The sequence below is a fragment of the Nostoc flagelliforme FACHB-838 genome (assembly GCF_014698065.1).
GTDB lineage: Bacteria > Cyanobacteriota > Cyanobacteriia > Cyanobacteriales > Nostocaceae > Nostoc > Nostoc flagelliforme_B.
This window is the reverse complement of record NZ_JACJSI010000008.1, coordinates 1-115343: the sequence shown is the minus strand read 5'-3', so window position 1 is coordinate 115343 and position 115343 is coordinate 1. Positions and strand designations below refer to the sequence as shown.

Annotated in this window: 103 protein-coding genes and 4 pseudogenes (1 of these 107 running past the window's edge); 52 read left to right on the top strand and 55 right to left on the bottom strand. The window is 41.3% G+C overall.

The window, feature by feature from the left end:
* The 3 genes in view from H6G97_RS06690 to H6G97_RS06680 are tightly spaced (at most 15 nt apart) and all read left to right on the top strand, a layout consistent with a single transcriptional unit that may run on beyond the window.
* Positions 1–1130 carry the 3' portion of a hypothetical protein gene (locus H6G97_RS06690; RefSeq protein WP_190939890.1) on the top strand. The gene continues 505 nt to the left of window position 1, outside the view, so 1130 of the gene's 1635 nt are visible here — the last part of the coding sequence; its start codon lies beyond the left edge, outside the window; its stop codon occupies positions 1128–1130.
* A 15-nt stretch (positions 1131–1145) separates the two neighbouring features.
* Positions 1146–1439 (top strand): hypothetical protein, encoded by a 294-nt coding sequence (locus H6G97_RS06685; RefSeq protein ID WP_190939889.1) that lies wholly within the window; start codon positions 1146–1148, stop codon positions 1437–1439.
* Positions 1432–1848 (top strand): class I SAM-dependent methyltransferase, encoded by a 417-nt coding sequence (locus H6G97_RS06680; protein WP_338421604.1) that lies wholly within the window; start codon positions 1432–1434, stop codon positions 1846–1848. Before H6G97_RS06685 ends, H6G97_RS06680 begins: the two co-directional genes overlap by 8 nt.
* A 385-nt stretch (positions 1849–2233) precedes the next feature.
* Here H6G97_RS06680 and arsS read toward each other — a convergent pair whose 3' ends face one another.
* From arsS to H6G97_RS06650, 6 genes are all read right to left on the bottom strand, one after another.
* Positions 2234–3241, bottom strand: coding sequence for an arsenosugar biosynthesis radical SAM (seleno)protein ArsS (gene arsS, locus H6G97_RS06675; protein WP_190939887.1), 1008 nt, complete (start codon positions 3239–3241; stop codon positions 2234–2236).
* A gap of 43 nt (positions 3242–3284) precedes the next feature.
* Positions 3285–4244, bottom strand: a complete 960-nt coding sequence (locus tag H6G97_RS06670) for an inorganic phosphate transporter (RefSeq protein WP_190939886.1) — start codon at positions 4242–4244, stop codon at positions 3285–3287.
* 163 nt (positions 4245–4407) lie between these two features.
* Complete coding sequence (gene arsM / locus H6G97_RS06665) at positions 4408–5376, bottom strand: arsenosugar biosynthesis arsenite methyltransferase ArsM (RefSeq protein WP_190939885.1); 969 nt, start codon at positions 5374–5376, stop codon at positions 4408–4410.
* A 142-nt stretch (positions 5377–5518) separates the two neighbouring features.
* Entirely contained in the window at positions 5519–6193 is a 675-nt protein-coding gene (locus tag H6G97_RS06660; protein WP_190939884.1) for a response regulator transcription factor, read from the bottom strand.
* A gap of 193 nt (positions 6194–6386) precedes the next feature.
* Positions 6387–6674: a Mo-dependent nitrogenase C-terminal domain-containing protein gene (locus tag H6G97_RS06655; protein ID WP_190939883.1), complete on the bottom strand. Its 288-nt coding sequence runs from the start codon at positions 6672–6674 to the stop codon at positions 6387–6389.
* A gap of 983 nt (positions 6675–7657) precedes the next feature.
* Positions 7658–7807: a hypothetical protein gene (locus H6G97_RS06650; protein WP_190939882.1), complete on the bottom strand. Its 150-nt coding sequence runs from the start codon at positions 7805–7807 to the stop codon at positions 7658–7660.
* A 51-nt stretch (positions 7808–7858) separates the two neighbouring features.
* Between H6G97_RS06650 and H6G97_RS06645 the strand changes: the two genes are divergently transcribed.
* From H6G97_RS06645 to H6G97_RS06625, 5 genes are all read left to right on the top strand, one after another.
* Complete coding sequence (locus H6G97_RS06645) at positions 7859–9352, top strand: sensor histidine kinase (RefSeq protein ID WP_338421598.1); 1494 nt, start codon at positions 7859–7861, stop codon at positions 9350–9352.
* Positions 9353–9373: 21 nt separating this feature from the next.
* Positions 9374–9802 carry a response regulator gene (locus H6G97_RS06640; RefSeq protein WP_190939881.1) on the top strand — a complete coding sequence of 143 codons (429 nt, stop codon included), beginning with the start codon at positions 9374–9376 and terminating at the stop codon, positions 9800–9802.
* A 12-nt stretch (positions 9803–9814) separates the two neighbouring features.
* Positions 9815–10852 carry a sensor histidine kinase gene (locus tag H6G97_RS06635; RefSeq protein WP_199349269.1) on the top strand — a complete coding sequence of 346 codons (1038 nt, stop codon included), beginning with the start codon at positions 9815–9817 and terminating at the stop codon, positions 10850–10852.
* Positions 10853–10873: 21 nt separating this feature from the next.
* Positions 10874–13345, top strand: coding sequence for a GGDEF domain-containing response regulator (locus H6G97_RS06630; protein WP_190939880.1), 2472 nt, complete (start codon positions 10874–10876; stop codon positions 13343–13345).
* A gap of 225 nt (positions 13346–13570) precedes the next feature.
* Positions 13571–14188, top strand: a complete 618-nt coding sequence (locus H6G97_RS06625; protein WP_190939879.1) for a class I SAM-dependent methyltransferase — start codon at positions 13571–13573, stop codon at positions 14186–14188.
* 230 nt (positions 14189–14418) lie between these two features.
* Here the strand turns inward: H6G97_RS06625 and H6G97_RS06620 are convergent, their stop codons facing one another.
* Positions 14419–14910, bottom strand: coding sequence for a GNAT family N-acetyltransferase (locus H6G97_RS06620; RefSeq protein WP_190939878.1), 492 nt, complete (start codon positions 14908–14910; stop codon positions 14419–14421).
* A gap of 426 nt (positions 14911–15336) precedes the next feature.
* Between H6G97_RS06620 and H6G97_RS06615 the strand changes: the two genes are divergently transcribed.
* Positions 15337–15531 carry a hypothetical protein gene (locus H6G97_RS06615; RefSeq protein ID WP_190939877.1) on the top strand — a complete coding sequence of 65 codons (195 nt, stop codon included), beginning with the start codon at positions 15337–15339 and terminating at the stop codon, positions 15529–15531.
* 225 nt (positions 15532–15756) lie between these two features.
* Here H6G97_RS06615 and H6G97_RS06610 read toward each other — a convergent pair whose 3' ends face one another.
* The 3 genes and pseudogenes from H6G97_RS06610 to H6G97_RS06600 form a co-directional block, all read right to left on the bottom strand.
* Positions 15757–16098 (bottom strand): transposase, encoded by a 342-nt coding sequence (locus tag H6G97_RS06610; RefSeq protein ID WP_422394165.1) that lies wholly within the window; start codon positions 16096–16098, stop codon positions 15757–15759.
* An 85-nt stretch (positions 16099–16183) separates the two neighbouring features.
* Positions 16184–20857 (bottom strand): annotated as a pseudogene (locus tag H6G97_RS06605) (AAA family ATPase); the annotation flags it as partial.
* A 394-nt stretch (positions 20858–21251) separates the two neighbouring features.
* Positions 21252–21935, bottom strand: coding sequence for a response regulator (locus H6G97_RS06600; RefSeq protein ID WP_190939876.1), 684 nt, complete (start codon positions 21933–21935; stop codon positions 21252–21254).
* A 234-nt stretch (positions 21936–22169) separates the two neighbouring features.
* Here H6G97_RS06600 and lipA point away from each other — a divergent pair, with 234 nt between their 5' ends.
* On the top strand, positions 22170–23090 hold the full coding sequence (lipA, locus tag H6G97_RS06595) for a lipoyl synthase (protein ID WP_190939875.1): 921 nt from the start codon (positions 22170–22172) through the stop codon (positions 23088–23090).
* 254 nt (positions 23091–23344) lie between these two features.
* The gene (gene psaX / locus H6G97_RS06590; RefSeq protein WP_190939874.1) at positions 23345–23485 is read left to right on the top strand and encodes a photosystem I protein PsaX; all 141 of its coding nucleotides are present in this window, start codon (positions 23345–23347) and stop codon (positions 23483–23485) included.
* 21 nt (positions 23486–23506) lie between these two features.
* Here the strand turns inward: psaX and H6G97_RS06585 are convergent, their stop codons facing one another.
* The gene (locus tag H6G97_RS06585; RefSeq protein WP_190939873.1) at positions 23507–24373 is read right to left on the bottom strand and encodes a branched-chain amino acid ABC transporter permease; all 867 of its coding nucleotides are present in this window, start codon (positions 24371–24373) and stop codon (positions 23507–23509) included.
* A gap of 202 nt (positions 24374–24575) precedes the next feature.
* On the opposite strand from H6G97_RS06585, the gene hrmK reads away from it, so the two are divergent.
* Both hrmK and larE read left to right on the top strand, forming a co-directional pair.
* On the top strand, positions 24576–26435 hold the full coding sequence (hrmK, locus tag H6G97_RS06580; RefSeq protein WP_190939872.1) for a hybrid histidine kinase/response regulator HrmK: 1860 nt from the start codon (positions 24576–24578) through the stop codon (positions 26433–26435).
* Positions 26436–26555: 120 nt separating this feature from the next.
* Positions 26556–27383, top strand: coding sequence for an ATP-dependent sacrificial sulfur transferase LarE (gene larE / locus H6G97_RS06575; protein ID WP_190939927.1), 828 nt, complete (start codon positions 26556–26558; stop codon positions 27381–27383).
* Between the two features lie 31 nt (positions 27384–27414).
* Here the strand turns inward: larE and H6G97_RS06570 are convergent, their stop codons facing one another.
* Complete coding sequence (locus H6G97_RS06570; RefSeq protein ID WP_190939926.1) at positions 27415–27771, bottom strand: DUF4864 domain-containing protein; 357 nt, start codon at positions 27769–27771, stop codon at positions 27415–27417.
* Positions 27772–27834: 63 nt separating this feature from the next.
* On the bottom strand, positions 27835–28890 hold the full coding sequence (locus H6G97_RS06565; protein WP_190939871.1) for an SGNH/GDSL hydrolase family protein: 1056 nt from the start codon (positions 28888–28890) through the stop codon (positions 27835–27837).
* 548 nt (positions 28891–29438) lie between these two features.
* On the opposite strand from H6G97_RS06565, the gene H6G97_RS06560 reads away from it, so the two are divergent.
* Positions 29439–29651 carry a hypothetical protein gene (locus H6G97_RS06560; protein WP_100899890.1) on the top strand — a complete coding sequence of 71 codons (213 nt, stop codon included), beginning with the start codon at positions 29439–29441 and terminating at the stop codon, positions 29649–29651.
* 516 nt (positions 29652–30167) lie between these two features.
* On the opposite strand, the gene H6G97_RS06555 is transcribed toward H6G97_RS06560, so the two are convergent.
* The 3 genes from H6G97_RS06555 to psaA all read right to left on the bottom strand — a co-directional run bounded on the left by H6G97_RS06555 (position 30168) and on the right by psaA (position 35401).
* The gene (locus H6G97_RS06555; RefSeq protein WP_190939870.1) at positions 30168–30656 is read right to left on the bottom strand and encodes a hypothetical protein; all 489 of its coding nucleotides are present in this window, start codon (positions 30654–30656) and stop codon (positions 30168–30170) included.
* A gap of 134 nt (positions 30657–30790) precedes the next feature.
* Positions 30791–33022 carry a photosystem I core protein PsaB gene (gene psaB / locus H6G97_RS06550; protein WP_190939869.1) on the bottom strand — a complete coding sequence of 744 codons (2232 nt, stop codon included), beginning with the start codon at positions 33020–33022 and terminating at the stop codon, positions 30791–30793.
* 120 nt (positions 33023–33142) lie between these two features.
* Positions 33143–35401: a photosystem I core protein PsaA gene (gene psaA, locus H6G97_RS06545; protein WP_190939868.1), complete on the bottom strand. Its 2259-nt coding sequence runs from the start codon at positions 35399–35401 to the stop codon at positions 33143–33145.
* Between the two features lie 535 nt (positions 35402–35936).
* On the opposite strand from psaA, the gene H6G97_RS06540 reads away from it, so the two are divergent.
* Together H6G97_RS06540 and H6G97_RS06535 are read left to right on the top strand one after the other, a co-directional pair.
* Positions 35937–37592 carry a hypothetical protein gene (locus tag H6G97_RS06540; RefSeq protein ID WP_190939925.1) on the top strand — a complete coding sequence of 552 codons (1656 nt, stop codon included), beginning with the start codon at positions 35937–35939 and terminating at the stop codon, positions 37590–37592.
* Between the two features lie 103 nt (positions 37593–37695).
* Positions 37696–39501: a HAMP domain-containing sensor histidine kinase gene (locus H6G97_RS06535; RefSeq protein ID WP_190939867.1), complete on the top strand. Its 1806-nt coding sequence runs from the start codon at positions 37696–37698 to the stop codon at positions 39499–39501.
* On the opposite strand, the gene glsA is transcribed toward H6G97_RS06535, so the two are convergent.
* A complete protein-coding gene (glsA, locus tag H6G97_RS06530) occupies positions 39478–40407 on the bottom strand; it encodes a glutaminase A (RefSeq protein ID WP_422394162.1) in 930 nt (309 codons plus the stop codon). The two genes, H6G97_RS06535 and glsA, sit on opposite strands and share 24 nt — an antisense overlap.
* A gap of 33 nt (positions 40408–40440) precedes the next feature.
* Here glsA and H6G97_RS06525 point away from each other — a divergent pair, with 33 nt between their 5' ends.
* From H6G97_RS06525 to H6G97_RS06515, 3 genes are all read left to right on the top strand, one after another.
* Entirely contained in the window at positions 40441–41955 is a 1515-nt protein-coding gene (locus H6G97_RS06525; protein WP_190939865.1) for a thioredoxin-like domain-containing protein, read from the top strand.
* Positions 41956–42333: 378 nt separating this feature from the next.
* Positions 42334–42975: a Uma2 family endonuclease gene (locus tag H6G97_RS06520; protein WP_190939864.1), complete on the top strand. Its 642-nt coding sequence runs from the start codon at positions 42334–42336 to the stop codon at positions 42973–42975.
* Between the two features lie 257 nt (positions 42976–43232).
* On the top strand, positions 43233–44147 hold the full coding sequence (locus H6G97_RS06515; protein WP_338421603.1) for an RluA family pseudouridine synthase: 915 nt from the start codon (positions 43233–43235) through the stop codon (positions 44145–44147).
* Between the two features lie 189 nt (positions 44148–44336).
* Here H6G97_RS06515 and H6G97_RS06510 read toward each other — a convergent pair whose 3' ends face one another.
* The 7 genes from H6G97_RS06510 to H6G97_RS06480 all read right to left on the bottom strand — a co-directional run bounded on the left by H6G97_RS06510 (position 44337) and on the right by H6G97_RS06480 (position 51606).
* Positions 44337–45104 (bottom strand): phycobilisome rod-core linker polypeptide, encoded by a 768-nt coding sequence (locus H6G97_RS06510; protein ID WP_190939862.1) that lies wholly within the window; start codon positions 45102–45104, stop codon positions 44337–44339.
* Between the two features lie 710 nt (positions 45105–45814).
* Positions 45815–46390 (bottom strand): hypothetical protein, encoded by a 576-nt coding sequence (locus tag H6G97_RS06505; RefSeq protein ID WP_190939861.1) that lies wholly within the window; start codon positions 46388–46390, stop codon positions 45815–45817.
* A complete protein-coding gene (locus tag H6G97_RS06500; protein ID WP_190939924.1) occupies positions 46387–47004 on the bottom strand; it encodes a phycobiliprotein lyase in 618 nt (205 codons plus the stop codon). Before H6G97_RS06500 ends, H6G97_RS06505 begins: the two co-directional genes overlap by 4 nt.
* A gap of 301 nt (positions 47005–47305) precedes the next feature.
* The gene (glgA, locus tag H6G97_RS06495) at positions 47306–48745 is read right to left on the bottom strand and encodes a glycogen synthase GlgA (RefSeq protein ID WP_190939860.1); all 1440 of its coding nucleotides are present in this window, start codon (positions 48743–48745) and stop codon (positions 47306–47308) included.
* A 141-nt stretch (positions 48746–48886) separates the two neighbouring features.
* Positions 48887–49858, bottom strand: coding sequence for a hydroxymethylbilane synthase (hemC, locus tag H6G97_RS06490; protein WP_190939859.1), 972 nt, complete (start codon positions 49856–49858; stop codon positions 48887–48889).
* 279 nt (positions 49859–50137) lie between these two features.
* Positions 50138–50560, bottom strand: coding sequence for a lysozyme inhibitor LprI family protein (locus tag H6G97_RS06485; RefSeq protein ID WP_190939858.1), 423 nt, complete (start codon positions 50558–50560; stop codon positions 50138–50140).
* A 437-nt stretch (positions 50561–50997) separates the two neighbouring features.
* Positions 50998–51606, bottom strand: coding sequence for a sterol desaturase family protein (locus H6G97_RS06480; RefSeq protein WP_338421597.1), 609 nt, complete (start codon positions 51604–51606; stop codon positions 50998–51000).
* A gap of 610 nt (positions 51607–52216) precedes the next feature.
* Here H6G97_RS06480 and thiL point away from each other — a divergent pair.
* Positions 52217–53239: a thiamine-phosphate kinase gene (gene thiL, locus H6G97_RS06475; protein ID WP_190939856.1), complete on the top strand. Its 1023-nt coding sequence runs from the start codon at positions 52217–52219 to the stop codon at positions 53237–53239.
* Between the two features lie 41 nt (positions 53240–53280).
* Here thiL and H6G97_RS06470 read toward each other — a convergent pair whose 3' ends face one another.
* Both H6G97_RS06470 and nadD read right to left on the bottom strand, forming a co-directional pair.
* Positions 53281–54294, bottom strand: a complete 1014-nt coding sequence (locus tag H6G97_RS06470) for a type I glyceraldehyde-3-phosphate dehydrogenase (RefSeq protein WP_190939855.1) — start codon at positions 54292–54294, stop codon at positions 53281–53283.
* Positions 54295–54410: 116 nt separating this feature from the next.
* The gene (gene nadD, locus H6G97_RS06465) at positions 54411–55037 is read right to left on the bottom strand and encodes a nicotinate (nicotinamide) nucleotide adenylyltransferase (RefSeq protein ID WP_190939854.1); all 627 of its coding nucleotides are present in this window, start codon (positions 55035–55037) and stop codon (positions 54411–54413) included.
* 403 nt (positions 55038–55440) lie between these two features.
* Here nadD and murC point away from each other — a divergent pair, with 403 nt between their 5' ends.
* From murC to H6G97_RS06445, 4 genes are all read left to right on the top strand, one after another.
* The gene (murC, locus tag H6G97_RS06460; RefSeq protein ID WP_190939853.1) at positions 55441–56904 is read left to right on the top strand and encodes a UDP-N-acetylmuramate--L-alanine ligase; all 1464 of its coding nucleotides are present in this window, start codon (positions 55441–55443) and stop codon (positions 56902–56904) included.
* A gap of 116 nt (positions 56905–57020) precedes the next feature.
* A complete protein-coding gene (gene murB, locus H6G97_RS06455) occupies positions 57021–58022 on the top strand; it encodes a UDP-N-acetylmuramate dehydrogenase (RefSeq protein WP_190939852.1) in 1002 nt (333 codons plus the stop codon).
* 172 nt (positions 58023–58194) lie between these two features.
* Positions 58195–58542 carry a YbaB/EbfC family nucleoid-associated protein gene (locus H6G97_RS06450; RefSeq protein WP_190939851.1) on the top strand — a complete coding sequence of 116 codons (348 nt, stop codon included), beginning with the start codon at positions 58195–58197 and terminating at the stop codon, positions 58540–58542.
* A 76-nt stretch (positions 58543–58618) separates the two neighbouring features.
* Entirely contained in the window at positions 58619–59089 is a 471-nt protein-coding gene (locus H6G97_RS06445) for a low molecular weight protein-tyrosine-phosphatase (protein WP_190939923.1), read from the top strand.
* Between the two features lie 60 nt (positions 59090–59149).
* On the opposite strand, the gene H6G97_RS06440 is transcribed toward H6G97_RS06445, so the two are convergent.
* On the bottom strand, positions 59150–59833 hold the full coding sequence (locus H6G97_RS06440; protein WP_190939850.1) for a response regulator transcription factor: 684 nt from the start codon (positions 59831–59833) through the stop codon (positions 59150–59152).
* Between the two features lie 812 nt (positions 59834–60645).
* Between H6G97_RS06440 and smpB the strand changes: the two genes are divergently transcribed.
* On the top strand, positions 60646–61113 hold the full coding sequence (gene smpB / locus H6G97_RS06435) for an SsrA-binding protein SmpB (RefSeq protein ID WP_190939849.1): 468 nt from the start codon (positions 60646–60648) through the stop codon (positions 61111–61113).
* Positions 61114–61294: 181 nt separating this feature from the next.
* Positions 61295–61573, top strand: coding sequence for a WGxxGxxG family protein (locus tag H6G97_RS06430; protein ID WP_190939848.1), 279 nt, complete (start codon positions 61295–61297; stop codon positions 61571–61573).
* Positions 61574–61807: 234 nt separating this feature from the next.
* Here H6G97_RS06430 and H6G97_RS06425 read toward each other — a convergent pair whose 3' ends face one another.
* Both H6G97_RS06425 and H6G97_RS06420 read right to left on the bottom strand, forming a co-directional pair.
* Positions 61808–63223 carry an IctB family putative bicarbonate transporter gene (locus H6G97_RS06425; RefSeq protein WP_190939847.1) on the bottom strand — a complete coding sequence of 472 codons (1416 nt, stop codon included), beginning with the start codon at positions 63221–63223 and terminating at the stop codon, positions 61808–61810.
* A 363-nt stretch (positions 63224–63586) separates the two neighbouring features.
* Positions 63587–65140 (bottom strand): GAF domain-containing sensor histidine kinase, encoded by a 1554-nt coding sequence (locus tag H6G97_RS06420; RefSeq protein WP_190939846.1) that lies wholly within the window; start codon positions 65138–65140, stop codon positions 63587–63589.
* A 737-nt stretch (positions 65141–65877) separates the two neighbouring features.
* Here H6G97_RS06420 and H6G97_RS06415 point away from each other — a divergent pair.
* From H6G97_RS06415 to H6G97_RS06395, 5 genes are all read left to right on the top strand, one after another.
* Entirely contained in the window at positions 65878–67071 is a 1194-nt protein-coding gene (locus H6G97_RS06415) for a DegT/DnrJ/EryC1/StrS family aminotransferase (RefSeq protein WP_190939845.1), read from the top strand.
* 95 nt (positions 67072–67166) lie between these two features.
* Complete coding sequence (crtB, locus tag H6G97_RS06410; RefSeq protein WP_190939844.1) at positions 67167–68060, top strand: cyanoexosortase B; 894 nt, start codon at positions 67167–67169, stop codon at positions 68058–68060.
* 142 nt (positions 68061–68202) lie between these two features.
* Positions 68203–68925 carry a cyanoexosortase B system-associated protein gene (locus H6G97_RS06405; protein WP_190939843.1) on the top strand — a complete coding sequence of 241 codons (723 nt, stop codon included), beginning with the start codon at positions 68203–68205 and terminating at the stop codon, positions 68923–68925.
* Between the two features lie 232 nt (positions 68926–69157).
* Complete coding sequence (locus H6G97_RS06400; RefSeq protein WP_190939842.1) at positions 69158–70516, top strand: polysaccharide biosynthesis/export family protein; 1359 nt, start codon at positions 69158–69160, stop codon at positions 70514–70516.
* 293 nt (positions 70517–70809) lie between these two features.
* Positions 70810–72990 carry a GumC family protein gene (locus tag H6G97_RS06395; RefSeq protein ID WP_190939841.1) on the top strand — a complete coding sequence of 727 codons (2181 nt, stop codon included), beginning with the start codon at positions 70810–70812 and terminating at the stop codon, positions 72988–72990.
* Between the two features lie 106 nt (positions 72991–73096).
* Here H6G97_RS06395 and H6G97_RS06390 read toward each other — a convergent pair whose 3' ends face one another.
* The 3 genes from H6G97_RS06390 to H6G97_RS54695 all read right to left on the bottom strand — a co-directional run bounded on the left by H6G97_RS06390 (position 73097) and on the right by H6G97_RS54695 (position 74884).
* A complete protein-coding gene (locus tag H6G97_RS06390) occupies positions 73097–73768 on the bottom strand; it encodes a rhomboid family intramembrane serine protease (protein ID WP_190939840.1) in 672 nt (223 codons plus the stop codon).
* Positions 73769–73890: 122 nt separating this feature from the next.
* The gene (locus H6G97_RS06385; protein WP_190939839.1) at positions 73891–74610 is read right to left on the bottom strand and encodes a rhomboid family intramembrane serine protease; all 720 of its coding nucleotides are present in this window, start codon (positions 74608–74610) and stop codon (positions 73891–73893) included.
* Positions 74611–74743: 133 nt separating this feature from the next.
* Positions 74744–74884: an MEKHLA domain-containing protein gene (locus tag H6G97_RS54695; RefSeq protein ID WP_190939922.1), complete on the bottom strand. Its 141-nt coding sequence runs from the start codon at positions 74882–74884 to the stop codon at positions 74744–74746.
* An 83-nt stretch (positions 74885–74967) separates the two neighbouring features.
* Here H6G97_RS54695 and H6G97_RS06375 point away from each other — a divergent pair.
* A pseudogene (locus H6G97_RS06375) lies at positions 74968–75588 on the top strand (tetratricopeptide repeat protein).
* A gap of 159 nt (positions 75589–75747) precedes the next feature.
* On the opposite strand, the gene H6G97_RS06370 reads toward H6G97_RS06375, so the two are convergent.
* The 5 genes from H6G97_RS06370 to uvrB form a co-directional block, all read right to left on the bottom strand.
* Positions 75748–76098 carry a hypothetical protein gene (locus H6G97_RS06370; protein ID WP_190939838.1) on the bottom strand — a complete coding sequence of 117 codons (351 nt, stop codon included), beginning with the start codon at positions 76096–76098 and terminating at the stop codon, positions 75748–75750.
* Between the two features lie 155 nt (positions 76099–76253).
* Complete coding sequence (locus H6G97_RS06365) at positions 76254–76475, bottom strand: YgiT-type zinc finger protein (protein ID WP_190939921.1); 222 nt, start codon at positions 76473–76475, stop codon at positions 76254–76256.
* Positions 76468–76797 carry a DUF4258 domain-containing protein gene (locus H6G97_RS06360; RefSeq protein WP_190939837.1) on the bottom strand — a complete coding sequence of 110 codons (330 nt, stop codon included), beginning with the start codon at positions 76795–76797 and terminating at the stop codon, positions 76468–76470. The genes H6G97_RS06365 and H6G97_RS06360 overlap by 8 nt, the downstream gene beginning before the upstream one ends.
* A gap of 229 nt (positions 76798–77026) precedes the next feature.
* Entirely contained in the window at positions 77027–77611 is a 585-nt protein-coding gene (locus H6G97_RS06355) for a Uma2 family endonuclease (protein WP_190939836.1), read from the bottom strand.
* 10 nt (positions 77612–77621) lie between these two features.
* A complete protein-coding gene (gene uvrB, locus H6G97_RS06350) occupies positions 77622–79619 on the bottom strand; it encodes an excinuclease ABC subunit UvrB (RefSeq protein ID WP_100900624.1) in 1998 nt (665 codons plus the stop codon).
* 253 nt (positions 79620–79872) lie between these two features.
* Here uvrB and H6G97_RS06345 point away from each other — a divergent pair, with 253 nt between their 5' ends.
* The 3 genes from H6G97_RS06345 to H6G97_RS06335 all read left to right on the top strand — a co-directional run bounded on the left by H6G97_RS06345 (position 79873) and on the right by H6G97_RS06335 (position 81969).
* On the top strand, positions 79873–80337 hold the full coding sequence (locus H6G97_RS06345) for a hypothetical protein (RefSeq protein WP_190939835.1): 465 nt from the start codon (positions 79873–79875) through the stop codon (positions 80335–80337).
* Positions 80338–80688: 351 nt separating this feature from the next.
* On the top strand, positions 80689–80871 hold the full coding sequence (locus H6G97_RS06340; protein ID WP_099103871.1) for a CsbD family protein: 183 nt from the start codon (positions 80689–80691) through the stop codon (positions 80869–80871).
* A gap of 459 nt (positions 80872–81330) precedes the next feature.
* Complete coding sequence (locus H6G97_RS06335) at positions 81331–81969, top strand: histidine phosphatase family protein (RefSeq protein WP_190939834.1); 639 nt, start codon at positions 81331–81333, stop codon at positions 81967–81969.
* Here the strand turns inward: H6G97_RS06335 and H6G97_RS06330 are convergent.
* Together H6G97_RS06330 and H6G97_RS06325 are read right to left on the bottom strand one after the other, a co-directional pair.
* Positions 81930–82133, bottom strand: coding sequence for a hypothetical protein (locus H6G97_RS06330; protein WP_190939932.1), 204 nt, complete (start codon positions 82131–82133; stop codon positions 81930–81932). The two genes, H6G97_RS06335 and H6G97_RS06330, sit on opposite strands and share 40 nt — an antisense overlap.
* Positions 82130–82402: a hypothetical protein gene (locus tag H6G97_RS06325; protein ID WP_190939833.1), complete on the bottom strand. Its 273-nt coding sequence runs from the start codon at positions 82400–82402 to the stop codon at positions 82130–82132. Before H6G97_RS06325 ends, H6G97_RS06330 begins: the two co-directional genes overlap by 4 nt.
* 337 nt (positions 82403–82739) lie before the next feature.
* Between H6G97_RS06325 and H6G97_RS06320 the strand changes: the two genes are divergently transcribed.
* The 4 genes from H6G97_RS06320 (at position 82740) to H6G97_RS52240 (ending at position 84971) form a co-directional block, all read left to right on the top strand.
* Positions 82740–82889 (top strand): hypothetical protein, encoded by a 150-nt coding sequence (locus tag H6G97_RS06320; protein WP_190939832.1) that lies wholly within the window; start codon positions 82740–82742, stop codon positions 82887–82889.
* 212 nt (positions 82890–83101) lie between these two features.
* Positions 83102–84229 (top strand): succinylglutamate desuccinylase/aspartoacylase family protein, encoded by a 1128-nt coding sequence (locus tag H6G97_RS06315; protein WP_190939831.1) that lies wholly within the window; start codon positions 83102–83104, stop codon positions 84227–84229.
* A gap of 112 nt (positions 84230–84341) precedes the next feature.
* Entirely contained in the window at positions 84342–84560 is a 219-nt protein-coding gene (locus H6G97_RS06310; protein WP_242054821.1) for a hypothetical protein, read from the top strand.
* A gap of 153 nt (positions 84561–84713) precedes the next feature.
* Entirely contained in the window at positions 84714–84971 is a 258-nt protein-coding gene (locus H6G97_RS52240; protein ID WP_338421594.1) for a PIN domain-containing protein, read from the top strand.
* A gap of 98 nt (positions 84972–85069) precedes the next feature.
* On the opposite strand, the gene H6G97_RS06300 is transcribed toward H6G97_RS52240, so the two are convergent.
* On the bottom strand, positions 85070–86152 hold the full coding sequence (locus H6G97_RS06300; RefSeq protein ID WP_190939830.1) for an ATP-dependent 6-phosphofructokinase: 1083 nt from the start codon (positions 86150–86152) through the stop codon (positions 85070–85072).
* A gap of 281 nt (positions 86153–86433) precedes the next feature.
* Here H6G97_RS06300 and era point away from each other — a divergent pair, with 281 nt between their 5' ends.
* From era to H6G97_RS06285, 3 genes are all read left to right on the top strand, one after another.
* On the top strand, positions 86434–87408 hold the full coding sequence (era, locus tag H6G97_RS06295) for a GTPase Era (RefSeq protein WP_190939829.1): 975 nt from the start codon (positions 86434–86436) through the stop codon (positions 87406–87408).
* Between the two features lie 93 nt (positions 87409–87501).
* Positions 87502–88179 carry a response regulator gene (locus H6G97_RS06290; RefSeq protein WP_190939828.1) on the top strand — a complete coding sequence of 226 codons (678 nt, stop codon included), beginning with the start codon at positions 87502–87504 and terminating at the stop codon, positions 88177–88179.
* 439 nt (positions 88180–88618) lie between these two features.
* Entirely contained in the window at positions 88619–89257 is a 639-nt protein-coding gene (locus H6G97_RS06285) for a YdeI/OmpD-associated family protein (RefSeq protein ID WP_190939827.1), read from the top strand.
* A gap of 232 nt (positions 89258–89489) precedes the next feature.
* On the opposite strand, the gene H6G97_RS06280 is transcribed toward H6G97_RS06285, so the two are convergent.
* Together H6G97_RS06280 and H6G97_RS06275 are read right to left on the bottom strand one after the other, a co-directional pair.
* Complete coding sequence (locus H6G97_RS06280) at positions 89490–90941, bottom strand: DUF1802 family protein (protein WP_190939826.1); 1452 nt, start codon at positions 90939–90941, stop codon at positions 89490–89492.
* A 1040-nt stretch (positions 90942–91981) separates the two neighbouring features.
* Positions 91982–92341, bottom strand: a pseudogene (locus H6G97_RS06275) (hypothetical protein); the annotation flags it as partial.
* A 340-nt stretch (positions 92342–92681) separates the two neighbouring features.
* Here H6G97_RS06275 and H6G97_RS06270 point away from each other — a divergent pair.
* Complete coding sequence (locus H6G97_RS06270) at positions 92682–93176, top strand: hypothetical protein (RefSeq protein ID WP_190939825.1); 495 nt, start codon at positions 92682–92684, stop codon at positions 93174–93176.
* A gap of 94 nt (positions 93177–93270) precedes the next feature.
* Entirely contained in the window at positions 93271–93603 is a 333-nt protein-coding gene (locus tag H6G97_RS06265; RefSeq protein WP_190939824.1) for a translation initiation factor, read from the top strand.
* 203 nt (positions 93604–93806) lie between these two features.
* On the opposite strand, the gene mdh is transcribed toward H6G97_RS06265, so the two are convergent.
* The 5 genes from mdh to H6G97_RS06240 all read right to left on the bottom strand — a co-directional run bounded on the left by mdh (position 93807) and on the right by H6G97_RS06240 (position 97484).
* Positions 93807–94784, bottom strand: coding sequence for a malate dehydrogenase (gene mdh, locus H6G97_RS06260; protein WP_190939823.1), 978 nt, complete (start codon positions 94782–94784; stop codon positions 93807–93809).
* 115 nt (positions 94785–94899) lie between these two features.
* Positions 94900–95115, bottom strand: a complete 216-nt coding sequence (ndhO, locus tag H6G97_RS06255; protein ID WP_190939822.1) for an NAD(P)H-quinone oxidoreductase subunit O — start codon at positions 95113–95115, stop codon at positions 94900–94902.
* An 87-nt stretch (positions 95116–95202) separates the two neighbouring features.
* Complete coding sequence (locus H6G97_RS06250; protein WP_190939821.1) at positions 95203–96069, bottom strand: DNA-formamidopyrimidine glycosylase; 867 nt, start codon at positions 96067–96069, stop codon at positions 95203–95205.
* A gap of 251 nt (positions 96070–96320) precedes the next feature.
* Positions 96321–96536, bottom strand: coding sequence for a photosystem I reaction center subunit IV (locus H6G97_RS06245; RefSeq protein WP_069073932.1), 216 nt, complete (start codon positions 96534–96536; stop codon positions 96321–96323).
* 363 nt (positions 96537–96899) lie between these two features.
* The gene (locus H6G97_RS06240) at positions 96900–97484 is read right to left on the bottom strand and encodes a PAP/fibrillin family protein (protein WP_190939820.1); all 585 of its coding nucleotides are present in this window, start codon (positions 97482–97484) and stop codon (positions 96900–96902) included.
* Positions 97485–97727: 243 nt separating this feature from the next.
* Here H6G97_RS06240 and H6G97_RS06235 point away from each other — a divergent pair, with 243 nt between their 5' ends.
* A complete protein-coding gene (locus H6G97_RS06235) occupies positions 97728–97964 on the top strand; it encodes a DUF3134 domain-containing protein (protein WP_190939919.1) in 237 nt (78 codons plus the stop codon).
* 80 nt (positions 97965–98044) lie between these two features.
* Positions 98045–99136 (top strand): phospho-N-acetylmuramoyl-pentapeptide-transferase, encoded by a 1092-nt coding sequence (gene mraY / locus H6G97_RS06230; protein ID WP_190939819.1) that lies wholly within the window; start codon positions 98045–98047, stop codon positions 99134–99136.
* A 150-nt stretch (positions 99137–99286) separates the two neighbouring features.
* Here mraY and H6G97_RS06225 read toward each other — a convergent pair whose 3' ends face one another.
* From H6G97_RS06225 to H6G97_RS06205, 5 genes are all read right to left on the bottom strand, one after another.
* Positions 99287–101038 carry a diguanylate cyclase gene (locus H6G97_RS06225; RefSeq protein ID WP_190939918.1) on the bottom strand — a complete coding sequence of 584 codons (1752 nt, stop codon included), beginning with the start codon at positions 101036–101038 and terminating at the stop codon, positions 99287–99289.
* Positions 101039–101179: 141 nt separating this feature from the next.
* Positions 101180–101692, bottom strand: a complete 513-nt coding sequence (locus tag H6G97_RS06220) for a MogA/MoaB family molybdenum cofactor biosynthesis protein (protein WP_190939818.1) — start codon at positions 101690–101692, stop codon at positions 101180–101182.
* 92 nt (positions 101693–101784) lie between these two features.
* Positions 101785–102126: a photosystem II reaction center protein Psb28 gene (psb28, locus tag H6G97_RS06215; protein ID WP_190939817.1), complete on the bottom strand. Its 342-nt coding sequence runs from the start codon at positions 102124–102126 to the stop codon at positions 101785–101787.
* 104 nt (positions 102127–102230) lie between these two features.
* Positions 102231–102683 carry a D-aminoacyl-tRNA deacylase gene (dtd, locus tag H6G97_RS06210; RefSeq protein ID WP_190939816.1) on the bottom strand — a complete coding sequence of 151 codons (453 nt, stop codon included), beginning with the start codon at positions 102681–102683 and terminating at the stop codon, positions 102231–102233.
* A 260-nt stretch (positions 102684–102943) separates the two neighbouring features.
* The gene (locus tag H6G97_RS06205; RefSeq protein WP_190939815.1) at positions 102944–104065 is read right to left on the bottom strand and encodes a CobW family GTP-binding protein; all 1122 of its coding nucleotides are present in this window, start codon (positions 104063–104065) and stop codon (positions 102944–102946) included.
* Between the two features lie 246 nt (positions 104066–104311).
* Between H6G97_RS06205 and cysS the strand changes: the two genes are divergently transcribed.
* From cysS to rdgB, 5 genes are all read left to right on the top strand, one after another.
* Positions 104312–105760 (top strand): cysteine--tRNA ligase, encoded by a 1449-nt coding sequence (gene cysS / locus H6G97_RS06200; RefSeq protein ID WP_190939814.1) that lies wholly within the window; start codon positions 104312–104314, stop codon positions 105758–105760.
* Between the two features lie 88 nt (positions 105761–105848).
* Positions 105849–107288: a TldD/PmbA family protein gene (locus tag H6G97_RS06195; RefSeq protein WP_190939813.1), complete on the top strand. Its 1440-nt coding sequence runs from the start codon at positions 105849–105851 to the stop codon at positions 107286–107288.
* Positions 107289–107513: 225 nt separating this feature from the next.
* On the top strand, positions 107514–108860 hold the full coding sequence (locus H6G97_RS06190) for a TldD/PmbA family protein (protein ID WP_190939812.1): 1347 nt from the start codon (positions 107514–107516) through the stop codon (positions 108858–108860).
* A 207-nt stretch (positions 108861–109067) separates the two neighbouring features.
* The gene (locus tag H6G97_RS06185) at positions 109068–110504 is read left to right on the top strand and encodes a phosphoglucomutase/phosphomannomutase family protein (protein WP_190939811.1); all 1437 of its coding nucleotides are present in this window, start codon (positions 109068–109070) and stop codon (positions 110502–110504) included.
* A gap of 87 nt (positions 110505–110591) precedes the next feature.
* Positions 110592–111176 (top strand): RdgB/HAM1 family non-canonical purine NTP pyrophosphatase, encoded by a 585-nt coding sequence (gene rdgB, locus H6G97_RS06180; RefSeq protein ID WP_190939810.1) that lies wholly within the window; start codon positions 110592–110594, stop codon positions 111174–111176.
* 125 nt (positions 111177–111301) lie between these two features.
* Here rdgB and H6G97_RS06175 read toward each other — a convergent pair whose 3' ends face one another.
* The 3 genes from H6G97_RS06175 to thiD all read right to left on the bottom strand — a co-directional run bounded on the left by H6G97_RS06175 (position 111302) and on the right by thiD (position 113673).
* Positions 111302–111640, bottom strand: a complete 339-nt coding sequence (locus tag H6G97_RS06175; RefSeq protein WP_012410794.1) for a P-II family nitrogen regulator — start codon at positions 111638–111640, stop codon at positions 111302–111304.
* Between the two features lie 359 nt (positions 111641–111999).
* Entirely contained in the window at positions 112000–112608 is a 609-nt protein-coding gene (locus H6G97_RS06170) for a hypothetical protein (RefSeq protein ID WP_190939809.1), read from the bottom strand.
* Positions 112609–112824: 216 nt separating this feature from the next.
* Entirely contained in the window at positions 112825–113673 is an 849-nt protein-coding gene (thiD, locus tag H6G97_RS06165) for a bifunctional hydroxymethylpyrimidine kinase/phosphomethylpyrimidine kinase (protein WP_190939808.1), read from the bottom strand.
* 873 nt (positions 113674–114546) lie between these two features.
* Between thiD and H6G97_RS06160 the strand changes: the two are divergent.
* A pseudogene (locus H6G97_RS06160) lies at positions 114547–115343 on the top strand (right-handed parallel beta-helix repeat-containing protein); the annotation flags it as partial.

The following is a 115343-nucleotide window of genomic DNA, read 5'->3' as shown; positions in this document are numbered from 1 at the left end:
TACGGGGAATTGCTACAAATTTGAATAACCGTAGTTTAGTACTTGTTACTGCTGATAATGAAATTTTAGACATTTTAACACCCCAACAGCAGGTAAAATTAGAAAATCGAATTATTAATGAAGTTGCTAATTACTGGCAGTCTTGGCGTCTGATTGAAGCTAAAAAGGAAACGCAGCTATTACCACAAATTGACAGTTTATTAGCAAAAATCACTGATATAAATACAGCCAAAGCTCTAGTTTTAGCTGACAAAATACCAAAAGATTTACTTAATACAGATAGATTATTAGCATTTTTAGATATAGCCGTTGCTAAGTTAGAATCAAATGCTTTAGTACCTGTCCAAGAACGTAGTCAGGAAGTAGTCCAACTTGCCCAAACTCAGTTAAAAATATTTCTTTATGGCAAAGAGCAATTAGCCTCTAATGGAGAAATTGCAGCTACTGCTGATAGTTTGGAAACTCATACAAATATTCACGCTTTGATTGAGGCGGCGCTTAATTACTTTTTTGGTGTTGGTAGTAGAAAAACACTTGAGCCAACAATTAGTGATGAACGATTGCCAAGTAAACTATTCTCATCACGCCTGAGAAAAGTTTTGTCCAAAAGCCCTCAGTTGGAGAACCAGGATTTAAGAGATGAGCCTTGGCTAACGTGGAATCATTTATTTGGTGACACCGAAACTTTAGTTAATAAGCCAGTTACAGTTTCTCGAAGGAAAAATCCTGCTTTAGCCTCAAGTTTATCAGTAGGGCATTTTTCACCACTGAATTTGAGTGTAAAACAACCTAAAGTCGAATCTAGTTTAGTGCGAAGAAAACAACCAAATAGTAATCTTGCCTCAAGTCAAAAAACATCTAGACAAGTCGCCTCTGCAAAACAAACCCGAACTAGCATTTCCCAAACTAAAAGCGAGAGTCGTAAAGGGGAAATGTTGAAACAGCAGTTTCACCAAAGCAGTCAAGTTGAGGCACAACCAGATTGGATAGAAACCAAAGCAACTACAACGGGTTATGAAAAGCACCCCTTAGAGCAACTTCTGGAATGGCTTGATTATGTTATGCTCTGGCTAGAAGAAAAATTTGTAAATATTTTTCGGTCGTTGCGTCGACTATGGCAGGGGAAATAATAGTAATTTGTAATTATGATTAAAAATGTTTCAAATCAATGCCCTGTTTGTAGTCATAAAGGCATCCATATTCGTTCATTATCTCAAAAAAATATTATAACCGAATTAGAAGATTATTTTGCGGAAAAACCTCCAGAAAAAATTGAAATAATAGATTATAAAATAAAGCAATGTAAAAATTGTTCGCTTGAATATGCTTTCCCTTTAGAAGCAGGTAGCGAGTCATTTTACCAATGGGTTACTACTAGACCAGGTTATTATCCAGAATCTAGATGGGAATGGCTTGCTGTAATTCGAGGAAATAAATAAGCGAGAAAGAGAAAATTCGATTTCTATCTTAGATGTGGGCTGCGGAGGAGGTAATTTTCTTGAAATTGCCAACAAAATTTCAAATACTCGTATAGTTAGTTTGGATACAACTCCAGAATCTATTCAGCAATGTCAGGCAAGAGGATTTGAAGTTTACTGTGAAACAATTGAGAGTTTTTACAATAAATTCCCTAATCAAAGCTTTGACTATGTATTGTCTTTTCATTGCTTAGAACATATTAGCCAACCAAAGCAATTTATTGCATCAATGCTTTCTGTTATTAAACCGATGGGTAGTATATTCATCAGCACTCCTTATTCACCTATGTCGGTTGAATCAGACTGGTTTGATATATTAAATTATCCACCACATCATCTGCTACGTTGGAGTAAAAAATCTTATGAATAACTAGCAGAGCAACTAGGCTGTGAGATAAAATTTTATATGCCACCGGCAAATTCTGTTATGGCAAGATCAACAAACAATTTTAGTTTATTTAAATTTGGAAAACATCAAACAGTATCTAAATTGAGATTACTTCAATAAATAATCAAAAACCCGACTCTATTTTTGAAAATATTCTTTTATCAATTAATGCGTTATCGAGTTAATGGAAGTGTTGCAGCAGATATTGTATTAGTAGAATTAAAGCTATCCTAAAAAATTAGTACATAAAATTATTTTGATAGGATTCTTCTAGCTTGCTGGGTAAGGGTCAGCAAGCTATATCAACGCTTAAAGTGAGTTTCGCGAAGACCTGTTGTTTAAAAACGTGGGTTCCCTCCTGCCTCTTTCACAGCAAAGCGCCACCACAACTAGAACCACACCCAGCAGTACAACCATAACAATAAGCAGCAGTTTGTATCTCATTAATCAGATTTAAACTACCAGCTTCTAACAATTTGCCAACTGTTAAAGTTTCACCATTGCGAGTTTTAGCAGGTAAATTCATCATTTGGTTAAAGTCACAATCATATACATTGCCTAGATAGTCAATTGAAAGTTCATCACGGCACATTAAATGTTCAACTGTGTTGAGATTAAAATGCAATTCTAAAAACTGCAAATAGCTGGCGTACAGTTTTTTCCGTTCTAAATGCATTTTAGTTCTACCAACTGGGAGGTTAGTAATGGTAAAGAGGTTATTAAATACAATATCAAAATGTTCTTGTAAGAACATTTTGTAATGTTGTTCTAAGTTACTCTGTTCTGGAGCTAGAGAAAATTTTTCATCGGTGGGTAATTGCGGATTAAAAACCAAGTCCAAAATTAAATTTTTGTCTTTACCATAGCCGAGTTGGTTAAGCCACTGCAAAGCTTTGACTGAACTATCAAAAACACCAGTACCGCGCATCTTATCAACATTATCTGCTAAGTAACAGGGTAGGGAAGCCACAACTCTTACTTGGTGTTTAGCAAAATATTCTGGTATATCGCCAAATCCATCTTCAAAATAAATGGTCAAATTAGACCGGACAATCACTTGTTTACCAGTTGCTGTTGCTGCTTCCACCAATGGCTTAAATCCATAATTCATTTCTGGTGCGCCACCAGTTAAATCCAATATTTTAATTTCGGGAAATTTATGGATTAGCGAAATCAATTGTTCGCAAATTTCAGGAGAAAGTTCTTCTGTACGTTTTGGCCCGGCTTCCACATGACAGTGTGTACAAGCAAGGTTACAACGCTTACCTAGATTAATTTGTAAAACAGTGATTCCTTTTTTCGTTAAAGGTGAAGTGAGTTTGTGGTTAAAGGGTTTGACTGCTTTATCTAGTGTAATTATTGATTGAGTTTGCATTATTTACTATTCCTTAAAAATGGCACAACTATATACAGTTTTTCTAACCTTGCAATAATCTGTAGGTTATTCCACTAATAATTGCCGCAGTTGGTAAAGTTAAAATCCACGATAATAGAATCTGAAAAAAAACACGCATATTAGATTTTTTGCTAATCAATCCCACACCAAAAATAGAACTAACCGAAACGTGAGTAGTAGAAACTGGAAGCCCAAACTGACTAGCTACAATGACCAGAACTCCAGTTACTATATTCGCTGATAAGCCTTGAGTATGATTCAGGGAGGTAATCTTTTCACTCATGGTGACAGCAACTTTTTGAGAGTTGAGTAAACCGCCAAGCGCCATTGCGAGCGCTATTGTAATCATCCCTCCCTGAATCGAGAAATATTCAATAATTAGAATAAATGAAACAATCTTAGGAGTATCATTTAATCCTCTAGCAAAACTGACAATTCCAGCGCTGAGAAAATGGCAAGTATCAACCATTTTTTGATTAACTGATAGATGCCATTTATAATTAGTATAGCCAGATAATCCGTAAATTCCTGCTCCTAAAGGAATAGCAATGATTGGACTGAGTAATAAAGGTAAAATAAAGGAAGTTCCCAAAGCGGCAAAATTAAGTTTTAGTCCGATCGCAACTAATCCAGCGCCAACAATAGCACCCGTTAAACTGTGAGTTGTGGAAATGGGAAACCCCATGAGGGTGGCAATGAGTACAGTTAAACCAGTTGCGATCGCTACCGCTATATGAAACTCTGGGGAGTTAGCGATCGCATCAGGTAATAGACCTTTTCCAGAGAAGTTTTGAATTAGTGTTCTTGCTAAAAAACTTGCAGTGATTGCACCAGCAAAAGTTGTAAAAGTTGCCCATAAAATTGCTGTTTGATAGCTACTTGTTCTGCTACCAAACAACGTTGCTACACCTTTAAAGTTATCATTTGCGCCATTGGAATATGCTAAAAAAAGCATAGCTAAAAATAGACTAATTAACAACATTTTTGGGTTTGTAAAGAAGAAACCAGAAGTCAGAATTCAGAATGTAATAAGTGAAATGTTCAAATTTTGCATTCATTATCCGGCCACACAGAATTATTCTGTTAGCGGTAGCGGGGCGTTTAGCCCATTCTGACTACTTACACCTGAATCCTTTATGAAGAAATTAGCAACAGCCACCACCGCTATAATGCCAGGTTGAATTGGTAACAATTATTTCTGCTGGCTTGATAGCAGAAAGTTTAGCAGCAGTTTTATCACACACTGCTGCGGGAATACCTAGCTGAAGTAAATGACCTGCTGAGTCGTCAAAGAAAGGTTCAGCACCAGCATAAATTGCTGTTTTACCAGTGAAAACACAAGCACCATCTTCTGGAATTTCAACTTTAAAAGAGACAGAATCCAAACTTTCTAAAAGTAGATTTTCTTCTAAATTATAAGTCTGGGAATCTAAAAGACGATAAGGACGACGAGCGCGAATTTCAATTTGACCAAAACCAGCATTTATAATCCGCTCAGTATACTCTTGATATGTGAGTGCGCCTGATAAACACATGGCCCTCAGTCGCTCATCTTGTTGAAGATGTGCTGGAATTGGACGAGTAGCAATTGGATCGCTCATCTGCAAGCGTCCACCTGGTTTTAATACCCGATATGCCTCTTTTAAAGCACGAGTTAAATCTTCTGGTTCAAAGATGTTGAAAAGGCAATTTTGGGCGACTATATCGACGCTAGCATCAGCAACAGGTAAGTTAAAAGCATCGCCTTCACGGATTTCTACAAAGCTGGTGTCAAACCAGGGGTTTTCTTGAGCAGCAATTTGCAAGTTACGTGCAGCAGCTTCCCGCATGGCTCCAACCGGTTCAACAGCAATTACAGCACTTGCATAGCGCGAAAAATAAGCGAATTGCAACGCTTCTAAGCCGCCGCCAACGCCGACATACAGCACAGTCGGTTGGTTTCCTAGTTCCGTAGGGTGAACAGTGGTGCCACAACCATAGTTCATTTCCTGCATTGGCAAAGAAATTTTCAATCCTGGTAGTTGCAGGGGTGTACTTTGCACACAACAAAGTCCAACTTGCGGGGTTTGGGCAACTTCGCGGTAGAATTGCGCTGCTGTTTCTAGATAGGTCATGCAGTTTTAGATTTTAGATTATGACAGCTTTGTGCATCCTAATATAATTAACTCTGAGTTGGATGAGTTTTTACTCAGATTGCCAAAAAATCTAAATCTTCATATTAACGATGGATTTTGGGGACTGGGGCAATCCTCAAATTCAATCACGTAATGTATACCCAACACCGCTCACAGTTTGAATTAGGCATTTTTCGTTATTGGCTTCAAGTTTTAGGCGTAGGTAGCGAATGTAAGCTTCGATGATGTTGGCGTCGCCCATGATGTCGTAACCCCAGGCTTCCTTTAAAATGCGATCGCAGGTAATTACCTCTCGCGGATGGGCAAGTAAATATTCTAATAAATCAAATTCCTTAGCAGTTAACTCAACTAACCGCTGATGTCGATACACTTCCCGCGTGCGACGATTTAAACTCAGGTCTTCAAATTCTAAAACATCTGCTTTGTCTGCTTGATGGCTTCTTCGCAGGTGAACACTGACTCTAGCTAATAATTCATCAACACTGAAGGGTTTAACGAGGTAATCATCAGCACCAGCCTCTAAGCCTGCAATGCGATCGCTCACTTCATCTTTGACGGTTAATAAGATTATCGGCACTCTATCAACAATACTTCGCAGGCGGCGGCAAATTTCCAACCCCGATAAACCAGGCAACATCCAGTCTAAAATTACTAAATCCAGATGTAACTCACGCGCTGCGGTGAGTGCAGTTAATCCATCGTAGGCAACACTGACTTGATAGCCTTCATAATTCAATTCCAATTCAACAAATCGTGCCAGTTTGACCTCATCTTCAACCAGTAAGATGTGCGTCATGATAATGTTAATGATTTCAGCAGGGTACGGTAAGCAATAATACGGTCTGGGAACACTGTCTTTGAGGTGTCAGCTACTTAATAGCCAAACATCTAAATTAGGTGTACGTTAGCTTAGTATAAACCTGAGTAAGTAACAACCGTAAGTCTGCAATTATTGATCGCTCCTTGATCAAAGAACGACCCAACTGCTATTAGCAATAGGCTGTGACATCTTCACCGCATTCATCGGCAAGATAACAAAGTGCTTTAAAACGTAAACCAACCACTTCCTCGTATAGGGGATTTAATTTACACATCGGAGGTATGTGAAATAGCTTCCGACCAAACAGCATGATATCTCGCTTAAAGGGACACTGAGCAGGAATAGATTTGCACAGGAAATGAGCCAATTTGGAGTTATGAATTTCTATCGTTTCCAACCACTCGCGGACTGGGTGCAGTAAATCATCGTGTAACTGGGCTTGAATAAAGCTTGTCATAATTTTTCACCTTAATAATTTCAAACTAGATTGAGTTTGTTGTATTTGAACCTATATAAATAAATACAGTTAGATTTTGTAGTTTTATGCACTTATTGCTTGTTATTTGGCACACTGTTAACTACACATTCAAGTCCTACAGTTCCTGATAAGTTGTCCTCACTTTTCACGTTATATTGAAAAACCAACGCGAAACCTAATTTAACCCCCTCTAATATCCTTTGGTAGTAGGGAACACAAGTCATATCTGCAAGAGTTTCAAGCCTTCTAGACCCTTTAAAAGCGATCGCTTCGATTTGTGGATGGGATTACTTCCAATACGGTTCGGTTAAAGGGGAAAAGGGGAAAGGTTTTGAATACATCCTTTACTTTACCCAATACCTGCAACCCCATTCCCCAGACCACAAGGAAAGTGAAAAATGCTTGAACCGTATTGGGATTACTTCACCTCTGCTTGATTGTCTTTCTTAAATCACTTTCGGGCGAAAACTTAAAAATTGGTGGGCTACATACATACTTGCTGATACTAACTAGCAGACATTAATAATGCAAATTTTCTACGGCTGAAATGTAGACAGAACAACGCTTTTGGGCAAAGTGGCACTATTTGACAAACATTTCGCCTTAATCTCTTAACGATGCAGAATTTTTCGAATTACTGATAGTACCTTCTGTCTTTATTAATCTAAGTATTTGCCAAGTCAATTTAATATCAAGCTAATAAAAATTAATGTTTTTAAGTGTAATTACTGATATTATTTAGCATATCAATATAATTTATGCAAGCGAAAATCTAGTGAAAGTAGCTAGAGAAATATATTAAATAATCTAACAAAATTTATTATTTGCTTTCCCATGTCTTAGAAGATATACGCTGACAATCATTAATTAATATAGATATCCTTTATTAGAGCTAATTAGCTCTCAAAGTTAATAAACTTGGTATCAGTTACTAGAACTATGACGAGTAGTGGGGCTACTAGTCACCCTTCTGGTTCAGAGATGGGAACGCGAATGCGTAACAATCCTAACGGCGCTAACGCTGTGATCGCGGAGCGTGTCATTGGCGTAGCCTCTTGTAGAGAAGACAGCCAGTAGAGAGCGGCTGTTACCGATCTATAGCGCTGGCTCACCCTTTTTACCAATTTAGTCAGCAGCTACTTTTTCAACTTGGAAGGTAAAAAATGGAATGGGCTATTTACAAAAAGAATACGGGCAGTTTTGTAATAGCAGTCGCAATTATGGCTGGTGTTGGCGTAGTCTCGTATCTTAGTTTGCTTCAGTATAGGGAAAACGCTCAATGGGTTACACACACACGTGAGGTGCTTGAAAAAACAAAAGAAGTAATGTCACAGATCAGAGATGCAGAGACTGGACAACGGGGCTATCTTCTCACGGGCAAAGAAAAGTATCTGGAACCCTATCGCAGTGCAACTGGTGATATTGATCAGAAACTCAAGGTTCTGCGCCGATTGACTGCGGATAACCCCAATCAACAGCGACGGCTCGATAACCTTAAACCCCTGATTGCCAAAAAACTGGTTTTGATGGAACAGGCGATTAAAGCTAGGAGCAAAGATTTAGAGTCCGCGCTGCAAATAGTTCAGACAGATCAGGGTCAGCAAATCATGGAGGATATCCGAATGCTGACTACAGATATGGAGAACGAAGAAAATGAGTTGTTGAAACAGCGGTCAATAGAGGCAAACGCCAGCGCTCATCAAACAACTTTGCTGACTATTTTTGGTAGCATTATTGCTTCTGCGATCGTCGGTTTAGCAGCCATAATCACCAATCAGGAACTTGTTAAACGCAAGCGGATGGAAAATTCTTTGCAAAAGGCTCGTGATGAGTTAGAAATAGAGGTTAACAAACAGACTGCCGAACTTAGAAACACTAACGAAGAATTACAAACTGAAATTAATGAGCGCAAAAAGGCGGAGTCAGAGATTCTGCGCCTGAACGTCCAGCTTGAGCAGCGAGTCGCCGAACGCACAGCACAACTTGAAGCTACTAACAAAGAGATGGAAGCATTTAGTTATTCTGTGTCTCACGATCTGCGGGCCCCCTTACGGAGCATCGACGGCTTTAGCCAAGCGCTACTAGAAGATTATGCTGACAAGCTGGATGTGCTAGGTCAAAACTATCTCCAACGTGTGCGTGCAGCCACCCAGCGAATGGCACAACTGATCGATGATTTACTGAATCTGTCACGATTGACGCGCAGTGAGATGCGTGACGAAAAGGTTGATCTGAGCGCACTAGTGGAGGCGATCGCTACAGAGTTGCACAAAACCCAACCAGAACGCCAAGTGGAGTTTACCATTACGCCAGGATTGGTTACTAATGGTGATACTCATTTGTTACGAATCGTGCTAGAAAACCTGCTGGGTAATGCGTGGAAATTTACAGGAAAACATCAAAAAGCACGCATAGAATTTGGGCTTTTGCAGCAAGATAACACCCATGTGTATTTTGTCCGTGATGATGGCACAGGCTTCGATATGGCCTATGTTGAGAAACTCTTCGGTGCTTTTCAGCGCCTGCACGCCATGACTGAATTTGAAGGCACTGGCATCGGATTAGCTACTGTACAGCGGATTATTCACCGTCATGGTGGCCGTGTTTGGGCCGAAAGTGCAGTAGAGCAAGGCGCAACATTTTACTTCACCCTCTAACTATAGGAAACACTATACAACATGATTTTACTTGTAGAAGACAATCCCGACGATGAAGCGCTAACCTTACGCGCACTCAAGAAAAACAATATTCTGAACGACGTAGTTGTGGCACGCGATGGGGTAGAAGCCCTAGATTATCTCTTTGGTAAAGGTATGTACGCCGATCGCGACATGAGCGTTATGCCCCATCTGATCCTCTTGGATTTGAAGTTGCCTAAAATGGATGGTCTGGAAGTTTTGCGACACCTGCGGGCCGACGACAGAACAAAAATCCTTCCAGTGGTCATTCTAACCTCGTCCAAGGAGGAGCAAGACTTAATCAATGGTTACAGCTTGGGTGCCAACAGCTATGTTCGCAAACCTGTGGATTTTTCCCAATTTAGTGAATCAGTGCGACAACTAGGGTTGTACTGGTTTGTTTTAAACGAATCACCGCCGAGAGTATAGTTTTAGATGGGTATGGGTACACCTCTGCGCGTATTACTTGTTGAGGATTCAGAAGATGACGCTTTTTTGGTGCTGCGTGAACTGCAACGTGGTGGCTATGAAGTAACCTTTGAAAGAGTTGATACACCCACAGCCATGAAAGCTGCGATCGCAGGGCAAACATGGGATATCGTTATTTGCGATTATTCCATGCCTACCTTTAGCGCCCCTGCTGCATTGAAGCAGGTCAAGGAAAGTGGACTTGACTTGCCATTCATTATCGTCTCAGGCACTATTGGTGAAGATACCGCAGTAGCCGCTATGAAAGCTGGTGCCCATGACTATATCATCAAAGGCAATTTAGCGCGACTTATCCCTGCTGTTGCCCGTGAGTTGCGTGAGGCACAGGTGAGGCGGGAGCGTAAACAAGCAGAGGAGCAAATTAAAGCATCGCTTCAAGAAAAAGAGGTGCTATTGAAAGAAATTCATCATCGGGTAAAAAATAATTTGCAGATTATTTCTAGTCTGCTCAACCTGCAAGCAGAATACCTCAAGGACAATCAAGCCATTGAGGTATTCAAAGATAGCCAGAACCGGATTGAATCAATGGCTTTGATTCACGAGAAACTATATCAATCTCAAGACTTGGCAAGGATTAATTTTACTGACTATATCCAAGATTTAGTAACTAATTTATTTTATTCATATAACGTTAATTCCAGCGCTATTACCTTGAAAATGAACGTTGAGGAGGTTTTTCTAGTCATTGATGCAGCTATTCCTTGCGGATTGATTATCAATGAACTTATTTCCAATTCCCTAAAATATGCCTTTCCTCAAAGAGAACCGGGAGAAATTTCTATTGATTTTTGCTCCCTAGAAGCAAATTTATTTACACTTACTATCAGTGATAATGGTGTCGGTTTTGCCCAAGATTTTGATTTTCAAGCTACAGAATCATTAGGTTTGCGATTAGTCAAAGGTCTAACACATCAGATCCAAGGCAATATCGATTGTAGCAATAATAACGGAGTAAAATATAAAATTACATTCCCGAATATAAATTTCTAATTTTATAATTTAAATAAAAACATGAACTCAGTAAATATATTAGTTGTTGAAGATGAATTCATCGTAGCAATGGATATACAAAATCGGCTAAGGAAATTTGGATACACTGTTTCGGGGCTTGCCGATTCTGGAGAAGAAGCAATTAAAAAAGCAGCAAATGGTTCTCTAGATTTAGTTCTAATGGATATTCACCTCAAAGGAAACATGGACGGTGTGGAGGCCGCTCAAATAATTAATAACCTTTTTAAGATTCCCGTAATATATCTTACTGCTAATGCAGACGAATCAACATTGAATCGAGCAAAGCTAACAGAGCCATTTGGTTACATTCTTAAGCCATTCAAAGAAAAAGAATTAAAGTTCACTATTGAAATTACCCTTTCTAAACATCGGACGGAAAAAAAATTAAAACAGAATGAACAATGGCTGACTACTGTACTTAAAAGTATTGGAGATGCTGTAATTACTAGCGACGAATCTGGATCTGTGACTTTTATGAATCCAATTGCAGAAGAACTGACGGGTTGGAATTATTCAGATGCATTTGGGAAAGAAGCAACAGAAATATTCAATATTGCTCATGAAAAAACTCGTATAATAATTGAAAATCCTGTAACGCAAGTCCTTCAGTCGGGCAGTACTCTTGGTCTACCAGAACAGACGATACTTATTGCTAAAAACGGTACACAAATACCAATTGATGATAGTACCGCACCCATTAAAGATGACAACGGTAACATCATGGGTGCAGTTTTGGTCTTTCAGGATATCACCGAGCGCAAGCAAATTCTGGAGGCACTAGCACGTCGTCAGCAAGAATTCAAAGCACTAGTTGAAAATGCACCTGATATTATTTCCAGATTTAACACTCAATTGTGCTACGTTTACGTTAATCCAGCTATTGAAAAGGTTACAGGAATATCAGCCGAAACATTTATCGGCAAAACAAACGCAGAGTTAAATCTGCCGGAAGAATTTTGCCGGATATGCGATCGCAAGCTTCAGCAAGTTTTTCAGACCAAGCAAGAAACAGAGTTTGAATGCAGTTTAGCGATCGCTTTCCAAACAAAACATTACCATACCCGTCTTGTGCCTGAATTGGCTAGCGATGGTTCAGTATATTTTGTATTGAGTATTTCTCGTAATATTACTGCTCTAAAACTCGCAGAAGCGCAATTAATTTATGATGCCTTTCACGATATATTAACCGGTCTGCCAAACCGCGCCTTATTTATGGAGCGGCTAGAGCGTGCCTTTATGCTGACAAAACGACGTGCAAACTATACATTCGCTGTTCTCTTTCTAGACCTAGATCGCTTCAAAGTTGTCAACGACAGTCTCGGTCATACAATTGGCGATCAACTACTAACTGCCCTTGCCCGCAGATTGGAGAATTGCCTGCGCTCTGGAGACACAGTTGCCCGTTTAGGGGGAGATGAGTTTACAATTTTGCTTGATGATCTCAACAACGTCAATGACGTAATAAGCGTAGTGCAGCGGATACACGAAGCTCTGACATCTGCGTTCCAACTCAGTGGGTACGAGGTATTTACTACCGTCAGCATTGGCATCGCCCTGAGCAACGGTAGTTATAACCGACCAGAGGAACTCTTGCGCGATGCTGACATTGCAATGTATCGCGCTAAGGCATTGGGTAAAGCACGTCATGAGATATTTGACTCAACGATGTACACCCAAGTAACGCAGCTATTAGAGTTAGAGATGGATCTACGACGGGCAGTTGAACGCCAGGAGTTTCAGGTTTACTACCAGCCAATTGTTTTATTAGAAACTTACAAAATTATTGGCTTCGAGGCTCTCGTTCGCTGGCAGCACCCGCAATACGGACTAGTTCCTCCAGACAACTTTATTCCCCTAGCAGAAGAAACTGGACTAATTATCCCTATTGGTTATTGGGTACTAAGTGAAGCTTGTCGTCAAATGCGTGCTTGGCAAATGCAATTTCCTACTGACCCACCCTTGACAATCAGTGTAAATCTTTCCACTAAACAGTTTTCACAACCTGAACTGATTGAGCAAATTAACCAAATTATGCAAGAAACTGGTTTGGAAGCTGGCAGTTTAAAGCTGGAGATTACTGAAAGCGTACTGATGGAAAATATTCAATTAGCAACTTTTATGCTTTTGCAACTGCAACAAATGAATATCCAATTACACTTAGATGATTTTGGTATAGGCTATTCATCCTTGAGTTACTTGCACCGCTTTCCAAGTAATGCCTTGAAGATTGATCGTTCCTTTATTTGTAAGATTGGTGCTAATGGAGAAAACTTAGAGATTGTTCAAGCGATCATCACCCTAGCCCAGAGTCTAAATATAGATGTAATAGCAGAGGGCGTAGAAACATTAGAGCAACTGGCACAACTTAGAGCCATGAAATGCAAATATGCACAAGGATATTTTTTCTCTCAACCCCTGGATAACAAATCGGTAGAGAGATTAATTGTATCTGGCATTGAACCTAGATCCTAGCGAATACTTTTCGGATAAACCCAATAATCTCTCTTTTGTTCTGGGGAAAGGTTAAAGGGCAAAAGGGGAAAGGGAAATTTAAACCCCTTTCCCCTTTCTCCTTTAACCGAAAAGTATTGAGATGCTAGCTAGTCTTTAGCTTAGTGGTGAATGATACTAATATAAGCGCAAGTGACGTATTTTCAAAAGGTTTAAAACTTAGCTTTAAGGAAGCTGTGAAAACTAATGACTGATGACTTTTTCAGTAATAAAAAGTTACTTTTTGACCGATGGGCACCAAGTTACGACTGGCTTTTTCCTTCAGTGTTTTATCGAGCCGTTCACAAACGGTTATTGCAGTATGTCGATTTACCAGAGCCAGCAAATGTGCTTGATATAGGGTGTGGTACTGGACGCTTGCTTGAGCGCCTTGCCACTCAGTTTCCCGACCTGCGAGCCACCGGATTGGATTTATCTGCTAATATGTTGCGGTTAGCAAGACAAAGCAACCACCACCGTCCACGTTTAATTTATATCGAGGGCAAAGCTGAGTCCCTTCCCTTTGCTGATGGTCAATTTGATTCTGTTTTCAGCACTATCAGCTTCTTGCACTATTTGGAACCTAAACAGGTGCTTAATGAAATAGCACGGGTACTTTCTCCCGGTGGACGCTTTTATTTGGTTGACATTACTTCTAAAAAAGAGGCAGAACCTCAATTATTGCCAATCTCTCCCCGTGGAATTAGACTTTACAGCCCTAATCAACGTCAACTTATTGGCTCCTCTGCTGGGCTATTGTGTTTGAATCACCACTATTTACTAGGGCCTGTCTTACTAACGATTTTTGCGAAACCTCCGATTTAAAAATGGGAATGGGGACTTGCAAAAAATAAATTATCCCAAATTATTTCTAGATTTGTAGGGGCGCAAGGCATTGCGCCCTTACTTATGCAAAATATCTCTCAAACTCTTATTTCTCAGTGTCTTCTGCGCCTCTGTGGTAAACTTCTCCTGTCGGAGACGCTGCGCGAACAGGAAGCAACTTCGTGTCTACGTTATTCCGTAACTCTTGCGTAAGTCCTATTAATTACGAATCACGAATTACCTTGATGTTTCATAAACACCACAGGAACTCTGAGCAGTTTTTTAGCTAATTGGGAGAATCTATATTTCCTCTTAAGTGTAGACAAGCCGCTTGTTCTGGGAAATTGCGGCAAGTGTTCAAAAGATATTTCCACAAAGTCAAAGCGACTGTAAAACTTCGCCAATCGTTGACCTAAACATTCCAGATAAAGTGGTTGTGTTGCTGTATTAATCAAATGCTGCGTTAGCAAAGTACCCAAACCGCGATTTCTCCAAGCTGATGTAACGACCAAACTACCAAGTTCTTGTGCCCCTGAAAAACTACGTAGCTGTCCGCAAGCTACAAGATTGTCATTGCATTCAATTATCCAAAATTGCTGCCAATTTAATTGGGTTGGATCAAGTCTTGCTGAGAATACCAGCAATCGAATTGACCACTGATCCGCAGAGGTTGCTTTGCGAAGGGCACATCCAGATGGTAACAACAGATTACTCTGGCTCATTATCATTAATTATATTTTGATAGTTTGTCTCACAATCATCACATCATATAGCGGTTCTCGTTTAGGTAAGGTACACCCGTAGAGACACGGCATATTCCCTACACCTTGCGTATAATGTTGTACCGTGTCTGAGTGGGAACCTCTATATTATTCACTTAGAGGATATTTTAAAAGTCCTCAATTCTCATATTTATGTATCCTTTTTTACGTTTAAGTAGCCTGCGGCAAGCCGCTACACGTCTACATTTATTGGATAATTTCTTTCTTGCAAATCCCGGTTTATGTATTTTTGTCAGCAGACATGAGTAGTACAAAACAATACTTATGATAGAGGGAGGAATCAGCCATAACTATATTCTAGATAGATGCACCCGTACTCCTAATTTTTTAAGATAATTTTAAAGATAAATAATTAGGGATGTAATCATGGCTGAACAACAAAAATCTAATAATCAACAAGCTGCGTCTACTGCTTCTCCTGACGGCGAAACCCCTATCGACGAAAGTATCCGCAAAACTGGTGATGCGGAACAGAGTGATGCTAAATCCACTGCTACTCCAGAAGCACCAGAAAACGATGGTGTAGCAGGTAGCCCCAATCAAGGAACTGAGTCACGTTAATTAATTTGAACTTTTCCAAATTTCAACAGGTCGCGCCCATTCCTCCCTAAATTCAGCGCAGCAAGTTGGGGAGGAATCTTAGTTATTCTCGCTGGCAATTGGGGACTTTTGGTTTCTCAACCCTATTAGTTTTGATTGGTTGTAGAGATGCTAAATTTCGCGTCTCTACAGGCTTTTAGTGAAAAATCAACTAATTATCATATTTAATTGGGACACACTACTAGTCTAGATATCTGACTGTTGCATTGGTATCTCAATCACAAACTCAGTCCCCTCTCCTAATCGTCCAGCGGCAACCCGAACCCACTGGTACAGTTTGTCGTGAATCTTTAACCAGGTACCATCTTTACTCCATCGCCAAAAATAACCATAAACCGTTTGCCAAGCTGGGAAATCGCCTGGTAGTCCTCTCCATGTGCATCCCTCACACAGCACATACAATATTGCGTTGACTACCATAAATAAAGCTACAGCCCGTGGACGCCCACTGGCTTTTTCTGATGGGAACTCTTGTGCAATCAGTTCCCACTGTTCCCATGTCAAATTGCTACGGTATGCTTTAGTCATTTGCTCACAAGGTGCTGGTTTCTACAAATCTCAGCATAAGCTTTGTGAGCTTTCTTACAACATTACCCTACTTTTAAAACATCCTCTTAGCTTGTGCTAAGTTTTTGTAAAGGATAGCATTCTCTAAAGATATTGCCGCTTGAGTAGTAAGGAGTTTGAGAACTTCTACGCGATCGCGTGTAAATGCTCCTGTCGTTAGATTATTTTCTAAATAAAGAATTCCAATTAACTTACCTTGATTTTGAAGAGGTATAGACAACAAACTTTTAGGTTTCTCAGTAACAATGTAGCTGTCACCTGCTAAAAAAGAAACAGTATTTATATCGTCAATAACTAAGATTTCTCTGGAGCGTTTAACGTAGTTAATCAATGTAATAGGAACATCGTAGCTTAACTCAAGGCAAGTTGATGGAAACTCAGTGTAGGTACGATCAAAATGCGAATTTGAACGCACCACTGTGACAGTTAATGCTAAGTTATCACCTTCACTCAAAATTAAAGCGCATTTAGAGGCTCCTGCATTCTCCATAACAACTTCCATTAAAGTAGAAAGTAGTCGCTCAAGCTCGATTTCCCCAGAGAGGGCTTGAGATGCTTTAATGAATGCGGCTAAATCCAGAGACTCAGAAATACTTCTCTTCGAGCCAATAACAGTTTGTTGATCGCTTAAGGTAGGTAAAGATGATATAGATATGTTATTAACAGAAGTGCTTTCATCGCTGGGATGGATACTCAGGTTTTCTTGCTGGAGTATAGGAGTAAGTAATTGGGGATAGCGTTTTATTAAATCATTAACTTTGGCTAACGCTCCCCAATGAATGTAGCTATAGTAGGCATCAGTTAGGTAGGTTTGGGCTATCTTCTGTTTGCCCCGTTCTAGATAAAATTTAGCGGCAAGTTCGTTGGCAAGAGCTTCTTCGTTGATATACTCATATTCTTTAGCAAAGGCGATCGCGCGATCATAATTATCCATTGCTTCTATATATTGATTGAGAACTCGATGCCGCTCTGCCTCAACCAAATAAAACTTATGTAAATAATTCATTGGGGCATGATTTGCCCAGCGCTGCATCTTTTGTTGATTGACAACAATCTTGTTTAAGATTTGTTCTTGTTCAGATTCCTCAACATCAGAATAAACTGCCAGTCTAGCTAGTGAATCATAAAAATGGAAAATAGGAAAAACTAACTGTCCCATCCCACCATGCAAATAATTTTCTGCCAAGATAGCATTTTCAACCGCTTGAGAGTATTTCTGAAATAGGCAACAGAGATGCAATTTAGTTAAATATAAATATAACAGTCCCATGCCATCGTTTGCTTCCAGGTGAATCGGCAACATTTTCTCTTCATCGTAGGCTTCACCAATTAAAAGATGCGGATTTTCCGCAGTACCTATCAAGTTCAAGACACTCTGCCGATAAATCGCGCTCCAGTTAAATACTGTTTCTTGCTTGATTTGACCGATCGCACTGTTGTAAATTGCCATCTCCTGTTCCAATCCGGTCAGTTCTCTACCGACAAAATATGAACAGTAGCAATAAACATTAAGAACATAGGCTGCATATTCTAAATCTCCCGTTTCTAATCCAGCAGAGTATGCTTCCAGCAAAGGTTTTAAGTTTTCCTTGGCATGTTCCTTCCAATGCCGGATAGCAGCATTAAATACCTCTATAACCTTAGCTTTGACTTCTTTAGCATTAAAGCGAGTTAACAAACTTGCAGCCAGTTTCCCAAATTGATAGCCAAACTCAATATCTCCTACTACCCCGCAGAGTATTACCCCATAAGCTGCATAGGCATAGGCTGATAAGGAAGTGTTACCGTATTTAAGCGATAAATTAATCTGTTTAAAAGCAAACAAGGGATAAAGTACAGGAAAAGCTTGATAGGTATGACCAAGCGCACTCGATAGAATACGCATAGATGCTAAAGCTTGCTCCTCTGTCATCTCAGGCAGGTCAATTAAATCCTCAATACGCTTGCCGCTAAGATTTAATGTTAACTCTGTCATTGCTAGCTGAATATCTGACTGACTTGGATGCTCAGGAAACTCCACTCCCAAAAGTTTCAAAAAAGTGAGGGCAGTATTTACAGCCTTCAGTGCTTGGTTCTGTGCGCCATAAGCCTGAATTTTGACTTCATAAACTTTTACTTTTTCTAGCAGTGGTTTACGTACCAACACCACCTCTGCCAATTCCTCCATCTGTTCAAAGTTGCCAGCTAGGTATGCTGCCTCTGTCGCAGTTTCATACAAAGCCAGGGTAAGATGATGATTCATCTCCCAACTATCACCTGCCAGCAATTTGATGCCAGTAGTTAAATACTTAATGGCCGCGGGATAAGCTGTAGATGCTAAAGCTTTACGTCCAGCAATTAGATTCATCTGGGCTAGTTCATCTCGTTTAGCTTGAGGGGAGATGAATTCTGCTGCGATATTAAACTGATTGACAAGCTCAAAAATCTTTTCTTCCTGTTCTACAACTGGAATACTGTTGAATAACAATAGCCCAATTTTTAAATGAATTGGCTTTTTTTGCTCTTCAGGAATTAAAGAATAAGCAGCTTGTTGCACTCGGTCATGTACAAATTTATATTTAGGTAGCTGTAAATTAGAAATTGAAAATTGTGTAGATTCTATGCCATCAACAATCAAAGCTTGATTAGTATTATCTTCGGAAAAAATATTGTAGTTTTCAGTCTGTGGTAAAACTAGCCCATCAAGTAATGCTTGCCACAAGTCTGATGCTGTATCTACTACAGATTTTTCATTAATGATCGCTAGCGTTTTTAAGTCGAACTGATTACCAATATATGCAGCCATTTTCAAAACTTTTTGGGTATGTATCGGCAATTTTTCTATTTGCAGAGCGATAAATTCTACTACATCGTCTGTGAGAGCTATTTCTTTGACTTTTGAAATATCATATTGCCAATAAGCAGCATCAAAATTTAAGAAAATTAGTCCATCATAGTGTAAAGATTTGAGGAATTGAGCGGAAAAGAAGGGGTTGCCTTTAGTTTTAGCAAACACCATCTGGGTAAGAGCAACAGAAGCTACTTCAGGACAATGAAGGGTATCAGCAATGAAATGATTTAAATCACCCTGATTTAATGGTGCTAAAGTGATCGTATTAATAGTTACTGCTGTTTGTTCAATTTGTTGTAGTGTTAAATAAAGTGGATGCCCCTTAAAAACCTCATTATCTCTATACGAACCAATTAATAATAAACCTCCCTGCTTTTCATGAAGATGTTCTATTTCTTCTGATAGAGAAGACAACTTAATTTCACACATTAATAACTGAATTAATTTTAAAGAAGCTGTATCTGCCCATTGCAGGTCATTAAGAAATATAACTAAGGGATGTTCTTTCGTTGTAAAGATTTTGATGAATTTTTGAAATAATAAATTGAACCGATTTTGGGCAGCGTTGCCAGAGATTTTTGTAACCGGAGGTTGCTTACCCATAATCTGTTCGAGTTCAGGAATTACATTAATAATTACCTGAGTTTGTGTACCCAATTCTCTGAGAATTTTGGCTTTCCATTCTTGAATTTGGGCATCAGTTTCCGATAGCAACTGTGCGATTAAGTCCCGAAAAGCCTGCACGAATCCTGATAAGGGAATGTCACGTTGAAACTGATCAAATTTTCCTTTGATGAAGTAGCTACGCTGCCGCACAATAGGTTTGTGGACTTCATTGACCACAGCAGTTTTGCCAATGCCAGAAAAACCCGCAACTAATATCATTTCTGTTGCCCCCTCTGTCACACGCTTAAAAGCAGCGAGTAGGGTTTCAACTTCACTTTGACGACCGTAGAGTTTTTCGGGGATTACGAAACGGTCTGAGATATCCCTCACGCCTAGTTCAAAGGGTGTAATATTTCCTGTTTCTTGCCACTGGTTTTGGCACGCTTCTAAGTCATGCTTTAACCCCGAAGCGCTCTGATAGCGGTCTTCAGCATTTTTCGCCATCAGCTTGCTGATGATGTCAGACAAAATTGGTGGAATATTGGAGTTAATTCGGCTGACTTTTAACGGTTGTTTAGCAATGTGAGAGTAAACTAACTCCATCGGATCTTTAGTGATGAAGGGTAACTGTCCGGTGAGGAGTTGAAAGAAAGTAACACCGAGGGAATAAAAATCGGTGCGGTAGTCGATACCTCGGTTCATCCTTCCAGTTTGTTCTGGAGAAATGTAAGCCAGGGTGCCTTCTAAAATATTGGGGTTTGTGAGAAATTGAATTTCTCTTGGTAGGAGGGTGGCAATACTAAAGTCGATGAGTTTTATTTCATCTGTGGTAGGGTTTATGAGGATGTTGGCAGGCTTGATATCTTTGTGAATAATGCGGTCGCGATGCAGTCCTTCAAGGGTAGAAGCAATTTTAATTGCAATGGGGAAAAACTCATTGAGGGAAAGTTTATTTTCCTTCTTACCCCTTTCCTCCAGTCGCCAGTCTTGGAGGGAAATGCCGCCAAAATCTTCCATCACTAAAACGTAGCTGTTACAGTAGCTTTCTAAGCTATAGGTTTTGACTATGCCAGGAATATCAAGGTTTTTGGTAATGATATATTGATTTCGGAACTGGGCGATTTCTGCGAAGGAAGGATATTCATTCCGCATCAATTTCAGAACAACTGATTTTTGGTCTTGTTCTCTAATGCCCCGATAAACTAGGGTTTTACTTCCTGAGTAGATTTGCTCGGTAATACGATAGCCAGGAAACGCATATAATGTATCCGATACTACTAACATTGCAAACTATGCTCATAATTATTGCTTCTATGGTTTAGTATTCCCGTACAAACACTGTCGTTATCATGAAATAGGATTTTTTTGTTTTATTTTTATTATAAAATATAATTTTTTATTAAATATTTGATTTTGAAATAATGTAGGGTATTGGGCTGCTTTACTAAGCTTGTAAATTAATCTTGTGCATCTATAGAACTTATGCAAAATTACAACATATAGAAGCAATACATTAATTGCACCTATATGTTGTAATTTCCTGTTTTTGAATTTTGTTGTCAACAATGCTTTGTCAACATAAGTGTTTTTGAACTAACTATTTTACCCGCTTTTAATCAGATACCCGTCATTATAAACGGTGTATTTTTGGCTGCGATAATAATAACGAGCGCAAATACTACTTGATTTTTTGTTTAATAAAAGTCACAACCTGAGTTAGCTGTTTCTTCAAACCATCAATTTCTGCTTGCATTTTGACAATTTTCTCATTCAACGCATTGATTTCAGCGTCCGAGATTCCCCCGTTACTAGGAGTTGCGTTGCTTGCCGCTGTAGGCATCGCAGCATTGGCGACGCTAGGAGTTGCAATACTAGGAGTTGCGACGCTAGGGACTGCTACCGCAACATTGGCAACACTAGAGGTTGCAACTGTGCCATTTTTGGCAGCAACCCCTGCTCCTACTGGGACTAGTTCTGGGCGTGGCTGTTTCGCCTTGGCCATAGCTAACTTAATCGCGTTAATTAGTTGCTTTTGATCAAAAGGCTTGCCCAGAAATTCAAAATATTCAAATGGTTCTGTAATTTTCTCCGTTACCTCTTCCTTGCGACCAGACATGATCACTAAAGGAATTTTCCTTAACTCTGGGTGGGCTTGAACTTGCTGGAAAACTTCCCAGCCACTCATTTTAGGCAACAGGAAATCCAGCATAATTAGGCTGAGTTTTTCCTGAAGGATGAAATTTAGTCCTTCCACACCGTCTTTTGCTTCCAGTACCTCAAAATTGCCCGGAGGCAACATTTCTCGTACTTTTACCCTGACAACTGTAGTGTCATCAATAACTAAAATCTTGTTGCTTGCCACGACTGTTTGCTCTAACAGAAACTTTAAGTGTAAATAGCGGCTTTGCCGATTGTCCTTGAGAATCCTCCCACTATATACAAAATTTCTAGCAATTGGGGGATAGTATATTTCGGTATAAATGACATTGCTAGAGGTGTTTTGCAAAACTTTTGCTCGCGCTCTTTTCAATTTGTGTCATGGTGATATTTAACCGACAGTCCACTACATCTATATCCGCATCTTGCTTGGATGTCTATGATTTCGTCACAACAAGCCGACCTAAAGTCTGAAAGTACGGCAATGCCTAGCTGGTTACGTCGCCCGATTGGCAAAGCCAGTGAAATCTCTACCGTACAACGTATTATTAAGCAGCGCCAAATTCACACGATTTGCGAAGAAGGTCGCTGTCCCAACCGGGGAGAGTGCTATGCCCAAAAAACTGCAACTTTCTTGTTAATGGGGCCTACCTGCACACGCTCTTGTGCTTTCTGTCAAGTAGATAAAGGTCATGCACCGATGCCTCTTGATTTAGAGGAACCCCAAAAGGTAGCCCAGGCGGTGCAGCTTTTGGGATTGCGTTATGTGGTGCTGACTTCTGTAGCCCGTGATGACTTGCCCGATCAAGGTGCAGGACACTTTGTGGAGACGATCGCGACTATTCGCCAATTGAACCCAGAAACTCAAATTGAAGTGCTTACTCCTGATTTTTGGGGTGGTGCTGGTGTTGGCGAATCTGGTCAACGCCTACGAATAGCGATGATTGTCAAAGCCAAACCAGCTTGTTTCAATCACAATATTGAGACAGTGCAACGGTTAACTGGGCCAGTGCGTCGGGGAGCCAAGTATGATCGCTCGCTCTCGGTACTAGCTATGGTTAAAGAAATAGATTCGACAATTCCCACCAAATCAGGTTTGATGCTGGGACACGGAGAAACACTTGATGAAGTCATTGAAGCAATGGCTGATTTAAGAACTGTGGGGTGCGATCGCTTGACTATCGGGCAGTATATGCGTCCAACTCTTGAACATCTGCCAGTCCAAAAATATTGGACTCCAGAAGAATTCGATCAACTCGGCAGATTAGCATGGGAAATGGGATTCAACCATGTTCGTTCTGGGCCTCTGGTTCGCAGTTCCTATCATGCTGGAGAAGAGGGAGTAGGGATTGGAGAGTAGAGCCGGGGATGAGGGAGCAGGGGAGGCAGGGGGAGCAGGGGGAGCAGAGGAAGAAATAACTAATGCCCCATACCCAGTCCCCAGCGATGCACTGAGCTTGTCGAAGTCTCCTCATTAACCCTTATCGCCAGAGGAGGCCTCACCTTCCCCACTCTCTAATTCTTAACTTCACACAAATATTCTTAAAGAATTTGAGTATTTGGTACGCCAGTTTGGTATTTCTTAAAAAGTCCTGACATTAGGAGAATTGCATTATGACTGCTAAAACAACGAAGAATTCGCCAGTTGCCGACAGCGGAGCTAAACCTCCCTACGCCTTTCGCACAGGCTGGGCACTGTTCTTGTTAGCTATCAATTTCGTGGTGGCAGCCTTCTATTTCCACATTATTGAGTAGTTAAAAGTGCAGTGGTGCTGCTCAAATCGTTCCTTTGAATAAACCTTTGGGACGAATGAGCAGCACCAAAATCATGATCAACAGTGCTACACCTTGTTTGTACTGTGAACCCAGCCAAGGAGTGCTGATTTCTTGAACGATGCCAATGATAAAAGCTGCTGCGATCGCACCGTAGGGATTGCCAATGCCACCAAGTATTACTGAGGCAAATAATGGTAAAATTAAAAACCATCCCATATTTGGACGCACGGCTGTAATTAACCCATACATACTGCCGCCCAGTGACGTAAGAGTGCCAGCAATTAGCCAAGTCCAGAAAATTACTCGGTCAACATCAATACCTGAAACCCTGGCTAAGTCCAGATCGTCAGCAACTGCTCGCATCGCCTTACCAATTTTGGTATTTTGCAGCAGGTAATGCAGCGCCAAAATTGCTAGCACCGCCAACCCTAATACCAATAATTGATTTTGCGGTATCTTTAAACCCAAAATATCTAAAGCCGGAGTAACAGGCAAATTATAATTTTGGTTCTTGCCACCCCAAATAAAAATAATCCCATTGCGGAGAAATAAGGCAAGCCCGATAGAAATAATAATCAGCGTAGTGGAAGTAGCACGGATAGAGCGCATCTTTGACCATAGTAACTTTTCCGATAACAGCATTGCTGCTACTGTTCCCACCGCCGCCAGGATCATCGACAACCAAATATTGACTCCAATCGTGTTTATCAGCCAGGTAAGATAGGCTCCTAGAGTTAAAAAGTCACCGTGAGCAAAGTTAGATAACCGTAAAATTCCGTAAGTAAGAGTCAGTCCGACTGCGGCTAGAGCAATAATGCTCCCTACCGCAATCCCATTAACGATTAGTTGGGCGAATTGTGTATCCATAAGCCTTAGGTTGCATTAAAAAATTTTAAATCAGTGATTTATATAATAATTTTTTATATAGCGGCTAAATTTGACATCATAAGTTATGGTTTATAACAACATAATTTATGGTTTATAAATAAAAAAGAATTGTCCGCTAATATACATAAAATCCTGTTCGGATTTTTATGTGAGCTAAACTTGTTCACCGGTCTAGTTGACCATGCAGCAGTATTCAAGCTTACCAGACCAGAACTCACTGATAGATGCAACGCCAAAACTTTTGACAACTATTGAGCAACTTCGCGCACATCTGTGGCTGGAGAGCGGCTTAAACCAGTTGCAAAGTCGCCTTAATGATTATCTGCTTTCTGCTTGCAACACTGTCCCACAGCCAGGAGCCGCACAAGCAGAAATTTTCCAAACCGTTCTTAACGAGATTAACAGTACTGTTAACGGAAGCAATCTGGCGCTCACAAATTTTGCTGTAGGCATCGCTTTGTTTCAACCACAAGAAACTTTTGCGACAGTTTGCTATGTTTCTCACTCTCCATCCCTAAATTCACAACCTTTACTTCTAGAAGTGCTGACAGCAGAAAAAAAGCTGCTGTTGAAATTGCAAGAGGTTATAGAACTTGAAGATTTGGAACACCTTGAAAATCAACAACCACCGAGCGCTTGGCGGTTGGCTGATGATTCTGGCAGCATTATGGGATGGCTACTTATCGCCGTAGCGCCCCTAAGCTCTGCTCATGAGTCACTCATAGAATCACAAGCTCAACTCACGCAATTTATGTCAAGGTCTGCTAATTACTGTACAACAGCCTTGCTACAACTCAAACACATTTTATCTTGGCAGCAACGGTATCAACTCTTAAGTAACTCTAATCAAGATTTGGAGCGCACTAATCAACTCAAAAATCAGTTTTTGGCAAACACCAGCCACGAAATTCGCACACCGCTTAGTTCTATTATTGGGTTTACCCATCTGCTTTTAGCTCCAGGGTTTGAGCCAACTAAAGAACGCCAGCAAGAGTATTTAAGTATCATTCAGTCTAGCGGTAAGCACTTGCTAGCTCTGATTAATGATATTTTGGATCTTTCTAAAATTGAAGCGAATCAACTAGAAGTACAGTGCGAATTAGTAGATGTACCACTACTATGTATGAATGTTTTGACACTGGTGAAAGAGAAAGCCGCTAATAAGGGTTTGAAACTGTGCTTAGAACTTGAACCCGATATTACAACTCTAGTCGCCGATCCCTTACGACTCAAGCAAATGCTGCTGAATTTAATCTTCAACGCTCTCAAGTTTACCAGTGAAGGAAGTGTTGGCTTACGGGTTGCTTGCAAAGGTATATTTGTGCATTTTACAGTTTGGGATACTGGCACTGGCATCTCCCCAGAAAACCAAGTTCAACTGTTTCAGCCCTATTTCCAAATTGCCAAGGCTGTAGCGGATGGTATTGAAGGTACTGGTTTGGGTTTAGCAGTGACTCAGAAACTCGCCCAAATTCATGGTGGTTCTGTAACAGTGGAATCTGAAGTAAATCATGGCTCCCGTTTTACCCTCGCTCTTCCTCTTAAGCAAGAGGTGGAAGTGGGAGGTGCAGGGGAAGCAGAGGAAGCAGCGGAAGCAGAGGGAGCAGGGGAAGCAGAATTTTCTTCATTTCCTTTGCCTTTCACACCTAGTTCGTCTGTAGAGATTTTGCTGGTAGAAAATGATTTACCCAATGCTGATTTGATGCAAATTTATTTACGTAAATTGGGATATCAGGTGACTTGGGTTAAGAAGGCTACTGAGATGTGGGAAGCTTTAACACAGTTAAACCCAGCGGTGATTTTAATGGATGTTTATTTGGCAGATGAAAATGGTCTAAACTTGGTACAACAACTGCGAGAACATCAGCAATATCGGACGATTCCGGTAATTGTTCAAACAGCAATGGCTATGAAAAGCGATCGCGAAACCTGTCTAGCTGCTGGAGTAAATGACTATATTTCTAAACCAATTGATTTACCACTTTTAGCCAGTCTGGTGGCTAAGTATAGTAAAGCACCAAAGTCGATTGGTGGGGAGTGAGGAGTAAGGGAGATGAGGCAGTAGGGAAGACAAGGAGAATAATAATGCCCAATGCCCAATAAGTAATGGCTACAATAGAAATTGTTTGGTGCTATAGGGTTTTGGCAGGATTGAGAAATGATGCTGACAGAAAAATTCGAGCAATTAACTGGCTTATTTAAAGAAATGGAGCAGGCGTTGATTGCCTACTCTGGGGGCGTTGATAGCACTTTGGTTGCCAAAATTGCTTATGATGTGTTGGGCGATCGCGCTTTAGCTGTCACTGCTGTTTCTCCTTCGCTGTTGCCAGAAGAGTTGGAAGACGCCAAAATTCAAGCTGCAACTATTGGGATTAGACATAAAATCGTCCAGACTCACGAGATGGAGAATCCCAATTACACTTCTAACCCTGTTAATCGCTGTTATTTTTGCAAAAGTGAGTTGCACGACACTCTCAAACCTTTGGCTTTGCAATTGGACTATCCATACGTAGTGGATGGGGTGAATGCCGATGATTTGCATGATTATCGCCCAGGAATTCAGGCGGCTAAAGAAAGAGGGGCGCGATCGCCTTTAGCAGAAGTGGGTGTCACCAAAGTAGAAGTTCGCCAACTTTCGCAACAACTCGGTTTACCTTGGTGGGATAAACCTGCTCAACCTTGCCTCAGTTCGCGGTTTCCTTATGGTGAAGAGATTACTGTGGCTAAGTTGCAACGAGTCGGTAGAGGAGAAATTTATCTACGAAAACTAGGTTGGCAGAATTTGCGTGTGCGATCGGAAGGGGATACAGCACGTATTGAATTACCACCAGAACAAATTAAAGACTTTGTATTGACTAACGATTTACAAACATTAGTTTCGGCATTTCAAGATTTTGGATTTATCTATGTAACCTTAGATTTAGAAGGTTATCGCAGTGGTAAGTTAAATCAGGTTTTGAGCAGGGAAGCCTTGAGCGTTAAGGTATAGGATTTTAGCTGTATAGAAATAAAGTTTATATTTATTTACCTTCTAGAGAAACTAGAAAGCAACCGTTAATCTTCCAGATATGATTAGGCTGTTTTTCCATCAAATATAAAGCCCTTAAGGGAATTCCATCAGGAGCAAGTAGCAGCACTGGTTGAGTTATGTTTCCCTGGATAGTTGTTATCTTCTCAAAAAAGACAGAACGAGGACGGTATACTGCTGGGTAGCTTGTCTTTACCATCTGCATAAAATTTTCTGGGGTTCTAAATTGCGCCTGAATTGCCGGACTAGCGAAGATAAAAGCGCCTTGGGCATCATCCTTTTTAAAAGCTGCTAATTGGTATTCAATTACGGAACGTATGTTGATGGAATCGGCATCAGTAATTTCCATAAATCTAAAAATAGCGTAGGCGCAGCCCGTCCTAGACATCGCTCCAAGTAACGGCACGATCGCTCACTTCTGGCGCTGAGTGAGCTTGTATTCTATCTGCTGTAGTGCCGATCGCCACACATCATATCCCTCTTGAGACAAGTGCAACCCATCTGTGGTTAACTCTGAGCGCAAATTGCCTTCCATATCGGTAAACCAGCTATAAATATTGAGATAATTAGCGCCTTCTTCTTTGGCAATCACGGTTAGTTGTATGTTGAGATGACGAATGCGGCTGTTAGAAAGTCTTGGTAAGCGAGTAGGCAAAATTGATTGGACAATAATTTGAGCTTGTGGGTGAGTCTGCCGTAAACGCCGGACAATCCGGCGATAATTACGCAAAATTGTTTCATCACTAGCGCCTTTTCGTAAGTCGTTAATCCCAGCCATGATGTAAATCACATTTGGCCGTGTTGCCGAAAATGCTCCCAATCTTTTTAAAACGCCACTGGAAGTATCTCCAGATATGCCTTGATTCAGCCACAATTTCCCAGTAGGCAGTTTTTCTCTGGGAAACCACATGCTTAAAGAATCACCAACTAAAATACTTAGATGATTTGCACCTTGACCTTGAGCGATCGCTCTGGCTTCTAAAGCTAGTAAACTTTTCCAGTCGTCATAAGTTAGTTGACGTTTTTTGATCGACTCCCACAATGATCGCAAATTATCACTATTTACGCGTGTATAAATCTGACCTGTTTTCAGAGCCGCCAATCTTTGATAATAAAGTTGATTGCCAGATGTCAGCAAGAGACCAGTTGCTTGGGCACTGGGGTTGGTTAATGACTCTGTGAGGGCTGGTAATGCCTGACTGCTGAATTCTGGTACGCTAAGGACGTTTTTCTCACTTACTGTTGACTGTGAACTTTTTAGGGGTTGGAACCCTTGGTCGCTGAGTTCTGGTAAGGAGAGATCAACGGTATTGATAATTTTTGTACTGATTATTGCCTGCGAACCCTGTTTTAAATCCCACAAAAATCTAGAATTTTCTGGCAGGACAATCGACAGATGTGGAAGAGCCGATGCTGGTATTGCTAATCCTGTTAACAAGCCTGCTGCCAACAGATAACGGTCCCTCATCGCTTTCTCTCTCCTCTACTCACTGCTTTTCCATATCACAGCATTAGTTATCTGTATTCAGGAAAATTTTACTTCGGTTAATCTATTATTCTTATTTAAACTGTATAGTTTTGTAAAGCCTCTTCACAAGATTATATTTGACAATTTACGATCTCTTTAAACTACGATTTCTCCAATGGTATAAAAATCTTGTTTGTGAAAATAGTTCTACTGAAACCACTGTTTTTATCAGTCAACTACTTTAAATGACACATTTAACTTTACTGCTATCACAATTTAACTTGTACCTTTAATGTGACAATTAAAGAATTAGTATAAATTTTAGAAGAATAGGCAAAAGTTCCACTGTTGAGAATATGGATATCATACGATGGTATGTACTCAATGAGCAAGCATTAAGTTTGCCATACTGAGAATTTGAAAACTCACTATACGCAATATAAAAATCATGTTTACTTATTGAAGTATGAGTTAAAGCACATTTAAATTAAGTTTTAACTCTAGAGAAGAACCTCATTGAAAGTGCTAAGATTTAGGCTAAATCATTAGTGTTTTCCTTTTATTCCGTGGCTAGAGCTAGTACAGCGATTGGTGTCAGTCCTATTATTAAAGAGATTGTGCAAAAACAGGCACATTCCACACGCTTGACCCTTAAAGAAGTTATTCTCATGGGGATGTTAGCTATTGACAAATTAGATGATCAAGGTCGTCAAGAGCTAGCGGATCAAGTTCATCAAATGCAGGTGAATGGAGAAATTTAAGTGAGTAATTATGAGTTAAGAATTATGAGTTATAAATTTTGACAGGTCTAAACTAGGCGGTTTCCAGTAGCTTAATAATAGACTTGAAATTATGTCAGTTTCAAAGCTTGAAGTATTAGTGTATTCAACTGCTGAAGTTGATTTGCTTCTAATTTACCTATTCTTCTAGGATTAGTCTACGCTTTGTGGTAGTTATTCGAGTCACCCTAACTTTAGAAGCAACCCGTAATCCAGTACTAGCAAAATAGAGCGTAGCTTTGTTCCACTCAAGTCTGTAAATGGAAATGGAATCAAGAAAACATTACCTTTTTGGAGAGACATTAGATGAGTTCTCCGTCGTCAAGTGAGTAGATATCTGGTTCATTTTCAAAAAAGTTAAAGGCTCCTCCTGTCTGGGCAAGTAGTATTAAATCACGATCTGAAGACTTTGATGAATCGAAAAATAGTTTTTCTTCTAATAGCGATCGCTCATCATCAGAGAGAGACAGGATAACTTGTGCAAGAGATTCTACGATTTTATCTTTCGTAGACTAAAGCATAGCCATAGCTAAAGTTATCATCAATTGGAGAACCATCTAATAATTTTCTTAAGTGAGTAAAAGGAAAAGGAGAGCTAAGGTTTCGACAGTTTGAAATTACATAGAGTGTTTTAACTTTTACTTTCCCAACTTCTTCCCATAAACCTTCTTCTTTAGTTGACTTTATACAGTATTGAAGTAAATCTTGTGCTGTTTGAAGATTTAATTCTGGATTCAATTCAACTTGTTCCAAGTTTCCTTCGTATCTAACTAGGTTAGAATCTCCCACGGTTGCAAAGTAAATTTTACGTTGACCGTGAGTTTTTATTGCTTTTTTAGCTGATGACCAAATTACAGATGAGCGGAAAGTAATTGGCTGTCTGGGATTCTGATTACTAATTTCAACTGCTTCATCAAGATGTTCAGAGTAATTTCGAGAAAAAATTGCACAATGTGAATTTTGTTTAACTTGAGTTTCTAATCTCATCTGATTGATATCTGTACATAAAGTATTTATGCTATAGAGTTCCCAAAAAAGTAGAAAAAGTAATCAAAAATGAAAAAATCCCCCACCTTGCGGCAGGGGATTTTTATTACTTACCTACAAAACTAGCAGCCTAATTAACCGAACTTGCCAGCAGTAGAAGCAATCAAGAATGCAGCGTAAGTCACGACGTAGCCAACAGTAAAGTGAGCTAGACCAACTACACGACCTTGAACGATGGACAGAGCCACGGGCTTGTCTTTCCAGCGAACTAGGTTAGCTAGAGGAGTGCGTTCGTGTGCCCAAACAAGGGTTTCAATCAACTCTTGCCAGTAACCTCTCCAAGAGATTAAGAACATGAAGCCAGTAGCCCAAACTAGGTGTCCAAACAAGAACATCCAAGCCCAGACAGACAAGTTATTCACGCCGTAGGGGTTGTAACCGTTAATCAACTGAGCAGAGTTAGCCCAGAGGTAATCGCGGAACCAGCCCATGAGATATGTAGAGTTCTCATTGAACTGAGCTACGTTGCCTTGCCAAATACCTAGATGTTTCCAATGCCAGTAGAACGTAACCCAACCAAGGGTATTCAGCATCCAGAATGTAGCGAGGTAGAAGGAATCCCATGCTGAGATGTCGCAAGTACCGCCACGACCGGGGCCGTCACAAGGGAAGGCATAGCCGAAGTCCTTTTTATCGGGCATCAGCTTAGAACCACGGGCATCCAAAGCACCTTTGACCAAGATCAAGGTGGTGGTGTGCAGACCTAAAGCGATCGCATGGTGTACCAAGAAGTCGCCAGGGCCAATTGTCAAGAACAGGGAGTTAGTACCAGCATTGATGGCATCTAACCAGCCTGGCAACCAGACGTTAGCGTAGTTGGGCCATGCTGTATTGGCAATACTATCTGGGTTAGACAACAAGGTGTTTAAGCCGTACAGTACTTTACCATGAGAAGCTTGGACGAACTGGGCAAACACTGGCTCAATCAAGATTTGCTTTTCAGGAGTACCGAAAGCAACAACTACGTCGTTGTGGACGTACAAGCTGAGGGTGTGGAAGCCTAAGAAAAGAGATACCCAGCTTAAGTGGGAGATAATCGCTTCTTTGTGCTTCAATACGCGCTCAAGGACGTTGCCTTTGTTTTGTTCAGGGTCGTAATCACGTACCCAGAATATAGCTCCGTGAGCAAAAGCACCAAGTATTAGGAAACCAGCAATGTATTGATGGTGCGTGTACAGCGATGCCTGAGTTGTGTAGTCCTTAGCAATAAATGCATAAGGAGGCATGGCGTACATGTGCTGTGCCACCAAAGAGGTGACGGTTCCCAGAGCAGCTAGGTGAATACCTAACTGGAAGTGCAGCGAGTTGTTATAGGTGTCGTACAACCCTTGGTGAGGCAGGTTGAACTGACCTTCACTCTTTGTACCAGGTACTAAACCGGATTTGGAGTTCAGCATTTCTTTGATGCTGTGACCAATTCCGAAGTTAGTCCGGTACTGGTGACCGGCAATTATAAAGATAACTGCGATCGCTAAGTGGTGATGAGCTATATCAGTCAGCCACAGAGCTTCTGTCTGGGGATGGAAACCACCCAAGAAAGTCAGAATTGCAGTCCCTGCACCTTGAGATGTGCTGAATATATGCCCAGGAGTGTCAGGGTTTTGAGCGTAAACGCCCCAGTTGCCTGTAAAGAATGGTGTCAAACCTGCTGGGTGGGGTGGGGTGGATAGGAAGTTATCCCAACCTACGTGCTGTCCGCGAGCTTCGGGGATAGCAACGTGAATTAAGTGACCTGCCCAAGCCAAAGAACTAACACCAAACAAACCTGCTAAGTGGTGGTTTAGGCGGGGTTCAGCACTCTTAAACCATGCCAAGCTAGGACGGTACTTGGGTTGCAAGTGCAGCCAGCCAGCAAACAAGAACACTGCTGCCAACAACAACAGACCAACTGAACCAGTGTACAGTTCACTGTTTGTCCGCATACCGATGGTGTACCACCAGTGGTAAACACCAGAGTAAGCAATATTTACCGGATTGCTAGCGCCAGCTTGGGTAAAAGCTTCGATCGCTGGTTTACCAAAGTGGGGGTCCCAAATCGCATGGGCGATGGGACGAATATGAAGGGGATCTTTAATCCACTGTTCAAAGTTACCTTGCCAGGCTACGTGGAACAGGAGGCTGGATGCCCACAGGAAGATGATTGCCAAGTGACCGAAGTGAGTTGCGAAAATCTTTTGGTAAAGATTTTCTTCCGTCATGCCATCATGGGTTTCAAAATCGTTGCCTGTAGCGATCGCATACCATATCCGACGAGTCGTCGGGTCCTGTGCGAGATCCTGGCTAAATTTCGGAAATTTCGTCGCCATAGGTTTAATTAATCCTCTGACCTTTAGCCATCAAGTATCAGCGTCTAGAGTCCTGAGTTCTGAGTCCTGAGTTCTGAGTTTTGCCTCAGCACTCAGTACTCAGCACTCAATAACTGATTGCTACCCTACTGAAAGGATGTGTGCATGGAAGAACGCCCAAGTTGTGGCAATTCCTCCTAAGAGGTAGTGAGCTACCCCTACAGCCCGACCCTGAATAATGCTCAGAGCGCGAGGCTGAATTGCTGGTGCTACCTTCAGTTTGTTATGCGCCCAAACAATGGACTCAATCAGTTCTTGCCAGTAGCCGCGACCACTGAACAGGAACATCAAGCTGAATGCCCAAACAAAGTGAGCGCCTAAGAACATGAGTCCATAAGCAGATAGCGCACTGCCGTATGAATTGATGACTTGCGTAGCTTGTGCCCACAAGAAGTCTCGCAACCAACCGTTGATGGTGATGGCGCTTTGGGCAAAGTTACCACCGGTGATGTGAGTCACAGCACCATCTGCATCTACGGTTCCCCACACATCTGATTGCATCTTCCAGCTGAAGTGGAAAATTGCAATAGATATTGTGTTGTACATCCAGAAAAGTCCGAGGAATACGTGATCCCAACCAGACACTTGACACGTACCACCACGACCAGGACCGTCGCAGGGGAAGCGGAAGCCTAGGTTTGCTTTGTCTGGAATCAGACGAGAGCTACGGGCAAACAGTACACCTTTGAGCAGAATTAGGACAGTAACGTGGATTTGGAATGCGTGAATATGGTGGATTAAGAAATCCGCCGTACCCAAAGCAATAGGCATCATCGCCACCTTACCGCCTACAGCCAAAATTCCACCGCCGAAAGCATAGCTAACGGGTTCTAGCGCGTTGGGGGCAGTACCACCAGGAGCTAGGGTGTGGATGTTTTGTACCCACTGGGCAAACACTGGCTGCAATTGAATTGCAGTATCAGAGAACATATCTTGGGGACGCCCCAAGGCACGCATTGTATCGTTGTGGATGTAAAGTCCAAAGCTATGGAAGCCGAGGAAGATACACACCCAGTTAAGGTGAGAAATAATCGCATCTCGGTGACGAAGCACCCGATCCAGTAAGTTGTTTTGGTTCACAACTGGATCGTAATCCCGCACCATGAATATGGCAGCGTGAGCCGCACCGCCAACTATACAGAATGCACCAATCCACATGTGGTGGGTGAAAATGCACAACTGTGTAGCATAATCAGTTGCCAAATATGGATAAGGGGGCATCGCGTACATGTGATGCGCGACGATGATGGTCAGCGAACCCAAGAAGGCTAGGTTAGTAGCCAACTGAGCGTGCCAGGATGAGGTCAGGTTTTCGTAGAGACCTTTGTGACCTTCACCGGTGAAAGGACCTTTATGGTTTTCCAGGATCTCTTTAATGCTGTGACCAATACCCCAGTTGGTACGGTACTGGTGACCAGCAATAATAAAGATAACTGCGATCGCTAAGTGGTGATGAGCAATGTCAGTCATCCACAAGCCGCCTGTTACTGGGTTTAGACCGCCCTTGAAGGTCAGGAAGTCAGCATACTGACCCCAGTTCAAGGTGAAGAAAGGTGCTAAACCAGCAGCAAAGCTGGGATACAGCTCGGTCAACAAGTCTTTGTTCAAGATGAACTCGTGGGGCAAGGGTATGTCTTTGAGAGCAACGCCTGCATCCAAAAGCTTGTTAGTCGGTGCGGATACGTGGATTATGTGACCTGCCCATCCCAAGGAACCACAACCTAGCAAGATTTGCAAGTGGTGATTCAGCATTGATTCCACATTCTGGAACCATTCCAGCTTGGGAGCGCGTTTGTGGTAATGGAACCAGCCAGCAAATAGTAATAAGCCTGCTAATACCAAGCCACCGATCGCAGTAACGTAAAGCTGGAAGGAGTTTGTGATACCCCAGCCACGCCATACTTGGAACAAACCGGAGGTGATTTGAATACCGTGGAAACCACCGCCAACATCACCGTTTAAAATATCTTGTCCAACAATGGGCCAAACGACTTGGGCACTAGGTCTAACGTTCAACGGATCGCTTAACCAAGCTTCGTAGTTAGAAAACTTCGCGCCGTGGAAAATCATCCCGCTCAACCAAACCATCACTACGGCTAAGTGGCCGAAGTGGGCTGAGAATATCTTGCGGGAAATGTCTTCTAAATCGCTTGTATGTGTATCAAAATCATGGGCGAGTGCGTGCAGGTTCCAAATCCATGTGGTGGTTTTGGGACCTCTGGCTAAGGTTCTGTCAAAGTGTCCAGGTTGCGCCCATCTCTCGAATGAGGTTGGAACTGGGTCATTATCGACGATTACTCTTGCCTTTTTTTCCTCTCGCTCCGGAGGACTTATTGTCATTCGACCTCCTCTCTTGATAAGGAATGAGGAATCATGAATACCACAAAATTAACCATTACCGCAAATTCCAGAATTTTACTGAAGCCGCGATGAAGACCGATGTGGATTGTTGTTTCTCGTTGAATTATAGAGTCTCCAGTCGTACATTGTTGGAGATAGTTGGAGATATTTTAACAATAATTCAAACTTGCTGGAATTCCTGCCTTATCTGCCTTTTAACTTCAAATTTTTTTTCCAAAAGTCAATAGATCATCTATTTAATTTACAAAGAATAACAATTCGTAAAATTTATGATTTGGCTGTATGTAGGGGATGTCTCAGCTTTTACTGCTATTACTCATGAACATTTATGTCATATTTCCATTTTTGTAAGTAAAACGCTGTGAAGAATATGACTTATTTTAAAATTTCCTGAGATACAAAGAAAAACTGATGGGATCTGAGGCAGGTTTCACCTTTTGGGCTATAGTTCCAGATGGACAGTTTGAGCGAAAATAATCTGTCAATTGTCGAAGACTATCGCTGGGTGCAACGTATGAACTCGTGGCAGAAAAGTGTGTTAGACAAACTCCTCTCTGAGAGGTTCCTGATTTTCAGATGGGTAATGACATTGGTGCTGGTATTAAGCTTGACTAGTTGCGGTGATAAAGCTGGTAGCCAGGAAGTATCTACTGGTTATAGAGAAAATCCTCCACAGATTTCTCAAATTTCTAAGCAATTTTCGGAAGTTTCCCCACCATCTGTAATCCAAGAACTGCGTCCGATTTTGGAAGTTTATCAGCCACAAGTAGCAATTGTTACTCCACAGCCTGATGAAGTTTTCCAAGATAACAAAGTTACAGCCAGTTTTCAGGTTAAGGATCTACCAATATATAAGGACTCACAATTACAACTGGGGCCCCATCTACACGTAATTCTGGATAACCAACCTTATATACCTGTTTACGACCTGAATCAGCCCTTGGTTTTGCCAGACTTATCCCCAGGTACTCATACCCTGCGCGTCTTTGCCTCGCGTCCTTGGCATGAAAGCTTCAAAAATGAGGGCGCTTATGCCCAGACAACATTTCACATCTTCACCAAAACTGACGACAATAACCCAGATCCTAAGTTACCTTTGCTAACTTACAGCCGTCCTCAAAGCAGTTATGGAGCAGAACCGATATTACTAGACTTTTACCTAACTAACGCGCCCCTGCACCTCGTTGGCAAGGAAAACGCTAACGATGAATTTAGTGATTGGCGCATTCGCTGCACAATTAATGGTGAAAGCTTTATTTTTGATCGCTGGCAGGCAGTTTACCTTAAAGGCTTCCGTCCCGGAAAAAACTGGGTAAAACTGGAATTTCTCGATAATCAGGGAAATGTTCTCAAAAATGCCTTTAATACCACAGTTAGATTGATTGACTACCAGCCAAAGGGTAAAGACACTTTGTCGAGAATTGTCAGGGGAGAACTCACAGCAGATGAGGTGCGTGGTATTGTAGACCCGAATTATAGACTCACACCTACGCCTTCTGTTGAAACAACACCTTTAATACAACCGAAGGTAGAAAAACAGTCCATTCCTGAAACTGAAATTCCAAAGGAATCCAAAACACAGCCAGAAGAACCAAAACTGGAACTTCCAACGGCTGTACCATCTCCCACTTTGTCTCCTACACCATCAGAAATAATTGAGTCTCCCATACCAGAACCACAGCCAGAGGTAACGCCAACTCCTGAATCAATGCCGCTACCTGAAGAGGTTGCGCCTCAGCCAACAAAACCTAGATTTGGCGGATTTTTCAACCGTCGGGCTGGTAAAGTTCCCACCCCACAAGCACCAGTTGAAACACCTCCTACTTTGCCACCTACGCTGCCAGAGATTATTGAGTCTCCTGCACCTGAAATAATTACACCAACACCAGAACCACAGCTAGAGGTAACGCCGACTCCTGAATCAACGCCGTTACCCGAAAAATTTGTCCCTTCAACAAAATCTAGATTGGACGGATTTTTTAACCGTCGGGCTAGTAAAGTTCCCACCACACAAGCACCAGTTGAGACACCTCCTACTTTGCCACCTACGCTGCCAGAGATTATTGAGTCTCCCGCACCTGAAATAATTACGCCAACACCAGAACCACAGGCAGAGGTAATGCCAACTCCTGAATCAACGCCGTTACCCGAAAAAATAGAAGTGAAATAACTCATTTACTGTCGGGAGCAAAAAGTTGCAAAATTTTTAATTTTGCAGAACAACTAGGGAATTCTAAGTAAGGATTGGCTTTTATTGCTTACTCAGGATTACTATGGCTTCCCAGAATCAAGGTTCAACTTTTCAGGCAGTTTCCGGCGATATTCCTGTCTTACAATCGAACCGAAAAGGGTGCTTTTCAGGGCTGACAAATGGTATGAGTGTTGGTAACAAAATTAAATGCGGCTATGCTCTTGCCCTGAGTATTGGAATTTTAGGAACTACCATTGGATTAATCCTCGGAGACCACTATCAAGAAAAGGCGTTGCAGGAGCAACAAAACGCTTTTAAGGAACTTAATTTGCTTTATCGCCTCCAGACAAATATCCTCCAGACACGGACGCATCAACAGCAACTCATTCCATTAGTGCCATATCCAAACTTGTATGCAGAGGAATACAGTCACATTACCAATGTACATGCACCTGAAATTAAGCAAGTTTGGTCTGAACTTCAAAAATATAGAAAAAGTGCTGATTATGTAGGCGAAAACCATACTGAGAATATTCCCCTATTTTTGCGAACCTACGATGGTCTACCACAAACTTATATCCGGCAACTTGAGGAATTATTTCAGCAACTCGATCTATCGCCTTTAACTGAAAATAAAATTGCGATCGCCCAACAACGACTGTTGAAGTTTACCAACAGTGAATTAGCACTCAAGTTTGACGGGATATCTGATGAATTGGTTACTGTCATTAATGCTTCTTATGAGGATTTAACAGCAGCGACAGCTGAATTCAAGACAGCAGCACAAATGCGGATTTGTATTATTGCTACTAGTGTATTATTGTCAGTGTTAGTTGCTACCCTTTTAGCTTTTTTGACGAGTCGAACCATTACCTATCCCGTCGAAGTGCTAACGAAGGTGGCGCAGCGAGTCACCAAAGAATCTAATTTTGATCTGCAAGCACCCGTCATAACCACAGATGAAATTGGCATACTTGCTACTGCATTTAACCAAGTTTTACACAGAGTTAAATGCTTACTGGAAGAACAGCAAGCAGCCGCCTTTCGTCAGCAGCAAATGCAAGAAGCCCAATTGCTTCAAAGTGAGAAAATGTCTAGCTTAGGACAAATGGTAGCTGGTATTGCCCATGAAATTAATAATCCGGTGAATTTTCTCTATGGGAATTTAGACTTTGCTATTCAATATGTAGACAATTTATTAGCATTGCTACAAACCTATCGCCAAGAAGTGCCTAATCCACCTCTAGTGGTGCAAGCCTACGCCATCAAAATTGATGCAGAATTTTTAGAAGAAGATTTACCTAAACTTTTGCAGTCGATGAAGTTTGGTGCGGATCGCGTGCAACAAATTGTCTTAAGCTTGAAAAACTTCTCTCGCCTGGATGAAGCAAATGCACATCCAGTCAATATACATGAATGCCTGGATAGTACGCTACTCATCCTCAATAACCGAATCAAAAAAGGGATTACGATTGAGCGCTTATATGGTGAAATTCCTAACATTGAAGGTTTTTCTAGCTCCCTTTACCAAGTGTTCATGAACATTATCAACAATGCGCTTGATGCTTTGGAGGAACAGGACAATGCTCAAGATAACCCACGAATTACGATCGCGACTGAACTTCAAGATAAAAATTGGGTAGTTGTCCGTATTGCTGATAATGGTTCTGGTATTCCCTTTGAGGTTCAAGAGAAAATTTTTGAGATGTTCTTTACTACCAAACCAATAGGTATTGGCACTGGTATGGGTCTTTCAATTAGTCATCAGATTGTAGTCGAGAAACACGGAGGACGACTAATTTGTAAATCTAAGGTGGGTAGTGGTACAGAATTCATCATTTCTCTTCCGATTCAAAAGCAGCATTTACCCGAAAATGCTCAACTCTAACTTTTGTGATAAAGCCTCAACAAAGGCAAGCCCTGCTACCGGATTTCCTACCGTATCTAACGCAGGACTGTAGCAAGCGATCGCTCCCTCACCTGGTACTATTGCTATAAGTCCACCACCAATCCCTGATTTCATCGGTAAACCAACTCTGACTGCAAACCGGGCAGAAGCTTCGTACAATCCACAAGTTAACATCACAGCATTGACAATTCGGCGATTTTGTGAAGATACACAGCCATTGTCAAAAGCTAAGAGTTTTCCTAACAGCGCTAAATGTTCAACTTGCCCACAGATACAGCATATTTGCTCATAAGTGTCAAGTGCCGTTTCTAGATTTCCTAGATGACTTGTTTCGGCGAGATAGTTTGCGATCGCTTCATTGGCTGTTGATCGAGTTAATCGCACTGAAGCCAGCATTACCTCATCTAACTTTAATTGGCAACCTGCTAATTGGTTGAGCCATTGACAAAATAAAAAAGTGCGTTGGCTAGCGTCCTTTCCTGGTAATTTATCAGCAAGAGCAATTGCTCCACTATTAATCATGGGGTTGCGGGGATGGCCGCGATCGCTAACTAATTGTTCTAAAGAATTGAAGGGTGCATCTGATGGTTCCACCCCAACCCACCCAAAAACTGTTTCTGCTCCAAAATGTTCCAGCAGATAAAGTAAAGAAAATGTCTTAATCACGCTCATTAGCGGGAAGACACAAGCTGTATCCCCAAAGCTGATGGTTTTCCCCGATTTACAGCAGATGTGAACTGCAAACCAACCAGGATCAGCCAAAGCTAGTTGCGGAATGCGATCAATAACTTTTCCCTGTTCAGCTTTAGTTCTCGCTTGTTGTACCCAAAGTGATAACTCCGTAGTAGTTAATTTTTCAAGTCCTTTCACAACAGATACAGCCACGTTAAATTATTAATTACGAATTACCAATTACTTATGATTCCCCGTGTCAGAGCGCCCGAATTACCACAAAATTACTCTTGGCTTAACACCGATAAACCCTTGTATCTTAAACAATTCAAAGGTAGAGTCGTAATTTTGGACTTTTGGACATACTGCTGTATTAATTGTCTGCATATTTTACCAAACCTGAAATATTTAGAACAAAAATATAAAGATAGCCTTACCGTTATCGGCATCCATTCTGCCAAATTTGACAACGAAAAAGAAACAGAAAATATCCGCCAAGCTATCCTGCGCTACGACATTGAACATCCAGTTGTAGTTGACAGAGGTTTTCGGATTTGGGAAGAGTATGCTGTGCGTGCTTGGCCTACGTTAATAATTATTGATCCAGAAGGTTACGTGATTGGTCAGATTTCTGGTGAAGGAAATCGTGACACTTTAGACGAGTTGATTCAAAAGTTAATTCAGCAACACCAAAAGAAAGGCACGATTAATTTTCAAGAAATCAGCTTGACTTTAGAAAAACAGCGCCAACCATTAATCACACCCCTAGCTTTTCCTGGTAAAGTTCTAGCTACTCCAATGGGTTTGTTTATTGCTGATTCTGGACATCACCGCCTAGTTGTGAGTAGCTTCAATGGGGAAATTCTGCATTTGATTGGGACTGGAAAATCTGGTTTAACCGATGGTAGTTTTAGCGAAGCACAATTTTTTGCACCGCAGGGAATGGCTTATGATGGCGAAAATGAGATTATTTATGTTGCTGATACAGAAAATCATGCGCTGCGGCGAGTTGATTTAAAGCGTCAAGTAGTAGAAGCGATCGCAGGAACTGGTGAACAAAGCCGCAATATCCATCCTCATGGCGGTGCTGGTTTAGAAACCGCGCTGAATTCGCCTTGGGATTTAGTAAAAGTCGGAAATACCTTGTTCATTGCAATGGCTGGGCCGCATCAAATTTGGCAAATGGATTTAGAAACTGGCATCATCAAAACTTATGCTGGTACTGGTGCAGAAGCGTGTATTGATGGTTCACTTATCGAATCTGCCTTTGCTCAACCTAGTGGTATTACTAATAATGAACAAGAATTATATATTGCTGACAGTGAAGTTAGTTCAATTCGTGGTATGGGAATTGTAGAACCGTACCAAGTGCGAACTATTTGCGGTAGTGGGAGTTTATTTGGTTTTGGTGACGTTGATGGACAAGGTGAAGATGTTCGTTTGCAACACTGTTTAGGAGTGGAATACGCGCAGAATTTTTTGTGGGTGGCAGATACCTATAACCATAAAATTAAATTAGTTAGTCCCAGTGGAAATTGCCAAACAGTTTTAGGAGATGGTTCTGCTGGTTTACAAGACGGTCAAGGTAAGAATACTCAGTTTTTTGAACCTTCGGGATTGAGTGCGATCGCTTCTTTTTTATATATTGCTGATACTAATAACCACGCTATCCGCCAGGTAGATTTGAATACTTTTGAGGTGACAACGTTGCAATTTCACGGTTTGTGTGCGCCAGATGTTTGTATCCCGCCGAATTTATAGAATCATAATCTCACGCAAAGGCACGAAATAAAGCTCTATATCTAGGAGTAATTTCGCAAACACCAAGAGGCTCAGATCCCCGACTTCTTGAAGAAGTCGGGGATCTTATTGTTCATAACTTATTTAGAAATGTTGTTGAGCGATCAGTTGATAGTTGCTCAGATTATTCTTTTGCAAGTTATTTCAGTATTTTCACTAGCTAGATGTCAACAACATTGCAGAGTAGGCTTAAAATGTAAAGTTGGTATTGTCCACTCTGAATTGACTGCATTAAATCGCTTTTTGGCTAGTGCATTTGCTACATCGAATTTGGGAAAATTCCCTTTTCGGTGATGTCAAATTTGAGTAAAAATGAAATTATTTAACAATTAATATCCTATGGTTACTCTTCAACTCAGACAAATTCGAGTTCCACCAGGACAAAGAATAATCTTGGTAGATGTGAGTTGGCAAGTATTTGAAGCAATTATTAGTGAGTTAGGGGAGCATCGCGGGAGTCGAGTAGCATACAGCCAAGGAACATTAGAAATTATGGCTCCATTACCAGAACATGAGCGATCTAAGGTAATTATTGGAGACTTAGTGAAAGCCTTGCTAGATGAACTTGATCTCAATTGGGAGTCTTTAGGTTCAACTACCTTCAAACGAAAAGATATGAGTGCAGGTATTGAACCCGATGATTGTTTCTATATTCAAAACTATAAGCTAATGATTGGGAAAGATAGGATCGACCTAACTGTTGACCCTCCTCCTGATTTGGCAATTGAAATTGATGTCACCTCTAAAACCCAAATTAGTGCATATCAGGCGTTGAAAGTACCTGAAATTTGGCGATATGAAAGCAAAAACTTAGAAATTAGCTTGCTGCAAGGTGAGCAATATGAGAAGTCTCTCATCAGCCCCACATTTCCCACTTTTTCTATCACAGAACTCATTCCCCGATTTGTAGAAATGGCGCGAACCACAGGAATGAGTTCAGCACTTAGAGCGTTTCGACAATCGATAAGAGAACAAATATAAGACAGCTAAGGCAATAGAATTTGCAGATACATAAACTCTCGTCTGCCTCTGTGGACTAGGGTAAAATCAAGGTTTTGCCTGGGTCGACGCGATTGATAACGCACTTTTGAAGTATTTCGCGCTTTACTTAAAGAATGGGGAATTAATAATCCAGAGCAATTGTGACCGAATTTAATTTACAAATTCAAGAAAATAGCGATCGCCTATCAACTCCACTGGAGGATGCTTTACCTAGCTTGCTTCCCTTTAAGAGTACGATATGTGTCAACACTAAGGGCGATCGCCTTGACCGTTACCTTTCCCAAGAATTACCAGACTTATCTCGTTCCCGCATCCAACAGTTAATCGAACAGGGTAATGTTCAACTTAACGATCAAGTTTGCACATCTAAGAAGATCAATGTCAAGCTAGGCGATCGCATCACTCTCGAAATACCAGAAGTTCAACCCCTAGAACTGCAAGCAGAAGATATCCCCTTAGATATCCTTTACGAAGACGATCAGTTACTTATTCTCAACAAACCCGCAGGTTTAGTTGTCCATCCTGCGCCCGGTCATCCAGATGGCACTTTGGTAAATGCGCTTTTGGCTCACTGTGCCAATTTACCAGGGATTGGCGGAGTCCAACGTCCGGGAATTGTCCATCGATTAGATAAGGATACAACGGGAGCGATCGCGATCGCTAAAACAGATGTTGCCCATCATCATCTACAAGCGCAACTCAAAGCTAAAACCGCACGCCGAGAATACTTGGGTGTAGTTTACGGTGCGCCGAAAGTTGAAAGTGGCAGAATTGACTTACCCATTGGTCGCCATCCCCAAGACCGCAAGAAAATGGCGATTATACCCGTTGAACAAGGCGGACGAGTCGCACTCACCCACTGGCAAGTATTAGAACGCCTTGGTAACTTCACTTTAATTCACTTTCAATTAGAAACTGGACGCACCCATCAAATCCGCGTTCACAGTAGCAAAATGGGTCATCCCATTGTTGGCGATCGAGTTTATGGTTCTGGTCATTCAGTGGGGGTAAATTTGCCCGGTCAAGCACTGCACGCTTGGCGGCTAAAATTGCTGCATCCTGTTTCTGGGGAGTTGATTGAAGTGACAGCTACTCCTCCCGCGCATTTTACAAAACTTTTGGAGATGCTAAAAAGACGAACTACACTTTAAGCTCATTCCACAAACATTAAGCATTGCGAAAACCATGCCCAATGCCCATTAAAAATTAGCGTGCATTAGACATGGGATAGAGTCTGTTTCACTTAGTTAAATCTAAATGAAATTCCTACCTAACCCAAGACTTATGCACGCTATAAAATGATCAAATGGATGTACTAGCCAGCCACAGACCAAAAATTGTTATTTAATTCCTGCCAGTTGCCGATAAGGTACAGACTTTTCGATATCGATGTTGAATGACGAGATCCTTTGTGGTGTATTGCCTGTTGCATTGACACTTTGTGCCATAGACAAGAATAGAGATGGATCGCCTGCCTTGGGCTTCCGCTCTTGTGGAAGGAATCTGCGTACTTCGACCTGCCAAATGATTTGGGGGAAACCCAGTTTAGCACGGTGGTAAGCTTCATATCGTGGAGATTTAATGTTGAATGGCAACTCACCTTCAGCGCGAGATGGTAGTATCCGACGGCGCTGATAGGGCACTGTGGAGTCTCCAAAATTATTCAGGTACTCTTCAGTGTTGAGGACTTCATCAACAAAACCTCTAATACCCTTGGTAGCGACTACAATTGACCAGGCAATTTTTTCCCGCTCGTTATAAGGATCGCGGCCTAGAACGCGCTGGATTACTTGCTCAACAAAGCGATAATTATTGTTGAGGTCGTAGAAGCTTTTCTTAAAGGTATTGGAAAGCAGCAATCCCCGAATAAAGTCCCGCACTGTAATTTGTCCATTACGGAGTTGGGACTCTAAGAATGTTTCGCGATCGGCAGCAAAGGCATGAAAGAAAATTTGACGATATGCTGCTTCGATCAGAACATCTAAATCTGATGGAGAAAGCAAATTGTCTGTAGTAAAAATCCTGGGCTGTTCATCACCCGGTACTTCGTATGCAGCTACACGCTGGTTTTGACTTGAAGGGTCGTATGTTAACAGAGGAATTGCCACTCTAAAGCCTCCATGTTCTTAATTAAAGTTAATAACCGTGAAGTACCCACCGCTGATTCGCAGTACCAAATACAGCGGGGGCTTCCTGTCTCATCGGCAGATGCCACGTTAGGTACACTCATTAATGAGTGTCCGAAACCAAATCCGGTGATGGGCTTACTCTCCCTCTCTACTGTTACCAGCTTTATCCTCAGTTTGTGAGGAACCCAGGCAGCCGCCCTGCTTCCCAAGGCAGTTATTGATTTTTGTTCCGAGATTCACCCTTCAGGTTCGGAAGTGACGCTTCTACGTCGCTATCCCTAGCGCTAACGGACTCGAAAGAAACCGCTAGACACTCACGAACTCGCTAACGCTATGCTATCGCTTTTAACATCTCCCCTTCTCCCAAAGGGAGAGGCTAGCGCCAAGGGAGAAGATTCCGAATCCCTCACCATGATCATCTAAGAATCAGCAGGTAATCCCATTCCCCTTTTCTCAATTTAAGTATTAGTAGGAAAAACGATTACCCTACTGGATTTAACTCATAGCTAATTAAAAAAGGGAGTGGGGCTTCTAGCTTAATGATCATGTAAATGACTAGAAAACTTTATTCACATATTTTAGATTAGGAGATTCAGTTTCACCTTTCTGAACTGAAGCAATAACTTTTAACATTTAGCAAAAGAAATTAATGGGAATTAAGGGATTGGGAATAGAACATTGAAAAAACCTCATTTCCTCATTCTCCCAATCTCTCTACTCCCTTGACCTATCCAAAATTCCAGGGGATCTATGGTTGATTTACAGTGAGGCCAACTACGCAAAGTTGCTTCCATCCCTGCTTCCCAGTAGGGTGGTTCTAATCCTAGTCCTAAACAGAGATGAGATAGGATGTTAGCGAACTGCTCATTGTGGCCAAAGTCTCCTAGATGGGCATGGGCATATTCGTGGACTACTACACCAAACCAGTCTCTAGGTGCAACTCGACCGACATCAACCAGAATAGTGATTGGGTTTATGAGAATGTTGCACAGCCCGTCTATGCCGAAGGACTGAGCTATGGGTACTGCAAAAATTTGGATATGGCGACGCTCTTGGGGATGAAAGCATTCATGACAAAGCCCTAAATAGGTGTTGATCTGAGCGTTTATGGTATTAATATTTTCGCCGATCCAAGTGCAAATGGGGATGCGATCGCGTAAGTTATCAAACACATCCACCATACCCGGTTCTAAGGCCAGCCCCTGTACCAGATGCAAATAATCTCGCCCACGGATAAAAGCATCGCTTTGCTTGAGATAATTCACCAGCCCAAAACTGAATAAAACTGTCTTTTTTCCAGAACATCAGCCTCTTGTCTTTTTGTTACCTCTTCTGCACTGGCAATCTCAACAGAAGTTTCAATGCGAGTTTCGCTACAAAATGATGCTGTGCTGAAGCCGCCAAACCGCTTAACTGTACTGGTTCGCAGTCGCATATTTGGGCTGGCAAACCAGAATCGCTCAATGGAACTCATTGTTTCGTACTCGGTTGTCAACACTAGTCCATCTTCATCATCCATGTGAAAAAGACCGACTACAGGTACGATTTCGGCGTAACCTCTTTCGCGGAGTAATTTTCCTTGCCTGGGGTTATCGCTATCAGGCACGATCGCAAAGATGGTTTTTCCCTGATGATTCTCCTCATCCTCTCTATCCCAAGCCATTGTGCCTAGCCAAGCGACACGCGACCCTCCGACTGAAAGGCTAGGGTCAATCTCATGATATCGGCACAGTTCAATGATTTCTGGATGTTCGGCATCCAGAGTTTCTACCTGTATATCCGATTCTCCTATCTCTGAGCGCTTGAACGCCAGATGATGAGTTGCACGTTGCGATCGCCACTTACCAGCACTTAGCTGAAAAAATTCCATTGCGTCTATCAATCTTCTGACTCCTACTTATTACTCCTGCGGATGATGTTTTCCGAGTTTTTTCTTTTTAGAGTTTTTGGTATATAAACATTCTAAACATTACAGCCATTAGCGGTTAGCTTCAATGAAATTCCCTACAAAGCAAAGAGGCAAAAATGTTGCTATGTGATTGTAAACTTTGCAACTACTGATTCTAAATCGAATGGCACGCTTGAAAAAGTGAAACCCTGACCAGAATCTATTAGTCAGAGCAAAGCGACGAGTAATTAATAGTAGGGGCGTACATCTATAACTGTACGCCCATAGCGTTTTAGGACTTGCTATTAGTAACTGCTTCGTTTAAAACTAACTCTGGTTGTGGTGTCTCCTCTTCTTCTGGCAGGCCGTAAATTGACCTGTATAACTTCACGTACTCTTTGGCAGATTGATACCAACTAAAGTCTTGGGCCATCCCCCGCTTTTGTAGTTCTAGCCATTGTGGTTTGAAACGGAAGCCTTCCCAAGCCCGGATCATACAGGTGAAAAGGTCTAACGGTTCATAACGATCAAAGCAATAACCCGTGCCTGCTGCATTTTCGGGATCGTGATGGCTTACAGTGTCAACTAATCCACCTGTGCGGCGGACAATAGGCACAGAACCGTAGCGTAAAGACATCATTTGGCTGATACCGCATGGTTCAAAACGACTAGGCATTAAAAAGGCATCAGTACCAGCGTAGATCCGGCGAGACAAGGCATCGTTATACAGTAAATAAGTTGCCATGCGTCCGGGAAAGCGGGATGCTAATTGCCACATTTGAGTTTCATAGTAGCGATCGCCTGTCCCCAACAGCACAAACTGTGCATCTGTATAAGATAGGAAGCGATCGAGGATTTGCAATATCAAATCAATGCCTTTTTGTTCCACTAATCGTGTCACAATCCCAATTAAAAAGGCTTTGGAGTTGACTTCTAATCCTACTTCTTCTTGCAAAGCAATTTTATTAGCTTTGCGTTGAGCTAAAGTATCAGTACTAAACGTTTGAGCAATGTATTTGTCATCTTCTGGGTTATAAACTTCGGTATCAATGCCGTTGATAATCCCAGATAATTTACCGCTAATAAAAGACAGCAAACCTTCTAATGTTTCACCGTAAGTTGCTGTCTTAATTTGCTCGGCATAAGTGGGCGAAACTGTATTTACCTTATTGGCAAATTGTACCGCTGCTGCCATTGTGTTATGTCCTTGCATATACCAAGGACACCAAGTGATTTTTTCTAAATACCAACGCCACGGCCCTTGATAAGCCAGATTATGAATAGTAAAGACTGTGGTGATATCAGGATCTTGGTGCATCCACACAGGAATCATCCCCGTATGCCAGTCATGACAATGGATAATTTCTGGTTTCCAGTAATTCCAGGCAAACTCGGCTGCACCATTGGCAAAGAAAGTGAATCGCCAGTCTTCATCATCTCCAGAATAAATCCGGCGGGGTAGAAAAACGGGATGCCCAAATAAGTACAAGGGAACATCAGTACCAGGCAGAACGCTTTCATAAACAGCGAATTCCTGGAACATGGCAGATCCCTGCCAGATGGGTTCTTGGGGAATTTCCATTTTGTCTGGCAGGAAGCCATAGTAAGGCAAGAATATCCGCACATCATGCCCCATTTCTCTCAGGAATTTGGGTAATGCCCCAACAACATCACCCATTCCTCCTACTTTGGCAATGGGTGCTGCCTCTGCTGCAACAAATAGAATCCGCATGGTAATTTTTGCTTCCCCGATTCTGTCTATATTTGTCAAATTAACTTTATTGATCGCGACCAACACGACTTGTCGCGTCTGGCACATCTTTTGTGCAACGGCGATCAATTCTTATCTAATCACATCGGCTTGCCCAATTGCTTAAGAACCGCGTTGAATCACTGCAAAAATTTCTGATAGAATTTCTTGCGCTCCTTGATGCCGCAACAGTTCTGCTAGTTCTTGACCTAGTGCTTCGGCGTTGTTGGCAATCCCTGTGACGGTATCTTTCACGAACTTTTGACCATCTACACTGGCAACTATGCCTGTTAAAGTCAAATTTTCACCAGATATTTCTGTATTTACACCAATAGGGACTTGACAACCGCCCTCTAAAGAGCGTAAAAAAGACCGTTCGGCGAGACAGCGATCGCGTGTTTGGGGATGTTCGATCGCTTTGAGTAGAGATAGCAAGTCACTATCATCAGCACGGCATTCTATCCCTAAAGCACCTTGTCCCACGGCATGAAGGGAGATTTCTTTGGGGAGAATTTGATGCACGCGATCGCCCATTCCCAATCTCTCTAATCCTGCTGCTGCCAAAATTAGGGCATCGTATTCACCTGCATCCAGTTTTGCTAACCGTGTAATCAAGTTTCCCCGGACATCCTTAAAGGTAAAGTGGGGGAAGTGGTGGCGTAACTGTGCTAACCGCCGCAGGGAAGATGTACCAATTACCGCACCTTCTGGCAATGTATCAATTTGTTTATCTTTGTGCTTTTCATGCACTACTAATGCATCTGCTGGATTTTCCCGTTCAGTAATTGCTGCCAGTGTTAACCCTTCAGGTAAGTGAGTCGGCAGATCCTTAAGAGAATGAACAGCAAAGTCAATCTCCTGATTGAGCATTCCAACTTCAAGTTCTTTAGTAAAAAGTCCTTTATCGCCAATCTTAGCTAATGCTACATCCAAGATTTTATCGCCTTGGGTAGACATGGTGTGGACTTCAAAAATGATATCAGGAAAGCTTTTCTGGAGCTGCTCTTGTACCCAGTAGGTCTGAACCAGAGCAAGTTGGCTTTTGCGTGAGCCGATCCGAATAGTGCGTGGGGGACTAGAAACAACTGAAGTCATAAAACAATATAATATTGCAGGCGATAAATTCACTCTCATCTAGACTACCGTAGTCAGGGACTCATGCGAATTTTGAGGTTTAGATTTGGGATTTTGAATTACAATTCTTTACTAAAAAGGGAGTGAAGAATGGGGAAAAGGAATTTTCATTCCTCTCTGTGAGAGGTTACTCTCTCAAGCAATTCGACTAATTTTAGCTATTATGTACCGACAAGCAGTTATACGCTTAGACATCAGGTGCAAGCTAAGGTAGCACAGCTATGTGCCTCTAATTCATGCTTAGGGGTTAGGTTTGAGATATTCTTGTAATTGTTGGGTACGCAGTTTTGTGGTATTTTCCAAACAACCAAAATAAATGGTAGGAACAATACTTCCGCCCTCATATCCGCTTCTTTCAAACTCACAATTGGTATCTCGAAACTTAATCCATGCTAACTGTGCAGCAACCAATTTTTGTTTTCTAGACCTTTCTAATGTAGATATTAATTGTTGATAAACCTGATTCAGTTTTTTATCTGCATTCTGATAAGACAACTTTGCACATTCATTAATTGCTGCTTGAGTTTGAGCATTATTGCAGTTCAGCTTTTGAACTAAGCGCATCTCAGGTAAATTAGACCTTGTGCCTGCGATCGCGATCGTCGGAGTATCTAAACTGCTGAGAGTTAGTATACTCGCCAAAACTAGTAACAATTGACGCATAGCAAAAGATTTATTGTTAAGTAAAGGAATTTTATATTGTAAATAGAGTTGAACTTATTTACGATATTTTTGTAAATATCTGGTTTCCGTATTAAACAACTAGAAACAAAAATGAATTAGAAAGTAGTAAATAAGGTGTTACGCATTTATATTGCACATTATTTGTGAATTTGTCATTATTCATTAGTCATTTGTAATCAAATAAAAATTTAGAAGTCAGAATTCAAGAATCAGAATGAATTAGTGGTGATTTGAACCAGCCACTCTCTTGTTGATCACTAAATCTTTAATTTAGTATAAGTCTTAGCACTTATTCAGACCTTTGCAGACTCTTTACCACTGCGCCATGCGTCAACCGCACTCCAATTCAATTCTCAATTCTGACAACTGACATTTTTATTGTGCTTGATAACCAATGACTAATGACTCATAAAAGATTAAAACTCCCTTGTGTGGGTTGCGTTTTCATAATTAGGGTCTTCAGTACCAAGTAGTTTGTCCCAGAACGTAAAATACAAACCGTAATGCACTTTATACTTACGGTGATGTATAGAATGATGAATAGAACCGATAAACCACTTTCCAAGCCAGTAACTTTTAGATGACGAAGGAAATAGCTCAAATCCAAGATGGGTAAACACTGCCCATACAGTCATTGTTATAAGTGCTGTAACTAAGGTAATAAAATGCAATGGAACGATGAAGCTTACACCTACAAAAAAGATTCCTTGTACGATCGCTTCTGGCAAATCGAACGCAGAGCAACTCCAGGGTGTTGGCTCTCCTGAACGGTGGTGTCCATAATGCATCCATCTAAAAATCAGAGGTTGGTGAAACATGCGATGGATAAAATAAAAGTAAGTATCCTGAAGAACTAACACCGCAATAAAGCTAACTACTAAATACCACAGCCCGTACTTGTATGGGTCAGTGTATAATAGCGTTGCTCCCAAACTATATTCTGAGATAATAAACGCTCCACAAATAGCAAAAACCACTGCGGAGAGTACCGATAATTCGATATCGTTTTTAATGGAACAACTCATCAACGGTTTTAAATGCAAACTCTTGTTAGCGAGGGACTTACCCAAAACTAAATAAAAGAGCAAGTATGCTCCTCCAGCAATAAGAAAGTATCGCGCAAGAGTGATACCAAAAAATAAAAAGCAATAATACCAAAATGAGTGGTTTATCAATTAGACCCATTCCTAATAATTTGGTGAAATGAAAATCCCAATCATCTGCAATTTTTTTGGTAGTGAAGACCAAAGATGCTTAAATATACGATTCAATTTATTAATTTACAAAATCCACTGTTTATTTTACAACATCAACTAGTTCACAAAATATATGTTAAATTTTATTAAAAAAGTCTTAGCTAATTTTGTTGTACATATAGCAGTTTTCAATTAACCGAGGTACAAAATCTAGAACTAAGAATCAATCATATATAAAGAGTTTCTATACTCCTGCCGACGCTTGCGGACTTACTACCGCTGCGCTATCGTGCCTCAAAATCCATACATAGCTTTGTACTTCAGACAAAAGAAAACTTCTGTATATCACAAACAAGATTCTTGACTTATTATGTATGCCCTTAAACAATAAAGTAAATTATCAGTTTTATTTATATTTTTGCAACACGGAAAACCGATTGTGAACAATGAATTATCTTCTCAACAGCTAAAAGATATTGGTGAACAAGGTCTTTTAGAAATATTACAGCGCTTCTGTCCTCCAGAAATTATCGGCGATGATGCAGCAGTATTTCAAACTGCGCCAGGGCAATCTTTGGTAGTAACTACAGATGTGCTAGTTGACGGCGTGCATTTTAGCAACCTCACCACTTCCCCAGAAGATGCTGGCTGGCGATCTGCTGCTGCCAATTTATCAGATTTAGCAGCAATGGGTGCTTCCCCATTGGGAATAACTGTCGGGTTAGGACTCCCAGGTGAAATTGAGGTGAGTTGGGTTGAGCGACTATACCAGGGAATTACAGAATGCCTGCAAAAATACAATACCCCAATTGTCGGGGGTGATATTGTGCGATCGCCTGTGACGACTCTGGCAATTACTGCTTTTGGCCAAGTTAACCCTAGCCAAATTATCCGCCGTTCTGCTGCTGTTCCGGGAGATGCGATCATCGTTACAGGCGTTCATGGAGCCTCCCACGCTGGCTTAGAACTGCTCTTGCATCCCGAATTAGGACAGAATCTCCAGGAAGTGGAAAAGATGGCTCTAATCCGCGCCCACCAACACCCACAACCACGATTAGATGTCTTACCAATCCTCTGGAAAATTTTAGCAACCCCATGCCCCATGCCCATTGCTGGTATGGATAGCAGCGATGGTTTGGCAGATGCGATTATCCAAATCTGCCGCGCCAGTAGCGTTGGCGCTGTGTTACAACGCAGGCAAATTTCCTTGCCAGCAGCTTTTGACCATTGGCTGACACAAGAGCAAGCCCTAAAATATGCACTATATGGTGGCGAAGACTTTGAATTAGTACTGTGCTTACCACAAGAGTCAGCATCAGCCTTAGTGCAACATCTTGGTCAAGGTGCTGCGATCGTGGGCAAAATTACAGCCGGATCAACAGTACTATTGCACGACGAACAAAAAAAATTCCCTGACCAAGTTCTGAGTCTTAGCCAGGGATTTCAACATTTTGATCAATAGTTTTTTGTCATTTTTCTAATGACCAATGACCAATGACAAAGTTATTGCCACTTTTCAGCTACTAATTCCGCCAAATCCAAGACTCGTTGGCTGTAACCCCACTCATTGTCATACCACGCCATAACTTTTACTAGGTCATTACCCAAAACCAAAGTCAAGTTGGCATCAACAATCGAAGAAGCATCACTACCTTGATAATCAGAGGATACCAGTTCTAGTTCGCTGTAGTCCAAAATACCTTTAAGTGGGCCTTCAGCAGCATCCTTGAGAGCTTGGTTAACTTCTTCAGTAATAGTACGCTTCTCAACCTGAACAACGAAATCTACCATTGAGACGTTCGGGGTCGGTACACGTAAGGCAACGCCATTCAGCTTGCCTTTGAGGTCTGGGATAACCAGCGCCACTGCCTTTGCAGCACCAGTGGAGGTGGGTACAATATTGATTGCTGCTGCCCTCGCCCGTCGCAAATCCCGGTGAGAAGCGTCTAGCAACCGCTGATCGCCTGTATAGCTGTGGGTGGTGGTCATTGTACCTTTGATGATGCCGAACTTATCGTTCAACACCTTGGCGATTGGTGCCAAGCAATTGGTAGTACAGCTAGCGTTACTGATAATGTGGTGTTTGTTGTGGTCATAGTTGTGATGATTCACCCCAACCACAAAAGTGCCATCCTCGTTTTTACCAGGAGCGGTAATCAGAACTTTCTTGGCTCCAGCATTCACATGCTTGAGCGCTCCTTCTTTGCTAGTAAATACCCCGGTTGCTTCGATAATTAGGTCAATTCCCCACTCTTTCCAGGGCAAGTTTTCTGGGTTGCGATCGGATACGCACTTAATGGTCTTACCGTTAACGATGATAGAGTTATCATCGGCACTAATCTCAGCACCTTTGATCTTGCCTAGCATCGAGTCATACTTCAGCAGGTGAGCATTAGTTCTAGGGTCTGAGGTGTCATTAATAGCGACAAGATCGATTTTACTATTCTCTCTACCCACCCAGCAACGCGCAAAGTTACGTCCAATCCGCCCGAAACCGTTGATTGCAACTCTAATCACAGTGTCTTGCCCTCTGTATTTATGCTTATATGTTGATATCGTTGACCCCAATCATATCGCAAAGGGGGGGGGCACTTTTAACCATAAAGTGTTAGATCAATAAAAAAACACATAATTTATTCAGATTTGTGGGAGTAAAGATTGTTGTTAGTGATATATGATCTGACCGATTCCGGGACTAAATAACGAATTGACTGGCGTTCGCGGCAAAATTTGCGAATTAGACTTGACGAAACTCCTACTAAAGGTATATTCAAGAGTTGCCAGTGAATGGTGTATAACTGCTCCCTGAATTGTTCTTCTACTTGCTTGCAGATTAATTTGCTTTGAGTTATAGTCTCACCACCTAGCAGTCGGGGTGCGATTAACCAATCACACATTTGTGCTAGTTCGTGTCCACGGTACCAACGGGGTAAGGTTTGGAAAGTATCCAAGCCGACAATCCAATACCAGTGAGTATTTGGGTAACAAGCAGATAAGTCAATCAGGGTGTTAATGGCATAAGAAGTCCCAGAGCGATTTGTCTCCACTAGTGAGGCAGTAAACACTGGGTTATCTTTTATGGCTAATTGCAGCATTTGCATACGATGCTCAAACAAAGCTGCTTCTTTGTGAGGAGGATTTAGAGATGGCACCCAAATTACCTTTTCAAGGGATACTTGATGCAAAGCTGTCTCGGCTACGAGCAGGTGTCCCCAATGAATTGGATCAAATGTGCCACCAAAAATTGCTAGTTGCTGCATCCAGTTAAGCCTGGGTTTTATGCAATTGAAAAATAGTTTCATTACCAATGTACTATTGTACTCAATTCACGCCTAAACTTGATGCAATTTCAAATCAGTTTCACTAAACAATGTATTATGTAGCCAATTCCAGTAAGGTAGCCAAAAATATGTATTTGACATTACAAGAATTTCTTTCCCGATGCAGCCAAAATTTTCGGAATAATCTTAAGAATAATTCAGAAATAGCAAAAACCTCCAACCAAGGTAAAATCATTCTGAACAAGGAAAACCAGAGCGGAAATATCATTTGGGCATCAAAAATAAACCTAATACAGGAGTAGTTACGGTAAAAATCAAATTCCTGTTATGATACGCGTGTCATTTGTGATTATGGTGTGGTGTGGTGTAAGAGGAGCAATAAATGACTAATTTTGTAGATTTTAATGGTAGACCATTTCATTTCATTGGTATCGGTGGCATAGGTATGTCTGCTCTGGCATACGTTCTCGCAAAGCGTCAATTTCCAGTATCAGGTTCGGATCTTCGTCCTAACCACATTACGCACAAATTGGAATCTATCGGTGCTCATATTTTTGGTAAACATGAGGCAAGCAATCTCGAATTCTTTTGCCCTCAAGTATTGGCAAATTCAGTAGTATTAAATTCACTAGAACAATTACCTGCTGATACTAAATCAAAGCTGCCTCAAGTCATTTGTTCAACAGCAATTAACACTAACAATTTAGAATACAAAGCAGCGCTAGAATTAGGTTGTCCAGTTTTACATCGTTCAGATGTACTAGCCGCCTTAATTGCCGAGTACTACAGTATTGCAGTGGCAGGAACACACGGCAAAACTACAACTAGTAGTATGATCGGCTATATGCTTTTGGAAGCAGGTCTAGACCCAACAATTTTAGTAGGTGGCGAAGTTAATGCTTGGGAAGGCAATGCTCGGCTGGGACAAAGCCAATATTTGGTAGCTGAAGCAGATGAATCAGATGGTTCTTTGGTCAAACACGCTCCAGAGATTGGCATCATTACCAATATTGAACTCGATCATCCCGACCACTACGAGACATTAGAAGAAGTCATTGACATCTTCCAGACCTTTGCTAAGGGTTGTAAAACATTAATAGGTAGCATTGACTGTGCTACAGTTCGTGATCGCTTGCAACCTACAATTAGCTACAGCTTATACTCCGATACCGACGCTGATTACACCGTCACCAATATTGATTATCGTGCTGATGGCACCACGGCTTTAGTTTGGGAAAGAGGCAAAGCTTTGGGCGTGTTGAACTTGCGCCTGCTCAGTCGGCATAATCTCAGCAATGCTCTAGCAGCAGTAGCTGTTGGTCGTGCCTTGGGCTTAGAATTTGGAGCAATTGCCAAAGGTATCGCCACATTTGAAGGAGCAAGACGACGCTTTGAGTTCCGAGGTGAAGTCAACGGCATTACCTTCATTGATGACTATGCTCATCACCCCAGTGAAATTCGTGCTACTCTCGCGGCAGCACGTTTACAGGCAAGACCAGGGCAAAGAGTAGTTACTATCTTCCAACCCCACCGCTATAGTCGTACACTGACCTTTTTAGAGGAATTTGCCGAGTCCTTTACCCATGCTGATTTAGTTGTGCTGACTGATATTTACAGTGCAGGTGAACCCAATTTAGGGCAAATTAGTGGGGAAAGTTTCGCGGCGGAAATTGCTAAACAGCATTCACAGGTAATTTATCAACCAACTTTAGCCTCAGTGTCTCACTTTCTGCTAAAAACACTACGCCCAGGAGACTTGGCACTGTTTTTGGGCGCAGGTAACTTGAATCAAGTGATTCCTGAAGTAATTACGACACTTTGTGAGCCTGCTAAAGCCACATCCTAAGTGGACACTTTGTAAAGATTTTATTTCTGAGCAAAGTACCCTGGTTCTATAGGTTCATTCTATTACCGTATCTTTGCGGTAAATAAATGTAAAAATTTTACCAATACTAAGTAAAGATGACAATTTCCCAGGCAGCTGGAAAGGTCTGCACAGTTTCTGCTTTGAACACAAAGAAACAACAAACAACTAATTCGGTGGAGAGTGAAGTAATTTACTTACCTAATACTGATTGTGCGATTAAGCCTCAGGCTTATTTGTCAGCGTTCACTTCCTATAGAGTTGGGGGAGCAGCTGATTTATACGTTTCCCCCCGAAACTTAGAAGCGCTGCAAGCAAGTCTTAAATACGCAAAAGAACGTAACTTAAAGGTGACAACACTGGGAGCAGGTTCTAACTTGCTGGTGAGCGATGGTGGCATATCAGGCTTAGTCATTGCTACTCGTCATCTCCGCTTTAGCAACTTTGACCCACAGACAGGTCAATTAACTGTTGCAGCCGGAGAATCAATTCCTAGTTTGGCATGGGCAGCAGCCGAATTAGGTTGGCAAGGATTGGAGTGGGCTGTTGGCATCCCTGGAACAGCTGGAGGTGCTGTGGTCATGAATGCAGGGGCACATAATAGCTGTATCGCAGATATGTTAGTTAGCGCCCAGGTACTTTCACCCGATGGTACGTTGGAAACTTTGACTCCCGATCAGCTAGGTTATAGCTACCGGACTTCATTATTGCAAGGTGGCAATCGCATAGTCACCCAAGCCACCTTACAACTCGCGCCTGGTGCCGACCCAGCAAAAGTTGTGGCAGTCACCAAAGAACATAAAAAGCATCGGTTAAGCACCCAACCATATAACTTTCCTAGTTGTGGTAGTGTGTTCCGCAATCCTAAACCTTACAGCGCTGGCTGGTTAATTGAACAAACTGGTCTCAAAGGCTACCAAATTGGTGGAGCGCAAGTAGCACTACTCCACGCTAATTTTATCGTTAACCGTGGTGGGGCAAAAGCTAGCGACATCTTCTGTCTCATTCGCCACATCCAACATCAAGTACAAGAACGTTGGTCTATTAATTTAGAGCCAGAAGTCAAAATGCTCGGAGAGTTTCAAAGTGCTTGTGGATAAAGAGTGGGGACTGGGGACTGAGGAAATAAGGGAAATGAATTAATAACCAATGCCCAATTCCCTACTTCCCATTCTATGACGCATTAATTATTGGTAAAAAAAGAGGCAAATTACTTACCGCATCTATAATTGAATTTGATTTGTTATTCAACGCACAAGCGTACAAATAATTATGACAGGTAAAGGACAGGGATTTGGCTTTGGCTTAGGAAAAATGAAAGAGCTGGCTGACGCTTTTAAGAAAGCACAGCAAGTTCAAGAAGGCGCAAAGCGACTCCAAGAAGAATTGGAGCAAATGGAGATTCAAGGAGAATCTGGCGGTGGCCTGGTGAAAGTGATTGTCAGTGGCAACCAAGAACCCAAGCGGGTGGAAATTTCTCCAGATGCTTTAGGAGAAGGTGCAGAAGTACTTTCCGATCTTGTAACAGTGGCAATGAAAGAAGCCTACAACAAGTCCACAGCTACAATGCGGGAACGCATGGAAGAATTAACCAGTGGCTTGGAGTTACCTGGATTTTAGTCATTGGTCATTAGTCATTAGTCATTAGTCATTAGACAAAGGACAAATGACTACTGACAAAGGACAAAAAATATCTATGCCTTACAAGTTGCTGTTTGTCTGCTTAGGTAACATCTGCCGATCGCCATCGGCAGAGAACATCATGAATCATCTAATTGAGCAGGCTGGCTTGAGCGAACACATCTTCTGTGACTCTGCTGGTACATCTAATTATCATGTTGGTAGCCCACCTGACAGACGCATGAGTGTTGCGGCTGCTACTAAGTTGGGAATTAAACTGTGTGGTCAAGCACGCCAGTTTCAAAAATCAGACTTTCAAGACTTTGATTTGATTTTGGCGATGGATCAAGAAAATTATGAGAACATCCTCACTCTTGATCAAACTAAGCAATATCATCATAAAGTTCGTTTGATGTGCGAGTTTTGCTCTCGACACACTCTTAAGGAAGTTCCAGATCCCTATTATGGTGGTCAAGAGGGATTTAATCAGGTTATTGATTTACTGATCGATGCTTGTGAAGGTCTGCTTACACAAGTTAGGAGTTAGGAGTTGTAATTCTTCACTCTTATACAGACGCGATTAATCGCGTCTCTCCTCCTCACTTTTTTATTCCACCAAACCATGCTTCATCGCAAAACGCACTAATTCTGCCCGGTTGCTGGTTGAAGTTTTTCTTAATAAACTGCTAACGTACTTTTCCACTGTGCGAGGACTCAGGTGTAGCTGATGTCCCATTTCCGCATTAGAAAGACCATGAGTCAATAACTCTAGAACTTCCTGTTCTCTATGAGTTAGGGATGAGTGCAGATGGGATTTCTGAATCTGAGTGGACAGAGAATTATGAGCATCCGCCGCTTTTGTCGAAGCAGAAATACCCAAACTGTCTTTATGAGAAAAGCGATACTCCGATTGAATAATTTGCGATCGCTCTAAAAGATTGCGGATTGCTGCTGCTAACTCTTCCAATTCAAAAGGCTTAGGTAAATATAAATCGCACCCTGACTGGTAGCCCAGAATTCTTTCCTGGGTCTTAATTCGGGCTGTTAATAAAATTACAGGCAATAAGCGAAACACTGGCTGTTGACGTACCCGACGCACCAGTTCATAGCCATTCATTTCTGGCATGATGATGTCCGTGACAATTAAATCTGGATGATAGTCATCCACCATAGCCAAAGCTTCTCGACCATCATTAGCCGTAATCACTGAGTAACCAGACAGTTCAAGATAGTCGCTAACAGACAGACGAGTGCCCAAATCATCATCCACTACAAGGATCGTCAAGGGCATGGATAGTACACCCCTAGCATTTTTTTACTCAGAAATTTACTTCTATATCCTCCATCAGTGAACACAGACAATAATAGTGTTCTTATGTTTCATACTATGACAGGATTACCAGCTAATGACTGCCTTTAGGGTTTATTTATAAAGAAAATCTTAAATCTTTAGAATGAGTTAACGAATTCTAACTCACCTTTGACTCGCTCTGCTTGGGAGGTATAAAGAGCGTTGTAATTTGTAATAACTCCTTAATAAAGGAGAGTAGATACCTATCATAATGTAAATTATTAACTTAATCAATTATTTCTCAAAAGCTAAGTAAGTATAAATACTTTTATTTTTTGTCTCCCGTTCACGCAGTATCTCCCTTAAAAGAACTTCTGATACCATCGGCTGGCTGCACCAAAAGATAGGGCAACGTCAGCAAGTCAGACGCTTTTATAGACACTCATTTATCGCTAACCTTTTTCTACAAGATGCTACGCGAACATTATCGAGCCTTAAAACCTCCGTATACTAGGGGACTACAGATTTCTCTATTTATCATTTGGATTATTAGCGTTATACCAAATTTTTCGTCTAACTGCACAAAATCAGACATGGTGAGGCAACCTGCTCAAGCAACTTGTCTCTATACAACCTCACAGATAATTGGTATCAAGTAACTTAAAGTTGCCAGAAAACGTTAATTGTGAACTTAGAAAAGCTAAATTGGTAATATAGAGTTCACCATTTATAGCGATTCTAAGATACACCCCATAATTCACAAGCCAATTCAAATAATTTTTTAGGTACATTTCAAGCAAACAAAATTATCAATGAGCGACAAGAACGACAGTTACAAAGTTATTAGCGACAACCGTCAAGCCCGTTATTTGTATGAAATTCTAGAGACTTACGAAGCTGGAATTGAATTGACAGGAACCGAGGTGAAGTCAATTCGTGCAGGTAAAGTCAATCTCCAAGATGGCTATGCTTTGCTTCGCAATGGTGAAGCATGGTTGATCAATGTGCATATCTCGCCTTACAACGCTAGTGGACAATATTTTAATCATGAACCACGGCGTACACGCAAGCTACTGTTGCATCGCCAAGAACTCCGTAAGCTAATTGGCAAAGTAGAACAGCAGGGTTTAACTTTAATCCCTTTGAAAATGTATCTCAAACGAGGTTGGGTAAAAATTAGTATAGCCCTTGGCAAAGGTAAAAAGCTCCACGATAAGCGAGAAGACTTGAAACGACGCCAAGACCAGCGTGATATTCAACGGGCGATGAAAAGCTATTGAGGGTTAATGTTGTTAAACTACCACAGCAGAGGGAGAAACGGATCGCTGCGAAAACCATGTTATATGTCCACAGCATGAGTTATGGAAATTCCTAGTTTATAGCCACAGATTGATTTTACTTACGCTGAGACTCGATACAGTGGTGAGTAACTTCGGATGACACCAGGAATTTTTACAAGTTATGAAAAGTAATCTCATTACAGCTGTTGGCGCTGGCATTCTCAGCTTAAGTATGGGTATTTTACCCTTGACTCTATCTGCACAAGCTCAAACAACGACGAATGATGCCGGAGCTAATACTACAACAACGACCACTGACGATGGTAACGATTTTGATTGGGGTTGGCTAGGGTTACTTGGTTTATTAGGTTTAGGTGGTTTGGCTGGTAAAAAGCGTGATGACCAACCGACCGCTTATCGTGATCCTAATTCTCCAACTGCAACTACCTACAGGGACTAATACCATTTTGGACTTTCCTGCGGAACGCTAGGCAAACGGCTACGATCAGTCGAAGGATTTTGGATTAGGAATGACGTTCTGTGTCTAGCTTTCGTGAATCCATCTGTAGGAATAGTTTTTCCAATTGGTACAAGTAACCCAAAACATCTTTTGGCAACTTGCTATCTATCTACAAAATTCAAAATATGTTAGTTGTCAGTTGTTTAGTAGAAAACAACTGACAACTCATTCATATTAATTTACTGCTGGTTCTGAACTAGATGATGTCTGGTTTTGAGTTAAAGGTGTCCAGTAGCTGGCAATTAAGCCAACGATGAGCCACCAGAGGGTATTGACTTCAGGACGATACCAAACAGTATCTACGGTTCCGTGAGCTAGCATACCTAACAAAATAGCGATCGCTCCAATTAACCAAAATCCGTCTATACTTTTCAATTGTCGCAATCGCCGCATTTGCAAAAATGCCGTATTAAAGGTGACAATTATTAGCCAAAGAAAGCAGGCCAAACCAACAAAGCCAGTTTCCACAGTCACTTCCAATAAGATCGAATAAGCGCTCAAAGCAGTGTAACGAGGTCGTTGGTAGAGGGGATAAACTCTATTAAAAGAGTTGTGACCAGGGCCAATGCCGAAAATTGGGCGATCGCGAATCATCTCAAATACAGCATCCCACACATTTCGGCGAAAATTGTTACTGCTATCTTTACGGTCAGCAAAAATACTGAATACTCGTTCGCGCAATATGGGTACAAATACCACTGCTAGCACCAATACCCCAATTAAACCTCCTAAGACAATCGGCAGTGACCAAGTACGCCAAAAACGAGGCATTTCCACGCTTTTCCAATAAACCAGCAATGCCATCACAGCCAAAACTGCTACCACTAGTCCAATCCAACCGCCACGGCTAAAAGTCAGGATCAGGCAGGCAGTATTGACAATTAGCATTGTTAGTGCGAGAGCTTTTTTGAGCCAACTTTGCCATGCAAAAATTGCCACTAAGCTAAAAATTACTGCTGGTAGGAGGTATCCAGCCAATAAGTTGGGATTGCCTAAATAACTGTAGACTCTTGTAGTCTTAGATAGAGGAGATTCTGGATCAACCCAAGTTGCTAGTGCTGTGGCTCCAAAAAACCATTGCCGCAACCCATATACACTGACGATTAACGATATGTGCAGATAAAGGGTGATAATCCAAGATCGGAGACGAGGCGACCTTAATACCCTGGCACAAAGGGCAAATAGTAGCAAATACAATGTCAAAGTGCCCAAGTCATTAAGTGCCGCCTTTTTCACAGGTGATAATGCTGTTGCAATTGCGGCAACTCCCCAGTAAACCAATACCAGTAGGTGAATGGGAGTGACTGAAGAGACATTTGTTGGTGTTACTTCATCAGATAAAGTCAACAACAGCCAAAACCCTACACAAGCCACCAGCAACAAACCCACCAATGTGCTTGAAGCAAAAGGTGCAAGAGCATATATTAAGCTAAGTAAACCAGCTGCTATCGCATCTCCCCATTGGAACAAGATGCTGGTTTGCCGCCAAGAACTTAACAGTCCCACCAGAGAGCGGTGTACATAACTGGTAGCAAGATATTCTTTGAGCGGTAAAGATGATAAAGTAAATCGTTGCCAGACTAAATTCATAAAAAACATTGTGATCAATAAGCCTGCCGACGCAGAACTTGGAATTGATCATAATCCCTATGGCTATAAAAAGGTAATAAGGGAGATTGCACATCTCGTAATAGCGTTCTTATTCCTAGCCATCAGTCACTATCTTTAATTTGAAACCACTTTAGTCAATATGAAGTTAAGATAGTCCTTCATCTACTTAGTACAACTTTAGATAAAATCGTGGTGAATTGAGGGTTGAATTTAAACGTAGATGCGCTTGGCTTTCCCGCAGCGCAGAGGCAAGTGCCAAGGTACGCAGAGAATTCGCTACAAATTAATCAAATATAGATAAAGAATACGTCTTTTCCAATCCCCAATCCTCAATTGCCATGACTAGATATCGCTAACTGCCTGCGAGGAAGTCGCTATTTGCAGTGGTAAAGACAGCACATAACGATATCCTGATTCTGGTGAACCTTGAATCAAAATATTCCCATTATGCAATTCTGCCAGTTGACAACTTAGTAATAGACCTAAGCTTTCACGAGAAAGACTTCCATGTGATTTAGCTAAATTTATACCCGAACTAGCAGGAAAGAAATTTGAGTCAGAATCACTCAAGTTTTGGGAATTATCCACTGCCACTGATGAAGTAGCTGGTTGCTGATGGCTTTCTGCATGAGTGTTATAACTCGCTACTTCACCTGTCAACTCTAACAGTGATAAAGAATTGAGGCGGAAGTAGGGGTCAACTTCAGTTATGCCGTCCCCTAGCCAAGGATGGGAAACCCAAATAGTAATATTGAGCGTATCTTCTTTGTAAGAAACATGAATGCGAACAATGCTACCTGTTGCGGAAAGTTGAATCACACTGAAAACCAGGTGATAGAGGATTTGCCGCACCTTGTCTTTATCTAAAGGCCAAATGCGATTGCGTCCTGGCTCTATAGAAAGGCGAATATCTTGCTCGCGGCGATTAGCCACTTCTTCTAGGGTATTGATAGCTTGTTGGCATAGCATTTCAATATCCACAGGAGCTAGATTTAGCACAGTTGAGTTGTCATCCATAGCTCCTAATTCGGTAATTTCGTTTACTAAAGAAAGTAAGTACCGACCACTATGTTGGATAATTTCCAAATATTCTCTCTGCTTTGTTGTCAAAGGCCCATAAATCTCACGTCCTAAAACGCTAGCCATACCAAGTACAGATGTTAATGGTGTACGTAACTCCTGAGTTAGTTGACCCAAAAGTTCTAGTTTCAGTTGCTTGGTAGAAACAGAGTCGCTATCTTCGGTGCGTGCGGTGATTTTAATCTCAGTGTTACGTTCGTCATTGAGTGAAAATATAGGAGTGCTTTTGGGAGTGTTTAATTCGAGTTTGCCTTGCAAGAGTCGGTTACGTTCAAACTCACTCATACTCCAACGAGCGATGATTTGTAAAAACTCAATGTCTCGGGTTGTAAAATTGCGCGGCACTAAATCCATCACTGCCAATGCACCCAAACAATGACCCTCAGCATCAATCAGTGGCGCTCCTAAGTAAGCACGAATACCATAATCCTGCACCAACTTGCTGCTAGCAAGCACTGGGTCTGTTAGCTTATGTGTATCGTTAATTACAAATATTTGTAAGCTCTCTACTACCTGCGTGCAAAATGATTCCCGGCGTGACAGTTGGCGGCTTTGTGCCAAATAATTCATTAGTCCCAGCCTAGATAAGCCCACGGCCGACTTGAACCAGTGGCGTTCATGATCCACAAATCCCAATATGGAAATTGGTGCTTCCAAAAAGTGGGCAGCAGTCTGTGTGGCTTCTTCAAAAACTGGAATCGTTTCTGGTTGCCGCAAACCTAAATCTGACAAAGCTTTGAGGCGTTGTTGTTCTCTTGATTCATGAGAATCCAAACCATCCTTTACGGCAAATAATTTGTTTTCAGGCTCTATCATTGCCACTGCTACCTTAATAATTTATCGATTTTATAATTGATACAAGTCCTATTTCTAGGTTATCAATTGCTATTTTTAAGCATTCCCTAATTTTGCCTCTGACAAACAAATTTGGGGCAAAAATTTTTTATCCCTCTCGTTAAGCCGACGATGTGGTGTATGCTACTTACTAATTACTGGTGCTGAAAGTTCTCGGTTTAGCACTGATGTAGTCTTTATTGCTTAAAATCTTGTAATCAGACTGCGTTATATTTTGATTTAGCTAGGGTAAGCTAATGCTAGGAAGGGAATAGAAAGGCGGTGTCATTCTTTATATATATAAAGGTTTTTTACTTTAATATAAAGTAAATTTACTTAAAAAAAACGACATATTGCTGTAATGATATGTACCTATTTTTACTGTTAAAATCTAGCACCCAGAAATAATAATCCCAGTAAAGGACGAGGTAAATAGATCAACATATCTCTATGGGGAAGCAAGCGACAAAATTAGGGAAAAGCTTAGTTGATAAGCCTTTTAAATTTTGAGACAAGTTGGAATGGAGGCTTGGCATAAGTCTGATGGCAACTTTGGGCGATGAAATGAATATGCATGATTTTGAATGACCCATAGTCTACTAAATAGTTTATCTAAGTCTCTATCCAATAGATTCAATCTATGATAATTTCACGCCCAAAATCGTGCAGCCTATTCTATTTTTTGCATCCGAGGAAATATTTTGTAAGGACAATTGGTAATGAATAAAATGACTGTTAGAGTTCCTTTTGTAGACCTGAAGTTACAACATGAACCAATTCAAACACAATTACAAGACGCAATCCAATCTGTGTTGGAACGGGGAGATTTTATTTTAGGGCAAGCACTCTCAGATTTTGAAGCAGCATTTGCGGCAGTGTCTGGAGCTGATTATGGAGTTGGTGTTGCATCAGGAACAGATGCGATCGCTCTGGGGTTGCAAGCGTGTAATATTGGTACTGGCGATGAAGTGATTTTACCAGCAAACACCTTTATCGCCACCTTGATTGGGGTACAACGTGCTGGCGCGAAGCCAATTCTGGTAGATTGCGATCGCCAAACAGCTTTAATTGACTTAAGAGAAGCAGCAAAGGCAATTACGCCTCAGACTAAAGCAATTATTCCTGTCCATCTCTATGGTCAGATGGTATCACCACATGAACTATTGAACTTTGCCAATACCTACAAACTACTAATTTTTGAAGATGCCGCCCAAGCACATCTCGCCCAAAGAGACGGATATCTTGCTGGTTCAGTAGGAATAGCAGCAGCTTTTAGTTTCTATCCCAGCAAAAATTTGGGAGCATTTGGGGATGGGGGAATATTGTTGACGCGAGATTCAGATGTTGCTCAGAAAATGGGGCGTTTGCGAAATTACGGTGCGTCACAAAAGTATTTTCATACTGAACCAGGTACAAATAGCCGTTTGGATACTTTACAAGCAGCCATCTTGCACCAAAAACTACCACACTTACCACAGTGGAACCGCGATCGTTTGACTATTGCCAAGCAGTATGATAAAGAATTAGCACCCTTAGCCACATCTGGGATTATCCCGATAAAAAACCAAAGTGATACAGGACATGTTTATCATCTTTATGTGATTCGAGTTGATGATTCTTGCTCAATAGAACGCCAGCAACTTCAGGAAAAACTCACAGCAGCGGGAATTCAAACTGGCATTCACTACCCAATTCCTTGTCATCTCCAGCCAGCATTCACCAACTTAGGCTATCAACCGGGAGATTTCCCCCAAGCAGAGAAGTTGTCAAAGCAAATATTATCATTACCGATGTATCCTGGTTTAAGCAGTAGCCAAGTTAAAGAAGTTGTAGCTGCGATCGCTAATGCAGTCTCAACAATTTCTCAACCAAATGAACCGTCCCCTGCTGACCTTAGCAGCGTGGTAGCCTGAAGTTAAGTCATACCTAAAGTACGTCTCAAATTAGACATTTTTTCTTTATTAATGACCAATGATTAATGACCTAACTTTTTGAATTACTGAAAATCATGGTACTCCAGCAACAGATTAAAAACAGAAACGCATCAGGCTTATTAAATCTAGCTATTTTAGGCGTTTTGCTGCTGCTTTATGCTCCGATATTGCTACATTGGTTGGATGGTTGGCTGCACAAAAATATCAGTACAGAACACGAATATTTTAGCCACGGAATTATTGGTTTACCATTTGCTGCTTATCTAAGCTGGATGAACCGAAAAAAGTGGAAACGTTTACCAGATACCATCAATCCTTTGGGCGCTGTTTTCTTGTTATTAGGGGCAGTTTTTTATCTTAGCGGTGTTACAGAATGGGTTAACCTTTCCTTGCCCGTTATATTGGTAGGATTATGCTTATGGTTTAAGGGAATATCAGGTTTGCGATCACAAGGATTTCCCCTGCTACTAGTATTTTTGGCAACCCCAACAGCATTACCTTACCTTATTGCTCCCTATACCTTGCCTCTGCAAAGCTTCATTGCTGGCACAGCAGGCTTCATACTGAATCAATTTGGTATGGAAGTAACCGTAGATGAAATAAATCTTTACGTGGGAGGAAGAATTGTAGAAGTTGCCCCCTATTGTGCAGGGCTAAAAATGTTGTTTACAACTCTCTACGTTGGCTTGATGCTGCTTTATTGGACAGATGCTTTGTCTTCACGCCGCACAGTTATATCCTTTTTATCTCTTGCTGCAATCGTTAGTATTATTGCCAATATCATTCGTAATACTTTACTAACTTTCTTTCATGGCACGGGTCAAGAAGCGGCTTTTAAATGGCTACATGACGGGTGGGGTGGTGATGTCTACTCTGCTTGTATGCTGGTTTCATTAGTACCCTTACTGAATGGGATTAATAGCTATTTCTCAGCATCTCTAGAGACTGAGCAAGAAGGAGAAAGTTAGAATCATTGGGCATGGGGCATGGTTATTTTCCTTGTCCCCCTGTCTTCATTTTTCAACACTTATACGTAAGTCATAAATATTACTGAATTCAAAATGTTCTTTTATAAAGTAAAATTTTGCCTAAGTATTGCAAATTTTACTGATGATTTTCTTCTCCAAATTTTTTAAGGAAAACCAATTGAGTCAGGTAGCAGCACTTTTGTTATTGCTATTACTGTTGGCAATGGCAGGGGTTCCCGGATACCTGACAGGACGCTGGCAATGGAAACAGCCGCCACCTGTTACTAACCTCAAAGAGTTAAAAGAGATTCGCAAGACTGGGTTAACTGTTCCTGGTTGGCAAAACATTGAACAAACAGAACAGCAAATTGGTGAACATAAATGGTCTTTGCAGGTAATTAAAAAAGAAGGTTCACAATCCCAGGCAATCCTGCTTTTGCTGCCACAAAATGGGCCTATGGATCAACCAGAGGTAGAGTGGACAGACGTTAACAGCTGGGGAAGGTCGCGCTGGGGGAAATGGGATGTAGCTCAATCTCGTTCTGCTGAATTTACTGTAAAACCGCCTGCAAAGTCGGCTTCTAATGTCCCAACTAAAGTAGAAGCTAGGTTCTTTCGTGCCTCCACACCCCAGCAAACCTTCGCTGTCTTGCAATGGTACGCTACGCCAGATGGCGGAACTCCATCACCTTTTCGCTGGTTTTTAGCGGATCAATTGACCCAGTGGCGTAAGCAACGCACTCCTTGGGTGAGCGTGAGCATCCTGATTCCAATGGAACCTTTGGGACAGGTAGAAACATCTTGGTCTTTAGCCCAGTCTATTGGAGAAACAGTGCAAGCTGCATTGATGGCAGGCCCATTGTAAAGTTTGTGATTGATGCCTTTGTGCAGAGATTCATCAACAGTATTTCTGTAAATTGTGTTCACGCTGAAACTTAGCAAAAATATGTTGACAATATGAAGTTAAAATTTAAATTTAGTAAAATTCTTTTGTTTTCCTTGGTAAATGCTTGCAGACAAAAGAAACATATAGGACATTTTTAGAGTAAAATAACCACTCGGCGCGACTAATTTTTGTATCAGTATTTTCTGCACCGATGTTCATAGATCCCAGTTCTTATATGCGTGGATTCAGCGCCCTGTGTTTTGTCAGTCTACAAGTAGGAGTTTTCTTAACAACACCTATCCAACTTGTTGTTGCCCAGCCTTTTTTACCTCAAGGACAATCACCAAATCAACCCCCCTCACCTGTGCCTGGCACTGAGGTTGTACCTCTAGGTGCAAATGAGGAAGTTTCCCCTCAACTCAGTCGTTACCTCTTGGGGCCAGGAGATGCAGTTGGGGTTGTACTTCAGCGTCCCCCTGGGCCATACCGCTTAGGAATAGGAGATGGGATTAGCGTTTCGGTTCAGCGCTTTCCAGATTTGAGCTTTCAAGCTTCCATCAATCCAGAAGGTAATATTATAGTGCCGTTACTGGGAACGGTGTCATTACAAGGTTTAACTTTGCAAGAAGCTCAAGAAAAAATTCGCTTGGCTTTAAATCGTTATGTGGTTGATCCAGTAATAGTTTTAGCCTTAGTAACACAACGTCAAGACCTGAGTTTTCAAGCTGTAATTAGTCCAGAAGGCAACATCGTCGTGCCGCAAGTGGGAACGGTGTCATTACAAGGTTTAACTTTGGAAGAAGCTCAAGAAAAAATTCGCTTAGGTTTGAGTCGCTTTTTCCCAGATCCAATCGTAGTAGTATCCTTAGCAGGGACGCGACCAGTTCAAGTTACTGTAAGTGGGGAAATATTTAGACCAGGAATTTATCCAATTAATTCAGCAACACCCCGTGTTGCTGATGCCCTGCTAATATCCGGTGGTTCAACTTTGAATGCAGACCTGCGGCAGGTGCAGGTACGCCGGAAGTTAATTGATGGTTCCGTGATTTCACAAACTATTGATTTGTATGCAGCACTGCAAAATGGTGGTTCAATCCCTAATCTACGCTTACAAGATGGAGATGCGATACTCATACCTCGTCGCGAAGTCGGTAATGATGACGGTTATGACCGCAACTTGGTAGCACGTTCATCTTTGGCTACACCACAGATTAGAGTCCGGATTTTAAACTACGCTGCGGGAGGTCTTTCTATTCAAGCACTACCTAACGGCAGTACATTTGTAGATGCTTTGGGAGGAGTTAATCTAGACACTGCTAACCTCCGAGATATCGCTTTGGTTCGCTTTGATCCTGAACGAGGTCAAGCTATTACCCAAAAACTTGATGCTAAAAAAGCTCTAGGTGGTGATGCCTCTCAAAATGTCGCACTTCAAGATAATGATGTTATTGTTGTTGGTCGGAACCTCATTGGTAGAATTACTAATTTCCTAACTACCATTACCCAGCCTTTCTTCAATGTTCAATCCTTTCTCCGGTTTTTTGACAACTTCGGTGGCAGGTCAGATTAGTGACTTTAAAAGAAGGCTACAATCTTTAAATAGTTGGGAGTGGAGGTAGCCACATCTCTAACTCCGTTTTGAATTCGTTAATGTAAAAATATTAAAGATAGAAATCTGTATATAGAGTAGGAAGTTGATAGCGTTTTTATATCAAAGCCACTACCTTTAGTTTGGTGCTTCCTAATTTTGAATTTTGTTAGCGCGGCGTAACCTTTGGCATGGCTTCTCTACGAGAGGCTGCGCGAACGCTTAGAGCGAGTCCGCAAACGTGATTTTAAATTTTTAATTGGAGTGAAGCGACCATGACCCCACCAATTGTTAAGCGCTATCTTATTGCTTTCGATAAGTATAAGTGGATTGGACTAGCTAGTTTTGCTTTAGTTGTCGCCGGGTCAACTGTGGTAGCTATGCAACCAGAGCCACCTACTAGCTACATAACATCTGCCGCACTAACTTATAGCGGGCCACCAGTGTCGTTCTCTGCAACTGGTAGTGAAATTCAACAGCAAGGGAAGGAACTGAATGAGGAAGTTTTACTGTCAAATCAGATAATTGCATCAGTGGCAGAAAAAGTCGGTGTCAAACCACAAAATCTCGGTACTGCTGTCGCCCTTTCTCTTCCTAAAAAAAATCCCAGGACTGGAGAATTGGAATCAAGTATCTTGGAATTGAAATATGTAGATACTGATGCCAAACGAGGTATACAGGTATTGACAGAATTGATGCAAGCAATGATCAAGTTGAGCAGTGATATTAATACTGGGCGATTACAAGCAATTATTGAAAAGATTAACGATCGCACACCACAAGCTAAACGAGAATTGCAAATTGCTGAAAAGAAGTTGGAAAAGTATGATCGCATAGAGCGAACAGCAATATTGGCAGCAGAGAATGGCAGCTTGTTAAACGGCATTACTGGCAGCCAGAATCTACAACGGCAACTTCAGTTAACTATTTCTGGGGTTGATGGTCAAATTCGCAGTTTACAAAATAAGTTAGGCTTAACAGTCGGAGAGGCTTATATTTCTTCTGCCTTGAGTGCCGATCCAATTATAGGTAACTTGCGATCGCAAATTTATCAAAGTGAGTCGCAAATTGCTGTACTCAGAAAAGATTTGCGACCGGAACACCCAACAATGGTTGAGTTGATGCGTCAAAAACAAGCTGCTGAGGAATTGCTACAACAGCGGGCTGCTGAGGTGTTAGGTGGTGATGGCACGGCGGCTCCACTTCAGGGTAGCGTTGCAGGTATTCGTACCCAAAGTAGCTTAGATCCCGCACGCCAGCAATTGGCAAACCAAATGGTGGCTTTGCAAACCCAACAGGAGACGCTGCAACAACAACTAGCTCAAGAAATCCGACAAGAAGCGCGGCTACGGCAAGAGTATTCTCTGATACCCAATAAGCAATTAGAGCGATCGCGTTTAGAACAAGAGGTTGCACTTAAAAAAGCCATTTATGACCAAATGCAGGTGAAGCTAACTGATGCTAAAACCGCAGAGGCAGAAACTACCAGCAGCCTTAGCATTGCCAGACGCCCCACAGTGGCTGTCGATGTTAAACCTCCTAAGAGTGTGCCTATTACCCTTGCTGTCGGTAGTTTTTTAGGTGTGGTGATTGGTGGCGGGGTGATATTTTTGTTGGGAGCGTTGGAAGGAACTTTCAAAACCAGGGAAGATATCGGCCAGACCCTCAAGCAACGGGAAGTGGCACTGTTGGGAGAATTGCCTTTAATGCCAATTGATGATTTACCTCAAGGAGCAGTGCCGGTCTTACTTTCTGCGGATTCTCCTTATTTAGAATTTTATGAGAAATTCCGTAGTAATCTGCGCCGAATTGGTGGTAAAGCCTTAAAGGTGGTCTTGATTGCTAGCACCAGCAGTTCAGAGGGTAAAACGACAAGTGCATATAACTTGGGCATAGCTTCTGCACGGGCTGGTAAAAGAACCTTGATTATCGAAACAGATTTGCGATCGCCTTCTGGTTGTACATCCCTGAATGTAATTCCTGACCCTGAAGCCAGTATTGAACCCCTACGTTATTACGCTAACTTGAGTGAATGTATTCGTTTAGTCCCTGATGTAGAAAATTTATACATTCTTCCCAGTCCTGGCCCTGTGCGGCAATCTGCTGCCATTCTTGAATCCAGCGAAATGCGGCGGTTGATGGAAGATGTGCGCCAACGTTTTGATTTAGTCATTTTAGATACTAGCCCTCTCAGCATATCCAACGATCCTTTGTTAATTCAACCCTACAGCGATGGAATCGTACTAGTAACGCGACCGCATTATACACAAGAGAATATGCTAGGTGAGGCTATTGATCAGTTGGTTGAATCTGAACTAGGGTTATTGGGAGGAATTATTAATGGTGCTGATATCATAGTTTCTGTGCCTGAACAAGTTACCCAATCATCAACATTTACATCTACATCTAGGGTAGAAGAATCAGAAGAACTTTCAGCTCGTGCTAGCAAAAACTAATAATTGCCAAATCGCAAACTGTCTGGTATACAAGGTTAGCACAGAGGATACGCAGAGAATTGAAAGATAGCAATTGTTTCGCTACAAGTTTTTCTAAATTCCGTACTTAGTCACGTCTAAACAACCCAAATAAGGGAGCAAGAATTACCCCAAAAACAAAACCACCGATGTGGGCCCAGTAGGCAACTCCACCAGTTTGCACAGTCATATTAGCGGCTGTTTGTAGGGTAGCAAGACCGGATATGACATTTTGCACAACAAAAAGTCCAATTATTACTAGTGCTGGAACTCTGATTGTAGTGATAAAAAACCCTAAAAATATTAAGGTCATGACTTTAGCGTGAGGAAAGCGGATAATGTACGCTCCCAAAACTCCAGAAATTGCACCACTTGCCCCCAAGGAAGGAATCTCAGAATTCATCCCAATAAACCATTGACACAAGGCAGCTAAAGCGCCACACGCCAAATAAAAAATCAGATATTTGGCATGACCCAATCGATCTTCAATATTGTTGCCAAAAACCCAGAGAAATACCATATTCGAGATTAAGTGCCACCAACCGCCGTGTAAGAATTGCGACGTAAATAGAGTTATCCACTCTCCACTCAAATTGGTGGTTAACTCTTGAGGTACTACCGCATACTGGCTTAAAAACTGACTCAATTGTGCATTTGACAGGCTTACCTCATGAATAAAAACTAGAGTATTCATGCCAATTAACCCGTAGGTGAAATACGGGGTGATTCGCGCCGGATTTTCATCGTAGAGGGGAAACACAGGTGTTTTTCCTAAATTATTGACTAACTGCAATATAGCTTGTAAGGCTAGCAGTTGCGAAGGTTAGGCGATTTCACCTATTAAATCAAGCAGTATAATTGAGGTTAAAGTAGCATTAAAAATTACTTATACCAAGATTCTTCCAGGGATTTATCGCTAAATAAACCTAAGAGTGGGCCGAGAATTGCCCCGAAAATAAACCCGCCTGCATGGGCCCAGTACGCAATACCGCCACTTTCCATACCAATATTGGTGCGTGCTTCTAGACTAGTAAGCCCGTAGAAAGCTTGTTCGAGAAACCAGAATCCTAAAAAGAAATATGCCGGGACACGGAAAGTTGGGAAGAAAAATCCTAAAGGTACAACGCCAAGAACTTCAGCGTTGGGAAAGCGGAGAATGTATGCACCCATAACACCTGCGATCGCACCACTTGCACCCAAAGAAGGAATGCTAGAATCTTGAGCGAAGAACCACTGAGTCAAGGATGCCAAAACACCACAAGATAAATAAAACAGTAAATATTTGGCGTGACCTAACTTATCTTCAACGTTGTTACCAAAAATCCAGAGAAACAGCATATTACCTGCTAAGTGCAAGAAACCACCGTGCAAAAATTGTGAAGTAATCAAAGTTGCCCACTCTGGCACTGGTTGATGTAAAGAGATACCACCAAAGCTTAAAGTTAGTTCTCGTGGAACTACAGCCGCAAGGTGCAAAAATCCATTTAATGCTTGTGGGGGAAGATTTGCTTCATAAAGAAAAGCGAGGACGTTGGCAGCAATCAGCCCATAAGTAACATAAGGCGTGATTGTTGTCGGATTATTATCTCTAATGGGAACCACGGGCGTTTTTTCCTGAATTTTAAAACAGTAGTATCACAATACTGAATTCTATAAGTGGTTTCTTCTACCCCGTGGATGGATCTCGCTTTCACTAAGTAATTAATTAGTATTTATATTATGTATGAGCTAATGCTCATGTAATAAACGTACACTTAGAGAAAACTGCTGCCTGACCGCACAATCTATTTTGCTCATCTAAGAGATTCCAGAGGATGCCATCTTGGATCTCAAAACCTTTACCACTGCTGGTGAGCCGCACACCAGAAAAATTGATAAAACTTGACTCATTTTAGGGGTTGACTAGTTCTCCCTAAGCCTGAAAATATTCGATTTAAAGCATATTAGCTAGGCAAACTCATGTTTTTTTCAAATTCTCTGGAAAATCAACTCCAGCGTTGGAACGAAACCATTCGCAATCAGCCGAAAAATCCTAATGCTTACATTCGCCGAGGCATGGTTAAGTTTCAACTAGCTAAGATTGATGAATCTATTCAAGATTTTGACATAGCAGAACAATTGGATGCCCGTATGAAACCCTACCTTTGGCAACGGGGATTATCGTATTATTATGCAGAAAGATTTGCTGAGGGCGCTGAACAATTTGAAATAGATTTGACTGTGAATGCTCAAGATGTAGAAGAAACAGTGTGGCGATATCTCTGTATAGCTCGTTCGTTAAATGTTGAAGAGGCACGTAATTCTTTACTAACTGTGAAAAATGACCCTCGATGCATCATGCAGCGCGTATATGATTTGTATTCGGGAAATTGTACCCCAGATGATGTTTTAACTGCTGGTCAATCAGAAGGGATAAAGGGAAATTTTTACAGCCATCTTTACTTGTGATTATATTACGAAGTGGAGAATAATGTTGATTTGGCTCAGGAATATATAGTTAAAGCTGCTGATAATTACAAGATTGATGATTATATGTGGTACTTGGCGCAGGTACATAAAATGCTGCGAGGATGGTCTTGATTTTCTCAATAGTAAATATAAATAGATTAAGCATTGAGGTTATTTTTCTCGTTCAATCTTTGGTCAATTTCACTAATGAAGCTTTCTACTTTAGAGATAATATCATCAACCATCATGTCATCAATAATAATCTCTTTGCCCTCTTTTGTCTTTCCATTTCTATGTACTAAATCGTGCCTTATTGATATAGCTTTTTGAATAGCATTTCATAAACTCTTCCCCATACCAACCGCCTGTACCAGATAGATTAATATTCATTCCGTTTTCATGAATGAACCCTGTGACTTGCCCGATAGTTCCTGGCTCACGAAACAAAGCGATCGCAGCATTAATATGGACACGAGTGATGTTATCAGGTCTGGCTTCTTCACCTGAGTATTTAAAATCTTCTTTGGGGCAAACAACAATAACAGCAAGCAGCCGCTTCCTGAAACGAGTGATTGCATCTCTCATCATCTCGCCACCGTAGGAAACACCAGGATCACATACCGGAACTAAGTTGATCTGCATAATCCAATATAACTGTGCAACCTAACTATTTATTATACGGGAACGTCTTAGTATAAAAATAAGCGATTCAGCCAAATGAAGAGTGAAAAACTTTCTAGTTTCGGTAGCTTCGATTTCAAACTCCACTTATCGGTACAAATCGGCATCTTCAATAATTATGCTGCATAGTTGTAGACAGGAACTTCAGTAAAATGATCCGGCTGTTGCCCACTGAGGATAATTTGCTGTAAATGCTCTACAGTTGATGGAGAAAAAAATTGTTCTCCTGTTTCTTCATTCACGCGAGCAGGTACGTTCTCAATCATGAATATCTGTCCATTTAGCTCTAAGGTGTAAATTACCTTTTTTTCAACTAGCGTTTCTTGCTCATCAATCATTGCCACGATTTCTCCTTTGTGTAAAGTTTTCATTCCATTTCTGTGGGTCAGGTTGATACAGAGTAATAATTTTGACTAATGGACGAGAGGGATAGCTACATTGAACATGAATGGGTCTTTGCGCTTGGGTCAAACCACTAATGAGACAGCTTGGGCCGTACTTATCATTTGGATAGTCTTCAATAACCTGTCCATTAGCAATTACCTCTCTGATTTCTTGAACCTGAACTTGTCGCAAGATAGATTGATCAACGGCGTGCTTGGAAAACTCAAATTTTTCATCAGCAACTTTCTGACGGATTTCTTTAATAAGTGAGGTCATATAACTATTTTTTCACATCCGTCTGGCTCAGGGTATATGTCATCCTCCATGTAGACTCTTATTTGCTACGCATCTGTTACTTCGATTTCAAACTGCACTTGGCGATACTAATATGCGTAGGCATAACCCATCGTAGACGTTGCTATTTTCACATCCATCGAATTGCTACCCTAACCAAGCACTAATGCTCTAGCATTTTATCTCGTAGATGCTTTTTGGCGATCGCCTCCTAGATTTTTCGCAATAATTCCCGAATAGCGATCGCACAATCAGGGAAAGCTAAAGGTGAAATTGTCACATCCTCTGCAAGTATGCTCTCACTGTGATATCCGTCTGGACTAGGGAGACGATACATATACAACTTGCGTCCATTAACATCTAAAATCCAGTACTCAATAATACCTGACTTTGAGTATGCGTTCGCCCTTGGCGTTGGCGAAGCCATCGCTTTTACTTCTCGATCATATTTGAGACTGGAATCAGCTATTTCAATCAGTAAAAACACTTCGGAAGCATTGGGATGATGATCCTCATAATCTAATGGATTCAGCTTCACCACTGAAATATCTGGTTCTGGTTCCGAATAATCATCAAGTTGCACTGGTGACTGAATTCTTAATAAAACTTTGTCACCCAAACGTTGACGTAACAACCTTTCTGTGCGGGTAATTGCTGATTCGTGAGCAGTACCTTTTGCTGACATTCTGATGATTTGTCCCGCGATTAATTCTAAGCGTTCCTCAGGATGAAAAATCCCCGTTTCCGCCATTTTGTGATATTCTCGAACACTAATTAGGCGAATATTGGTCAGCATAAAATTCACGTTAACGTCCTAGCATTTTATCCCGCAGATGTTTAATGCGATCGCGCAATTTTGCCGCTTCTTCAAATTCCAGTTTCTTCGCTGCTTCTTTCATCTGCGCTTCTAACAGAGTAATCAACCCTGGAATCTGTTCTAATGGCAGTTCATCTATATGTTCATCTACAACTTTCAAGTCAGTTGCATTTAACCGCCGAGAGACATCTAAAAATGCCAAAATCGCATTACTTGATTTTTTGACAATTGGTTGCGGTGTAATCCCATGCAGTCGATTATGTGCTGTTTGGATACCGCGCCGCCTATCTGTTTCATCAATAGCTTTAATCATGCTACCTGTCATATTATCGGCATACAAAATTGCCTGTCCCTGGATGTGACGCGCGGCTCTACCAATAGTTTGAATTAAGGAACGCTCGGTTCTCAAGAAACCTTCTTTATCTGCATCCATAATTGCTACTAAGGAAACTTCAGGTAAATCCAAGCCTTCCCGCAGCAAATTCACACCAACTAATACATCAAATTTCCCCTCGCGCAAGTTCTGCAAAATTTCAATGCGCTCAATAGAAGTAATCTCGGAATGTAAATACCTTACCCTTATACCGTGGTCTTGCAAATATTCTGTTAAATCTTCCGCCATCCGCTTAGTTAATGTCGTAATTAACACTCGTTCATGGCGATCGGCTCTATCTTTAATTTCTCCCAACAAATCATCAATTTGTCCTTCTGTAGGACGCACAGAAATTTCTGGATCAACTACCCCAGTTGGTCGAATCACTTGCTCAACTACATGGTCTTCAGAAACTTCTATTTCCCAATTTCCCGGAGTTGCTGAAACGAAAATACACTGATTCACCTTTTCCCAGAATTCCTCAGCTTTCAAAGGACGGTTATCAGCAGCGCTAGGAAGGCGAAATCCATGTTCAATTAAAACTTTTTTTCTAGCTTGATCGCCGTTATACATCCCACGAATTTGTGGCACTGTAACGTGAGATTCATCGATAATTAGTAGCCAATCTTTGGGAAAATAATCAATTAAACATTCTGGGGATTCTCCAGCTTGTCTTCCTGCTAAGTGACGGGAATAGTTCTCAACGCCGTTGCAGTAACCTACTTCGCGCAGCATTTCTAGGTCATAGCGTGTACGTTGATCTATGCGTTGCGCTTCTAATAGTTTCCCAGCTTGTTCTAAGTCTAGTTTTTGCTGTTTTAATTCGGCTGCGATGTCATTACAAGCTACTTCTAACCGTTCTTCTGGGGTGACAAAGTGGCGTGCAGGATAAACATTCACTGCTTCCAAACTCTTGAGAATTTCCCCTGTCACCGGATCAATGTAGCGAATCGCGTCAATTTCATCACCAAAGAATTCTACACGAATAATTCGGTCTTCATAAGCTGGGCCAATTTCTAAGACATCACCACGGACGCGAAATTTTCCTCGGCCCATTTCTATGTCGTTGCGGCTATATTGAACGTTGGCCAAATCCCGTAAAATTTGGCGTTGATTCACTTCCATACCTATCTGAAGGGGGATGGCAGCCTTCAGATATTCTGCTGGCATTCCTAAACCGTAGATGCAACTAATGGAAGCAACGACAATGACATCACGGCGTTCAAAAAGCGATCGCGTCGCTGAATGCCGCAACATATCTATTTCATCATTAATCGCTGCCGTTTTTTCAATATAAGTATCGGTAACAGGAATATACGCTTCTGGCTGATAATAATCGTAGTAGCTGACAAAATACTCAACTGCGTTGTTGGGAAAGAAATCTCGCAACTCGTTACAAAGCTGGGCAGCCAAGGTTTTATTATGCGCCAGAACTAAAGTAGGCTTGCCAATTTTCTCAATAACTGCTGCTACCGAAAATGTCTTACCAGTTCCAGTAGCTCCTAGTAAAGTTTGGTAACGATTACCTGCTTGGATACTAGCAGTAAGTTGTGCGATCGCTTGTGGTTGATCGCCTGTCGGACTAAAGGGAGCTTGAAGACAAAATTCTGTCATACAGTTTTGCTGGAAATACCCTATCTCATGGTGACGATTCCGCCCTGTATCCATTCTAGCTGGCTTATTAGAGCATATAAATAGTAATAAATTTTTACAAAACTTCTTAATTCCAATTTACTTATGTATCAGTTTTAAAGATTCTTATATCTATATGAGGTTGTTTAAGGTTAAACTCTAAAGTATATGGGAAAAAATTTCATCTTTCCTTAATTATTGTAAAATTCAATTAACAAACCAGAGGTTTTCATTTATGACTAATAGCAACACTGGCAAAGCAACCAGTTCTCGGCAAAAGTATACCAAGTCTTCAAGAGAAGCTAGAGAGGAAGTTGAAAATCAAGAAGACCAGAGCTTGAATGCTGATAAAGTCGATGAAGTTAATGAACTGCCAGTGGGAGCTTCTGGAACACTCGCCATTTCTGCAATTCGTCCTATAGGGGCTAGCGACTTAGAAGTTGCTGAACACCTCTCAATTGCTGGGGTGCGTCCCGTTAGCACCAGTAGCTTAGAAGTAGTTGAAACCTATAATTCAATGGGCATTCGTCCAATTGGTGCTAATACATTCCAAGTTGTTGAAAGTATCAATCTCTCTGGGGTTCGTCCAATTGGCTCAAGTTTATTGGTAATTGATGAAAGCTATTCCACCTTCGGTAATCGTCCAATAGCATCAAATGAGGTTGACAACTCTGAAAGTCTGATGGGTTTTCTAGATTAGACAAATAAGATATCCCTATAATTTTATTAACCCAGTTTCTCTATGGAACTGGGTTTTTTTAGTTAAAGAGTCAAAAGTGGAGGTTACGATATTTCCACTTGTTCTATGCCTTTGAGCATAGGTAACTAAACTGTTATTGCTTTAATTTACATTCAGCTAACAGCCAAAACGCTTACTACAATTACTATTCTTGATTCTTGATTTTTAATTTTTAATTTTTAATTATTTAATATGTCTTGTGGTGGAAGGCTTTAGCAAAAACTTTAAGCTACTGTGTAAAGGTAATCACAAAAGATTTCAAAGTTAGTTTATAGCTTTGAAATGAATTTTTTATTGAATCAGGAGTACAAAATGAGCATAGAAGATCGCGCAAAGGCAGCTGCTAAAAATGTTGAAGGTAAAGCGCAAGAAGCGTTAGGAAATGTGACTGGAGATCCAGAAGATAAAGCGAAAGGTAAAGCAAAACAAGCTGAAAGCGAAGTACGTCACGGAATTGAAGACGTAAAAGATAATGTTAAGAAAAACATTGACTAACAATTCATAGTTTTTTGCAAAAAGTTTAGGGATATAAATGGGATGGATTCCATTTTTGCAGAAAAATGTGAGTTGCTTGAAAACCAAGCTAAACTTTTGTGGTATTACCTGAGCAAAGGGTACACAATAGAGTATCAGCTTGATTGGCAAAATTTTTGTAGAGAGTAGAGACGTAATTAATTACGTCTCTACACTTTCCAATAATTTTTAAAGCTTAAATAATTTACCTATATTATATAGTTAGTGCTTTTTCAAGCTGGTTTTGAGGGTTTATTCTAAGCATTAAAGTCTTTAATACGAACTTATTGAAGTATACAATTTAAACTCATAATTTAAAAGATCGATCTGAATATTTTTCCAAATATCGTGAAATTGTAGTAGTATAGTACGGGTATTAACAATCTTCAGCTACATCTGATTGTTAGCCCTCTTAAATTTACAATCAATGAGAATATACTGGTGAGCCTAACTCTTTATTTTCTCCGTCACGGACAAACAGAATGCAGCCGCAATAATTCCTTTTGCGGTTCCATAGACTCAGAGCTTACCCCAGAAGGCTTGGAGATGGCAAAGGCTTTTGCTGACGCATATAGTTCTATGGATTGGACAGCAATATTTTGTAGTCCAATGCGGCGAACTGTATTGACAGCAAAACCTTTATGTGAAGCAATCAAGATAGAACCACAACTCAGAGATGGTTTAAAGGAAATCAACTATGGTATGTGGGAAGGAAGAACGCCAGAAGTAATTAGCCGTGAATATCACGATGATTACATTCGCTGGTCAGCAGATCCGGCTTGGAATGCTCCAACTGGCGGAGAAATGGCTGTGACAATTGCTTCTCGTGCTTTGCAGGTAATTGAAGAAATCAAGCAAAATTATAGTAGTGGTAATGTTTTAGTTGTTGCACACAAGGCAACTATCAGAATTATTTTATGTAGTGTACTGGGGATTGATGTAGGACGCTTCCGTTTTCGTTTGGGATGCCCTGTTGCTTCAGTCAGTATTGTAGAATTTTCCTCACATGGGCCGTTGTTAAAGGCTTTAGCAGACCGTACTCATTTGGATGAGCAGTTGCGAAATTTACCGGGGACATGAGGGGAGTTAGCCGCGCGGATTTCATTGAGGGTGAGTTGTAAAAGAGATTTTTTGCCCTTACCATAATCTGTTTTGCCGACTTTCTTTTGCCAAAGTGCATCAAAACTTGCTTCTAAATCAAGAGCAACATCCAGAATAACATTGCTGTTTAAGAGGACTTTCACAGATTATGTTTCTCCTTTAAAGCTTCCCATCTGGCTTGGTCTGGGTCAAAATCAGAAGGTGTAGGTTGTGTTTTTTCAAACCAGCCTTGCAAAGCTTTGATTTTTGTTTGTCTCTTCGGCTTTTCTGGCTGTGGCTCAGGAGAAGTTTCCAAGGATGGAACTGGCTGCAAAATAATCACTTCCACTTTTCCAGGAGCAATATTTAGAGGTTCGTCAATAATTAAATGACCTGATTCGTCAATTGTGGCGTTGAGCTTGTAGGCTTGCATACTTTTGCTCCTTTTTGTTTCTAGGATAGAATACTGCGTAAATTAAGTACTAGTTGGGTTTCGTCCCTCAACCCAACCTACATTCTATTTACCAGAATCGATATCTCCTGGATAATTACCTAGACAGAATTTATTAGTTCTTGAATCAACGATCGCAGTTATAAATGAATGTCTTGTCGTCACCAACATTACAACATTAAGGCTTAACGCTATAACATTAAGGCTTAATGCTATAACCTTAAGGCTTAACGTTACAACATTAATCACCAGCATCATAATATTAAGGCTTAAAGTTACGACATTAAGCCTTAAGGTTACAACTTTTTGACAAAAGCTTATGCGATCGCTCTTTAGGGTAGTGCGCTCTGTGCGATCGCAAGCAATGCTTAAACAAAACTTATTTGAGAAGCTGCGAGATCCCCGACTTCTTCAAGAAGTCGGGGATCTGAATCAACCTAGCCTATCTTGCGCTGTCCAAATGGCTTGAAACTATCGCTAGTGAGTAAAGTACTGTAAAGATGGATAATTTACGTTGTCTTTATTGAGGGGTATGGACAATCAGAGTAACTACTAAGCCATCCCAGGCATTGTGTGACCTCAACACTTACACTCTGTTTTTATAGCTAATTCTATTGGACTAGGCTTTTAATTCAGTACAAATACAGCGATAATTTACTCAAATCATCACCGAGTTGTTTCATGCTGCCAGTTATTGAAAGCATTGTATTACGTCAAATGGCTTCGGGCGATCGCCTCTACTTACAAGTATACAAATTCATCGGCGCTCAACCTGGTAAAAAGGTTTACATTCAATCTAATCTGCACGGTGCAGAAATTGCTGGGAATGCCGTTATTCACCAGCTAATTGAGTTTTTATTAACGATAAATGATACAGATTTAACTGGAGAAATTTGGCTAGTTCCCGTTTGTAATCCAATGGGGACAAATGAACGCGCTCATCATTTCTCCCCTGGACGATATTGCATTTACGAAGCCAAGGACTGGAATCGCATCTTTTGGGACTATGAGAAAGAAGCTGATGATTTAGTAGCTTTTACTAAATCTCAACTTCATAATGATCTAAAGGTCATTCAACAAAATTATCTAACTATAATTAAGCAACAATTCACAAAAACTTTAGAAAAACTTAATTCTTCTAGTGGTGTACCCTACACTGAGCTTTTTGCCTACAAGCTCCAAAATCTGAGTTTAGATGCAGACTACTTAATTGATTTACATAGTTCTACCAATCGAGCTTTAGACTACGTTTATTACTTCCAAAATCGAGAAGACAGTACAAAACACTTCCTACTTGATTTCGGAATCTTACTTGATAAATATGATGGTGATGCTTTTGATGAAGCTTTTATTAAACCTTGGTTAGCACTGGAAGCTTGTTTTAAAGAGTTGGGTAGAGAAATCAAGTTTGATGTGGAAGCTTGGACATTAGAATTAGGAGCAGGAATGCAAATGAACCCTGATTCAGTAGCTAAAGGTGTACGGGGTGTGAAAAACTATTTAGTGCAAAAAAGGGTACTGCAAATTCCTGGTTTATCGGATGACACAAAAACCCATGAAATGACTTTTGCATCTAGCAGCAACAGGAAAAAATATTACGCGATCGCAGGTGGTATAGTTCAATCGAGAATCGAATTAGGTACTCAAGTAAAAGCTGGAGACAAGCTCTATCAAATTCTCACTTTTAATAAAGAAGGTAAGCTACCTAGTGTAATTGATGTCTGCGCTCAACATGATGGATTAGTTTATGATGTCGCAACCAATCAAGCTGTGAATGAAGGCGAGTTTGTTTTGGGAATTGTTAGTTAGGAGCTTGTTTACATACAAGGGTCTCTTCTCCCAAAGAGAGAAACAACTGGCGTGTAAATTTTATGAGAGTAATAGGGCTAAAATTGAGTGTATCGGTATAAAGAAGAGAAGAATGATGCTAAATGCAGTAGAGTTTCAAGCAAAAATCCAAAATGGTTTAATTCAAATTCTCGATGAGTACAAACAAGAACTCGGTGAAAAGGATGATATTAAAGTAATTGTTTTGTTAAATAAAAAATCAACTCAACAAAAAGACATAATAGATGAATTGACTGAAAATCCAATTCAAGTGAATGGTATACTCAGCCGTGAAGAAATTTACAATCGCTAGCTATGAGCAAGGATGCATTTTTTATTGATACAAATGTTTGGCTATATCGTTTATTTGACGATAAAAAAATAGAAGTCGAAGAAAGAGTAAAGAAAGCGCAATATTGCTATTTCAATTACGTCAAATCAAGGAATAATTATCAGTACGCAAGTTGTGAATGAGGTTTCTGCTAATTTACTGAAAAAAGCAGCCTTTAACGAAGAACAAATTAAAGTTGTGATTCAGTCGCTTTATCGTCGCTGCACTGTGGTAGATTTCAACCTGAGTATTTTGGAATCTGCATCGGATATCCGCAGTCGGTATAATTTTTCTTTTTGGGATGGTTTAATTGTTGCTTGTGCGCTGTCCGCAGAAGCAACAATTCTCTATTCTGAAGATATGCAGGATGGGTTAGTATTACTACCTGGTTAATTAGAGATTTTGAATCCGTTTAAATGAAAGCGGAGAATTAGGTTTACATTTATTTTCATGGGATTTGCCAGGGCTAAACTCCGCATTCAGCACTAAATTTAGTCTCCCAAATAAATACCCATACCATGAGCGGTTTTAACTAAAGTACCATTGGGATCGACAACGCTATATTGAGCGATCGCTTCTGTAATTGGTACACTTAATACTTGGCGATTTTGCCAAGTCACCATGCGATCATATTTATCCTCTGCAATCAGATTAACTGCCGCAACACCAAAAGCAGTTGCAACTAATCTATCTAATGGTGAAGCAGTTCCACCCCGTTGAATGTGTCCTAAAACAGTGACTCGCGTTTCTACACCAATGTGTTCAATAATTTTATCTGCTAAATATTCACCAATCCCACCATATCGAGATTGACCTAAGCGATTTGTAATTGTCACATTTTCCCCATCGTGGGTACGAACTGCTTCGGAAACAATTATCAAACAATAGTTTTTGCCTTTCTCCTGGCGTTCTTTAATTTTGTGGCAAATATGCTCAACTGTGTAAGGGATTTCGGGAATTAAAATTACATTTGCTCCTCCGGCGATTCCCGCAGCTATTGCTATGTCTCCAGCATCACGCCCCATTACTTCCAAAATCATGACTCGGCTATGACTTGCAGCAGTAAAATGCAACCTATCTAGTGCTTCTGTGGCAATATTGACTGCTGTATCAAAACCGATGGCGTGTTCAGTAACGCCAATATCGTTATCAATGGTTTTAGGAATGCCTACTAGATTAATGCCACCTTGTTGGGCAAGACGGCGGAGAATTGCCAAACTACCATCACCGCCAATACCAATCAAAGCGTCTAAACCTAGCTCATGATAACCTGCAATGATTTCTTCGGAGCGATCGCATAAACTCCCATCCGCCATTGGAAAAGCAAAAGGGTCGCCTTTATTGGTTGTCCCCAACATTGTGCCACCCGCAGTTAACAGCGAGTCAACTTGATCAACTTCCAGCTTGGTGAATTGGGGAGGACGCGCCATTAATCCGAGAGTCGCTTGACGAATTCCCAAAACCTCCCAGCCGTAAGTATCCACAGCACAATTTACTACAGCCCTAATCACAGCATTTAAGCCAGAACAATCACCTCCACTGGTAAGAATTCCAATGCGTTTGGGTTCTCCCATCTCTTTTATTGACATTTTGATCCAAATATATTTAATAGTTGATGAAACTTAAGACATTCGTAGCAGATTAAACCGAAAGCAAAAGTCCTTTTTGTAAATGCCAAAGTAATTTTATGTTTGTTTTGTATCTAAAAACTAAACTAAGTTATCTCAGCTGTAAAATATTAAGTGTAGAGCCAGTAATAGATTAAACCTAAGCAAAAGCAATCCCCGAAAATGCTAGGGTGTTTTTATGCTTGTTTTGTGTCTCAGAAGAAACCAAGTTATCCCAGCTGTAAAATATGAGGGTGGAGCCAAAGGTGACTAGTATTGATAATTACAACTTCTCTTTTTCAGGAGAAGTAACAATCCCACAGGCTCCTCCTGAATTTAAATCAGGTTTTATCGGCATTGTTGGTCGTCCTAATGTCGGTAAATCTACTTTAATGAATCAATTAGTAGGACAAAAAATAGCCATTACATCACCAATAGCGCAAACTACACGTAACCGTTTGCGGGGCATTTTAACTACACCAGAGGCGCAGTTAATTTTTGTAGATACGCCAGGAATTCATAAGCCCCATCATCAATTGGGGGAAGTGTTGGTGCAAAATGCAAAAATTGCGATTGAATCGGTAGATGTAGTGCTATTTGTGGTAGATGGAGCAGTAGCTTGTGGATCAGGCGATCGCTATATTGCCGAGTTGCTCAGTCGCACCAAAACACCAGTGATTTTGGGCGTGAACAAAATCGACCAACAACCTTCCGATTCTCAGTTTATAGATGAGAGTTACGCTCAGATGGCCCAGTCCCATAAATGGGAAATTGTGAAATTTTCTGCTAAGACGAGTGCAGGATTACCGCAACTTCAAGAATTATTAATTGAACATTTAGAAATTGGGCCGTTATATTACCCGCCAGATTTGGTAACAGACCAGCCAGAACGGTTTATTATGGGTGAATTAATCCGAGAACAAATTTTATTGTTGACTCGTGAAGAAGTACCCCATTCAGTAGCGATCGCTATTGATCTAGTAGAAGAAACTCCCAGCATTACCCGTATACTTGCTACTATCAACGTAGAGCGCGATTCCCAAAAAGGCATACTAATTGGCAAAGGTGGGGCGATGCTCAAAGCAATTGGTAGTGAAGCCCGCGAACAAATCCAAAAATTAATCGCTGGTAAAGTTTACCTAGAATTGTTTGTCAAAGTCCAACCAAAATGGCGACAGTCGCGGATAAGTTTAGCGGAGTTAGGCTATCGCGTGGAAGAATAAATTAGTCATTAGTCATTAGTCATTGGTCAAAAAGGCAAAGGACAAATGACTAATGACAAAGGACAAATGACTAATGCCTCTTAAATAATAAAAATGTCTTTAGATGTTCGCTATCCCTTAAATTTACCAGCCAATGCTCCGCCATTGCGCGTATTAATTGTTGAAGATGATCCAATGATGCAACTGGGATTAGAGCAATCGTTAATGGCTCATCCCCAATTGGAGATTGTTGGACAAGCAGAAGATGGTTATTTGGGAGTTCAAGCCGCACTGCAACTGAAGCCTGATTTGGTGGTTATGGATATTGGCTTGCCACGATTGGATGGCATTGCAGCGACACAGCAAATTAAGGCGGCATTGCCAGCAACTCATGTGGTGATGCTGACATCTCATCAAACGGAGACAGAAATTATTGCAGCACTATCTAGCGGTGCAGATGCGTATTGTATTAAAGGTGCAAGTGTGGAACGATTGTTAAGTGCGATCGCAGCCGCAGTTGATGGTGCAGCATATCTAGATCCCCAAATTGCGCGACGAGTAATTGATAATCTTAAACCACCCTCACCCACCACCAACAACGCCAACTTATCTGGGCGCGAGTTAGAAGTGTTGAAACTTATGGTAGACGGGTTGAGTAACCCGGAGATTGCCGAAAAACTCTATCTCAGTCCCAACACCATCAAAACTCATGTCCGAGGGATTATGAATAAATTAGCAGTAGATGATCGCGTGCAAGCAGCAGTTGTGGCACTGCGTTCTGGGTTGGTTTGATATCAGAAGAAATTATGGATCAGTGTGCGTAGCCTCCCTACTTTGTTTGCAACTTTCAAAATACTAAATGCTAACCTTCGGATGTATTTATAACTATAAAAATAGTTGTCAAAGTTTTAAAGTTAGCTAACTTTTTGTTCTATGCGCTCATTACTATTTCAAAACTTGAAGCTGACTATTCCTACAGCTCTAGGATTTACGATTCTTGGCTATATTCTAAGTATACCTCTGAGTCTTCTTGGCCATTCAGAAGCAGCAAGATGGGAATTCCGTCTGCAACCTAGAGTAAGTATTGAAAACCGAAAGCTTGATGAACTTGGGAATTTTCAAGCGCGGGTAGCACTTGGAGGTACAGCGCTCGGAATCTTAGTAGCTCAAACAACTTTTATTGTGTATAGATTTGGACTTAGCAATCGTAGCATTAAGCAATAATCGACCGATGCAGCAAAATACAGAAATAAACCTTGGCCTTAGCAAAGGTAAGAATACTAGCGTATCCAAACTTAACAATGAATTCCCCACTTTCTGCCCCACCACCCGCGAAGAATGGCGAAAATGGTTAGAAGAAAACCATCGCACCTCTTTTGGTATATGGCTTATCTACTACAAAGTAAAAAGTGGTAAACCAAGTGTTCGATATAGCGAAGCGGTAAAAGAAGCCTTATGTTTTGGTTGGATTGACAGCAAAGTCAAATCCTTAGATGAAGAAAGCTATATGCAAATATTTACACCTCGAAAACCGAAAAGTGTGTGGTCAAAATTAAATAAACAATATATTGAAGAACTTATAGAACAAGGTTTAATAACTACAGCTGGTCTGGAAAAAATTGAAACCGCAAAACAAAATGGTTCATGGAATTCCTTAGATGCAATTGAAGCATTAATTATTCCCTTAGATTTAAAGCAGGCGTTAGAAGCCAACACAACTGCTAAAGAGCATTTTGAAGCATTTAATAACTCATCCAAAAAGAATATCCTTTTTTGGATTGATAGTGCAAAACGTCCAGAGACAAGGTTGAAAAGAATTAAACAAACCGTCAACTCAGCAGTGGTGAACAAAAATCCATTAGTAAAATAACAAAGCCAACTTGATTCTTTGACAAAGTATTTTTTGACGCGATCGCTACGCACAAGCCAATCTTTACAGCTTATACCAATTCTGTATGAAGATGCGCTAAACCATTTTATCGCTATTCAATTCAAACGATGCCTACGGGTGGCTACGCTTACTTAACTTTATTTATTTTGAAACGAACCGCAAAGGGCACAACAGAACGCGAAGGTAAGAAAATAAATATATTGTATTATTTTTAGTTAATAGATAAATCGCGGAGAAAGTAAAAGCGATCGCTATTCCAATCACTGCCTTTTATTCGCCCTAAATAACCTGTTAAAGGTGAAGAAAGTTCAATTAAAATTTCGTGCATTTCTGCTGTTCTTATTGGCTGTGGCGGATGTGAGCCGAAATACGCACCATGTAAAGCTTCAACACCAGCAGATTTTATGCCTGAGTTTTCTAAATAGTTTTTGACAAGCTGGATAATATGCGATCGCAATTTAATCTCTCTCTCAGCTTTATCAATATATTCATCAATTCTATAGTCAATTTGCCCAGGTTCTAGATATTGTTTTAATTCTACTAAGTTAATAGCACCTGGATATTTTGCTTTTAATTCAACAAGTTTTTGTAGAGTCATTACATTTATAATACTGATTTTCGATATTTCAGCAGATTCTTTCAAATTTTTAGTCGGTTTACCTGGGCCAATAATTAACCTTACAGCTTGAAGATAATTTTCTTTTAAATGCCTTCTACCAATCCTATCTAATTCTTCTACTGCACGATCAGGAATGCTTTTACCTGCTTTACATTCGCAAACAAGAGGATAAGGTTGTGAGCAAAATAAGTCTAAGCCACCTGCACCGCCTTTATAGTTTTCCTCAACTTTGAATCCTAAAAAATCAAGGCTACGGCGTGCGATAATTTCAAAATCTGTACCAGCTTCATGGTTAGTTTTTTTATCCTCTAGCTCAATGCTGCGATCACCCAATTTTGCAATATCATTTATCCAAGCTAAATTTGGATCGGGTTGCTTAATTAGCTTGTCACTACTCCAACCCAAAAATACTTTGATATCGTCGTCTAATGGTTTCGCTGCTGGTTGACTAATGGTTAGGGATGCAATCGCACTCTGCAATTCTTCCAATTCAGCATGCAGTGAGGGTTCTAGCTTTTCTAACTGGTGTTTGCGTCGGGCGAAGGTGCGATCGTTTATTACTGGGTTGGCTTCAGAAACGATCAGCGAAGAGTTTAAAGGCCGAAACTGAGGATTTTGGGATTGCAAAAGAATCTCAAACGATTGAGGTAGGAGATAAACACGTAGGTAAGCCAGAACAAGATGAGGTCGTTGCCCAAGAGTTTGCTGTAATGCTTCTTTTGTCCAGACTGTTAATAGTGACAAACGATCCAAGAATTCAGGAGGGTGCAAAATGCACCCTTCGCACCTAGCCCAAGCTTTAACCACAATCTTTTCACAACCTTGTTGAGCTAAAGCTGTTTGAGCAATAGATAAAAAACTTGGCTGATAGTATTGCTCATAGGATTGTAAGTTAATTGATATATCGGTTGGATAAAGGGCAAATTGCCGCCCCGGATTGATGAATGTTCGAGGCATTGTGGCAATCATTCGCCCTTGTATTAACGCTTCAACCTCTGAAGCTGGTAAACATAAGGCTGTGTCAAGGACAACTGATTCGCTCATGTTTAATTTAACAACTCACTCAGATCCTCTGAGTCGTCTGTATCCTCCATAATGGATGGGTTAAGGAAGTCATTTAATAATTCTTCTCCCTCAATAGTCTCGTCATCGATATAACCAGAAGGATCACTCAAAATTTCTAGAAGCAAAGGATTTTGACGAGTAAACATCCGGGAAAATTCCATAACTTGTTCTTCGGTTAGCTTATAGCTTTCACGTTTCTGATAAACAGCATTAAAGTAAATTAGTTCTTGGACTTCCTCAGCTTTTAGATCCACATGTTCTCCACCAAGTTCTTCTACAAGCTTTTTTAGATAACTATAAGAATCCCAATTTTTTTGAATCTTATTTGCTTTAGAGCGAACTAAACAACCTCGTGTTATATCGAATGTTTGATATTCAATTAAACGCCACATTCCAGCTCCTACTGCTCTTCCATGTAAGTATTGGAGAACAGCAACACCAATTTTGAAACTTTTGTCTTTCTCTTTGCCAATTATTTTAAAGCTTATCCAACCCTGATTTATTGACTTTGGCTCAACGTCAGTAATATCTTCGATTGTTAATTTCTCTAATTTTTCCCCTGTAGAAGTTTCACATTCTAATGTCTGACCTTTTAAACTCTGAAAGCCAAAACGTAAAGCATCGATAACTAGGGAGTTATTTTTTTCATCTAGATAATCACCATTATCTACCTTACTTTCTCTTTCTAAAGCCAAATAAAATCTTTGCAATGGATCTTGTGGTAATATTTCTTCCTCAACCTTAAAGTTTTCAGCACACCAATTCAAAGCTTCTCTTACAGTTAGTCCGTTCTTCCCATATTTCCTTAGTTCACTCTCTTCAAATGGATAAAGCGGATGATGAGGTTTTAAGTTATTTACTTCATAAAACTCTTTTAACCAAAGTGTGACTAAATCAACCATAGAATCACTACCAAGAGTTTTTAAATCTATTGGCTTTCGTTGCGTGTATTTTGAAACTCGATCAGGTGTACCGCCAGGCATCAGATCCACCTTATTTGTCCACGTATCAGCACCCTTCCCATTTACTGGTACATCTGCATCAGTTACCGCAACATCAATCTGACTAATCCACTTCACTAACGCATTCGCCGCCCAAGTTCCAACAATCGTCCCTTCAAACTTAAAATCGCCACTTCTCAAACCCTCACCTAACACCTCTAAACCCTTGGGAGATGTCAGAGAATATTCTTTTTTAGATTTGGAAATTGCGATCGCACCCTGCTTCTGTAATTCCTCGAATATGCCCTGATAATCTGCGACCCTCTGGCTTTTGGGTACAATTCGCTTAGTTAATTGACCCTTCTTAACTTCCTGCTGCGTTCCTCCCAAATCCCATAAAGCCAAAAGAAGACGAGTGCTAGTGTTTTTTGATGTCATATTGAGTGTACTTTTAGACAAAAAGCATCATAGTAACTGTATCTTTCTAAATTATTTACACAGAAAAAATAACCGGGTAATTGCTGAATATTTCAGCGTTTTAGCTAAATATGATTTATAAAAAATCAAAAATATATTTCCTTAGGATGAATGCAGTTTCTCTCAAAGGCGGGATGGAATATTTGGGAAAATCGCTCATGATAACAATGAAACGCTTTAGCTAGTGCAGTTGTAAATTGAGTGGTATATGTTTTTTCAATTCCCAGCGAAATAACAGGAATTCCAACTCTGTTTTTGCAACAGCAAGGCTTTTAGCAAATACAGGTGATGATGAAATCCAATGAACACAATATTTAAAGAACGTAAAATAGTTTCGCGTCTATTTGCAGTGCTGCTTTCGGCATTGCTAATGGTGCCCTTGCTGAGTAGCTGCGGAGGCGGTTCCCAAAAGGCTAATGTGCCACCACCTGTTGATGACACCATTGGTAGAACAGTGAGCGATCGCAAGACTGCAAGCCAAACTGAAGTTAAGAAAGGATTGGGTACAGGGCAAAAAGTGGCACTTTTGGCAGGAGCCGCGGCACTGTACTATATGTACAACCAACATAAGAATGCTCCACAAGAAGGAGAGCAAGGTAAGTACTATCTTTCCAAGAACGGGCGTGTATACTACCGCGATGCTGAACATCGCGCTCACTGGGTAACGCCACCATCAGAAGGAATTCGAGTACCGGAATCTGAAGCACAAAAATATCGGGAATTCCAAGGCTATAACCGGAGTGCCACAGGTCGCGATCTCACTGGTCTAACTTCAAGCGCAGCGCCAGCACTCTAGATCAGCGAAGCGTGTGTAAATATAAAGCGGGTTTCCCAGAGGATAACGCCAATCGCGCACGTCGGAAACACGAACTTAAATCAGGAGACAGATTATGGTAGATGAATTTTTCCGAAAGGCGAAGGAGTTGCTTTTGGGGCCCAACGGCGAGCAAGCTGAAGAAGATGCCAAATTCCGCGATCGCAATGTACGTCCAGCCAGCGAAGATCCTTACGGTGATCCCGCAGACCCAGCATCTTACGGCGACGTTCGCCCAGCTAGTGAAGACCCCTACGGCGATCCCGCAGATATCGCGTCTTACCGCAACGTTCGTCCAGCTAGCGAAGACCCTTACGGCGATCCCGCAGACACAGGAGAGTTTGGTGATGTCCGTCCAGCTAGTGAAGACCCCTACGGCGATCCCGCAGATCAAGATTATCGTCGTTAATGCCAAACCCAGCACCCTCCTTTAGTAGGGAATGGGAACAATTCAAAGCCTATCCTTTCTAGGGAAGACTGTTAGAGAGGTCTTCCCGATAGAAGTCTAGGTTTTATCAGGTGATAAATTTCGGAATAAAAAATAAGGTAGCGGGATTTGAACCTACTGCCTTTTATTTTTGTTGCTATTTCTATAAATTACGAATTATTTACTCATTTGTTGTTAGCCAAAACTTCCTGCGATCGCTCAATATTTCGACGCACAGATTGAGCCGAAGTATGCAAACCTTCTCTTTCTTCATGGGTAAGTGTCAATTCCAAAACACTCTCAATTCCAGCGCATCCCAATCGACAGGGAACACCAATCACAACATCTTCTAAACCGTATTCACCTTGTAAATACGCCGCCACTGGCAACAACCGCGACTGATTTAGCAAAATCGATTCTACCATCACACTAGTAGCCGATGCCGGAGCAAAAAAAGCACCTCCCGTCTGCATCAATTCTACGATTTCTGCGCCACCGTTGCGAGTTCTTTTTACCAAGCGTTCAATTGTGGCTGCATCCAGCAATTCAGTGATGGGAATGCCGTTAACGGTAGCATAACGAGACAAAGGAACCATTAAATCGCCGTGGCTACCCAAAACCATCGCTTTGACATCGGCGGGCAAAACGCCCAATTCTAGGGCAATGAAGGTTTCAAAACGGGCGGAATCTAAGACACCAGCCATACCCATAATGCGATCGCGTGGTAAACCCGTTGCTTGCCAAGCCAAATAAGTCATCACATCCAACGGATTAGTGACGACAATAAAAATGGCATTAGGAGAATGAGCGATCGCACTTTTTGCCGCTTCCACTACAATCTTGGCATTGGTTTTCAGCAAGTCATCCCGACTCATCCCTGGTTTGCGGGGAAGTCCGGCGGTAATCACTACAATTTGCGAACCAGATGTATCAGCATAATTATTTGTGCCGATAATCTGGCGATTATGTATTTCAATTCCCCTAGCTTCCATCAAATCCAGCGCCAAACCTTGAGGCATTCCCGCAATAATATCTAGTAAAACTACATCTGCCAGGTTTTTCTCCGCAATGCGTTGGGCTAAAGTACTACCAACCCTACCCGCACCCACGATGGTGACACGAGGTAAATTACACACAATTGGGGAGTTAGGAGAAGAAGACATAATTATTAAAGTGTGATTTTTATCAACAAGAATTCAGTTAACTGTTGACGGTTGACTGTTAACTGTTAACAGTTAACCCAAAATCCCATCCCTTTTTAGGGGTGGGATGAGTTTATTATTTAAACTCTTCGAGTTGATCCACACGTAACCAAACATTTGGTGTTGGCACTTTCCCAAACTTAATCAGGGCGTAATCACCTTTGATATCTACAATTTCGCCCTTGGTTTCAAACAAATAAGAAGGAAAGCGAGCATCACTGGCTTTAGCCTCCAGACTGTTTTCTAGTTTTTCGCGCACAGCGCGAACCATATCGCCTTTTTTGACTGCCATGAATTCCTCTCTCAAATTTCTAGATTAGACTTATCCGCATTTTAAGAGACTTCCGAGTTAGAAGTAAAAACTCTTGTAAAGACGCGATTAATCGCGTCTCCTAACTCCCCGTAACGTTTGACACTGGGAGCAAAAATGACTAGATCGCCCACCCAACCTAACCCGTTGAATTCCTGTACCACAAACTCGACAGGGTTCTCCAGCGCGGTTATAAACCCAGGCTACACCACCATAATTGCCGTTAGTACCTTTGACATTTAGAAAATTACTAAAAGTCGTACCACCAGCCTCAATGCTCGTTTCTAACACTTGAATTATGGCTGTTCGCAAAAGTTCAATTTGCTTTAGCTGCAAATCTATACACAAGGTTTCAGGTAAAATTCCACTCTTAAATAGGGCTTCATCAGCATAAATGTTACCTAATCCCGCCACCACCGATTGATCCAGTAGCGCAGTTTTAATCGGACGGCGGCGGTTTTGGAGTTTGCTTGCTAGATACTCGACTGTGAATTCGGGTGAAAATGGGTCTACTGCCAGTTTTGCCAAACCAGTCATAATACTTTCTACAGCAACACCAGGCGGAACCCACCATATTTTACCGAAGGTGCGCTGATCCACAAAGCGTAATTCCTGCTGATTCCCAAAGAATAATCTAACCCGTGTGTGCTTATGTAATGGTTCATCTCGATGCAGCCATAGAAGTTGACCGGTCATTCGCAGATGAACTCCTAGCCAACCTGTGGAAGAGGGGGAGGAAAGTTCGGCAAGCAGATATTTACCGCGACGATGCCAAGTAGCGATCGCACTTTTTTTAATTCCATCAATAAACTCACCGACAGAAAACGGGTAGGCGATGGTGCGATCGAGCAACACATCTCCCCCCGTGATTTCTTGGTTAAGGGTCAATTGATTTAGACCCCTTCGGACTGTTTCAACTTCAGGCAGTTCAGGCATTCAAGCTGATTAAGCAGGCAATTTTGATGTATTTGAGATATCAAGCAATAAGAGATGGGGTAGTAACTTACACACCCGTAAGTGGCTCGTAATACTACCCAAAAGAAACCGTAAATACCCGCAGGGCGGCTTCTCGTCGATTAGGGTAGGCTAGGAAAAGGCATGAATGAACTGAAAGTTTTATACTTCAGACTTCATACTTAAGACTTCCCTTCATCATCGTATCAAACAACCCCTTGTAGCTTTGCTGCTTATTTTTTAGGTGGTTTAGCCTTTGGTGCTTCAACCTCTACTAATTCATCTTGAGCAAAGTTGTTGGTATTGATACCAGAGTAATTGACCTTTTCAAAACGGACAATTACGGGGTATTTGATGCCGCTTTGGTCAATGGAAGCCACAGTTCCTAGATCCTGAAACCAGTAGGACTCAGGGCGGAGAATACGTACTTTAGAACCACGTTGAACCATGATTATTTTCCCTTTTAGTTATCAATCGCCAATCTAGAGGGCTAATTGATTTCACTCTACAACCTGAAGGTAGCAGCAAGAGTCTTTGTTAAGTTATTTGTCTGAATTGTGGATTGGGGAATGCAGGGCCCCCTCTGGGGATAAGGAGTAATTGGGGATTAGCGATTGGGAAATGGAGATTGGGCATTGGGCATTGAGTATTAATTATTCTTTCTTCCTCTGCTCCCCCTGCTCCCCCTGCTTCCTTATCTCCCATTATTTCCACTCCCTACTCTCACCCAAATTGAAAACGGTATTATAGCTTACTTGACAAGGCACATGTTATAGCGTACCTTCGTTCGCAAGCGGTTATTTTGTAGAAGCTTATGTTTTAGTTAAGACAAACACACTTCCTTCGTTACCTCTGCCAATCCGCAGATCGTTATCTATATAAGTGATATCTAACCAGCCTTGCTGGTTATCACTGTTTACAGCAAAATCAATCGCCGGAAATTTTTTACCTGCTTCAATTTGTTGGATAAAAGTTACCGGAGAATTGTATTCTATTAAACGTTGTAAGCCGATAATAGAACGCTCAAATTTCACTTGGACACGCCGATCTGAAACTGGCTCAAATTTAGCAGCAACGCTGACTAATCCTTCTAAATAAGGTAAGCCATAAATCTCAGCTATGTTGTAAACGCTGGTAGTCTCTACCCGGATACACTGATAGATTTGACCCAGTTTGCACAAAGGTAGACGATCTAAGTTTAAAAGAGCCTTGCTAGTGGTGTATAGTAATCGCCAATTGCCATCTAGCAAATTACCAGCTTCTACCGGACGGGGTGTAGGATTAAAGTCTTCTAAATTGGCGATCGCTGTTAAGATAGCCTGTTTTTGTACTGGGGTCGCTAGTAGACCGCGATTTGTACCAGCGATCGTATCCATAAGAGCCGCTTTTCCCATCATCGCCTGTCACCTCAAAAATTATTCACTTTCCCTCAGGATAAACAAGATATTCATGACATATATGTAGAGCCATAAAAATTACTAAGAATCACTTGACATAAGCCTTATGGCTATTAAATAAAAAATTTCTATCTGAATACGGATTTATCAACTAAAGCGTTGAAAAGATAACTAAATTAATCCGTGTCAAGTGATAAACTCTAAATGTCAACTTACGTAAACCTTTTCTTGTCCTCACTCGATATGTTGAACTCTCCATTACGTGAAGAACCCCGTAACCAACGAGCCGATGTCATCCCCTTAAAACCAAAGTCTTCTTTGTTGGATTGGTTACAAACCAATGGTAGGATCATCGCGCGTGACGTTCACGAACCGGATTTTCAAGATGACGAAGAAGGAATCGACTCCCTAATGGGCGTGGAAGATGGAATTGGCTACGACCTCGATGATGATGATGAAATAGGAATCGCTGAGGATTAGCCTTTTCAGGTTAGGGACTTGGTGGTATCCCTAGTTCCTGGTATTCAATTTTATTAAGTGTGGAGTGAAGGGAAACTTCTGTGGACGCTAAATTATCTCCTGAGCAAGGATTAAATATTTCTGGAATCGCTTTAGCCTCTTTATTAGCCATAGGGCTAGGTACAACGGCATTTTGGTTGGATTCGATGGCCAATAGGCTACCTTGGCAAAGTATGTCGTTAACCCTGCCACTACTTCTGTGTGCTATGGGTTCAGGTGTGGTGGGGTATTGGGTAATACCCTTACTTCAAGCACTCAAAACTGGACAAATAATTCGTGAAGATGGCCCCCAAGCCCATCTAAAAAAGGCAGGCACTCCCACAATGGGCGGTATATTGTTTATACCAGTATCTGTGCTGCTTGCTTGTATATTGGCTAATTTCTCTACAGAGGTGCTTGCAGTTTCGGCTTTGACAATCAGCTACGGGTTGGTTGGCTGGCTTGACGATTGGCAAATTCTCCGCCGTAAATCAAATAAAGGTATATCTCCCGGAACAAAACTAGCTTTGCAGGTGAGTTTTGCAGCTCTGTTTTGTCTCTGGCTGATGTTTAATCAACCTTCTAATATTACAAATATTGCTTTGCCTTGGGTGAGCTTCACGCTACCATTAGGATTCTTATTTTGGCCTTTAGCTGGTTTTGTATTAGTTGCAGAAAGTAATGCAACTAATTTAACAGATGGTATTGATGGCTTGGCAGCAGGAACAGTAGCGATCGCACTTTTGGCATTAGGTGCCTTAATCGCCCCAACAGCCCCAGGATTGATGGTTTTCTGTGCTGCTTTAAGTGGCGGGTGCTTGGGTTTCTTAGCCCATAACCGTAATCCAGCCCGTGTTTTTATGGGAGATACTGGTTCTTTAGCGCTAGGAGGAGCTTTGGCTGCTGTAGCGTTACTGACAAACACCTTAGTAGCTCTGTTTATTCTCAGTGGTATCTTTTTTGTAGAAACCATTTCGGTGATGGCACAGGTAAGTTATTATAAAGCCACGAAGGGTCCCGATGGCAAAGGCAAACGCCTGTTCAAAATGGCACCTTTACATCATCATTTGGAACTTACTGGCTGGTCAGAATTACAAGTGGTTGGAGTGTTTTATATAATCGCTGCTATTTTAGCTACTATTTGTTTAGCGTAGGCGCAGCCCGCCGCAGGCTTCGCTCCATTCTAAATGTTTTAAAAACTGCTTGAATACAAAAAAACAACTCCCACATCTTCAGGGAGTTGTTTTTTTATAAGGTAAATTATCAAAACAGAATTTAGAAATCATACCAATTTGAAAAAAGAATTAATTACAGGTATTTACATACTCCCTAACCCGATTCTTTCCTGTTTGCTTTGCCTCAAGCATCGCTTGATTTGCCCGATTCAACAAATCTTTAACTGTAATCCCTGGTTCTGATACAGCTATTCCAAAAGAAGCGGTGATGCCTTCAAGGATCTGATCGCCGTCCTTCAATTGCATTTTTTCAACATCTAGCCTTATTTCTTCTACTCGCTTCCTGAGATTTTCTAATGTCATATTAGGCATCAAAATCACAAATTCTTCACCACCCCATCTGCAAGCAATATCAAAGGAGCGAATAGATGTTAATAGCAGCTTTGCTAATCCCTTAAGAACAATGTTGGCAGTCACATGCCCATAGCGCGAGTTGTAAGATTTGAAGTTATCAATATCAAGAAAAATAATACTAACAGGTTGTCCCGAACGGTCAGCTTCGGCTAACCTTTGTTCCGTTATAGTTTCCATATAGTTTTGATTGAATAGTTGGGTCATCCCATCACGCAAACTTTCATAAGTTAGACGTTGTTTTATTGATATATTATTCAGTGTAAAGCCTAATGTTCTAGCAATAATCTCAGCAATTTGTTGCTCTTCTGGACTGATTTCTTCAAGCGCATAGATGTGTAAAATTCCCACTATTTCGCCTTCTCCAAACAATGGAATACACAAATGTGTGCCACTAACAGGGTGTATTAAGTGGTTGCATACCAGTCCTGAGTTACGAGGCGAGAAAAGGTTAAGTTTATCTCTCCGTAATGCCCAACACTCAGATTGTGAAAATATTTCTTTAGTGGTTCTTTCTTCTCCCCAAGAACTATTCATCTGAACATAATTCTTGGAATTAGAAATTATACAGATACAACCACTCATATTAGGAAACAGCTTAGAACAGGTTAAAGCAACTACTTGATACACCTCATCTTCAGACTCGCAAGAATAAAGCATATCCGCCATATCTGAAAGATATATAAGTTCCTGTTTTTTTTCCTCTAATTCCAGTGCTTTTTCTGCTAGCTGCCGATTTAAGTCAGTGAGCGATCGCTGTGCTTCTATAGATTCTGTAATATCAATACTGATCCCACCAATGCGGCGATCGCCCGTTGCACCATCGCTAAACGGAAACTTAAACGATAGCCAGTAGCACGGCTGATCATTACCAGGTATCTTTACCTCTTCAATCAGCTTCAAGGGTTGTAGAGTCTTTAAAACGATTTGATCGTTTTCCATTACCCGCCGCCCCTCTTCTGGATCTGGCAAGAATTCACTATCTCTTTTTCCCAACCATTCTTCTGCATCTACCAAAAATTTAGACTGTAGCTCCTGGTTGTAGTAGAGTATTCTAGATTGCTCATCTTTGATATAAGCTCCAAAAGGGCCCTGATCTAGGAATAGCTGTTGCATTTGCTGGCTGCGTTGAAGTTCACGGGTATTTCGTTGAGATATGGCGATCGCTTCTAAAATTTGATAAGCAGTCGGCATTAGGCAGAATAATGCAGATAATGAAATAAACGCCGTTAAGTCGAGTACGGCTAAGTGCAACAGCGACACTGCAGAATGTGGCTCAAAAACCGCCAATAGGTGATGAAATCCACAAAATAGTACGAATCCACCTGATAAGAAAAAGGCTAGCCTAAACTTAGAAGGGATAGTTGCCCTAGTTTTTGCAAAGAAAACTCCTATTATTGTCGGAATGCCAAAGTAGGAAAATGCAGTGATGCCGTGAGCTATTATGCAATTCCAGTGAAGAGGCTGCATCATTAACCTGATATTAACAACATTTCATCCGTTTCACTATAATTCTGGGTAGCCTTAAGATGTAAGGATATAAAGGATGATTTTAGTATCTGATACCTTTGTTTTAGCTAAATTAATCGTGGTAACTTTCTGAAAGACTGCTCATTTCACCCCCTTACAAACTTGGTTTACCAAGTGAGTGAGTTCGGGTAAAATCAGTTTTTCCATTGCCAGTCGCACAGCGTTACTAGAACCAGGAAGCGAGAAGATTAATTTATCTTGATAAACACCAGCAACGGCACGAGAAGCGATCGCCCGCGAACCAATTTCTTGATAACTTAAAAAACGAAATAACTCACCAAATCCCGGTAACGTTTTCTCTAGTAATTTCTCAATGGCATCATAAGTGGTATCTCTTGGTGCAATACCTGTACCACCACTGAAAATTACAGCATCCAAATTTAAGCTTTCACCCAGATTTTCGATCTGCTCTTGAATTTGTGTTGCTTCATCCTTAATAATTATGTAAGCTTCTACAGCATGGTTAGCGCTAAGGAGTAACTGCTGAATTAGCTGTCCACTTTTATCTGTTTTAAAAGTGCGTGTATCGCTGACAGTAACCACAGCACAATTTACTGTAATTTTAGAGTTATCTGGGTGGGGTTGTGATGTCATAGGTCAGTCATAAATTTTTGCTCATAGATAATGGGGAATGGCGCATTGGGCATGACAATAATACCCATGCCCGATGCCCTATTCCCTATGCCCTATGCCTCTTTTTTACTCAGTCCCAGATCGTTTTCTTCAGCATACCGCTCCATGAAGCGCATAAAACGCTCCCATTCTTGGGCAGATTTCATGACGTAAAGTGCTTCTAATTCTTCTGGTTTACCGTTAATAAATTTAGCCTTAACTTCACGAGTAATTATTTCGCCTTCTTCGTCAATCAAGTACATCCCGGTAATATCTTCGGTGCTACCTTGATCTAAAATCTTCGGATTCGTAAAAATAAAGGTCGCTGTACCACTGTCGCCAGTGCGCGATCGCGTCAAGCGCACATCTGGAGTTACTTCTTCGTCAAGACCTCTAGAAAACTGGATTTTCGCCATGATTAGTGAATTTAAACTATTATGATGGTTAATTTAATATTCTCTCATCAATTAGAACACCACGGTCTAGAGGCTACTGTTATTCATTCTTTTAGTATATCTACTTAAATTGCTTCTTTTTCAAGTAACAAAGTTACAGGGCCATCGTTTTCAATCGTAACTTGCATCATTGCACCAAATTGACCTGTTTCTACCTGCAAACCGCTAGCTCTTAATTTGGTAACAAAACGATCATACAAATCTGCTGCTGATTGGGGAGTGGCTGAACGGTCAAAAGAAGGACGACGGCCTTTGCGACAGTCGCCGTAAAGCGTAAATTGACTGACTACCAATAACTCACCGCCAATTTCTTGTACAGATTTTTGCCAACGTTCATCTCCTTCCTCGTCAGGAAACAGCCGCAATTCTAGGCACTTACGCACCATCCAGTCGATTTCAACATCAGTGTCGGTATTGGCTATGCCTACGAGCAAATTTAGCCCCTGCCCAATTTTGCCGAGAATTTCACCATTAACTGCAACTTGAGATGATTTAACTCGCTGGATAACAACGCGCATTTTAACTAATTCGTAATTATTGGCGAAACACTCGCGCGTAAATGCAGGGCAGTGAGGAAGCGATGTCTATAAAGTTTACTGAGCGCAGCCGTAACCCTTTGGGCAAGCAAGCTACGTGCAGCGTCTCGTAGAGAAGTGCGGGCTACGCCTACGCTATTCTCTCATTTTTTATTGCTCAAAATCGATGGCTCCGCCATTGGGAATGCATTCCCAGGTGGAACCTGGGAACAAGTAATGAGTAAGCTTTTAACTCCTAACTTTTATTTGCTAAAGCCTTTACCGCGAGACTTTGAAGGTAGACAAATGCAGTTTTCGAGTTGAGAAATTAAAGCCTCACGATCCAAATTTTGACCAATTAGCACTAGTTGGTTTTTTAATTGACCTTGCCATTCATCATCATCCAACGTAAAGCGTTTACCGCAAAGGTGAAAAATATGACGCTTCGGACTTTCATCAAACCACATAATCCCCTTCGCTCGGAAGATATTTGAGGGTAGTTGGTTATCTAAGAAATACTGAAACTTCCTAATAGAAAAAGGCTTGTCACTTTGGAAAGAGATGGAAGTGAAACCATCATTTTCTAAATGGTCAGAATGATGGTGATGGTCGTGATGCTCATGGTCATGTTCGTGATGATCGTGACCGCATGTTGAGTGATCGTGATCATCGTGGTCGTGATGATCGTGTTCATGATCGTGATGATCATGTTCATCGGCCACTGTGTCAAAATACTTATCAGACTCAAACAGACCAACACTGAGAATTAACGGAAGTGGCACTTGCGATCGCGTAGCGCGAATAATTCTTGCTCCTTCCTTAACTTCGTTAATTTTTCTTTCTAACTCGTTTAAAGTGGCTTCATCAACCAAATCAGCTTTATTCAGAACAATCACATCACCATAAGCAATCTGGCTGTATGCTGCCTCAGAGTTAAATAAATCTAGGCTGTAATTGGCAGCATCTACCACAGTAATAATCGAATCTAAGCGGGTTAAATCCCGCAATTCTGTGCCTAAGAATGTTAAAGCCACTGGTAGCGGATCTGCCAATCCAGTTGTTTCCACTACTAGATAATCTAGATTTTCTTGGCGTTCTAAAACTTTGTAAACTGCATCTACTAAATCATTATTAATAGTGCAGCAGATACAACCATTATTTAGTTCCACCATGTTCTCACCAGTGGAAACAATTAGCTCGTTGTCGATGCCAATTTCACCAAATTCATTCACGAGAACAGCGGTTTTTAACCCCTGTTGGTTGTTGAGGATATGATTAAGTAAAGTCGTCTTGCCACTACCGAGAAAACCCGTAATAATTGTTACTGGCATTCCTTGTTTAGGCGTATCCATTGCCGAAGATTCGGGTGTAACTGCTGATTGCATAGCGCTGTTATCAAATATTCAAAAAATAGTAATGTAGCGCAGATAGTCCAGAAAACACTAGCGCCGCAAGGTGGAAGTCAAAAGTGAAAAGTCAAAAGTCAAAAACCCTTGATTTTTGGGCTTTCGAGATTTTGTCCAATAGTATGTTGATTTCCGCCGTGACGTACTAGCATAGGGATGCTGGACTGTCATCCCAGCTGCTTTACCCTATTATTACGTATCTCCTTATTTCCGCATTACTCTGTTATGACCCTAACCCTTTACAATACCCTCACCCGTCGTCAAGAACCGTTTGAAACAGTCGAAGCAGGCAAGGTTAAGATGTATTACTGCGGCGTGACGGTGTACGACTACTGCCATTTGGGTCATGCTAGAGCTTGCATCGTTTGGGACGTAGTACGCCGATACCTCCAGTTTATCGGTTATGAAGTCCGATATATCCAAAATTTTACCGATATTGATGACAAGATTCTCAATCGAGCCTGTGCTGAACATTCCTCAATGGAAGCTGTAGCCGATCGCTTCATCAAAGCATATTTTGAGGATATGGCGCGGTTGGGAATCAAAGAAGCTGATGAGTATCCCCGCGCGACACACACGATTAACGGCATTCAGCGATTAATTCATGAGTTAGAAAATAAAGGTTTTGCTTACCCTGCTGACGGCGATGTGTATTATGCAGTGCGGCAGTTTTCTGAGTATGGCAAGCTTTCGGGACGTAGGTTAGAAGATATGCAAGCAGGGAAAAGCGAGCGCGTCAATGTAGAAGATCCAGAATATCAGAAAAAGAAAGATCCCTTTGATTTTGCTTTATGGAAGGCGGCAAAAGCGGGAGAACCTGCTTGGGAATCACCTTGGGGCGCAGGTCGTCCGGGGTGGCATATAGAATGCTCGGCAATGGTGCGCGATCGCCTGGGTGATACTATAGATATTCATGCTGGTGGTGCTGACTTAATTTTTCCTCACCATGAAAACGAAATTGCCCAATCTGAGGCAGTAACCGGAAAACCCCTAGCGCGTTACTGGTTACATAACGGCATGGTAAAGGTAGATGGGGAAAAAATGTCCAAATCTTTGGGCAACTTCATCACTATTCGAGAATTGCTGGATCGAGGAGTTGACCCGATGGCAGTGCGGTTGTTCGTATTGACCGCTCAATATCGCACGCCAATTGATTTTACCGACGAAGCGATCGCCGCAGCAACTAATGGCTGGCACACCATTAAAGAAGGTTTACTTTTTGGGCATCAATACGGTAAAAAACTCGGCTGGAATTTGGGAACTCAGAATATTCTAATCCCCAATCCCGATGTTGAACGCTTCCAAAAAGTTGTAAATAACGACTTTAATTTTCCTGGTGGGTTAACAGTGCTGTTTAAACTAGCTAAAGAACTGAGCCGTGAAGGGCATATTCTTGTGCATGAAGGGAAAACCGAAACATTACCAGAGGAGTTACACCGGCAATGGCAAACACTCGTCACATTAGCTGGAGTTTTGGGTTTAGAAGCTGAGATAGAAGCAGAAACTCACACGAATGGTTTAACTGATGCGGAAATTGAGGCGAAAATTCAGCAAAGACAAGAAGCACGTAAAGCCAAAAATTTTGCCGAAAGCGATCGCATTCGTGACGAACTTCAAGCAGAAGGTATTACGCTAATTGATAGCCGTGATGGTACACGCTGGCATCGTAATTAGAGGAGACTGGAGGCTAGGGACTAGGAATTAAATTCTTCCCATGCCCCATTTCCCATTCCCCATTCCCCATTCCCCATTTCCCTAAATTATGTGGTCTGAACTTAAAAAAGCGATCGCTAGTTTCGATATTCCCGCTGATTGGATTGGTATTAGAGCCGTAAAGGAGACTTCTACTACCCGTTTAGTTCGTGACGCTTTACCTCAACTAAACGGCAAATCCTTCACTGTCGGAGCAATGTTAGAAGTTTTGGTCAACGGCTGTCTGGGTTATGCAGCTACTAACTCTCTGGAACTTTCTTCCTTAGAAGCGGCTGCCCAAACAGCGTATAAACAGGCACTAGCTGCAAGTGAATGGTGGATACATCCCTTCCGTGAAAGTGAGCGCCCGAAAGTTGTTGGTGAATATAAATCTCTATTTCTTGAGCCATTGGATGCTCTGAGTCCGGGAGAAATCAACGATTTACTAGTTCGTATTTGCCAAACGCTGAAAGTTGACGACAAAATTGTGCAAACTATCGCTAGTGCCAGCACTACTGAGAAAGAATCTTGGTTTGTTAGCAGCAACGGCTCAGAAGTTTATCAAAAAATACTATCTATAGGCACTAATTACGGAGCCACTGCCCAAGATGGAACAATTGTACAGCAGCGCAGCAACAACGGTTCGCAAGCAAACTGTTATCAAGGCGGACTCGAACTATTAAAACAAGAAAACTTATGGCATCGGGTGCGGCAAATTGGCGAACAAGCAGTAGAACTCTTGACAGCAGAGGAATGCCCAACCACCCGTACCAATTTAGTTTTAGCCCCAGACCAGATGATGCTGCAAATCCATGAAAGTGTCGGACATCCTTTAGAAATTGACCGAATTTTGGGAGATGAGCGTAATTATGCTGGGGGCAGCTTCGTTAGTAAAAGCGATTTTGGCAACCTAGTATATGGTTCGCCATTGATGAACATTACCTTTGATCCCACCGTGCCTGGTGAATATGCCAGCTATGGCTTTGATGATACGGGTGCTGTCGCAACAAAAGAGTATTTGGTTAAAGAAGGTATATTGCAACGGGGTTTAGGCAGTCTGGAGAGTCAAGCCAGAGCAGGTGTAGCAGGAGTTGCCTGTGCCCGTGCTTCCTCATGGAATCGACCAGCGATCGATCGCATGGCAAACTTGAATTTAGAGCCTTTAAACGGCACTTTTGAAGACATTATTGGCGGGATAGAAAACGGCGTTTATATGGAATCTAACCGTTCTTGGTCAATAGACGATCGCCGCTACAAATTCCAATTTGGTTGTGAGTACGCCAAATTAATTGAAAATGGTAAACTCACCAAAACCCTTCGTAATCCTAACTATCGCGCCACAACACCAGAGTTTTGGCATAGTTTAATTAAAGTCGGAGATGCGACAAACTGGCAAATGTATGGTACTCCTTATTGTGGTAAAGGAGAACCAAATCAGGCCATTTCGGTAGGACACGGTTCGCCTGTTTGTGTATTTGCTAATGTCGAAATTTTTGGTGGAGGAGCTTGAAAAAGTACACAGTTAGGAGTTAAGAGCTTTGAATTAAGTAGGTAGGCATAATTAAACATAAAATAAAATCCTAGTTCGTCGTGAGCGATAAATCTCTCCCTACAAGGATTATCAGGACTAAAGTCCTTACTACAAACTTTAATTTATTTACGCCCAGCTACTTACAAAAATTCTTTCAACTCCTAACTTTCTCCTTCTCCTGTTTCCTATTAATATTTAATATCTATGAAAGTTGAGGAATTATCTGCGTTAGAAGTCAGCTTTAATCGACTGATTGAAAGTCTGTTGATCAAAAAATTAGAAAATGAACAATTCACTGTGAGACTCAGCAGTGAAATAAGTCAATTTACTCGTTTTAATCATGCGAAAGTGCGACAGACTGGTTCTGTCGCTGATGGTTGGATTGAACTGACTTTGATGAAAGATCAGCGCAACAGTGTTCGGCAGTTTCCCTTTACTGGAAATTGGCAGGTAGATTGGGAGTTAGCGTATACTGCTTTGCAAGAACTACGTGACGAAATTATCCTACTACCCATCGATCCATATCTAGTTTTGCCATCAGGAAATAATACCAGCCGAGAAGTAAATTCTGGGAATTTATTGGCGGCAGAAGCAGTAGTATCAACTGTGCTAGAACTAGTTGCTGAATTGGATTTTACAGGTATATATGCCGGGGGAGTGGTAATAAAAGCTTATGGTGACTCTAGCGGTAAAAAACACTGGTTTGCTACAGAGTATTTTACCTTGGATTACTCTCTATTTTCCACATCTGGACAAGCCGTTAAGGGTACATTTGCAGGAAGTGATTGGGATAAATCTACATATATAGCCAAAATAAGCGAAGCTAAAAAGCAATTAGAATTGCTCAATCACCCAGCAAAAGAATTACCACGGGGACAATACAGAACTTATTTTGCTCCTGCTGCTGTTGCAGATTTATTATTGATGCTTTCTTGGGGATCTGTAAGCGAAGCTGATATTCAACAAGGAAATAGCTCTTTAGCTGCTCTATGGCGTAAAGAAAAACAACTTTCACCTGCATTTAATTTGAAAGAAAACTTTCAACGGGGATTAGTACCACGATTTAATGAATTGGGAGAAATAGCAGCACCGGAGTTACCTATAATAGAAAAAGGACATTTGGTAAATACTTTAGTCAATTCTCGAACTGCTAAAGAATATCAAAAACCTGCCAATGGCGCTAATGGTTCAGAGACTTTAAGAGCGCCAGAAATCAGTCCGGGAAATTTAGGGTTTGAGCAGATTCTTCCAAGTTTAGATAGAGGATTATATCTATCAAATCTGCATTACTTGAATTGGAGCGATCGCCACACTGGTAGAGTCACAGGTATGACCCGTTATGCTTGTTTTTGGGTAGAAAACGGAGAAATTGTTGCCCCAATTGAAAACTTGCGTTTTGATGAAAGTCTCTACCGCTTCTGGGGAGAAAACCTCATAGATTTGACCAATTTCCAAGATTTTATACCCGAAGTCGGTACTTATGAAAGTCGTCAACTAGGAGGTAGTTTAGTTCCTGGTATGCTGGTGGAAGATTTTACATACACCCTATAATCCAATACCGTTCAGTTAAGCCCAAAATTATTGCTAAAGATGCGAAATTGGATTGGGCTTCGCCCACTACGTTAACGCGTCTCTACAGTCCTAAAATTTAGTGCCAAAAATCCTTAATTGAATAGTACATATTTTTACTAGATTCTTTTTTTACTCTGCACACTGTATAAATGCTAGAATCCTCAAGTAGACAGTTAGGATACCTAGATGCCAGTTGTAGCTAACTCAATCAAGTTTGGTACAGACGGCTGGCGGGGCGTTATCGGTGAAGAGTTTACCTTTGAACGCCTAGCCCTGGTCACACCAGTTGCCGCAAAAGTATTATATGATACATATTTTTCTACGGTAGGTAGCCGGACAATAATTGTTGGTTATGATCGCCGATTTATGGCCGAAGATTTTGCTCGTGCTGTTGCCGATACTGTCACTGCCGTCGGCTTTGATGTACTACTGAGCGAAAGCTATGCCCCAACCCCAGCTTATAGCTGGGCAGCAAAACAACTCAATGCTTTAGGGGCGCTGGTAATTACAGCCAGTCATAATCCTGGTGCATATTTAGGCTTAAAAGTCAAGGGCTGTTTTGGTGGGTCAGTACCGCCAGAAGTTACAAAAGAGATAGAAGCGCAATTGTCAGTTGGAGTACCACTAGCAGCTACCCCAGGCAAACAAGAGAAATTCGATCCTTGGCCTAGTTATACCCAAGCGTTAGAAGGTAAAGTTGATATTGTCAAAATTCGAGAAGCGATCGCATCAGGCAAAGTGACATTATTTGCCGATGTTATGCATGGCGCGGCGGCTGGCGGATTGGCGAGACTACTAGGCAATCAAGTCAAAGAAATCAACAGCAAACGTGATCCCCTCTTTGGTGGTGGTGCGCCGGAACCCTTACCTAAATACCTTTCAAAGCTATTTGAAGTCATCAAAACTCATCGGGAAACCGATAAATCAGGTTTAACGGTGGGGTTGGTGTTTGATGGAGACTGCGATCGCATTGCAGCAGTAGATGGAGAAGCCAACTTCCTAAGTTCCCAAGCCTTAATCCCCATATTAATCGACCACTTAACCCTGCGCCGCGGTTTTAGTGGAGAAATAGTCAAAACTGTTAGTGGTTCCGACTTAATGCCCCTTGTGGCAGCACTACATAATCTATCAGTATTTGAGACAGCAGTTGGTTATAAATACATTGCTGACAGAATGTTGGTAGCAAAAGTGTTGCTGGGTGGTGAAGAGTCGGGAGGAATTGGCTATGGTAGTCATATTCCCGAACGTGATGCACTGCTATCAGCATTGTACGTCTTAGAAGCGATCGTCGAATCTGGTTTAGATTTAGGTGATTATTATCGCTACTTGCAGAAACAAACAGGGTTTACCTCAGCTTACGATCGCATTGATTTACCCTTAGCAAGTATGGAAGTGAGATCGCGTCTTTTGCAACAACTGCAAACCCAACCCTTAACGGAAGTTGCAGGTAAAGCGGTGATTGATTGCCAAACAATTGACGGCTACAAATATCGCCTTGCCGATAAAAGCTGGTTAATGATTCGGTTTAGCGGTACTGAGCCGGTTTTACGACTATACTGCGAAGCCCCGACAATTGAGCAAGTGCATCAAACTCTTGCTTGGGCAAAACACTGGGCAGAGTAAAATTTATTATTTAGTCATTAGTCATTTGTCCTTTGTCTTTGGTAAATGACCAATGACTAATGACCAATGACCAATGACCAATGAATAATGACCAAATTACTCGTAGTAGCTACAGGAAATCCAGGTAAGTTGCGGGAAATGCAAGCTTACCTGGAAAATTCTGGTTGGGAATTAACCCTCAAACCTGAAGAATTGGAAATTGAAGAGACGGGCGAAACTTTTGCCGCTAACGCTTGTCTGAAAGCCTCACAAATTGCTAAAGCTACAGGAAACTGGGCAATTGCAGATGATTCTGGCTTGCAAATAGATGCCCTAAATGGCGCACCAGGGGTGTATTCTGCACGTTATGCCACAACCGACTCAGAACGCATCGCTAGAATATTGAGGGAATTAGGCAACGAGAAAAATCGGCAAGCCCAATTTGTTTGTGCAGTAGCGATCGCTCGTCCTGATGGTGCGATCGTATTAGAATCTGAAGGTATTTGTCGCGGCGAAATTCTTCACGCACCTCGTGGTAATGGTGGTTTTGGCTACGATCCAATTTTTTATGTGCAAGAATTGCAATTGACCTTTGCTGAAATGACACGGGAGTTAAAGAGGTCAATTAGTCATCGAGGCAAAGCTTTTACAGCTTTACTTCCGCAACTGGAGAAAATTAAGAGACGCGATTAATCGCGTCTGTACGAAAGTTAGGAGTAGAGACGCGATTAATCGCGTCTGTTAGGATTTATGAATTTTGCTAAATCTTCATTCATTAGTCCTGACTCACAACTCATAACTTTTAACTAATAACTTTTTTAAACTGCTTCTGTGTTCTTTTCGCCAGTACGAATCCGAATCACTTGCTCAACAGGCGAGATGAAAATTTTACCATCGCCGATTTCGCCAGTGCGGGCAGCAGCAATAATTTTGTCTACCACCATATCAACTTGATTGTCGTCAACTACGATTTCCACTTTGAGTTTTTGCAGAAACTCAACGGTGTACTCAGAACCACGATACCGTTCAGTTTGACCTTTCTGACGTCCGAAGCCCCGAACTTCAGAAACAGTCATACCAACAATACCAGCGTTAACCAAAGCAATTTTCACCTCATCTAGCTTAAATGGGCGGATAATAGCTTCTACTTTTTTCATCCTCTTACTCCTGACTTCTACTAGCTTCGTTTATATATCTAACCAGATCCGCAGTCTGAAGCTGTAACTAGCAGTGCTTTTCCTAAAAGATATGTAATAGTTACCACTTTTTTAAAATGTTAATACTTTGCTTGAGAGTTGGGACACGATAACCAGCAAGGATTTATTAATTTGCTCATTTTTGAGGTTTTAACATAAAGAACTTGCTGTCAATTTAGCATTTTATGTAGCTTTTATAACCTAAAAATAGATAAACTCCGCCATTTAGCAGATTTGTTCGGATATTTAGAGAGTGATTGCAGACAAATAAATTGCAGGGTAGATGGAAAACTTGCTACTGCTGACTGTGGAAGTGTCAATTAACGTTTCTGATGTTCAAACAAGGGACGCACAACGAAATATCCAGCACTAAAGGCAGTCAGCATGATTAACAAGATGGTGATAATTAACCACCAGCCATTGATTCCCTTAGCGTCTGGCTCAGTATTGGAATAATAACTTACTTGTTGCTCTTCTATAAAAACTGGTTCTGGTATTGAGAAATTCATTTCCATTGCAGGCGTAGAAAAGCCTTGGCGACGGCTTTTTTCGGATGGGGCTTTGGGCACAACGGATGGATGTGAGCGAGAAACCTGCTGACGTGGACGCGCTTGTATGACTGGTTGTTTGGCAGTAACTTTAACCTCGCTAGAAGCTTGAGTAGCTTGATGATAATTAAATGTAGCGTGGGAATCCACAAAATTTTGCAAGTGAGAAAAAGACTCAACGACTTTAGTAATTTCTTGGCGTAATAGTTGATTTTCTTGTGCTAGTTGCTGATTTTGGGTGGTGAGTGCATTTAGCCTCACCTGTGCTGCTTGCAACTCTGTTGATAATTCCTTGTATACAGATAGTGGTACAGAGGGAGGATAGGCTTGAGTAGTCGGTGCTGACGAATTACTGTGAACAGAACCTATGGTTGTTCGCATCAGGGGCTTGGTATTAAAAATCAAGGTAATTAGATCGTACAGAGATGCTAACAGAGATAGTCACCCCTGAAACTATGCCCAAGAATAATAGAAAAATATCCAAAGGGCAAAGATTTATTATTTGGGCATTGGGAATTAGGCCATTGGACATGGGGCATTTGTACTGAGCAAAGTCGTTGGCGCAGCCTCTCGTAAGGAAGTATTGGGAATTGGGTACTAAGAAAACTTTTCCCAGTCCCCAATCTCTAGTCCCCACAATGGGAAGAAATGCCCTACAGGGCCTTGCCCTTCGCCAATATCTAGGGCGTAAGTGAGTGCAGTAGTAACATAGTCTTTTGCCTGTTGCACTGCCTGCCACAAGTCTTTTCCCTTAGCCAGATTAGCAGCGATCGCAGCCGATAGTGTACAACCAGTACCGTGGGTATTTGTTGTCTGTACTTTTTGGCAAGTTAAAACTTCCAACTTGTTCCCATCAAACCAGATATCAACACCACGCAAATTTCCCTGCATACCTCCGCCCTTGACTAAAACAGCTTTCGTTCTTAAAGTCTTGTGAATAATTTCAGCAGCGGCTTGCATATCCTCCAACGTATTAATTTGTAAACCACTCAAAATCTGGGCTTCGTAACGATTGGGCGTGATTATAACCGCCTTAGGAATTAGGTCATGGCACAGAGTCTTCACAGCATCATCATCAATCAATTGCGCCCCCCTACGTGACACCATTACTGGATCAACGACTAGATTCTCGATTTGTAAAGCTTCAACTTGCTGGGCAACAGCAAAAATAATTTCTTGATTGAGCAACATTCCCGTTTTAGCAGCTTGTACGCCAATATCCTCAACTACCGCCTGAATTTGCGCCACAACAGCCTCTGTTGGCATGGCATCAACTCTCCTTACTTCTAGAGTGTTTTGTGCCGTGACGCAGGTTATAGCGCTAGTACCGTGGACACAGTGAAAAGCAAAGGTGCGTAAATCAGCTTGAATTCCTGCACCGCCACCGCTATCTGAACCAGCAATGGTTAAAGCAACAGGTATTCGGGAGTTTATTTCAGTGTTCATATTTATGAAGATTAATAAGTTAGTACTATCAAAGCAAACTATGTCAAAGATTTCGGCGTGAGTTGCTCAGATATTCAGCGAACACTGATACTCACGGCAAAAGGCCAGTCCCCAATCCCTCCTTCGAGGAAGTTAAAAATCAAAAGACTTTAAGAGTTCTTTAAATTTGAACAAGACAGAATTCAGAATTAAATTCTCTATGACTGGCTAACGCTACGCAACCCAGTGGTGGGTCTAAATCTCCCACTGATTGCATTCTAAATTCTCTTTTAATTTTCAATTGACTTAGATAGTTGCGTAAGCATAGCCCACCCTCTACCTTAAGCAAGAGCTAAGTATAACGTCTTGTAGAAAAGACATAGCTTCTTTAAAAATATCTAGAGAAACTTCATCAAATCCTTGCACAAAGGGCTTTCTATCCCCATATCACTCTAGAAATCAACAGGACTTTACCAGGACACTTCCATAGTATTTTTGATTTTGTTGTAAAAAAACTTACAACATTCAGGGCATTCACTGATATCAAGTGCTATTTGTAAAGGTTAGTTTTAATGAAGTTCACAAGGCTCAGTTACAGCGATTAGAGCAGGTTCAACTAAGTTGTTACATTAGTTCCCTCAACTCAAGAGGTGAATCTACTAAACGTCCTCAACAAGACCCTGACGATTGACGGTATCGATACGCCTGGTTTAACCATCAACGGTTAACAGCAGAAAATTTTTTAATTTTACAACAGCGTTTTTATAACTGACGCGATTTCAAGTCGCGCTCGGACGACTGTGATTGTCCTCTATTCAAAAAATTATTTGGCAATTGAAAAAAGTTGCTGAGAGTGTACTACCAATTCCCCTTACACACATTCGGAGTAAATCTATGGCTGGCACAACATATTACGTTTCTGGAACAGGCAATGATAAAAATGATGGTTCAAATGAAGAAACCGCCTTTCGCTCCTTGGGTAGAGCCGTATATGAGATGAAAACCGGTGACACACTCTACGTCATGAACGGAACTTATGACAAAGGAGCTACGCTTTTTAACAAAAACGGCTCACCAGATAATTGGACAACAATAAAAGCTTATCCAGGGCATACACCTAAGATAAAAACAACAGGAGATGGCATTAATGTATTTAGTTCATCTTACGTGCTGATTGAAGGACTTGATTTAGAGGGAGGTCGGGAAAACATCACTTTAGAATATGCCTTACAAGAAAAAGATAACCCGAACAATCCTATTACCCGTGCCAATGGAATTGCTGTAAAAGCAGCGAAAATAGGGGGAGAAGGTGGCAGTGATACTCATCACATTGTCATCAAGGGTAACACAGTCCGCAATTTTTCAGGTGGAGGTATTGCATTTAACGACTCAGACTACATCACTGTTGAAAAAAATATTGTATCTGGAAACGCTTGGTATTCTGCTTACGGTAATCAGGGAATTACTGCTCTTCGCAGTTTTAACTTCGATAACAACACTACTGACTACAGGATAATTTTTCGAGACAACATTGTTTATGATAATAAAAATTTAGTTCCCGTGTGGGAGACAGGGAACATCAGTGAAGGACACGGTCTCATGCTTGATACTACTATCAAAGCTAAAGATGGTGGAACCTATAGCGGAAAGGCATTAATAGCGAATAACGTAACCTATAACAATGGAGGCTC

What these genes read in the sequence shown, in the direction of transcription:
- H6G97_RS06485 (WP_190939858.1), bottom strand. Translation starts at nt 50,560, where the DNA reads ATGCGTCAATTGTTACTAGTTTTGGCGAGTATACTAACTCTCAGCAGT.
- H6G97_RS06645 (WP_338421598.1), top strand. Translation starts at nt 7,859, where the DNA reads ATGGAATGGGCTATTTACAAAAAGAATACGGGCAGTTTTGTAATAGCA.
- H6G97_RS06400 (WP_190939842.1), top strand. Translation starts at nt 69,158, where the DNA reads ATGTTCATAGATCCCAGTTCTTATATGCGTGGATTCAGCGCCCTGTGT.
- H6G97_RS06315 (WP_190939831.1), top strand. Translation starts at nt 83,102, where the DNA reads ATGCTGCCAGTTATTGAAAGCATTGTATTACGTCAAATGGCTTCGGGC.
- murC (WP_190939853.1), top strand. Translation starts at nt 55,441, where the DNA reads ATGACTAATTTTGTAGATTTTAATGGTAGACCATTTCATTTCATTGGT.
- lipA (WP_190939875.1), top strand. Translation starts at nt 22,170, where the DNA reads ATGATTTCGTCACAACAAGCCGACCTAAAGTCTGAAAGTACGGCAATG.
- H6G97_RS06355 (WP_190939836.1), bottom strand. Translation starts at nt 77,611, where the DNA reads ATGCTGACCAATATTCGCCTAATTAGTGTTCGAGAATATCACAAAATG.
- cysS (WP_190939814.1), top strand. Translation starts at nt 104,312, where the DNA reads ATGACCCTAACCCTTTACAATACCCTCACCCGTCGTCAAGAACCGTTT.
- H6G97_RS06345 (WP_190939835.1), top strand. Translation starts at nt 79,873, where the DNA reads ATGACTAATAGCAACACTGGCAAAGCAACCAGTTCTCGGCAAAAGTAT.
- H6G97_RS06300 (WP_190939830.1), bottom strand. Translation starts at nt 86,152, where the DNA reads ATGGGAGAACCCAAACGCATTGGAATTCTTACCAGTGGAGGTGATTGT.
- H6G97_RS06630 (WP_190939880.1), top strand. Translation starts at nt 10,874, where the DNA reads ATGAACTCAGTAAATATATTAGTTGTTGAAGATGAATTCATCGTAGCA.
- H6G97_RS06190 (WP_190939812.1), top strand. Translation starts at nt 107,514, where the DNA reads ATGAAAGTTGAGGAATTATCTGCGTTAGAAGTCAGCTTTAATCGACTG.
- H6G97_RS06480 (WP_338421597.1), bottom strand. Translation starts at nt 51,606, where the DNA reads ATGAGTTGTTCCATTAAAAACGATATCGAATTATCGGTACTCTCCGCA.
- H6G97_RS06205 (WP_190939815.1), bottom strand. Translation starts at nt 104,065, where the DNA reads ATGCAATCAGCAGTTACACCCGAATCTTCGGCAATGGATACGCCTAAA.
- H6G97_RS06585 (WP_190939873.1), bottom strand. Translation starts at nt 24,373, where the DNA reads ATGGATACACAATTCGCCCAACTAATCGTTAATGGGATTGCGGTAGGG.
- murB (WP_190939852.1), top strand. Translation starts at nt 57,021, where the DNA reads ATGACAATTTCCCAGGCAGCTGGAAAGGTCTGCACAGTTTCTGCTTTG.
- H6G97_RS06235 (WP_190939919.1), top strand. Translation starts at nt 97,728, where the DNA reads ATGTTGAACTCTCCATTACGTGAAGAACCCCGTAACCAACGAGCCGAT.
- arsS (WP_190939887.1), bottom strand. Translation starts at nt 3,241, where the DNA reads ATGCAAACTCAATCAATAATTACACTAGATAAAGCAGTCAAACCCTTT.
- H6G97_RS06220 (WP_190939818.1), bottom strand. Translation starts at nt 101,692, where the DNA reads ATGACATCACAACCCCACCCAGATAACTCTAAAATTACAGTAAATTGT.
- H6G97_RS06640 (WP_190939881.1), top strand. Translation starts at nt 9,374, where the DNA reads ATGATTTTACTTGTAGAAGACAATCCCGACGATGAAGCGCTAACCTTA.
- H6G97_RS06265 (WP_190939824.1), top strand. Translation starts at nt 93,271, where the DNA reads ATGGTAGATGAATTTTTCCGAAAGGCGAAGGAGTTGCTTTTGGGGCCC.
- H6G97_RS06185 (WP_190939811.1), top strand. Translation starts at nt 109,068, where the DNA reads ATGCCAGTTGTAGCTAACTCAATCAAGTTTGGTACAGACGGCTGGCGG.
- hrmK (WP_190939872.1), top strand. Translation starts at nt 24,576, where the DNA reads ATGCAGCAGTATTCAAGCTTACCAGACCAGAACTCACTGATAGATGCA.
- H6G97_RS06285 (WP_190939827.1), top strand. Translation starts at nt 88,619, where the DNA reads ATGCAGCAAAATACAGAAATAAACCTTGGCCTTAGCAAAGGTAAGAAT.
- H6G97_RS06225 (WP_190939918.1), bottom strand. Translation starts at nt 101,038, where the DNA reads ATGCAGCCTCTTCACTGGAATTGCATAATAGCTCACGGCATCACTGCA.
- uvrB (WP_100900624.1), bottom strand. Translation starts at nt 79,619, where the DNA reads ATGACAGAATTTTGTCTTCAAGCTCCCTTTAGTCCGACAGGCGATCAA.
- H6G97_RS06280 (WP_190939826.1), bottom strand. Translation starts at nt 90,941, where the DNA reads ATGAGCGAATCAGTTGTCCTTGACACAGCCTTATGTTTACCAGCTTCA.
- H6G97_RS06405 (WP_190939843.1), top strand. Translation starts at nt 68,203, where the DNA reads ATGATTTTCTTCTCCAAATTTTTTAAGGAAAACCAATTGAGTCAGGTA.
- H6G97_RS06660 (WP_190939884.1), bottom strand. Translation starts at nt 6,193, where the DNA reads ATGACGCACATCTTACTGGTTGAAGATGAGGTCAAACTGGCACGATTT.
- H6G97_RS06430 (WP_190939848.1), top strand. Translation starts at nt 61,295, where the DNA reads ATGAAAAGTAATCTCATTACAGCTGTTGGCGCTGGCATTCTCAGCTTA.
- H6G97_RS06340 (WP_099103871.1), top strand. Translation starts at nt 80,689, where the DNA reads ATGAGCATAGAAGATCGCGCAAAGGCAGCTGCTAAAAATGTTGAAGGT.
- H6G97_RS06310 (WP_242054821.1), top strand. Translation starts at nt 84,342, where the DNA reads ATGATGCTAAATGCAGTAGAGTTTCAAGCAAAAATCCAAAATGGTTTA.
- crtB (WP_190939844.1), top strand. Translation starts at nt 67,167, where the DNA reads ATGGTACTCCAGCAACAGATTAAAAACAGAAACGCATCAGGCTTATTA.
- H6G97_RS06570 (WP_190939926.1), bottom strand. Translation starts at nt 27,771, where the DNA reads ATGGAAATTACTGATGCCGATTCCATCAACATACGTTCCGTAATTGAA.
- H6G97_RS06240 (WP_190939820.1), bottom strand. Translation starts at nt 97,484, where the DNA reads ATGATGGGAAAAGCGGCTCTTATGGATACGATCGCTGGTACAAATCGC.
- H6G97_RS06195 (WP_190939813.1), top strand. Translation starts at nt 105,849, where the DNA reads ATGTGGTCTGAACTTAAAAAAGCGATCGCTAGTTTCGATATTCCCGCT.
- H6G97_RS06270 (WP_190939825.1), top strand. Translation starts at nt 92,682, where the DNA reads ATGAACACAATATTTAAAGAACGTAAAATAGTTTCGCGTCTATTTGCA.
- glgA (WP_190939860.1), bottom strand. Translation starts at nt 48,745, where the DNA reads ATGCGGATTCTATTTGTTGCAGCAGAGGCAGCACCCATTGCCAAAGTA.
- era (WP_190939829.1), top strand. Translation starts at nt 86,434, where the DNA reads ATGAGGGTGGAGCCAAAGGTGACTAGTATTGATAATTACAACTTCTCT.
- H6G97_RS06395 (WP_190939841.1), top strand. Translation starts at nt 70,810, where the DNA reads ATGACCCCACCAATTGTTAAGCGCTATCTTATTGCTTTCGATAAGTAT.
- H6G97_RS06670 (WP_190939886.1), bottom strand. Translation starts at nt 4,244, where the DNA reads ATGTTGTTAATTAGTCTATTTTTAGCTATGCTTTTTTTAGCATATTCC.
- H6G97_RS06610 (WP_422394165.1), bottom strand. Translation starts at nt 16,098, where the DNA reads ATGACTAAAGCATACCGTAGCAATTTGACATGGGAACAGTGGGAACTG.
- H6G97_RS06420 (WP_190939846.1), bottom strand. Translation starts at nt 65,140, where the DNA reads ATGATAGAGCCTGAAAACAAATTATTTGCCGTAAAGGATGGTTTGGAT.
- H6G97_RS06635 (WP_199349269.1), top strand. Translation starts at nt 9,815, where the DNA reads ATGGGTACACCTCTGCGCGTATTACTTGTTGAGGATTCAGAAGATGAC.
- H6G97_RS06370 (WP_190939838.1), bottom strand. Translation starts at nt 76,098, where the DNA reads ATGCAGATCAACTTAGTTCCGGTATGTGATCCTGGTGTTTCCTACGGT.
- psaA (WP_190939868.1), bottom strand. Translation starts at nt 35,401, where the DNA reads ATGACAATAAGTCCTCCGGAGCGAGAGGAAAAAAAGGCAAGAGTAATC.
- arsM (WP_190939885.1), bottom strand. Translation starts at nt 5,376, where the DNA reads ATGACCTATCTAGAAACAGCAGCGCAATTCTACCGCGAAGTTGCCCAA.
- rdgB (WP_190939810.1), top strand. Translation starts at nt 110,592, where the DNA reads ATGACCAAATTACTCGTAGTAGCTACAGGAAATCCAGGTAAGTTGCGG.
- H6G97_RS06445 (WP_190939923.1), top strand. Translation starts at nt 58,619, where the DNA reads ATGCCTTACAAGTTGCTGTTTGTCTGCTTAGGTAACATCTGCCGATCG.
- H6G97_RS06290 (WP_190939828.1), top strand. Translation starts at nt 87,502, where the DNA reads ATGTCTTTAGATGTTCGCTATCCCTTAAATTTACCAGCCAATGCTCCG.
- hemC (WP_190939859.1), bottom strand. Translation starts at nt 49,858, where the DNA reads ATGACTTCAGTTGTTTCTAGTCCCCCACGCACTATTCGGATCGGCTCA.
- smpB (WP_190939849.1), top strand. Translation starts at nt 60,646, where the DNA reads ATGAGCGACAAGAACGACAGTTACAAAGTTATTAGCGACAACCGTCAA.
- larE (WP_190939927.1), top strand. Translation starts at nt 26,556, where the DNA reads ATGCTGACAGAAAAATTCGAGCAATTAACTGGCTTATTTAAAGAAATG.
- H6G97_RS06175 (WP_012410794.1), bottom strand. Translation starts at nt 111,640, where the DNA reads ATGAAAAAAGTAGAAGCTATTATCCGCCCATTTAAGCTAGATGAGGTG.
- H6G97_RS06685 (WP_190939889.1), top strand. Translation starts at nt 1,146, where the DNA reads ATGATTAAAAATGTTTCAAATCAATGCCCTGTTTGTAGTCATAAAGGC.
- H6G97_RS06520 (WP_190939864.1), top strand. Translation starts at nt 42,334, where the DNA reads ATGGTTACTCTTCAACTCAGACAAATTCGAGTTCCACCAGGACAAAGA.
- H6G97_RS06325 (WP_190939833.1), bottom strand. Translation starts at nt 82,402, where the DNA reads ATGCAAGCCTACAAGCTCAACGCCACAATTGACGAATCAGGTCATTTA.
- H6G97_RS06535 (WP_190939867.1), top strand. Translation starts at nt 37,696, where the DNA reads ATGGCTTCCCAGAATCAAGGTTCAACTTTTCAGGCAGTTTCCGGCGAT.
- psaB (WP_190939869.1), bottom strand. Translation starts at nt 33,022, where the DNA reads ATGGCGACGAAATTTCCGAAATTTAGCCAGGATCTCGCACAGGACCCG.
- H6G97_RS06425 (WP_190939847.1), bottom strand. Translation starts at nt 63,223, where the DNA reads ATGAATTTAGTCTGGCAACGATTTACTTTATCATCTTTACCGCTCAAA.
- H6G97_RS06565 (WP_190939871.1), bottom strand. Translation starts at nt 28,890, where the DNA reads ATGAGGGACCGTTATCTGTTGGCAGCAGGCTTGTTAACAGGATTAGCA.
- mdh (WP_190939823.1), bottom strand. Translation starts at nt 94,784, where the DNA reads ATGTCTTCTTCTCCTAACTCCCCAATTGTGTGTAATTTACCTCGTGTC.
- H6G97_RS06170 (WP_190939809.1), bottom strand. Translation starts at nt 112,608, where the DNA reads ATGCGAACAACCATAGGTTCTGTTCACAGTAATTCGTCAGCACCGACT.
- thiD (WP_190939808.1), bottom strand. Translation starts at nt 113,673, where the DNA reads ATGAACACTGAAATAAACTCCCGAATACCTGTTGCTTTAACCATTGCT.
- H6G97_RS06540 (WP_190939925.1), top strand. Translation starts at nt 35,937, where the DNA reads ATGAACTCGTGGCAGAAAAGTGTGTTAGACAAACTCCTCTCTGAGAGG.
- H6G97_RS06250 (WP_190939821.1), bottom strand. Translation starts at nt 96,069, where the DNA reads ATGCCTGAACTGCCTGAAGTTGAAACAGTCCGAAGGGGTCTAAATCAA.
- H6G97_RS06555 (WP_190939870.1), bottom strand. Translation starts at nt 30,656, where the DNA reads ATGAGATTAGAAACTCAAGTTAAACAAAATTCACATTGTGCAATTTTT.
- H6G97_RS06245 (WP_069073932.1), bottom strand. Translation starts at nt 96,536, where the DNA reads ATGGTTCAACGTGGTTCTAAAGTACGTATTCTCCGCCCTGAGTCCTAC.
- H6G97_RS06620 (WP_190939878.1), bottom strand. Translation starts at nt 14,910, where the DNA reads ATGAGCCAGAGTAATCTGTTGTTACCATCTGGATGTGCCCTTCGCAAA.
- H6G97_RS06365 (WP_190939921.1), bottom strand. Translation starts at nt 76,475, where the DNA reads ATGATTGATGAGCAAGAAACGCTAGTTGAAAAAAAGGTAATTTACACC.
- ndhO (WP_190939822.1), bottom strand. Translation starts at nt 95,115, where the DNA reads ATGGCAGTCAAAAAAGGCGATATGGTTCGCGCTGTGCGCGAAAAACTA.
- H6G97_RS06450 (WP_190939851.1), top strand. Translation starts at nt 58,195, where the DNA reads ATGACAGGTAAAGGACAGGGATTTGGCTTTGGCTTAGGAAAAATGAAA.
- H6G97_RS06615 (WP_190939877.1), top strand. Translation starts at nt 15,337, where the DNA reads ATGGCTGAACAACAAAAATCTAATAATCAACAAGCTGCGTCTACTGCT.
- H6G97_RS06625 (WP_190939879.1), top strand. Translation starts at nt 13,571, where the DNA reads ATGACTGATGACTTTTTCAGTAATAAAAAGTTACTTTTTGACCGATGG.
- H6G97_RS06525 (WP_190939865.1), top strand. Translation starts at nt 40,441, where the DNA reads ATGATTCCCCGTGTCAGAGCGCCCGAATTACCACAAAATTACTCTTGG.
- H6G97_RS06415 (WP_190939845.1), top strand. Translation starts at nt 65,878, where the DNA reads ATGAATAAAATGACTGTTAGAGTTCCTTTTGTAGACCTGAAGTTACAA.
- dtd (WP_190939816.1), bottom strand. Translation starts at nt 102,683, where the DNA reads ATGCGCGTTGTTATCCAGCGAGTTAAATCATCTCAAGTTGCAGTTAAT.
- H6G97_RS06360 (WP_190939837.1), bottom strand. Translation starts at nt 76,797, where the DNA reads ATGACCTCACTTATTAAAGAAATCCGTCAGAAAGTTGCTGATGAAAAA.
- psaX (WP_190939874.1), top strand. Translation starts at nt 23,345, where the DNA reads ATGACTGCTAAAACAACGAAGAATTCGCCAGTTGCCGACAGCGGAGCT.
- psb28 (WP_190939817.1), bottom strand. Translation starts at nt 102,126, where the DNA reads ATGGCGAAAATCCAGTTTTCTAGAGGTCTTGACGAAGAAGTAACTCCA.
- H6G97_RS06655 (WP_190939883.1), bottom strand. Translation starts at nt 6,674, where the DNA reads ATGACAAGCTTTATTCAAGCCCAGTTACACGATGATTTACTGCACCCA.
- H6G97_RS06320 (WP_190939832.1), top strand. Translation starts at nt 82,740, where the DNA reads ATGCGATCGCTCTTTAGGGTAGTGCGCTCTGTGCGATCGCAAGCAATG.
- nadD (WP_190939854.1), bottom strand. Translation starts at nt 55,037, where the DNA reads ATGCAGCAACTAGCAATTTTTGGTGGCACATTTGATCCAATTCATTGG.
- H6G97_RS06440 (WP_190939850.1), bottom strand. Translation starts at nt 59,833, where the DNA reads ATGCCCTTGACGATCCTTGTAGTGGATGATGATTTGGGCACTCGTCTG.